General features: G+C 43.7%; 98 protein-coding genes and 2 pseudogenes (1 of these 100 running past the window's edge). 60 read left to right on the plus strand and 40 right to left on the minus strand.

Annotated features, from left to right (window positions below; translation table 11 throughout):
- Positions 1-116: 116 nt before the first annotated feature.
- Both AB6D93_RS01420 and cls read right to left on the minus strand, forming a co-directional pair.
- Positions 117-1,301: a cystathionine beta-lyase gene (locus AB6D93_RS01420; RefSeq protein WP_102333159.1), complete on the minus strand. Its 1,185-nt coding sequence runs from the start codon at positions 1,299-1,301 to the stop codon at positions 117-119.
- Positions 1,302-1,483: 182 nt separating this feature from the next.
- The gene (cls, locus tag AB6D93_RS01425; protein ID WP_017065339.1) at positions 1,484-2,938 is read right to left on the minus strand and encodes a cardiolipin synthase; all 1,455 of its coding nucleotides are present in this window, start codon (positions 2,936-2,938) and stop codon (positions 1,484-1,486) included.
- A 366-nt stretch (positions 2,939-3,304) separates the two neighbouring features.
- Between cls and AB6D93_RS01430 the strand changes: the two genes are divergently transcribed.
- From AB6D93_RS01430 to AB6D93_RS01515, 18 genes are all read left to right on the plus strand, one after another.
- Positions 3,305-4,738, plus strand: coding sequence for a sodium-dependent transporter (locus tag AB6D93_RS01430; protein WP_050546918.1), 1,434 nt, complete (start codon positions 3,305-3,307; stop codon positions 4,736-4,738).
- A 188-nt stretch (positions 4,739-4,926) separates the two neighbouring features.
- A complete protein-coding gene (locus tag AB6D93_RS01435; protein ID WP_102333160.1) occupies positions 4,927-6,543 on the plus strand; it encodes a methyl-accepting chemotaxis protein in 1,617 nt (538 codons plus the stop codon).
- Between the two features lie 177 nt (positions 6,544-6,720).
- Complete coding sequence (locus AB6D93_RS01440; protein WP_017060318.1) at positions 6,721-7,419, plus strand: TIGR01621 family pseudouridine synthase; 699 nt, start codon at positions 6,721-6,723, stop codon at positions 7,417-7,419.
- 8 nt (positions 7,420-7,427) lie between these two features.
- Complete coding sequence (locus tag AB6D93_RS01445) at positions 7,428-8,369, plus strand: class I SAM-dependent methyltransferase (RefSeq protein ID WP_102333161.1); 942 nt, start codon at positions 7,428-7,430, stop codon at positions 8,367-8,369.
- A gap of 442 nt (positions 8,370-8,811) precedes the next feature.
- The gene (locus AB6D93_RS01450; RefSeq protein WP_102333162.1) at positions 8,812-9,018 is read left to right on the plus strand and encodes a Flp family type IVb pilin; all 207 of its coding nucleotides are present in this window, start codon (positions 8,812-8,814) and stop codon (positions 9,016-9,018) included.
- Positions 9,019-9,023: 5 nt separating this feature from the next.
- A complete protein-coding gene (locus AB6D93_RS01455) occupies positions 9,024-9,464 on the plus strand; it encodes a prepilin peptidase (RefSeq protein WP_267868947.1) in 441 nt (146 codons plus the stop codon).
- Between the two features lie 10 nt (positions 9,465-9,474).
- On the plus strand, positions 9,475-10,266 hold the full coding sequence (gene cpaB, locus AB6D93_RS01460; RefSeq protein WP_017065753.1) for a Flp pilus assembly protein CpaB: 792 nt from the start codon (positions 9,475-9,477) through the stop codon (positions 10,264-10,266).
- Positions 10,267-10,312: 46 nt separating this feature from the next.
- A complete protein-coding gene (locus AB6D93_RS01465; protein WP_017065754.1) occupies positions 10,313-11,611 on the plus strand; it encodes a type II and III secretion system protein family protein in 1,299 nt (432 codons plus the stop codon).
- Positions 11,608-12,114: a hypothetical protein gene (locus AB6D93_RS01470; RefSeq protein ID WP_102333164.1), complete on the plus strand. Its 507-nt coding sequence runs from the start codon at positions 11,608-11,610 to the stop codon at positions 12,112-12,114. The genes AB6D93_RS01465 and AB6D93_RS01470 overlap by 4 nt, the downstream gene beginning before the upstream one ends.
- 11 nt (positions 12,115-12,125) lie before the next feature.
- Positions 12,126-13,361, plus strand: coding sequence for an AAA family ATPase (locus AB6D93_RS01475; protein ID WP_017065756.1), 1,236 nt, complete (start codon positions 12,126-12,128; stop codon positions 13,359-13,361).
- Positions 13,361-14,641, plus strand: a complete 1,281-nt coding sequence (locus AB6D93_RS01480; RefSeq protein ID WP_102333165.1) for a CpaF family protein — start codon at positions 13,361-13,363, stop codon at positions 14,639-14,641. Before AB6D93_RS01475 ends, AB6D93_RS01480 begins: the two co-directional genes overlap by 1 nt.
- Positions 14,638-15,564: a type II secretion system F family protein gene (locus AB6D93_RS01485; RefSeq protein WP_017065351.1), complete on the plus strand. Its 927-nt coding sequence runs from the start codon at positions 14,638-14,640 to the stop codon at positions 15,562-15,564. The genes AB6D93_RS01480 and AB6D93_RS01485 overlap by 4 nt, the downstream gene beginning before the upstream one ends.
- The gene (locus AB6D93_RS01490) at positions 15,564-16,451 is read left to right on the plus strand and encodes a type II secretion system F family protein (protein ID WP_102333166.1); all 888 of its coding nucleotides are present in this window, start codon (positions 15,564-15,566) and stop codon (positions 16,449-16,451) included. The genes AB6D93_RS01485 and AB6D93_RS01490 overlap by 1 nt, the downstream gene beginning before the upstream one ends.
- Before the next feature lie 67 nt (positions 16,452-16,518).
- The gene (locus AB6D93_RS01495; protein WP_240799498.1) at positions 16,519-17,172 is read left to right on the plus strand and encodes a hypothetical protein; all 654 of its coding nucleotides are present in this window, start codon (positions 16,519-16,521) and stop codon (positions 17,170-17,172) included.
- 8 nt (positions 17,173-17,180) lie between these two features.
- Positions 17,181-17,720, plus strand: a complete 540-nt coding sequence (locus AB6D93_RS01500) for a TadE family protein (RefSeq protein ID WP_017065354.1) — start codon at positions 17,181-17,183, stop codon at positions 17,718-17,720.
- A complete protein-coding gene (tadF, locus tag AB6D93_RS01505) occupies positions 17,701-18,240 on the plus strand; it encodes a tight adherence pilus pseudopilin TadF (protein WP_102333168.1) in 540 nt (179 codons plus the stop codon). Before AB6D93_RS01500 ends, tadF begins: the two co-directional genes overlap by 20 nt.
- Before the next feature lies 1 nt (position 18,241).
- The gene (locus AB6D93_RS01510; RefSeq protein ID WP_102333169.1) at positions 18,242-19,486 is read left to right on the plus strand and encodes a TadE/TadG family type IV pilus assembly protein; all 1,245 of its coding nucleotides are present in this window, start codon (positions 18,242-18,244) and stop codon (positions 19,484-19,486) included.
- Between the two features lie 11 nt (positions 19,487-19,497).
- Positions 19,498-20,130: an OmpA family protein gene (locus AB6D93_RS01515; protein WP_017065357.1), complete on the plus strand. Its 633-nt coding sequence runs from the start codon at positions 19,498-19,500 to the stop codon at positions 20,128-20,130.
- A gap of 50 nt (positions 20,131-20,180) precedes the next feature.
- Here the strand turns inward: AB6D93_RS01515 and AB6D93_RS01520 are convergent, their stop codons facing one another.
- The 5 genes from AB6D93_RS01520 to AB6D93_RS01540 all read right to left on the minus strand — a co-directional run bounded on the left by AB6D93_RS01520 (position 20,181) and on the right by AB6D93_RS01540 (position 25,145).
- Entirely contained in the window at positions 20,181-20,792 is a 612-nt protein-coding gene (locus AB6D93_RS01520) for a CDP-alcohol phosphatidyltransferase family protein (RefSeq protein WP_017065358.1), read from the minus strand.
- The gene (locus tag AB6D93_RS01525) at positions 20,782-21,432 is read right to left on the minus strand and encodes an ATP-binding cassette domain-containing protein (RefSeq protein ID WP_017065359.1); all 651 of its coding nucleotides are present in this window, start codon (positions 21,430-21,432) and stop codon (positions 20,782-20,784) included. The genes AB6D93_RS01520 and AB6D93_RS01525 overlap by 11 nt, the downstream gene beginning before the upstream one ends.
- Entirely contained in the window at positions 21,398-23,098 is a 1,701-nt protein-coding gene (locus AB6D93_RS01530; protein WP_102333170.1) for an ABC transporter permease, read from the minus strand. The genes AB6D93_RS01525 and AB6D93_RS01530 overlap by 35 nt, the downstream gene beginning before the upstream one ends.
- Positions 23,099-23,103: 5 nt before the next feature.
- Positions 23,104-24,270: an ABC transporter substrate-binding protein gene (locus AB6D93_RS01535; RefSeq protein ID WP_017068055.1), complete on the minus strand. Its 1,167-nt coding sequence runs from the start codon at positions 24,268-24,270 to the stop codon at positions 23,104-23,106.
- 428 nt (positions 24,271-24,698) lie between these two features.
- A complete protein-coding gene (locus tag AB6D93_RS01540) occupies positions 24,699-25,145 on the minus strand; it encodes an META domain-containing protein (protein WP_004734625.1) in 447 nt (148 codons plus the stop codon).
- Positions 25,146-25,333: 188 nt separating this feature from the next.
- Between AB6D93_RS01540 and AB6D93_RS01545 the strand changes: the two genes are divergently transcribed.
- Positions 25,334-25,597: a DUF1289 domain-containing protein gene (locus tag AB6D93_RS01545; RefSeq protein WP_017060324.1), complete on the plus strand. Its 264-nt coding sequence runs from the start codon at positions 25,334-25,336 to the stop codon at positions 25,595-25,597.
- Between the two features lie 109 nt (positions 25,598-25,706).
- Complete coding sequence (locus AB6D93_RS01550) at positions 25,707-25,874, plus strand: hypothetical protein (RefSeq protein ID WP_017060325.1); 168 nt, start codon at positions 25,707-25,709, stop codon at positions 25,872-25,874.
- A gap of 57 nt (positions 25,875-25,931) precedes the next feature.
- Here the strand turns inward: AB6D93_RS01550 and AB6D93_RS01555 are convergent, their stop codons facing one another.
- The 3 genes from AB6D93_RS01555 to AB6D93_RS01565 all read right to left on the minus strand — a co-directional run bounded on the left by AB6D93_RS01555 (position 25,932) and on the right by AB6D93_RS01565 (position 28,090).
- Entirely contained in the window at positions 25,932-26,234 is a 303-nt protein-coding gene (locus tag AB6D93_RS01555; protein WP_017065764.1) for a thiamine-binding protein, read from the minus strand.
- 142 nt (positions 26,235-26,376) lie between these two features.
- On the minus strand, positions 26,377-26,598 hold the full coding sequence (locus tag AB6D93_RS01560; RefSeq protein WP_017065363.1) for a hypothetical protein: 222 nt from the start codon (positions 26,596-26,598) through the stop codon (positions 26,377-26,379).
- Positions 26,599-26,851: 253 nt separating this feature from the next.
- On the minus strand, positions 26,852-28,090 hold the full coding sequence (locus AB6D93_RS01565) for a DEAD/DEAH box helicase (RefSeq protein WP_102333171.1): 1,239 nt from the start codon (positions 28,088-28,090) through the stop codon (positions 26,852-26,854).
- Between the two features lie 209 nt (positions 28,091-28,299).
- Here AB6D93_RS01565 and AB6D93_RS01570 point away from each other — a divergent pair, with 209 nt between their 5' ends.
- Positions 28,300-28,926, plus strand: coding sequence for a LysE family translocator (locus tag AB6D93_RS01570; protein WP_102333172.1), 627 nt, complete (start codon positions 28,300-28,302; stop codon positions 28,924-28,926).
- A gap of 267 nt (positions 28,927-29,193) precedes the next feature.
- On the plus strand, positions 29,194-29,550 hold the full coding sequence (locus AB6D93_RS01575; protein WP_017060329.1) for a hypothetical protein: 357 nt from the start codon (positions 29,194-29,196) through the stop codon (positions 29,548-29,550).
- A gap of 142 nt (positions 29,551-29,692) precedes the next feature.
- On the opposite strand, the gene AB6D93_RS01580 is transcribed toward AB6D93_RS01575, so the two are convergent.
- Entirely contained in the window at positions 29,693-30,817 is a 1,125-nt protein-coding gene (locus tag AB6D93_RS01580) for a M14-type cytosolic carboxypeptidase (RefSeq protein WP_102333173.1), read from the minus strand.
- A 135-nt stretch (positions 30,818-30,952) separates the two neighbouring features.
- A complete protein-coding gene (locus AB6D93_RS01585; RefSeq protein ID WP_102333174.1) occupies positions 30,953-31,228 on the minus strand; it encodes a nitrogenase-stabilizing/protective protein NifW in 276 nt (91 codons plus the stop codon).
- A 174-nt stretch (positions 31,229-31,402) separates the two neighbouring features.
- On the opposite strand from AB6D93_RS01585, the gene AB6D93_RS01590 reads away from it, so the two are divergent.
- On the plus strand, positions 31,403-31,615 hold the full coding sequence (locus AB6D93_RS01590; RefSeq protein ID WP_017068050.1) for a TIGR02450 family Trp-rich protein: 213 nt from the start codon (positions 31,403-31,405) through the stop codon (positions 31,613-31,615).
- A 29-nt stretch (positions 31,616-31,644) separates the two neighbouring features.
- On the opposite strand, the gene AB6D93_RS01595 is transcribed toward AB6D93_RS01590, so the two are convergent.
- Positions 31,645-32,382 (minus strand): HAD-IIB family hydrolase, encoded by a 738-nt coding sequence (locus tag AB6D93_RS01595; RefSeq protein WP_065583888.1) that lies wholly within the window; start codon positions 32,380-32,382, stop codon positions 31,645-31,647.
- 640 nt (positions 32,383-33,022) lie between these two features.
- Between AB6D93_RS01595 and proV the strand changes: the two genes are divergently transcribed.
- Genes proV through proX form a run of 3 tightly spaced genes read left to right on the plus strand, consistent with a single transcriptional unit; the run spans position 33,023 to position 36,308 of the window.
- Positions 33,023-34,210 carry a glycine betaine/L-proline ABC transporter ATP-binding protein ProV gene (gene proV / locus AB6D93_RS01600; RefSeq protein WP_017067805.1) on the plus strand — a complete coding sequence of 396 codons (1,188 nt, stop codon included), beginning with the start codon at positions 33,023-33,025 and terminating at the stop codon, positions 34,208-34,210.
- A gap of 3 nt (positions 34,211-34,213) precedes the next feature.
- The gene (gene proW, locus AB6D93_RS01605) at positions 34,214-35,308 is read left to right on the plus strand and encodes a glycine betaine/L-proline ABC transporter permease ProW (protein WP_102333175.1); all 1,095 of its coding nucleotides are present in this window, start codon (positions 34,214-34,216) and stop codon (positions 35,306-35,308) included.
- The gene (gene proX / locus AB6D93_RS01610; protein WP_102333176.1) at positions 35,301-36,308 is read left to right on the plus strand and encodes a glycine betaine/L-proline ABC transporter substrate-binding protein ProX; all 1,008 of its coding nucleotides are present in this window, start codon (positions 35,301-35,303) and stop codon (positions 36,306-36,308) included. Before proW ends, proX begins: the two co-directional genes overlap by 8 nt.
- A 204-nt stretch (positions 36,309-36,512) precedes the next feature.
- On the opposite strand, the gene AB6D93_RS01615 is transcribed toward proX, so the two are convergent.
- Complete coding sequence (locus AB6D93_RS01615) at positions 36,513-36,887, minus strand: nuclear transport factor 2 family protein (protein WP_017060338.1); 375 nt, start codon at positions 36,885-36,887, stop codon at positions 36,513-36,515.
- A gap of 141 nt (positions 36,888-37,028) precedes the next feature.
- On the opposite strand from AB6D93_RS01615, the gene AB6D93_RS01620 reads away from it, so the two are divergent.
- Positions 37,029-37,895: a LysR family transcriptional regulator gene (locus AB6D93_RS01620; RefSeq protein ID WP_102333177.1), complete on the plus strand. Its 867-nt coding sequence runs from the start codon at positions 37,029-37,031 to the stop codon at positions 37,893-37,895.
- A 28-nt stretch (positions 37,896-37,923) separates the two neighbouring features.
- On the opposite strand, the gene AB6D93_RS01625 is transcribed toward AB6D93_RS01620, so the two are convergent.
- On the minus strand, positions 37,924-39,783 hold the full coding sequence (locus tag AB6D93_RS01625; RefSeq protein WP_102333178.1) for a helix-turn-helix transcriptional regulator: 1,860 nt from the start codon (positions 39,781-39,783) through the stop codon (positions 37,924-37,926).
- A 306-nt stretch (positions 39,784-40,089) separates the two neighbouring features.
- On the opposite strand from AB6D93_RS01625, the gene AB6D93_RS01630 reads away from it, so the two are divergent.
- Genes AB6D93_RS01630 through AB6D93_RS01640 form a run of 3 tightly spaced genes read left to right on the plus strand, consistent with a single transcriptional unit; the run spans position 40,090 to position 55,038 of the window.
- Positions 40,090-50,484 carry a DUF11 domain-containing protein gene (locus AB6D93_RS01630; protein WP_102333179.1) on the plus strand — a complete coding sequence of 3,465 codons (10,395 nt, stop codon included), beginning with the start codon at positions 40,090-40,092 and terminating at the stop codon, positions 50,482-50,484.
- 27 nt (positions 50,485-50,511) lie between these two features.
- On the plus strand, positions 50,512-54,027 hold the full coding sequence (locus tag AB6D93_RS01635) for a hypothetical protein (RefSeq protein WP_102333180.1): 3,516 nt from the start codon (positions 50,512-50,514) through the stop codon (positions 54,025-54,027).
- A gap of 60 nt (positions 54,028-54,087) precedes the next feature.
- Positions 54,088-55,038 (plus strand): OmpA family protein, encoded by a 951-nt coding sequence (locus AB6D93_RS01640; RefSeq protein WP_102333181.1) that lies wholly within the window; start codon positions 54,088-54,090, stop codon positions 55,036-55,038.
- Positions 55,039-55,144: 106 nt separating this feature from the next.
- Here the strand turns inward: AB6D93_RS01640 and AB6D93_RS01645 are convergent, their stop codons facing one another.
- Together AB6D93_RS01645 and AB6D93_RS01650 are read right to left on the minus strand one after the other, a co-directional pair.
- Positions 55,145-55,564: a BLUF domain-containing protein gene (locus AB6D93_RS01645; RefSeq protein ID WP_017067227.1), complete on the minus strand. Its 420-nt coding sequence runs from the start codon at positions 55,562-55,564 to the stop codon at positions 55,145-55,147.
- Positions 55,565-55,770: 206 nt separating this feature from the next.
- A complete protein-coding gene (locus tag AB6D93_RS01650; RefSeq protein ID WP_102333182.1) occupies positions 55,771-55,962 on the minus strand; it encodes a hypothetical protein in 192 nt (63 codons plus the stop codon).
- 527 nt (positions 55,963-56,489) lie between these two features.
- Here AB6D93_RS01650 and AB6D93_RS01655 point away from each other — a divergent pair.
- The 7 genes and pseudogenes from AB6D93_RS01655 to AB6D93_RS01685 all read left to right on the plus strand — a co-directional run bounded on the left by AB6D93_RS01655 (position 56,490) and on the right by AB6D93_RS01685 (position 60,238).
- Positions 56,490-56,915 carry a hypothetical protein gene (locus AB6D93_RS01655; protein ID WP_004734639.1) on the plus strand — a complete coding sequence of 142 codons (426 nt, stop codon included), beginning with the start codon at positions 56,490-56,492 and terminating at the stop codon, positions 56,913-56,915.
- 218 nt (positions 56,916-57,133) lie between these two features.
- Positions 57,134-57,946 carry a hypothetical protein gene (locus AB6D93_RS01660; protein ID WP_102333183.1) on the plus strand — a complete coding sequence of 271 codons (813 nt, stop codon included), beginning with the start codon at positions 57,134-57,136 and terminating at the stop codon, positions 57,944-57,946.
- A 146-nt stretch (positions 57,947-58,092) separates the two neighbouring features.
- Positions 58,093-58,614, plus strand: a complete 522-nt coding sequence (locus AB6D93_RS01665; RefSeq protein WP_102333184.1) for a GNAT family N-acetyltransferase — start codon at positions 58,093-58,095, stop codon at positions 58,612-58,614.
- A gap of 123 nt (positions 58,615-58,737) precedes the next feature.
- Positions 58,738-58,989: a TIGR03643 family protein gene (locus AB6D93_RS01670; protein WP_017065384.1), complete on the plus strand. Its 252-nt coding sequence runs from the start codon at positions 58,738-58,740 to the stop codon at positions 58,987-58,989.
- A gap of 39 nt (positions 58,990-59,028) precedes the next feature.
- Positions 59,029-59,127: pseudogene (locus tag AB6D93_RS01675) on the plus strand (DUF3465 domain-containing protein); the annotation flags it as partial.
- Positions 59,128-59,177: 50 nt separating this feature from the next.
- Positions 59,178-59,714: a GNAT family N-acetyltransferase gene (locus AB6D93_RS01680; RefSeq protein WP_102333185.1), complete on the plus strand. Its 537-nt coding sequence runs from the start codon at positions 59,178-59,180 to the stop codon at positions 59,712-59,714.
- A gap of 2 nt (positions 59,715-59,716) precedes the next feature.
- Positions 59,717-60,238 carry a GNAT family N-acetyltransferase gene (locus AB6D93_RS01685; protein WP_102333186.1) on the plus strand — a complete coding sequence of 174 codons (522 nt, stop codon included), beginning with the start codon at positions 59,717-59,719 and terminating at the stop codon, positions 60,236-60,238.
- Between the two features lie 18 nt (positions 60,239-60,256).
- Here AB6D93_RS01685 and AB6D93_RS01690 read toward each other — a convergent pair whose 3' ends face one another.
- On the minus strand, positions 60,257-60,778 hold the full coding sequence (locus AB6D93_RS01690; RefSeq protein WP_017065388.1) for a type II secretion system protein: 522 nt from the start codon (positions 60,776-60,778) through the stop codon (positions 60,257-60,259).
- 204 nt (positions 60,779-60,982) lie between these two features.
- Here AB6D93_RS01690 and AB6D93_RS01695 point away from each other — a divergent pair, with 204 nt between their 5' ends.
- The 3 genes from AB6D93_RS01695 to AB6D93_RS01705 all read left to right on the plus strand — a co-directional run bounded on the left by AB6D93_RS01695 (position 60,983) and on the right by AB6D93_RS01705 (position 62,932).
- A complete protein-coding gene (locus AB6D93_RS01695) occupies positions 60,983-61,594 on the plus strand; it encodes a DNA alkylation repair protein (RefSeq protein WP_102333187.1) in 612 nt (203 codons plus the stop codon).
- 122 nt (positions 61,595-61,716) lie between these two features.
- Positions 61,717-62,478, plus strand: a complete 762-nt coding sequence (locus AB6D93_RS01700; protein ID WP_102333188.1) for a nucleotidyltransferase domain-containing protein — start codon at positions 61,717-61,719, stop codon at positions 62,476-62,478.
- 61 nt (positions 62,479-62,539) lie between these two features.
- Positions 62,540-62,932 carry an NUDIX hydrolase gene (locus AB6D93_RS01705; protein WP_017060354.1) on the plus strand — a complete coding sequence of 131 codons (393 nt, stop codon included), beginning with the start codon at positions 62,540-62,542 and terminating at the stop codon, positions 62,930-62,932.
- Between the two features lie 168 nt (positions 62,933-63,100).
- On the opposite strand, the gene rplY is transcribed toward AB6D93_RS01705, so the two are convergent.
- Positions 63,101-63,379, minus strand: coding sequence for a 50S ribosomal protein L25 (gene rplY / locus AB6D93_RS01710; RefSeq protein ID WP_017060373.1), 279 nt, complete (start codon positions 63,377-63,379; stop codon positions 63,101-63,103).
- 367 nt (positions 63,380-63,746) lie between these two features.
- Here rplY and AB6D93_RS01715 point away from each other — a divergent pair, with 367 nt between their 5' ends.
- Both AB6D93_RS01715 and AB6D93_RS01720 read left to right on the plus strand, forming a co-directional pair.
- The gene (locus AB6D93_RS01715) at positions 63,747-64,475 is read left to right on the plus strand and encodes a glycosyltransferase (protein ID WP_102333189.1); all 729 of its coding nucleotides are present in this window, start codon (positions 63,747-63,749) and stop codon (positions 64,473-64,475) included.
- 14 nt (positions 64,476-64,489) lie between these two features.
- Positions 64,490-65,797: an LssY C-terminal domain-containing protein gene (locus AB6D93_RS01720; protein ID WP_102333190.1), complete on the plus strand. Its 1,308-nt coding sequence runs from the start codon at positions 64,490-64,492 to the stop codon at positions 65,795-65,797.
- 77 nt (positions 65,798-65,874) lie between these two features.
- Here the strand turns inward: AB6D93_RS01720 and AB6D93_RS01725 are convergent, their stop codons facing one another.
- The 4 genes from AB6D93_RS01725 to AB6D93_RS01740 all read right to left on the minus strand — a co-directional run bounded on the left by AB6D93_RS01725 (position 65,875) and on the right by AB6D93_RS01740 (position 70,368).
- Complete coding sequence (locus AB6D93_RS01725; RefSeq protein WP_017066077.1) at positions 65,875-67,221, minus strand: ATP-binding protein; 1,347 nt, start codon at positions 67,219-67,221, stop codon at positions 65,875-65,877.
- A gap of 104 nt (positions 67,222-67,325) precedes the next feature.
- A complete protein-coding gene (locus tag AB6D93_RS01730; RefSeq protein WP_017060377.1) occupies positions 67,326-67,985 on the minus strand; it encodes a response regulator transcription factor in 660 nt (219 codons plus the stop codon).
- A gap of 61 nt (positions 67,986-68,046) precedes the next feature.
- Entirely contained in the window at positions 68,047-68,445 is a 399-nt protein-coding gene (locus AB6D93_RS01735) for a PepSY domain-containing protein (RefSeq protein ID WP_017066076.1), read from the minus strand.
- Between the two features lie 180 nt (positions 68,446-68,625).
- Positions 68,626-70,368 (minus strand): DEAD/DEAH box helicase, encoded by a 1,743-nt coding sequence (locus tag AB6D93_RS01740; RefSeq protein WP_102333191.1) that lies wholly within the window; start codon positions 70,366-70,368, stop codon positions 68,626-68,628.
- A gap of 97 nt (positions 70,369-70,465) precedes the next feature.
- Here AB6D93_RS01740 and rsuA point away from each other — a divergent pair, with 97 nt between their 5' ends.
- The 3 genes from rsuA (at position 70,466) to AB6D93_RS01755 (ending at position 73,238) form a co-directional block, all read left to right on the plus strand.
- A complete protein-coding gene (gene rsuA / locus AB6D93_RS01745; RefSeq protein ID WP_017060380.1) occupies positions 70,466-71,161 on the plus strand; it encodes a 16S rRNA pseudouridine(516) synthase RsuA in 696 nt (231 codons plus the stop codon).
- Positions 71,162-71,361: 200 nt separating this feature from the next.
- A complete protein-coding gene (locus tag AB6D93_RS01750) occupies positions 71,362-72,579 on the plus strand; it encodes a Bcr/CflA family multidrug efflux MFS transporter (RefSeq protein ID WP_102333192.1) in 1,218 nt (405 codons plus the stop codon).
- Positions 72,579-73,238, plus strand: coding sequence for a DUF2913 family protein (locus AB6D93_RS01755; RefSeq protein ID WP_102333193.1), 660 nt, complete (start codon positions 72,579-72,581; stop codon positions 73,236-73,238). The genes AB6D93_RS01750 and AB6D93_RS01755 overlap by 1 nt, the downstream gene beginning before the upstream one ends.
- Positions 73,239-73,496: 258 nt before the next feature.
- On the opposite strand, the gene AB6D93_RS01760 is transcribed toward AB6D93_RS01755, so the two are convergent.
- The gene (locus AB6D93_RS01760; RefSeq protein WP_102333194.1) at positions 73,497-74,927 is read right to left on the minus strand and encodes a DUF2867 domain-containing protein; all 1,431 of its coding nucleotides are present in this window, start codon (positions 74,925-74,927) and stop codon (positions 73,497-73,499) included.
- Between the two features lie 98 nt (positions 74,928-75,025).
- On the opposite strand from AB6D93_RS01760, the gene AB6D93_RS01765 reads away from it, so the two are divergent.
- The 5 genes from AB6D93_RS01765 to nhaA all read left to right on the plus strand — a co-directional run bounded on the left by AB6D93_RS01765 (position 75,026) and on the right by nhaA (position 82,207).
- A complete protein-coding gene (locus AB6D93_RS01765; protein ID WP_017060384.1) occupies positions 75,026-76,399 on the plus strand; it encodes an MATE family efflux transporter in 1,374 nt (457 codons plus the stop codon).
- A 122-nt stretch (positions 76,400-76,521) separates the two neighbouring features.
- Positions 76,522-77,193: an ABC transporter ATP-binding protein gene (locus AB6D93_RS01770; RefSeq protein WP_017060385.1), complete on the plus strand. Its 672-nt coding sequence runs from the start codon at positions 76,522-76,524 to the stop codon at positions 77,191-77,193.
- Positions 77,174-79,627 (plus strand): ABC transporter permease, encoded by a 2,454-nt coding sequence (locus AB6D93_RS01775; protein WP_102333195.1) that lies wholly within the window; start codon positions 77,174-77,176, stop codon positions 79,625-79,627. The genes AB6D93_RS01770 and AB6D93_RS01775 overlap by 20 nt, the downstream gene beginning before the upstream one ends.
- On the plus strand, positions 79,617-80,765 hold the full coding sequence (locus AB6D93_RS01780; RefSeq protein ID WP_017068753.1) for a lipocalin-like domain-containing protein: 1,149 nt from the start codon (positions 79,617-79,619) through the stop codon (positions 80,763-80,765). Before AB6D93_RS01775 ends, AB6D93_RS01780 begins: the two co-directional genes overlap by 11 nt.
- Before the next feature lie 275 nt (positions 80,766-81,040).
- The gene (nhaA, locus tag AB6D93_RS01785) at positions 81,041-82,207 is read left to right on the plus strand and encodes a Na+/H+ antiporter NhaA (RefSeq protein ID WP_010441484.1); all 1,167 of its coding nucleotides are present in this window, start codon (positions 81,041-81,043) and stop codon (positions 82,205-82,207) included.
- 275 nt (positions 82,208-82,482) lie between these two features.
- On the opposite strand, the gene AB6D93_RS01790 is transcribed toward nhaA, so the two are convergent.
- Both AB6D93_RS01790 and AB6D93_RS01795 read right to left on the minus strand, forming a co-directional pair.
- A complete protein-coding gene (locus AB6D93_RS01790) occupies positions 82,483-83,094 on the minus strand; it encodes an OmpA family protein (protein ID WP_010441482.1) in 612 nt (203 codons plus the stop codon).
- Positions 83,094-84,401, minus strand: a complete 1,308-nt coding sequence (locus tag AB6D93_RS01795; RefSeq protein WP_102333196.1) for a TolC family outer membrane protein — start codon at positions 84,399-84,401, stop codon at positions 83,094-83,096. The genes AB6D93_RS01790 and AB6D93_RS01795 overlap by 1 nt, the downstream gene beginning before the upstream one ends.
- A 755-nt stretch (positions 84,402-85,156) precedes the next feature.
- Between AB6D93_RS01795 and AB6D93_RS01800 the strand changes: the two genes are divergently transcribed.
- The 3 genes from AB6D93_RS01800 (at position 85,157) to fabV (ending at position 89,536) form a co-directional block, all read left to right on the plus strand.
- Complete coding sequence (locus AB6D93_RS01800; protein WP_017065403.1) at positions 85,157-85,786, plus strand: TetR/AcrR family transcriptional regulator; 630 nt, start codon at positions 85,157-85,159, stop codon at positions 85,784-85,786.
- A 55-nt stretch (positions 85,787-85,841) separates the two neighbouring features.
- A complete protein-coding gene (locus AB6D93_RS01805; RefSeq protein ID WP_017071963.1) occupies positions 85,842-88,124 on the plus strand; it encodes an acyl-CoA dehydrogenase in 2,283 nt (760 codons plus the stop codon).
- 209 nt (positions 88,125-88,333) lie between these two features.
- Positions 88,334-89,536 (plus strand): enoyl-ACP reductase FabV, encoded by a 1,203-nt coding sequence (gene fabV, locus AB6D93_RS01810; protein ID WP_017065406.1) that lies wholly within the window; start codon positions 88,334-88,336, stop codon positions 89,534-89,536.
- Positions 89,537-89,842: 306 nt separating this feature from the next.
- Here fabV and AB6D93_RS01815 read toward each other — a convergent pair whose 3' ends face one another.
- Both AB6D93_RS01815 and AB6D93_RS01820 read right to left on the minus strand, forming a co-directional pair.
- Positions 89,843-91,525 (minus strand): aspartate:alanine antiporter, encoded by a 1,683-nt coding sequence (locus AB6D93_RS01815; RefSeq protein ID WP_017060395.1) that lies wholly within the window; start codon positions 91,523-91,525, stop codon positions 89,843-89,845.
- Positions 91,526-91,774: 249 nt separating this feature from the next.
- Entirely contained in the window at positions 91,775-92,038 is a 264-nt protein-coding gene (locus AB6D93_RS01820) for a GrxA family glutaredoxin (RefSeq protein WP_009847069.1), read from the minus strand.
- Between the two features lie 406 nt (positions 92,039-92,444).
- On the opposite strand from AB6D93_RS01820, the gene AB6D93_RS01825 reads away from it, so the two are divergent.
- A complete protein-coding gene (locus tag AB6D93_RS01825; RefSeq protein WP_017060396.1) occupies positions 92,445-93,737 on the plus strand; it encodes an iron-containing alcohol dehydrogenase in 1,293 nt (430 codons plus the stop codon).
- Between the two features lie 124 nt (positions 93,738-93,861).
- Here AB6D93_RS01825 and AB6D93_RS01830 read toward each other — a convergent pair whose 3' ends face one another.
- From AB6D93_RS01830 to AB6D93_RS01850, 5 genes are all read right to left on the minus strand, one after another.
- Positions 93,862-94,716 (minus strand): MurR/RpiR family transcriptional regulator, encoded by an 855-nt coding sequence (locus AB6D93_RS01830; protein ID WP_004734686.1) that lies wholly within the window; start codon positions 94,714-94,716, stop codon positions 93,862-93,864.
- Positions 94,717-95,074: 358 nt separating this feature from the next.
- Positions 95,075-96,718 carry a pyridoxal-dependent aspartate 1-decarboxylase PanP gene (gene panP / locus AB6D93_RS01835; protein ID WP_017060397.1) on the minus strand — a complete coding sequence of 548 codons (1,644 nt, stop codon included), beginning with the start codon at positions 96,716-96,718 and terminating at the stop codon, positions 95,075-95,077.
- Positions 96,719-96,836: 118 nt separating this feature from the next.
- Positions 96,837-97,364, minus strand: a complete 528-nt coding sequence (locus AB6D93_RS01840; protein ID WP_017066066.1) for a hypothetical protein — start codon at positions 97,362-97,364, stop codon at positions 96,837-96,839.
- A 174-nt stretch (positions 97,365-97,538) separates the two neighbouring features.
- On the minus strand, positions 97,539-98,444 hold the full coding sequence (locus tag AB6D93_RS01845) for a lysine exporter LysO family protein (protein WP_017071961.1): 906 nt from the start codon (positions 98,442-98,444) through the stop codon (positions 97,539-97,541).
- A 54-nt stretch (positions 98,445-98,498) separates the two neighbouring features.
- On the minus strand, positions 98,499-99,419 hold the full coding sequence (locus tag AB6D93_RS01850; RefSeq protein WP_017066065.1) for an HDOD domain-containing protein: 921 nt from the start codon (positions 99,417-99,419) through the stop codon (positions 98,499-98,501).
- 357 nt (positions 99,420-99,776) lie between these two features.
- Between AB6D93_RS01850 and AB6D93_RS01855 the strand changes: the two genes are divergently transcribed.
- Positions 99,777-100,358, plus strand: a complete 582-nt coding sequence (locus AB6D93_RS01855) for a TfoX/Sxy family DNA transformation protein (RefSeq protein WP_017060401.1) — start codon at positions 99,777-99,779, stop codon at positions 100,356-100,358.
- A gap of 161 nt (positions 100,359-100,519) precedes the next feature.
- Here the strand turns inward: AB6D93_RS01855 and AB6D93_RS01860 are convergent, their stop codons facing one another.
- From AB6D93_RS01860 to AB6D93_RS01870, 3 genes are all read right to left on the minus strand, one after another.
- Positions 100,520-101,062 carry a hypothetical protein gene (locus AB6D93_RS01860; protein ID WP_017065409.1) on the minus strand — a complete coding sequence of 181 codons (543 nt, stop codon included), beginning with the start codon at positions 101,060-101,062 and terminating at the stop codon, positions 100,520-100,522.
- A gap of 286 nt (positions 101,063-101,348) precedes the next feature.
- The gene (locus tag AB6D93_RS01865) at positions 101,349-101,846 is read right to left on the minus strand and encodes a response regulator (RefSeq protein WP_017065410.1); all 498 of its coding nucleotides are present in this window, start codon (positions 101,844-101,846) and stop codon (positions 101,349-101,351) included.
- Positions 101,839-103,782 (minus strand): ATP-binding protein, encoded by a 1,944-nt coding sequence (locus AB6D93_RS01870; protein ID WP_017060404.1) that lies wholly within the window; start codon positions 103,780-103,782, stop codon positions 101,839-101,841. The genes AB6D93_RS01865 and AB6D93_RS01870 overlap by 8 nt, the downstream gene beginning before the upstream one ends.
- Before the next feature lie 183 nt (positions 103,783-103,965).
- Between AB6D93_RS01870 and AB6D93_RS01875 the strand changes: the two are divergent.
- The 4 genes and pseudogenes from AB6D93_RS01875 (at position 103,966) to AB6D93_RS01890 (ending at position 109,904) form a co-directional block, all read left to right on the plus strand.
- Positions 103,966-105,236: pseudogene (locus AB6D93_RS01875) on the plus strand (DUF945 family protein).
- Between the two features lie 163 nt (positions 105,237-105,399).
- A complete protein-coding gene (gene serC / locus AB6D93_RS01880; protein ID WP_017065411.1) occupies positions 105,400-106,494 on the plus strand; it encodes a 3-phosphoserine/phosphohydroxythreonine transaminase in 1,095 nt (364 codons plus the stop codon).
- A 351-nt stretch (positions 106,495-106,845) separates the two neighbouring features.
- Positions 106,846-107,994, plus strand: coding sequence for an extracellular solute-binding protein (locus AB6D93_RS01885; RefSeq protein ID WP_372049990.1), 1,149 nt, complete (start codon positions 106,846-106,848; stop codon positions 107,992-107,994).
- Positions 107,995-108,014: 20 nt separating this feature from the next.
- Positions 108,015-109,904 (plus strand): GGDEF domain-containing protein, encoded by a 1,890-nt coding sequence (locus AB6D93_RS01890; RefSeq protein ID WP_102333200.1) that lies wholly within the window; start codon positions 108,015-108,017, stop codon positions 109,902-109,904.
- A gap of 210 nt (positions 109,905-110,114) precedes the next feature.
- On the opposite strand, the gene AB6D93_RS01895 is transcribed toward AB6D93_RS01890, so the two are convergent.
- Positions 110,115-110,831: a 3'-5' exonuclease gene (locus tag AB6D93_RS01895; RefSeq protein WP_017060409.1), complete on the minus strand. Its 717-nt coding sequence runs from the start codon at positions 110,829-110,831 to the stop codon at positions 110,115-110,117.
- A 5-nt stretch (positions 110,832-110,836) separates the two neighbouring features.
- Complete coding sequence (locus AB6D93_RS01900) at positions 110,837-112,726, minus strand: DUF294 nucleotidyltransferase-like domain-containing protein (protein WP_102333201.1); 1,890 nt, start codon at positions 112,724-112,726, stop codon at positions 110,837-110,839.
- A 150-nt stretch (positions 112,727-112,876) separates the two neighbouring features.
- On the opposite strand from AB6D93_RS01900, the gene AB6D93_RS01905 reads away from it, so the two are divergent.
- Complete coding sequence (locus tag AB6D93_RS01905) at positions 112,877-113,518, plus strand: outer membrane beta-barrel protein (RefSeq protein WP_102333202.1); 642 nt, start codon at positions 112,877-112,879, stop codon at positions 113,516-113,518.
- A gap of 124 nt (positions 113,519-113,642) precedes the next feature.
- Here AB6D93_RS01905 and AB6D93_RS01910 read toward each other — a convergent pair whose 3' ends face one another.
- Positions 113,643-114,833, minus strand: coding sequence for an amino acid aminotransferase (locus AB6D93_RS01910; RefSeq protein ID WP_017065416.1), 1,191 nt, complete (start codon positions 114,831-114,833; stop codon positions 113,643-113,645).
- 202 nt (positions 114,834-115,035) lie between these two features.
- Positions 115,036-115,343, minus strand: partial view of an HD-GYP domain-containing protein gene (locus AB6D93_RS01915; protein WP_069597131.1) — the final stretch only. The gene runs 1,234 nt beyond the window's last position; 308 of the gene's 1,542 nt are visible here — the last part of the coding sequence; its start codon lies beyond the right edge, outside the window — the gene reads right to left on this strand; the stop codon is at positions 115,036-115,038.

Consider the following 115,343-nt stretch of genomic DNA (forward strand, 5'->3'; position numbering starts at 1 on the left):
ATTTGAAGTAGCCATAATTCGTCCTCAATGTGTAAACACATTTCAGGACGGGACATTTAAACAGAAAAAGGCAGGAATATCCTGCCTTTTTTGCATATTAGACCTATCGTCTCAGATTAAATCAGAGCGCTATAACGTTCTAATCCCGCCTCTAGATCAGCAATCAGGTCATCAACATCTTCTAACCCAATATGAACACGTATCAAGGTACCTTCGAAATGAGGATTGGCAACAGTTCTCAAGCTGTCAAAACTGCTTGGTTCGTTAGCTAGAATCAAACTTTCAAATCCACCCCAAGAGTAACCCATACTAAAATGTGTCATTCCATCAAGTAACGCTGTCGTCGCTTTGATATTAGAGTTGTTTAGTACAAAAGAGAACAAGCCATTACCGCCAGTAAAATCTCGTTTGAAGAATTCATGGCCTGGGCAAGACTCAAGAGCAGGGTGACGAACGTGGTTAACTTCAGGACGAGTCTCTAACCATTTTGCGACCTTCAAGCTGCTTTCTGCGTGTTGGCGTAGACGCACATCAAGAGTACGAATGCCGCGAAGCCCTAAATAAGCATCATCAGGTGAGACACATTGCCCCATCAAGTAACTTTGCTCTCTTAGTTGATCCCAGCATTTCTCATTGGCGACTGCCGTACCTAGCATCACATCAGAGTGACCCACGATGTATTTGGTCGCTGCTTGAATCGAGATATCAACACCAAAATCAAACGGTGAGAAGTTCACGCCAGCCGCCCAAGTATTGTCTAGCATAACGATGATGTCATGTTCATGAGCGATACGCGCTAGTGTTGGAATATCCTGCACTTCCATGGTGACAGAGCCTGGAGACTCAGTAAACAGCACCTTAGTGTTTGGCTTGATAAGGTCTTGGATACCTTCACCAATCGTTGGCTCGTAGTAAGTTGTCTCTACCCCCATCTTTTTCATGATGGTGTCACAGAAATCACGAGTAGGTTCGTAGCAGGTGTCAACCATTAAAATATGATCACCTGTTTCTACAAAAGAGAGAATGGCATTCGAAATTGCTGCTGTACCACACGGGTACAGTGCACAACCCGCGCCGCCTTCTACTTCAACCATCGCATCTTGGAAGGCAAAATGAGTGTTGGTTCCACGACGTCCGTAAAAAAGGGTCTTGTTAGCGCGGTTAATCGTAGCTTTACGCTTCTCTTCTACTGAGTTAAATACGACAGTTGAAGCGCGTTGTACTGGTGGGTTAACAACACCATTGGTCCACTTCTTATCACGACCTGCAGTGATAAGTTTAGTGGTTTTGTTCTCGGACATGCTGTGAATTCCTTATCAATCGGTTATGTCCTATTTAAAACATGCCAAGAGTGTTCAAAGCAAGAGCGGAGCGGGGATTTTTGCGCTTTTCTTACGATTTTTAACCTTTCACTCAGTTAACAGTGAAAGGTTAAAAATGATCGATGGGGAAACAACGAGCCATAATCGACTCATTGCTGGAATTATAGGAGTGGGTTGAACAAGTAGAACAGCCTCTCAAAGAAGCGATTACTAAGGTTTCTTTGCTCCCACTGTTCTAACTCTACAGAGTGGGATGAAGCGATATAAGATTTCTGCAGCTCAGACAGTTTTTGCGTGAAATGCACATCATCCACAGCCAGAGTCACTTCAAAGTTGAGCCACAAACTGCGCATGTCGATATTGACGGTTCCGATCAAGCAAAACTCTTCATCGATCACTACCGATTTGGTATGAAGAAGGCCACCGTAAAATTCATAGATCTTCACGCCAGCTTCAAGCAACTCGGTATAAAACGCACGAGAAGCCCATTTAACCATTAGTGAATCGTTATTGTGTGGAATGATCAGTTCTACAGTTACGCCGCGTTGAGCTGTCATCTTAAGTGTTTCGAGTAAGTCAGCACTTGGCACAAAATAAGGTGTAGTAATACGTACAGAATGATTCGCTTGATTGATGGCGATGGTCAGTACTTGTAAGATCAAATATTCCGGCATGCCAGGGCCAGACGGCACTACTTGAACCGGATGATGTGTCATGATTTCTTCAACTGGGCATTCAGGTATATCAGGGAGAATGCGTTCACCAGTCTCAACTTCCCAATCCCAGCCATGAATAGCGGATAACACATTAACGGTTGGCCCAGTCACTCTGACCATTACATCAATCCACTGACCAACGCCGGAACTTTGTTTGAAGTGAGCAGGATCGACCATGTTCATTGAACCCGTATAGGCGATAGTCTCGTCAATCACAATGATTTTGCGGTGTTGTCTTAAATCTAGGCGACGTAAGAAAATACGCCATGGGCTCACTTCTAGTGCTTGTACGACTTGAACGCCTGCGTCCTTCATCATTGACTGCCAGTGGCTTTTGAAAAAGCGAGGGCTACCGGCTGAATCGAGCAAAACTTTAACATCTACGCCACGTTTTGCAGCGCGAATCAGCGCAGAGGCAACCGAATCGGTCAGGCCACCTGGATGCCAAATATAGAAAACCATCTTGATACTGGTTTGTGCATTTTCTATATCTTCGATAATTGCGTGTAGGATCTCGTTTGGTGAAGATTGCAGCGATAGAGTGTTTCCACTGAGTGCAGGGATGCCCATTCGATTGTTACAAAGCTCGTCAATCTTATGGATAGGGGAGCCGACTTTCCCTGGTTGGTGAAGTTGGCAATCATTCAATTGACGGAACCAGTCGCCGAAAGGGGTAAACATACGATGAGCGCGTTCAGCCCTTTTTCTGCCTAGGTTTAGCTCACCAAAAAGGAAGTAACAAGCTACACCAACAATCGGGATAATGTAGATAACCATTAGCCAAGCAAGAGAAACGCTGACAGAGCGTCGTTTTAGTACAACACGAAACGTCACACCGGCTACGAGAACCCAGTACAAAACAACAGAGGCCAAAGTTAAAAAATGATAAAGCTTATCCACATTGAATACTCGAAAAAAGAGACACTTAGATAGTAATGCTATTTAACGGATATGGGAATTTAAGGATTCAACTATTTACAAAATAGAGCAAAAGATGTAAATAGGTTAAAGTTGTTAAGTTTTGGTCAACTTAAGAAGAAAACGATTGTTTTGTATGAAAAGTCGGCATTTAACCATAAAAATTTACATCTTTAACGAAATTTGTACGGTATGCTCTTCCAATTTTATTCTTAAACTGGTTTACTTGCTAGACAACGAGCGTCAATCAAATCTTTTAGGTGTGTAAATTTATTTATACACCTTCCTTTTAAAGACGCCACCCAAAGCAAAACACAACATCACATAACACAAAAGTTTGGAGTACACGTGGCTACTAGTAATACAACCACAACACCCCGCGATACCTGGGGTTCGAAGTTAGGATTCGTAATGGCTGCAGCAGGTTCTGCTGTTGGCTTAGGTAACATTTGGAAATTCCCATACACAGCAGGCGAAAGTGGCGGTGGTGCATTCGTTGCCATTTACCTGTTTTTTGTAATTTTTATTGGTTTCAGTGTCATGCTGACTGAATTTGCGATTGGCCGTCATACGCAAAAATCAGCAGTAGGTGCATTTAAAACAACTGACCGTCGTTGGACGTTCGCTGGCGTTATCGGCGTATTCAGTGGTCTACTTATCATGGGTTTCTACCCAGTAGTAGGCGGTTGGTCAATCGCATACATCGGTAAAATTGCAGGTGGTCTTCTAGACGCACCAGAAGCAATTGGTGATAGCTTTGGTGGCTTTATCTCAAACCCAGTTCAACCACTAATGTGGATGGGCTTATACCTACTACTTAACGTTGTTATCGTTATGAAAGGTATCTCTGGTGGTATTGAGAAAGCAGGTAAGATCCTGATGCCGCTTCTTTTCATTATCCTTATTGTAGTATCAATCAAAGGCATTATGCTTCCGGGCGCGATGGCTGGTCTTGAGTTCCTATTCAGTCCTGACTTCTCTAAAGTAGACAGCAATGTAATCCTAGCCGCTCTAGGTCAAGCATTCTTCTCTCTAAGTCTTGGTATGGGTTGTATGATGACATACGGTTCTTACCTTAAGAAGAAAGAGAACCTAGTTCAGACAACAGCAATGGTAACCGCAATGGATACTGGTGTTGCTATTCTAGCTGGTGTTGCAATGTTCCCTGCAATGTTCGCGTTCGGTATGGAACCTGCAGCGGGCCCTGGTTTAGTATTCGTTGTTGTTCCTCAGCTATTCGCTGAAATGGGCGGCGTAGTTGGTCTTCTATTTGCTCTTATGTTCTTCGTTGGTTTGAGTGTTGCGGCACTAACATCTTCAGTATCTCTACTTGAAGTTGTGGTTTCTTACCTAATCGATGAGAAAGGCATGAAGCGTGTAACAGCGGTACTGTCTGCAAGTGTTGTAATGGCGATTCTATGTATCTTCGCTTCTCTATCACTTGGCGGCTTCGGTCCAACACTGTTTGATACTGGCGCGTTCGACATTTTCGACCTACTAACGGATAAGATTTTCCTAGCGGTTGGCGGTATGTTGGTATGTATCTTCGCTGGTTGGAGACTAAACCGTGCTGACCTAGAGAAAGAAATCACTAACGATGGTGAAGTATCTTTCCCACTATTCGGTCTATGGTACACGCTAGTTAAGTACATCATCCCAGTAGCTATCGCAATCGTTGCATTCATGGGTATCTCTTCTGGCTTCGACAGCGGTAAAGGTGCAATCATGCTACTAGGTATTGGTATTATTGCTGGCTCTGCGCTTATCTCTAAGAAGCTATAGTTTTAAGAAGCTACAATCGCGAGCTAAAGTAAGTTAAGAAACGGGAGCCAATGGCTCCCGTTTTTTTATTCAAATACTTAATTCTTATCAAAAAATAAAACATTACATTCACTAAAGTTATCCGTCACCTAGCCGATATATTGAATATCAAGAATTTTTGATCGGTATTTAATTTAGGTAGGTGTTGTGTGAAATTGTCAGTGAGAAAGAAACTGTATGCCGGTTTTGGCTCTATATTGGCGGTGCTTGTTACGTTAGTCAGTATTGTATGGATAGAAGTTATCGGCGCGCACCAGAGCGCAGATGAAATTAGAATGGACGATGTTCCGGGTACTGTTACCTACCTGGTACTGATTGATGAAGCGGGTGATGTATACCGAGATGCGCTTGGTGCAATTACACTGGTTGATAACGCACTCAATGATTATCGAACCAGCAAGAACGAATTTGCTCAAGCTATCGAGCAGGCTAAGCGTTTGGAGAGTAGAGGTTCGGAAGACCACCGCCGTATTCAGCGAATTGAAGACCTGATGGGGCGTTTCACTCAAGAGTTTGAATCAAAGCTTGTGCCGAAGATCAATGATGAAGCTGCGCTACTAGCCAATATTCAACAGCTACGATCTTTGTATGAGAGCAATCTTATCCCTATTGAGAACTTACTGGATCAAGCGTCAGCAAGTGAGCGCGCAGATACAGAACAGTCACTACTGACACTAACCGACACGTTTACTACCATCGAGCGCACTATCATGGTGTTGTCTGCTATTGCGATTGTCTTTGGTTGTGTGATTGCGTATCTATTGTCTAGCTCTATTACCAATCGTCTTACTCGTGTAGAACAAGTAGCACGACGTGTAGCAAATGGTGACCTAACGGCAGGCGACATTATTGATGATTCTGGTGATGAATTGGCTGAACTGGCTAAGTCGATTAACCAGATGCAGAAATCACTAGTAGACCTATTAGGTTCAATCTCGTCTGTGACTCACCAAGTCCAATCGGTTACAGGGGAGCTCTCTTCTATTAGCCAAGACATCGTTACTGGTGCATCAGCTCAAGCAGACAAAGCTAACTTGATTGCAACGGCTGCTGAAGAGCTAAGCTTGACCATTTCTGAAGTGGCGCAGCAAGGTACTTCAACTTATGAAGAAGCACGTCGCTCAGAAACCTCTGCAGAAGATGGCCGCAACGTGATTGTTGAGATGGTGGCGAGTATTCAACAAGTGTCGACTCAAATGAGCGATATGTCGTTGCAAATGAATACTCTAGGTTCTCACGGTGAGCAGATTGGTAGCGTTATCAAGGTAATCGAAGACATTGCTGAGCAAACTAACCTGTTAGCTCTTAACGCTGCAATTGAAGCGGCACGTGCAGGCGAGTTTGGTCGTGGTTTTGCTGTGGTAGCCGATGAAGTGCGAGCGCTAGCAGAAAGAACAACCAAAGCGACACGAGAAGTCTCGGGCATCATTCAATCGATTCAATCGGGCACTCAAGAAGCGGTGACTTACACTCAAGATAACTGTCGTTTAGTTGAGATTGGTGTTGAGCAAAGCTCAGGTGCTGTTTCGGCTCTAGAAGCGATTGTGAGCGGTGCGGGCAATGTACAAAGCATGGTTAACTCTATTGCGACTGCGGCAGAAGAACAGACGGCTGTGACCAAAGAAATTGCAGCGGACATTACCGCGATTAGCGATATCTCTGAGCAATCTCTGCAGCTAGCAACTCGTAGCTCCGAAAATACATCAGGCTTGAACGCTAAGGTTGCTGAGCTAGAAGCATTAGTTGGTAAGTTTAAACTGGCGTAAAGCGGTAGCTTGGTTCTATTTACCTATTGGTAATCGAGTAAAGACCACGCACTGCTCGCTAGTTGCTGAAAAGAAGCCCAACGATTCAATATTTATTGAGTGAGTTGGGCTTTTTCGTAGCTGGAATCTGGGTTCAGACGCGGTATACTCCACGTTCTACAATGGAGCTAGCCTTTAATGTTCGATATTCTTCTGAACCACTCTGATTTTTTACTTATCAATAAGCACCCTGGAGTCAGCGTCCACAAAGACGATGGCGATACCATGTTGCTTCAAGAAGTTGCTAAGGCAATTAATGAGCCTAAGCTGTATCTCGTTCATCGACTAGATAAAATGACTTCGGGCATTCTGCTGCTGGCAAAAAATGCGTCGGCGGCGAGCGAGCTTTCACAGCTATTTGCAAAGCGTGAAGTAGAGAAATACTACCTTGCGATCGGTTCTAAGAAGCCAAAGAAAAAGCAAGGTTTGATCTCAGGAGACATGGAGCGCTCACGACGCTCAAGTTGGAAACTTCTGACATCCAAAGAGAACCCTGCGATTACTCAGTTTTTATCAGCAACGGCTGAACCCGGTGAGCGTCTGCTGTTATGCAAACCCTATACGGGGCGAACTCACCAGATCCGTGTCGCGATGAAGTCGATCGGCTCAGCCATTGTTGGTGACCCTATTTATAATCCATCGAGTGAGGCTGACAGAGGTTATCTGCATGCCTTCGCGATTCGATTTGCCTATCAATCACAAGCCTACGAATATGTCTGCGATCCAAGAAGCCTAAACTCCTTGGGTGAGAAGTGGCATCAAGAAACCGTGTCGAACGGTTTGGACAGTTGGCTTGAACCTTGGTCATTAACTTGGCCAAAGCTAAACACTAAGTGAGTGAAATAATGGAAGCATCAGCTTTACCTCTGTTTTTTAGTCATATTGAACAGCAACTTAATGAAGTACCAAACGAACTACGCCGTATTTTCCACGGGCGCGGTAAGTTTTGGCCTGGTCTAGAGCAACTGACATGTGATTGGGTTGATGGACAGCTACTGGTTAACGTGTTCAAAGAAGTAGACGACGAATTCTTGTCATCTCTCAAAGCTGGATTGGTTGAACTCACTAACAGAGATATCTGGCAATCAAAGCAGGGCACAAGCATTGTTCTGCAACACCGTTATGCCGATGGTGCGCCTTCAGAGGTTCTATGGGGTGAGTTGAATGACTCTCCGGTTGTGGTTGAGCATGGTCTGAAGTACCAATTAGACATTGGCCGTAATCAGAACTTTGGTTTGTTCCTAGACATGCGTAATGGTCGCCAGTGGGTACAAGATAATGCTAAGGATAAGAATGTTCTTAACCTGTTCGCATACACTTGTGGTTTCTCTGTCGCGGCTATCGCTGGTGGCGCTCGTCAATGCATGAACGTGGACATGTCTCGTGGCTCGTTGAATAAAGGCCGCGATAACCACCGTCTGAATGATCACGATATGCGCTCGGTTAACTTCCTTGGCTACGATATTTTTAAGTCGTGGGGAAAAATCAAGAAGGGCGGTCCTTACGAGCTCGTTATCATCGATCCACCTTCGTTCCAAAAAGGCAGCTTTGCTCTAACCAAAGATTACAAAAAAATCTTACGTCGTTTGCCTGAACTTCTAACTGAAGGCGGTGAAGTGATTGCGTGTGTGAACTCACCAGCAGTCTCACCAAACTTCCTGATTGAGACGATGGCAGAAGAAGCACCAAGCGTTGAATTCATTGAGCGTCTGGACAACCCGCCTGAGTTTGTCGATGTCGACCTTGATTCAAGCCTAAAGGTTCTGAGATTTCAAAAACTTAATTGATATATCTTGATTCGATAGTGAAAAATAAGCCCCACCCTAAATTTAGGGTGGGGCTTATTTTTCTTCGAAGCAAAAGTTTAGAGCTATCACCCTACTTAATTTTATTTTAGAGCTCACGTGTTGTTTTTTTGTGATGGGTGTCTCATATCAGTAACAATTAAAACTTGGTCAAACCTTAGTCATATACACCTGGTTTATGTGTGCTTGGTAACTTATTGTGCGCATTTTAGACTTGCCCTGATCATAAATTAACCCCTATTGATTTGAGTGTTATTAATTTAATGGTTTTATTTGATGTTGGTTCATTTTAAATACTTATTTTCCGGCAATTATAAACTATAAATAATTTGTCTGTAATCATATAAATGAGTAATATTTTGCTAACTTTCTTTACGGGGTGAAATTCCGTATGAAAACAATCAAACTACATGGAAAATTAACTATGCTTACAAAACTATTCGTTAACACCAAAATCGTGCTAGAAAACTACAAAAATAACGAGCAAGGTGTTACAGCTATTGAATATGGTCTAATTGCTGCGGCTATTGCAATCGTTGTTGGTACTGCTGTCACGCCACTTGGTGCGCAGTTAGGGCTTATTTTTGATAATATTAAAGATACATTAACAGCTGCAACTCCAACTCCTTAATCGATTTGCGAGGAATTGAATCCTGGTGGTTAATTATCTTAGCCACCATTTCTCTAATTATAATGTATAAAGACGTTAAAAATAGAACGATTTCAAACCTGGAATGTATTCTTGTATTGATAGTGGTCTTCCCTTTTTTTTTGTTGTATGGGGAATCCATCTCATTACTTTACGCTTTAAGCATTGTTGTTATTGGTGTGGTTCTCAACCAATTGTCTATCCTTGGTGCTGGTGATACAAAGTTATTAGCAGTTTACTCATTCGCCATCAGACCTGATTATTTATGGCCGATATTGTTCTTAATAGTATGTATCGGTGGCTTATTATCAGTGGTGTATTACGTATATGGGCGATTAACCAATATAGAAGAAACAAAGCAAAGAGGAGTTCCTTATGGCGTTCCTATTTGTATTGGCAGTTATTTAGGTGTGCTAGCCTCGTTATAAGGTCAACAAAGTGAAAAAAAACATCATTCTTGGTATGGCAGTCATCGCTATATTATTTGGCTTATATGGTTTGGCTGGTAGCTTATCGAAACAAGATCATGAGTCGACAACGATCAAAGAAAAAGAAGAAGTGACGGTCCAGGTATGGACACTTTTAGAAAATGTAACAAAAGGTCAACATGTTGAGCGCAGCCAACTAAAGCTACAACGTATTCCTGAAAACGAAGCAAACACAAAAGGTGTCGTAAGCGACATTGATTTAGACTTTGCTCCAGGCTCTGTCTATCGACAAAATATTATCGAAAATTCAGTGGTATTCCCTGAACTAATAATTAATCCTGAGCAAGATGGTTACGTAGAATTGGTTATTGCACCAAATCGCGTTCCATATGCAATTAAAACGGAAGCCGAATCAGTCATTGGTGGAATCATAACGCAAGGCACTTTGGTCGATATACTTTCTATTTCGACGCCAGATACTTTGTTAGTGGAAACATCAAGCAACCGCAAGAACTCGGTATCTGTGACCCCTATAGTTATGGGAGTTAAAGTCCTTCAAGTCAATAAGCAGCTTATTGAAGCAAGCAGAACCTTACCTGAATCGACTGAAATCCGATTGATTGTTGAACTGACTCGCAACCAAGTCGCTAAATTAACAATTGCCAAACATATTTCGTCATTGGAAGTTCATAAATCGATTGGTGAATACCAAAAATCAGACTTGCAAGCAGATGCAGGAGATGTTTTACCGGGCTTTAAATCGATCGTTGAGTTTAGAGCAAATCAAATCGTTGTAAATTAAAGCTTAGGTTACTATGCGTTTAACATATTTTAAATGGCTACTTTGTATGTTTGCCAGCACTCTATCATTCTCAGGATTTGCTCAATCCATCACAAATTTATCTAAAGGTGGGATGCAAACTATTACGGTTCTAGCTGATATCCAATCAGTTTTTATTTCTGACCCTGAAATTGCGGATTATCAAGTAATAGATGAACGTAAAGTGGTTGTCTTCGGAAAAAAACTTGGGCGAGCATCGTTAGCTATTTATGGTGAAGAGGGTAAAACATTGGCTTCTCGGAAGATCTGGGTTAATCCGAGTCTCGACCATATTCAACAACAAATACAAATATTACACCCAAATGCGCAAGTCATCGCAGCAAATATTGGGGAACAAGTTGTTTTATCCGGAGTTGTTGCAACCGAAAGCGAACGCGACAAAATTAATGAGTTAGTTGGTACTCTTTTGGAAAAATCAAAAGAAGAGTACAAGCTAGAGTGGGACCTCGGTGACGACGAAACTCAAGAAATACTATTTATGAAACGCAACTATTTCGAAGGGGTTGTAAACAACATCGAAGTTTCGACGGTAAAACAAGTAAATGTGAAGCTGTCAATTGCAGAGGTATCACATTCATTTCTTGAAGAATTTGGTGTGAGCTATGGAAGTGAAGGTGCCGGGGCTGGTGTTTTTGTCGACAAGCTGACGAGCTTTAGTGCTTCTGACATTGTCTCTGTGATCACTGCGATTGGTAACGATACGGTAGGTCAAATCCTAGCTGAACCAAACCTTTCGGTTATTTCTGGTGAAACGGCGAGCTTTTTAGTTGGTGGTGAGCTTCCCGTTGTTACTGTTGTCGATGGCACAACCAATGTTGAATACAAAGAATTTGGTATTCGTTTAGAGTTGGCAGCCAAAGTTCACGATGACGATAAAATCACGTTGGCCCTAATGCCGGAAGTCAGTTCATTGGACACTCAATACAGTAATGAAACGTACGACCTGCCAGCACTAAAAACACGTCGAGCTAGAACAACAGTACAACTTGGTGATGGGAAAAGCTTCGTTTTAGGTGGCCTACTGAGTACTGAAGACAAAGAGTCATTGAGCAAGGTCCCATTCGTAAGCGAAATCCCTGTGTTGGGAGCCTTATTTAGAAATACGGGAACTGAGCGAAGTAAAACAGAATTGGTAATCGTCGCAACTGTGAATTTAGTGAAGCCAATCGAACCTAACCAAATACAACTGCCTACGATGAGAAAGACAACAACTTTGGAGCGTTTTTTCGTTATCGAAAATCAATATGAGCAAGCGAGCTCGATTTGGACTCAGGAAGTGTTGGCTTCAGGAGGATTCCAAAAATGATTATTAAAATGCATTTAAAGGCTCTATTTGTCGGTGTACTTGTTGTCGTTTCGAGTGGATGTGCGGAAAAGGTCCAAGAAAGGCGCGGTCAGTCGATTGAAGTCATACCCGTTGAACATACATACTCGTTTATCATAAAGAAAACAGGTCAAACAAAAGTAGAAGTATTTGAACTTATTGATGAAAATCTTGATGTACTGATTGAGAAAGGTAGCCAATTAGTCTGGCACACACAGCAAGGAAAGCAACTAGCAGACCTTGCGGCTGAGTATATGAGAAATAAAGGAGTTAACAGTAAGCTGATTTTCTTAGAACGAACTGATATGCCTAACGAACACCTATTTGATTTAACATTACGCTACACCCAACACAAAACTGTAACGAAGGTTTGTACCTATGAATCGATAGGTCGCTTTGGATATGGAGAAACCGGATGCTATGCTGATAATGCAAGATGGCAGTCCATGGTTAACCCTGAAAAAATGCTAAATAGTGTGCGATAGACGGTGATGACATGTTTGATCTTGTAGATATTTTAAAAACAAAAGTAGAAGAAAAAGTCGTGGTGCAAGAACAGATAACGTCTGTATTGTTCCACCAAACACAAGAATGTATTGATCTTGTTGAAGAAGCTTTTCGTTTTGAAGGAATTGTTCCTCCGTCAATGCTTAATAATTCAGATGAAAACATCAAACAACACGTACGTGAAGTTAATGTCGAAATTGCTATCGTAGAGTTGAATGTGACTGAAAGCGTCACTGAAGATATGAAGCGTATCAGTCATTTATTACCGAATAGTGCGTCAGTTATTGTCGTTGGTAGTGAAGATGCCATTTCGACTATACGTAACCTAAAAGAGATGGGATTTTATTACGTATTTTGGCCTATCTCTAAGACTGAATTAATCGATTTTGTTCGAAATGTTGATAATAATAGAAAGAAGAATAGCGGTTTAGGTAAGGACAGGACTGCAAAAAAAGTTGCGGTTTGGGGAACAAAGGGTGGTGTAGGAGCCACAATGTTAACGGCTGAAATAGCTTATGAACTCAGTGCGAAAAAGAAAAGTACCTGCCTTATTGTGGATCATGACTTCCGAGGTGGAAACCTTGATATTTTCCTTGGTGAAAAGCAGTTTCAGAAAAAGTCTGTCGCTCCAGGCGCGCTCACTACTGATTTAGACGTGAGTTATGCTAGTAGCATGCTTAAAAAAGTTAATAGCATGCTAGCTGTTTTAGCTGTTGAGTCAGAAGACTTAAATGAACTTGAGCTCAAAGAATATGCTCGTGCTATGTCCAAACAATTGGCTGGGCAATATAACTTTATTTTAGAGGATTTATCGCGTTCTTCTAATACTAAAACTGACCTAAAGTATATCGCTGAAAATAATGACATTATTACATTGGTTTTAGAACCGACTATATCAAGTGTCCGCGAAACAAAGCGTGTATTAGCTTCATTGGAATACCTAAACTCAAGAGCTCGATGTATCGTTGTTGTTAATTATACGATGGTGGAAAAATCGGCAACAATTTCCTTAGATGAAATCAAACAGTTCTTAGGTCGAAATGTTGATGTGGTTTGTCCCAACGAGATTCAAGTTGGCAAGATGGTTTTAGAAGGTAAACATATTTATCAACTGGGTCTTCCTATTAGTCAAAGCTTAAATCGATTAACGTCAATGCTTCTAGGCGAGAACGCTAGTAATACTGATGCCTCGCTGCTGAAAAAGCTCTTTAAGAGGTTTAAATAATGGATCAAGCTAAATCTAACTACATAGCTATCCGTAACCAAATATTTGAAGCTCTAGACGCTGAAGCTGTCCATTCATTGTCGAAGGAGGCTCTAAGCAAGCAGTTGACTAGCGCGGTTGAAATGCTAATTGAAACTCACAGCTTTTCTGTTGCGACTGTTGTCAAGAATGAATATGTTCGAAGTCTGGTTGATGAATTACACGGTCTAGGCCCACTGCAAAAGCTGATGGATGATGACTCTATTAGTGACATCATGATTAATGGCTACAACAATGTGTTTTTCGAAAGAAACGGCATTGTTGAAAAAGCACCTGTAAGTTTTATTGACGAGGCTCAGCTTCTACAAATAGCAAAGCGCATTGCTAGTCGAATTGGTCGCCGTGTCGATGATTCATCACCGACTTGCGATGCACGCTTGCCGGATGGTAGCCGCGTTAATATTGTTACACCTCCCATCGCGATTGATGGTACATCCGTCTCTATCCGTAAGTTCAAAAAACAGAGTATAGACCTAGGGCAGTTAGTGGATTTTGGGGCGATGAGTCCTGAGATGGCGAAAGTGCTTATGATTGCTTCTCGTTGTAGGTTGAATATATTAATTTCAGGCGGTACAGGCTCGGGGAAGACGACGATGCTAAACGCGTTATCTCAATATATTTCTGAGAAGGAGCGGATTGTTACCATAGAAGATGCAGCTGAACTGAGGCTTCTTCAACCCCATGTCGTTCGATTGGAAACTCGAACAGCAGGTATTGAAGGTACCGGTGCAATTACACAACGAGATCTCGTTATTAACTCACTTCGTATGAGGCCGGACCGAATAATCATGGGTGAGTGTCGTGGTGGAGAAGCATTTGAAATGCTTCAAGCTATGAATACCGGCCACGATGGTTCCATGTCTACTTTACACGCGAATACACCTAGAGACGCGATTGCTCGAGTAGAGGCTATGATCATGATGGCTACAAGTAGCCTTCCATTGGAAGCAATACGCAGAACTATTGTAAGCGCAGTCGATCTTGTCATACAGATTAGCCGCCTCCACGACGGTAGCCGGAAAGTGATGAGCATTACGGAAGTGGTTGGTATTGAAGGTTCGAATGTAGTGCTAGAGGAAATATTTAAATTTCAGCCGATGATTCAAAGTGAATCAGGCAAGGTCTCTGGTCGGTATGTTACCGCCGGTATGATGCAACGTTCCGTTCTGGTCGAGAAGGCAAAATTTTTTGGTTTAGAAGAGCAGCTCAATAGTGCATTTAGGGTTGGAGAGCCAGCGTGATTTATTGGTTAGCTTTGATATTTGGCGGAGCTGTAATGCTTATAGCGTTTTGGCCATCCACAAAAAAAGAACGTCACCAGTATTTAATGGAAGCTAATAAAACGCTCTATATAGAATCTATTGACGAATCTCAGCAAGCTGTAAATTTGAATGCTCTATCAAGTCAAACTTTGGTTCAAAAATGCAAAAGTAAGTTTGATAATGTAGTTCGTCAGCTTGGTCAATACGCCATGATAAAACTATTAGGGTACTTAGGTTTTCTTATTGTTTTTAGCAGTGTACTTAATCAGAAAATGATTAAAGTGGATGGTCAAATAGTAACACTTTCATTGGTTATTATTGGTCTATTCATAGGTTATCAATGGTTGCAGAATCGCGAACAAAGACGTTTTGAAGAAGCATTCCCCGATGCTTTGAGTATGCTGGCAAGTGCAGTAAGCTCCGGAGAGAGTATTACTCATGCGATTATTTACGTAGGTAAAACCCTAGAAGGTGAAGTGGGGAAAGAATTTAAGAAAATGGGGGAGCGCTTACAGGTAGGAGAATCGGTAGACTCTGTATTTAGAAAGTCGATTCAACGCTTCCCTTATCCTGCTTTTTACTTTTTTGTTATTACTCTTAGAGCAAATATGCAGAGGGGTGGACAGTTAAAACAAGTTATTAATAGGTTGAATCGCTTAATGTTTGATTCTAGATCTATTGAAAAGAAAAAGATGGCGATGACTTCAGAAGCTCGAATGTCTGCGAAAATTGTTTCGGCTATACCTATAGGCTTTATGTTTTTCATGCAATTTATCAGCCCGCAAAATTTTGACTTTGTAATGAATGACCCTGCGGGCAAGCCGATTCTTTATTATGTTCTGGCTAGTGAGTTTATTGGTTTGCTCATTGTTTGGTCCCTAATGAAAAGTGTAGAAAAGTAATGCAAACGCAAACGTTAATTTTTGTCTTTCTTGTTCTGCTATTCGCGTGTTTATCCTATCTATTTTTTAAGGTATACACCGAGATAGGTCGGCGAAGAATGCTTAATAAATTTTCACTTTTCGATGAACCTAAAGCCGAGGTGAGGAAAGGAGAAGGTTTAGATAATCTGTTTGATAACCTGTCATCGACTTTAACATCGTCAAAAGATGATATTGATAAAAAGTTAGATGACGCGGGGATTTATAATTCTAATATCTCGCAGTATTACATGCTAACCAAGTATGTTGTGGCCTTTTTAGGATGCGTTATTATTTACATATTGCTATCTAGGTTTGAATTTATACTTAACCAAATTATTGCAATGCTGGCCATTTGGCTTGTTTTGTGTGTCATTGCACCTGACAGTTACTTAGCGGTAAGGCAAAAAGCATTAAGACGAAAAATATCGAATCAATTACCATATCTTCTGGATCTGATGGCTATTTGTATCCAAACAGGAATGACTTTGGAGTCAGCTATGAGTTATTTGTCGCATGAGATGGAAGGGTTTGACAAGGATTTATCCTATCAACTAAATAAAATCAATGAACGTACTAAAATAGTAACTTTGGATATAGCGCTAGATGAGTTTTATAATCGGATACCCACTCCTGAGGTAAGAAGCTTTATTATGACTCTAAAACAAAGCCTAAAGTATGGGTCTTCAATCTTTGATGTGCTTACGACTCTCGCTTCAGATATAAGAGAAGTTAACATGTTAGGAGTCGAAGAGAAAATCGGTAAACTAGCAGCAAAAATGTCTATTCCACTAATCCTATTTATTATGATGCCGATCGTTATTCTGATTACGGCTCCGGGGATAATGAGAGTTATGGCCAATGTATAAAATAGTAATAGTGATAATTTTATCTTATTTTGTTTTTGGGTGTGCTAACAGTAGTTTGGATAGTAAATTGTCCGAATCCAAAGAATCAATATTAATCGAAACGAATAACTATCCAAAATTAATAGCTTATTATAAAGGTCAATTGAAAATTAAAGAAAGTGATTCAACTAGGATAAAGCTAGCAGAAGCATACGCGAATAATGTTGATTATGAATCTAGCTTATTTGTGATAACTCGTGTCAGAGAAAAAGATTCGAATGTAAAAGCAATCGTTGTTGAGTGCAACGCATTGTTTGAGATCGGTAATATTAGAAAGGCTGAATTGTGCCTTCTGAGGGCAAATGAATTAGATAAAAACAACCCTGAAATTGAGAATCAATTAGGCATAACCTATGCGTATTTAGGTTATATAAAAAAGTCGAAGTACTATTTTGAACGATCTAGAGAGCACTTTGTTGATGATGTGAAAATCAAGAATAACTTAGCGATGGTTTCTATGCTTGAGGGGGATTTTGAACATGCAGCTTCTCTGCTTCTGCCTATCTATATTAAAGGGGCAAGTAATGAGAAAATCGAGACTAATCTTGTCTTCTCTTTAGTGAAAATTAATCAAATAGATTCAGCGAAAAAAATCCTAGCTAGTCGTTATTCAGAAAAAGAGTCATTTCAGATCATAAATGATATCAAAAGTAGCCAGTCTGTAAACTCGCCCATAATATAGGTGGTTTTATGCGAAAAACGAACAATAGAAAAAAGCACTTGGGCATTGCATCTATCGAGTTTGCTTTGTCATTTATGGCGTTTTGGTTGATGTGTATTACTTGGGCTGAGATGGGCTACATGTCTTATGTGTCCTCGGTAAGTGACTATGCAATCTCCGAGTCAGTAAGAGATGCAAAAGTTGTTATTCAAGATTCTAGCACTAGAGGTGAATCAGGCTCTACTACTGATTTTATGCAGTCATTTAAAAATTCGATTCAAGCACAGGGATCTCTTTGGGGAGAGATGATTGACCCTAATAAATTCAGGCTTTCCATTCAATATTTGGATGATATTCAGGCTTTGTCATCATATAAAGGAGAGTGTGAAATTGAAGATGACAGTTTATATGAGTTGGAATGTGGGGAGCCTGTGAATAGTGTCATGGCTGTATATCGAATTGATTATGACTTTAAACCTATGTTGTCGTTTTTAATTGACACAGAGACTTTATTCTCACGTGAAGTTATCGTGATTCAGGAGTACGAGCGTGATCAATTTAAGATATAGACAGACAGGAACGTTCTCTGTTGAATTTGCATTACTAGGTGTTGTTTTTGCAACACTCTTAATATTGACGGGAGACGTCATTATAAAGCTATCAATACAAGGGAAGTTGGACCGTTTGTCTTATTCTCTTGTGAATGTGCTAAAAGAAAGAACTCAATTGTATGGTAAGAATGATAACACTTTAACAACGGATGATGCCAAAGCACTATATAAGGTAGCGAGAAACTCTTTGGAACGTACTACCGGAAATTACAGCCAAGCTAATTTGTCAGGTACATTCGAAATGCTAAGTTTTGACTTAAATGGCAACTCAAATACTACGACGGTCAAGCGCGGTGGAGGCTGTACCTTGACAGAAACCATTCAGGGTCTTCAAGCATTATCTATGATGACGTCATGGGGAAGAAGAGCTACGTTGTATCGAGTAACTCTCTGTTATAAAACAGATAATTGGGCTGGTGAGTTATTCGAGACCGACTTCACAACGGTTCAATCTTCTTCTGTCATGATGGGTAGGTAGTATGCGTCAGTCGTTAAACAAACAGAAAGGACATGCTGCGATACTATTTGCTTTACTCATCCCCGGCTTTTACGGTTTGTTTGCATTAGGAATCGATGGTGCCAGAGCTATACAAAATCGTGCTCGTCTGGGAGATGCTGCTGAAGTAGCTGCACTCGCACTTTCTGCGCAAAATAGCACAAGTTCACAGCATAATACTGCACTAGCTCGTTTATATGTAGATGCCTATATACGAGATAAAGAAACAAATGTGCCTATGAATATCGTTAGGACGGAGTGTCAGTTGACGGATCAAACTCAATGCGAAGGCGGTGCGAGGTATAGTCAGTATGATATTTCTATAACTACCACGCATGAATCTTGGTTTCCCGGTAACGAAAACTTTGTCGGCTTAGATGAAAAGTATTCTGTAAGTCATGCTGGTACAGCGAGAAAATATCAAGGTGACTCCATTGATATTGCATTCGTGACAGACTTTTCAGGTTCAATGGATTATTGGTGGGGTACAAAGAGAAAATATCAAGAGGTACAAGATATTATTTCGAACGTGCTCGTTGAGTTGGATAAATTTAACCAAGAAAGCGCCTCACCCGATGAGCTTAATAAGGTTGCCTTAGTTCCTTTTGCCGCATATTCGGTCGATGGGGTTGGTCGTCGGTGTAATGGTAGTAGGAGTAAAAGAAAAATATATTATTCAAACCAAATCGTGTTCGGGTGGAGCGATAAACAGAGTGCGAAAAATACAGTTGAAGATTTATGGCAAGTAAAAGAATCCGATGAGCGTTGTGATTATGTTGCTAATTATGATTATTATACCACCCCACTGACGTCTGATTTAGACAGTATTGACGATGATATTAAAAGTTTTTCACCTGATGGAGGTACAGCTTCTTATCAAGGTATTATGCGAGCAGCGCAAATCTTAAAAGCGACAAATAAACCAAACCCACGGCGGTTGATCGTTATACTTTCTGATGGAGACGACAGTGATTCGGATATGGCTAGCGCTTTGGTGGAGGAAGGGATGTGTACTGAAATTATCGACGGGCTGAGCTCTGATAGAACTGTTTCTGGGCGGCCAGTGACGGCACAGCTCGCTTTAATTGGCTTCACTTATGATGTTAATGACAATAGAGCTTTAGCTGACTGTGTTGGTGAAAGTAATGTTTACGATGCCTCCAACCCAGAAGAACTGTTGGAAATTATTCTAAACCTAATTTCAGAAGAAATTGGACATATTAAGTAGTAGGAAAGTTCATGAATCCACTAAAGTATTTATTTATCGCTCTTTTCTTCTTCGTGTATAGCGCGGGGAGTATAGCCAAAGAGAAAGAAGTCATGTTTAACGAGTATTGTGCAAAAGAAGGGATGGACATTGAGCGCTCTGTTAGAGTGGGAGAACCTATCTCTATTATCCCAAATGCTGGACCTTTCAGCATGCTTGAAACGACGAGTAAACACGAACTTAATAAAGATTTGCGTCAGTTTTTGATTGGTGAGGTCGGCGTCAGCGAAGGTTGTAGCGAGTTTCTAATCCTTAACGGTCAGTTAGAAAATGGAAGGCAAGACGATCCTTTGGCAAAAGTTTACTTTTCTTTCGACCGGTCTCAGTTAACAGACTCTTCTCTCTATATTCTGGATAAAATTGTAAAGTTAGCATCGTTGTCTAGTAGTAAGTTTTTGCTCGAAGGTCATACTGACAGCGTAGGAAGTTCTGATTACAATCTAGCACTTGGAGAACAGCGTGCGAATTCAGTAGCGTTTTATCTTCAATCAAAAGGGGTTGAAGGAATTAGCATTTTATCGAGTGGCGAATTAGCACCTGTAGACACTAACTCCACAAGTCAGGGAAGAGCGAATAACCGACGTGTCGATGTGATGGTAAATTAGATTCAACAAAATAAAGGATACAATTATCGATTGTATCCTTTTTTGGTGTCCTAATTTATTTTGAGAGTCTGGAACCCAAAATAAATACGCATGAACGTGGTTAGCCAACATGCCGCACCAAAGGTGTAAGCGATAACCGCAAAATGTTGAGGCCAAATACAGAACGCGATGAAACAAGCGATGGTTTCAGTGCCTTCGGTTAGCCCTGACATGTAGTACAGAGACTTATGCTTATAGACTGGGTTTTCGATGCCTCGCTTGCCTGCCATAACCGCAAACGCTAAAAAGCTGCTGCCTGTGCCGATAAAAGAGAAGATCAAAAACGCACCGGCAATGGCGTTGTGTTCTGGGTTGGCAATGACAAATCCAAAAGGGATCAGCGAGTAGAATAGGAAATCTAGGCTGATATCGAGGAAACCGCCCGCATCACTAATGCCTTGGATTCGAGCCAAGGCTCCATCAAGCCCATCACATACTCTATTAAACACAATGAAGCCTAACGCCCACTCATATTGTTGAAATGCCAACGCTGGAAACGCTAAACACCCAATCAGAAATCCGAATAACGTGGTTTGATTGGCCGTGATACCCAATTGGTTTAGTAATTTAGCAGACTGATTTAATGGCCACTTAATGACCTTAATGGAGTACTTATCCAGCATGGTTACTTCTCCATGGCCAAGACAGTACTTCTGCCCCTTGAGGTACATCGGCTTCGTCGTGCGTGACCATTAATGTAGGGATATTCGCTTTGGTCAGCTGTTCGAAGACCCAATCGCGAAATTGTGCTCTGAGCTCTTGGTCTAACTTACTGAACGGTTCGTCAAGCAGGGCGAGTTTAGGCTTGGCTAACAGCATACGAGTCAAGCTTATTCTTGCGCGTTGACCGCCGGATATTTGATCCGGGAAAGATTCAGCTAAGTGAGTTAGCTCTATGTCTTTTAGTGCAGCCATTGCTTGTTTTTGGCGAGCGGAACCTTTAACAGAGTTCGGTAACGAAAAGGCCAAGTTTTCCCATACTTTGAGGTGCGGAAACAACAAGTCATCTTGAAACAAAATACCGACTTCACGCTGATGTGATGGAAGCTCGTCGAGCTGAATATTGTTCAACACAACGGTGCCAGAGTACGAAAACTCTTCACTTAAGTGACCAGCAATCGCATCCAGTAAGGTCGACTTTCCGCAGCCACTCGGCCCCATCAAAGCCAGTATTTGGCCAGATTCTAATGTGACGTTTAGCGCTGAGAACAGCGAATCTCCATCGGTTTTACGGATGGCGAGGTCGTTGAGGTACAGACTCATTACTTAGGAAACCTTTAAAAGTAAGACGGCGATATCTGAGTTGAAGTCGGCTGACTAATATCGCTAAAGAGAAAAAGAACAGAGGCAATAGGGCCTGCCAAATGGCATAGATTGCTGTCACCCTGCGGTCGAAACCACTGGTAAGTGCAACGGCTTCTGTGGTGATCGTGCTAATACGGCCCGCGCCGAGCATTAATGTTGGAAGGTATTGGGCCAAACTCACGCTGATCCCGACCGCCAAAGCAAAGGCAATCGCAGGAAGCAAGATTGGTAGTTTGATCGAATACCAACTCTGAAATGGCGATTTACCTAGGCTCAGCGAGGCTTTAATCAACCCATCATTGAAGCTTTTCCACGGGCCATCCAAAGACAGATACACGAACGGGAAAGCAAAGAAAACATGCGCCCAAATCACCCAGAACTCATAGGCACTACTGCCGATGTAGAGGGTCGTGACTTGCATACCAAACAACACTGAAAGCTGTGGTATTAGCATTGGAATAGCGATAATGAAGCCCGGAACTTGCCACTTGTATTTGATTCTGTATTCGTGAGCAACCAGCGCAAGCAACAAAGCGATTGAAGCAGCAATCAGACCAATCCATAAGCTTTGACCAACGGTGCTCATGATGCCTTCCCACTCGAACTCCCAGAAGCGCGTGCTGTAGCGGCTCGGCAGTAAATCAGGGAAGCGCCAACGCTGAGCAACGCTCCAAATTACCATTAAAGGAATGATCAGCAGTGAAAGGCTAGCAAGGACAGTGAATACCGTTTTCCCCGGAAGGTTTGCCCCTGTTCTTCCGGAATACTGCCAAGTTCGAAAGTACTTAAGAACCGCCCATTCAACTAAACGCGCCAAGGCGATGATCAACGAAGCTAAACCAAACAAAACGATGGCACCAGCAGCAGCTCGCGGAAGTAGGTTAAGATCCGGATCGTTGAACCATTGCCATACCAAAACGGCAAAGGTCGGCGGGTTGGTTGGGCCTATGATCAAAGCAATATCGACAACCGAGACACTGTAAGCGAGTACCGCCAGCATTGGGAAACGAAGCTTAGTAAACCATTGTGGGAAAATACATTTCCACCAGATCTGAGCGCGGCTGTAACCGAGCGATGCACTGACCTTGGTGATACGCTCTACATCAATTTGCTGAAGTATCGAAATGCTCATCAGCAATAAGAAGGGGACTTCTTTGAGTGCGAGCATAATAATTAAGCCGAACGCGTATGGGTCTTTCACCAATAACGCCAATTCAGAGCTGGTAGCCGATTCGCCGAGCAAGTGATGTACCGCTCTTGCGCCAAGCCCCGTTGGACTAAACAGAAAAGCAAAGCCGATAGCGAAAGCTACATGTGGAATGGCAAGCATTGGCGATAGCGTAAACTCAATCTTTCTCCAAAACTTGTTTCCCCAAGAGGCTTGAAGAATACAAAAGGTCAGGAAGCAGGCTATATAGCTGCTTGCAATTGCTGAACCTAGGCTTAAGCCAATAGAGTGCCAAGCCCCTTCCCATTGAAAGACTTGGCTAAAACCGTTGAGTGTCGGCTCCTCTAAACCAAGGGGCGGGATGAAACTCAGTGACGAAGCCACGACTCCCGCTACCCCAGGAATGGTCGGGATAATGCATACAGCTATAACAACAAAATATAGAGCGCGTAGCATGAAGACTAGTTACCGTATCGCTTAAGCCACTCTTTCTCGAGCGCGTTTTGCCAGCTAGGGTGTGGTTCATCAACCGATTTAAATTGCTGGGTGTTTTTAGCGCTGCCAGTGAGGTACTTGCTGCTCAGAACCGAAGGATCGCCCCAAACATTGAGGTCCCCCTTGCGAGACTGTGCTTCAGGGCTCAGTAAGAAGTTAATGGTCACTTGAGCACCCGCGGTTGCATTGGCGTTCCAAGGAATCGCAAGGAAGTGAATGTTAGATAGAGCGCCGCTTTCTAGAGCATAAGCCTTAGTGGTTTCGGCTAAGCGACCACTGGCTTGTGCTGAATAAACAGAGTTTGGATTAAACGTAATCGCGAGATCGATCTGTCCGTCATCCAGAAGTTGGATGCTTTCCGATGTGCCTGCTGGGAACTGCTTTCCACCGCGCCACGCCACTTTATGGAATTTATCTAAGTAAGCCCACAGTGGTGCCGTTACTTCTTGGAAGTTGTCTTCTGAAACCGGCTGAGCCAGCGCAGGGTTATTGTTTGTTAGTTCAATCAGTAGTGACTTAATGAAGCTCGTGCCATGAAACTCTGGTGGGCGAGGGTAGCTTAAGCGGTTCGGGAAAGCCTGAGCGTAGCTTAACATCTCAGAGAATGATTGTGGCGGGTTGTGAAGTGTTTCTTGGTCATGAATGAACACCAGTTGTCCCACGCCCCACGGTGCTTCTAAGCCTTCTGTCGGCTCTGAGAAATCGACATCAATTGGCAGAGACTTATCGACATACTGCCAATTTGGAAGTGATTCCGTAAATGGCCCAAACAATAGCGCGTTGTCTTTCATCGAACGGAAGTTCTCGCCATTAATCCAGACGATATCGACGCTGCCTTCACTGTTCTTTCCTGCCGCTTTTTCAGCAAGCAGTCGAGTGGTGGTTTCCGCAATATCGGTCACTTTCACATGCTTTAACGTGACACCGTAGTCACTTTGTAATTTCTTGCCTGCCCACTGTAGGTAACGATTGATCTCTTGGCTTCCGCCCCAAGCGTGAAAGTAGACAGTTTCTCCCTCTGCCTGCTGTTCTATTTGGTTCCAGCTGTCGATGGATGTTGCTTCATCAGCATAAATGGTTGCGCTGTATGCAACGGTTGCCATGATTCCTAACGTACTTACTATATTGTTCATAAACTTTTCCATTTGGTAGTGAACGGGCAAGAGCATTGTATTTTCAAACTCCCTAGGTCGTGTTGACCCTTCGTGGTTAACGAAAGATCAACATGCCCTAATAGTTATTCTATCTGTTTCTGAAATAAATTCTAATTCAACAGTAAATTCAATCAATTACTTGAGAACAAGCAGGGAGTTCTCGGTTGAGTTTTGTTCGATCTGTAATCACCTCGAAAACTCGACAGACTCTAGGCTTTTGCCATCCTAGCAACAGACCGCTGAACCGTTGAATTTATTGCATCTAAATGAGAGATTTTTGAGGTTTATTGGAGGCTGGTACGAAAAGTCGGCGATGAGTGTCAATTTTGAAGAAGTAGTGAGGGCAAGCTGACAATAAAAAAGGAGCCATCAGGCTCCTTTAATCAGTATTTGGTTTCGATGACGGATTAGTTTACCCAGTCACGAATTGTGTACGTTAGCGTGTGTACATCGTTTTTCAGTACTAGCGTATCGTTTGTTAGCGTTACGTCGCTCCACTCGCTTAGAGTAGCAGAAACCGATTGTTCGATTTCCATCGCAGAGCCGTGACACATTTTCATTGTCATGCCCATTTGCTTGATACGGAATTGACCGTCTTTCAGCTCGCCTTGACCGAAGAAGTTGTTACAACCAGCCATGCCGTTTGCAGTCATCTTTTCGCCGATCTCTAGACGAGGAGCTGCTTGGTCTTCGCTTTTCACAATGTCCTTGCCATCAATTTGCGCAAGTTCCCAATTATGGTGCTGTAGATCGGTTGGTGTTACTTGCATCGCGTTGTCACCTGTTGTTGTGCATGCTGCTAGCATCATAGGTAAAGCGGCTACTGCTAGTAATTTTTTTGAACTAAACTTCATATTATAAGGCTCCAAAGGAAAGAACGAAGTTACCGGATAAGTGTAACTTGATGGGTTCAAAGTATAGTTTACAAAACACTATATGTGTCAGTATAAGGTCATAGTTTAGTATGGGTTTCATGAGCCATGCGACAAATTAATCGCTTATTTTTGAGAGAGTAAGCGTAATTTTGAATGTGTAAGGAGGCATGGTGGAGCAGTTAGAGTTTTTCCAAGTTCCAAGCCCTTGCGTTGGGGTTTGTTCAAGCGATGACAAAGGCTATTGCAACGGTTGTATGCGCAAGAGAGAAGAGCGCTTTAATTGGATGTCGATGACACCGTCAGAACAATTGCACGTGATAAAGCTGTGTCGTCAGCGCTATAGAAGAAAAATAATGAATCAAAAAAACTTGATTGGTAAGCAGGTCGATGAAGAGGGAAATACCAGTCCCCAAAGAGATCTTTTTGGCTAAAGAGGAAGTATTTAGATTTTATTTAACTCCGAAGTAACTATTACTTTACATAATGGTTGGGGTGTAATATTAAAGTAGGTACCTTTGTACCAGAAGGAGTGGTGTCGGTATGAATAAAAAGAACGTAAAAATCAAAAAAGAGCCAGTCAAAGCACTTGACCGAAAACCGATCGGGGCAAAAGATGACCCTGAAGAGACTCCGCGTGATTGGCATTCGATGTCAGAAGAAGAACGAATGGAAATCCTTTCTCACCTCTCAGACATGCCTTTCCAATAACACCACTGGTTCTTCAGAGCCTTTCTTAAAGCTCAGTTTTCAGAAACAAAAATGTGATTAAACAAACATGTGATTCGCTTTCGTTACACCACGATGGTACGTGCAAAATGTATCATCGGCCTCGGTGGTTTTACTGTGAATCTTAATGTTTGTGATCACTTCTACCGCCCCTGCATCGTAGCAAGCTTGTTCTGCTTTTTTAACGATATCGAGTAATTGATTGAGTTCACCTTTCATTGTGGTTTCCATCGCACCAACTTGGAAAGGGACATCGGCTGCTTTCACAACTTCAATGGCTTTATCAACTACTTCGAAGTTGTTGCCTTCTTTAACGCGAGGGATCACTTGGAAGGCAACCATCACTTCTTTTTCTCTTTTTAACTCAGACACTTTCTGCTTACTCAATGATAGGGATTTGTTGTAGATGATAGGTTAATGCGGAGATAAATTCTACAGCGGTTACGCTGCTTTATTTATGACACGAGTGACTGGAGATATCGGACTACTTGCTACCCCAGTGGTCACTTACCCAACCACCTATGTGCTCATCAAAATGACTGCCACTGAACCTCTGGTTGCGTTCAACCGAAGTATCACAATCATCTTTATTATCTATTAGGGTTTGTATGTAGTTTGCCATCGGGTCATTGGAACGTTGACGATCTCGGCGAGTTGCCACTTCCTTAATCAGTTGTAATCGATATGTAGAGCTAGCACGTTTCATTTCAATGACCTCCTGTTGTAGACACTAATAGAAAAATCTAGTTGCTAGATATAGGGGCGTCAACGTGATTTAAGAGTATTTTTTTTGAGCAACCAAGAATCAATACGTTGGCATCATAATTCACAAAAATGTCATTTAAGTTGGCAACTTTAGGGAAGTTTTTGGGTGTGAGTTTGTATTTTGTTGCATATAAAAAGGCCCAGTACAAACTGAGCTTATTATTTTATTTCTGGTTGCTTAGCGCTATTTCTGGTTACTTAGAGCTATTTGGTTTGCTTTTAAATTGCTTAATGCTCTTCTTTTGGGCTGTTCTTCGATTGGCCATTTTATCTTTAGGTGGACGCTTGCGAGCGGTCGCTTCAGATGCAGGTTTGTCTGTGACTGGGAAGCCTTCCAATGACTGTAGTGGCAGTGCTTTGTTGGTTAAAGTGCGAATGGCGGTCAGGTAGTCAGTTTCACTGTGGCTAACCAGCGAGATTGCACAACCAGTACTTCCTGCTCTCGCCGTTCTTCCAACGCGGTGCACATAAGTCGCTGAATGAGGTGGTAACTCAAAGTTAATCACAATAGGTAGTTGATCAATATGGATGCCTCGAGCCATCACATCAGTCGCGATAAGCACACGAGTCTCGCCATTTTTGAAACTTTCTAATGCTTGCTCTCGTTCTTCTTGGCTCTTATTTCCATGTAACGCACTCACACTGATTTTGGCTTTATTCAATCGTTTGGTTAATGCATCGGCATTGTCTTTTGCGCCAATAAATACCAATACTTGCGGCCATGTGTGTTGATTGAGTAGTGCGATGAGCGCTTGAGCTTTACTGCCTTTGTTCACTAAATACAGGGTTTCTTCAATAGTCGCGACCACGCTGTTTTCTTGATGTGTCGTGACTTTAACTGGATTTAAAAGAAGCTCTTCAGCTTGCCCTACTAATTCGGGCGGAAGTGTCGCAGAGAACAACAGTGACTGACGTTTACTTGGTAGTGCTGCAGTAATCGCTTGAACATCTTGCCAAAATCCCATGTCGATCAGGCGGTCGGCTTCATCAAGAACCAATGATGAACACCGAGCTATATCCAGTTCATCACTTTTGATTAAAGCAAGTAGGCGGCCCGGTGTGGCGATGGCTAATTGTGGTTTAGTCGATAATTGTTGCTGTTGATCATCAGTATTTACCCCGCCCGTTAGCGTTACCAATTTGATATTGAGCGTTGTCGCGATCGGTTCTAAAGATTTGGTCACTTGAGATGCAAGTTCACGGGTTGGAACAATGATCAGTGCTTGCAGTTCATTCACATCTTGGTTGATGTTATTCAGTAAAGGTAAGCCGAACGCCAATGTTTTACCGCTGCCCGTTTGAGCCAATGCGAGTACGTCTTTCCCCGCAATAATGGTAGGAATTACCGCTTGCTGTATCTCTGTCGGCTTATTGAATTGAGATGAGAGCGCGGAGACGGTTTTTGCGTTAAGGGTGAGGCTATCAAATGACATAAATGAACCAAGTATCAAAATGGAGGTGGAGTCTATCAGGGCTACAAATGTTAGAGAATCAGTTTTGTATGTTAGACGATAAACACATTCATTATACGCGCGAATTATGTCTGTTAGCTATACGCGATAATTAAGCGTTTATCATATTGTAATGGCACTGAATGGACGTACAATGTCCGCCCTAAAAATGTTCATGAAATGAGATCGAAATGAGTTGGGACAGTATCTGGCTGTTTATCGTTATCGTGTTTTTTATTGCCATTATCCCGGGCCCAAATGCGCTGTTGGTATTAAGCACAGCCTTAACTCAAAGGAAGCTGTTCGCATTTGTGAACGTGTTGGGCGTGTCATGTGGTTTCTTTTTTCATGCCTTTATCTCGGCTAACGGCATAAGCTTATTACTGTCGAACACTCCCATGGCCTTTGAAGGGCTAAAGTGGGCTGGGGTTTTGTATCTTGTCTGGCTTGGGTATAACCATTTTCGTGCGGCGCTGCGCGCTCAAGAGGGCGTGCTCATTGTGGTCAGTGCATCGGGAAGTAAGCTTTATAAGCAATTTTTCAAAGGGCTTCTCACTAATCTACTGAATCCTAAAATTGTCCTGTTTTATCTTTCTATATTCCCTCAATTTGTTTCAACAGATGCGATTGTGACAGACAGTTTGATACTTGGTGCAATTCAAGCGTCAGTGGTGTCGATGTGGTTCTTAGTTGTGATCTTAATGGCGGATACCTTTAAGCGCTTGTTAGTTCAAAAGCGCACCTCGCAAATGATGAACATTGTGTGTGGGATTCTATTCGTGGGCTTCAGCATTCAGTTGGCATTGTTTCAGCTTTAGGGTGCGATGCGAAGAATTGGGTTTTTAGCTATTGGTTCAGTTCATTTCCGGCTTAGTTCTCGTTTCCATCTTAGTTTTCATTTCCGATTCAGTTCTCATTTTTTACTGAATGCTAAGCAATCAGTGTTTCTCTGTATAAATCTCTAAAGCATTAGCTCGGGAAGTCGATATAATTATTAGCTATCAATTTGGTGAATGTGTTTATTTGAGACCAATTGAAGCTACAGCCTATTGCTTGACCGAAATAACAGAGACAGGGAGTCACTAATGCGTGAAGATTCATTCACCCAGAAACGCAAATATTACCGCTTAAAGTACCCTCAAAAGGCTCGTCCGGTGATGCGAATTAAGGATGAGCTTTTTCATGTCAGCGAAGTTTCTGAAAAGGGTGTACGCCTGATGATGCGTAACATCATTCCGGTTTATCGTGGCTTTTCAATGGCCGGCACCTTGAGGTTGCATGACAACAACAGTATCGATATTAGCGGTGCTGTATTGCGACAAGAAGGTGACGAAGTGATCGTTCAGTTATCACAAGGCCCAAGCTTCAAAGATATGGTGTCTGAACAACGCCACATTAGGCAAAGATACCCAGTGTTTTTTGCTAGCCTCAGAGTGGCATAGAAAGCTTTTAAAGTTAGATTCACTCATCCAAGCCGATATTAAAAAACCAGCACTTTCACAAGTGCTGGGCTTTGTTCTATCTATAGCCCAGATTCTTATAAACCAAAGGCGATACAGGTAAAGCTAATGAGCTTAGTTCGCCTTATAGCTCGTCTACTGTAGCCCAAACTGCGGCTAGCATGTCGTGACCAAACGCGACACTTCGCTCTGGAGACCAGCCGTAAAGTTCGTCAGCGTGGCTGATGTGATCTTTAAATGGCATCTCGACGGTGTAAGCCAAGCACTTGAACTGCTCACCAATCCAGTTTGTGCCAACTGTCATGTTTGCTTTGCCCGGTTCGTCTTTATCGTAACCAAATTCATCTTGGAACTCTGGCGTGATAGTGAGCAGTGCTTGCTTGAAGTAGTTCTCTAGCTTCGCGATGCGCTCGTTGTAAGAAGGTGTGCCTTCGCTACCGGCTACAAAGTTATATGGAATCGCTTCGTCGCCGTGAATGTCTAGACACAGGTCAACGCCCGTTTCTAGCATACGCTCGCGAACAAGGAATACCTCTGGGCTGCGTTCCATAGAAGGTGATTGCCATTCGCGGTTCAGGTTAACACCAATCGCGTTAGTACGCAGGTGACCGCGGATGCTGCCATCTGGGTTCATGTTTGGTACAACGCGGAACACAACGCTGTCTAGAAGAGAGCGACCGACCGTATCTGTTTCATCAAGCAGGCGTTGTAGCAGACCTTCGATTAGCCATTCAGCCATCGTCTCGCCTGGATGTTGGCGACCGATAACCCAGATATTTTTCTTCTCTTCACTTGGCTCGCCGATAGTTAGCAAAGTGATGTCGTTGTTGTCTAGCGTGTGACCTAGAGTTTCAAGCTTACAAGCAGGGTGCGTTTGAGCATTGTGCAGAAGATCTTGGTGACGATCGTATGAGTACGGCGCGAAGTACGCGAAGTACATTGAATCGTGTTCAGGGATGATATCGAAGCTTAATGTATCGCCATCGAACTGAGATGGGATACGGAACCACTCTTCACGGTCATACGATGCAACTACATCGTAATCTTTCCAGCCTTCAGGGTAGGCAGATGTTGCCAATTGACCGATTTCAAAGTGGTGAGATTGTTGAGCTTCACTTTCTAAGCGGAAGTGAAACCACTGAGAGATTTCAGTTTGGTAGTCTGCTGGGATCGTCAGTTGAATGTTTTGTGGTGAATCTGCAGAAACGACGTGAATGTTGCCGCTTTCGAAATTGCTGAAAATTTTCATTGTAGTTTTTATCTCGTAGTTGAGTTGCCGTAAGACTAGCACACTTTTTTTCGAGCAAACCACTAACTAAATCGTAATGAGATGTTATTTCAACTATCTACTTTTTAGTTCTCTACTTTGAGCAGTACTTCCTATCTATCGACGCTGACAAGTTGTACACCCACGACAGGCTGAACGTGTGTGGCGATCTAACTTGCTGCGTTGAACCTTACAATAAGCGTTTTTCAGCGCTCTTCTTCCTGAGAACCAATCATCGGGTTTTGACAGGATCAGATAACCATTAAAGCGTTTCATAAGCTCGACTCTATTTTGGTCGATGAACTTGCTATCAAAGCCAATCTCAAAGTAATCAAGCGCTTGTTCGATGGCAGTGAAACTCGCTATTTTTTGTTGGAATTCTGTTTGGCTCATGGGAAGTAGGTTTCTGTTCTGGTGACAACTATTGTATCGAGTTTACGATTTGTTTTATTGATTTTAGTTATGACTTACCTGGGTTTGAATCGTGGGCTTTTTAAACTTGAAGTGATCTTTTTAACTCTTTGAAGCTTATAGATAAAACATCAATGAACTGTGCAGGACAAAATCATGAACCGGATCAACCCAAAGAAACTGCTCCGCAGTAAATGGACGGCCGTTAGCCCTGTAAAGAAAGAAAAACACTTTATGGTCACAGAGGTCGAGTTTGAAGAAGGGGAGGTCATTCGTTGTTTAATAGAAGCGGTGATGACCAAACGTGAGGAAGACATCAACTGGCGGGATCTCACCGACAAGGATCATTGGCTTCCCGGTTGGAAATAAGGATAGCAAGTAGGGAGCAGTCCTTATTTCTAATTACCCGCTGCTGCACGTCCTTGCCAGTATTTAAGGCCTTCTAAGACACCCTCAGCATGTGTTGCTCTACTCGTGTATACGTTGTCTCTATCCGATAGGTGAGCAACCTCTGGGTAATGGTTAGCAACCAGTATCGAGTTTACGCCTTCAATGGTGAGCATTGAGGTGTCGTTAGCTGAGTCACCTGCGACGCACACTTCTGCAACGCTCAAATCGTGTTGTTCGAGTAGGTGGTGAATCGCAGTCGCCTTGTTAACGCCTTTTGGTGTGATATCTAAGTACCAATCATGAGAGTAAGTCAGGTGAACATCTAATCCGTGCATCTCCAAGCTAGATTCAATCAGTTCGTGTTGAGGCTCTGAAAGCTTTCCTTCAAAGGTGATCTTGTAATCGCCTTGATGGTTTTCTATGCGATCACCCATAAAATCAAGGGGGGCGAGAGCCGTCTCTACCCTTGATTTGTTCCAAGAAGCTTCCAGTTGGTTATGCCAAACATGGTCTGGTTTTTGGGAATGAACATGATGAATTTTGGTGCCCACATCGCTAATAATACTGTGTGGCTTCGGGTAGTTATCCGATTCTAAACCCATTCGAATCGAAGGTAATGTTCTTCCTGTCGCGATGATAAAGCGAATATCAGGTTGTTCTGTGAGGTAATCAAATAGCTGGTTAACACCGTGAGATGAGCCTCCATCAAGCGTACCGTCAAAGTCACACACCAACATTTTTATCATTCGAATTCCTTGTCTTTTTCTCTCATTCATCGCGGGGAAATGTCTATTTCTTTTATAAAGAATGGCTCAGCAGTGAGCACTCTACAAGTTGAATTCCAGCTTAGGTAATCGCCAATTGAGAGTTTGCAGCAAGTATCACAGTTGGTGTGATGTATTAAAATTCTTGGTTGAAAAGGTTGATTTCAACTCGCTGACTTTAGACGGTTGACCTTTGGTTTTTAGGTAGAGATTGAGAGTCGATCTTATCCTTGTTACCGAGCGAACTTTCGCCTCGGAAGCATCATGAAAGCTTAATAAATAGTTCGTATTCGAATTATTTGTGCACGAACTAATTATGGCTTTTGTTGGTTCATTCAGCCTATTAATTACTCTAATGTAAAATTAATATTCAATAATCTACGACTACGTAATACATAATATTGGCCGTACGCTTATCTAATTTATCCCTTTTATTATCAGTGGCTTGCTTTGTTTTTGCTTATTTTTTTGGTCTTGTTGTTGCTGGTCTGGTTTCAGTCTGTTGCCTTTTTTACCGAGCGAAGAACCTTGATTTACACGTGTCAATTACTTAGAGTGCTAATTGTTTTTCGGGTTTAAATAACCAATTTAAGTTTAAATAACTGAGAAAGGATTAGATTACATGGATCCCATACTGGAAGTTAAGGGACTGTACAAGGTGTTTGGTGAAGACACCGACCGTGCTTTTACAATGATTAATGAAGGCGCAAATAAAGATAAAGTTTTCGAAGAAACAGGGCTAACGATCGGCGTTAACGATGTTTCTCTTAGTATTCAAGAAGGCGAGATTTTCGTCATAATGGGACTGTCTGGATCTGGCAAATCAACCCTAGTACGCCTTCTTAACCGCTTGATCGAACCTACCAAAGGCAATGTGCTTCTTCGAGGCAAAGACATTGCCCACATCTCAGAAGATGAACTCCGCGAAGTTCGCCGCAACAACATCTCCATGGTTTTCCAAAATTTCGCTTTGATGCCGCATATGACGGTTATCGAGAATGCCGCGTTTGGTCTAGAGCTTGCGGGTGTTGAAGTTGAACAACGAAAGCAATCAGCACTTGAAGCACTTGAGCGTGTTGGCCTTGGCGCATATTCAGAATCTTACCCAGATGAGTTGTCTGGTGGTATGAAGCAGCGTGTTGGTTTGGCTCGTGCACTAGCATGTGACCCAGATATCTTGTTGATGGATGAAGCGTTCTCGGCGCTCGATCCTTTGATTCGTACTGAAATGCAAGATGAGCTTATTCGCCTTCAAAATGACGATAAACGAACCATTGTTTTTATCTCGCATGATTTGGATGAAGCGATGCGTATCGGTGACCGAATTGCGATTATGCAAAATGGCGAAGTGGTTCAAGTCGGTACTCCAGACGATATTCTTAGTAACCCAGCGAATGATTATGTCGAAGCTTTCTTCCGTGGTGTGAACGTAGCAAGCGTACTTACTGTGAAAGACATTGCGCGTAAGAAGCCAGCTGCGGTATTTAAAAAATCAGAACACGATGGCCCAGCGTCCGCTCTACAAATTTTGATGGATAACGACCGCGAGTACGGCATCGTAGTTGAGAAGAGCAGCCGTTACTCCGGCATTGTCTCTATCGACTCGCTTCGTAAAGCCCACAAAGAGAACAAATCACTCATCAGCGCACAGCTCGATGATGGACTAACGCTGAACCCTGATTTACCAATCAATGATGTGCTTGGCCTAGTTGGTGGTGTGCCTTACTCAGTGCCTGTTGTGGATGAGCAAGGTAATTACTTTGGCGTGGTGACTAAGTCACGACTGTTACAAACATTGGATAAGGGGTAGATCATGTCGTCTGAACAAACAAATAATGACCCATGGTCTCAATCGGCTCCTCCAGCTCAACCTGCAAGTGATCCTTGGGGTCAATCCGCTGATACCTCACCGTCAGCGGATTGGTTAAGCAGCGAAACCGTTGAAACGACACCTTTTGATCCACTTGACCCTTTTGCAGAGGCTGTGCTGCCTGTTGACACTTGGGTTGAGTCTGGACTGAATTGGTTAGTTGAGCACGGACGCCCATTATTCCAGGCAATCCGTGTGCCTATCGATTTTATCCTAAGTTCATTTGAAACGGCGTTGGTGTCTACGCCAGCACCATTCATGTTGATCATCTTGTTTCTAGTGGCATGGCAGTTTTCAAACTTGAAGCTTGGCGTTGCAACGGCCGTATCTTTGACTTTCATTGGCTTGATTGGCGCTTGGTCTGAAGCAATGACCACATTGTCACTGGTCATGACATCCGTATTCTTCTGCCTATTGATTGGCTTACCCATGGGGATATGGCTCGCTCGAAGTAACACGGCGGCTAAATTCGTGCGCCCAATTTTGGATGCTATGCAAACCACACCAGCCTTCGTTTATTTAGTACCGATCGTCATGTTGTTTGGTATCGGTAACGTTCCGGGTGTCGTGGTGACCATCATATTCGCACTTCCTCCTGTTGTTCGTTTGACCATCTTGGGTATTCAGCAAGTTCCGGAAGAATTGATCGAAGCGGGTCACTCATTCGGTGCAAGCAAAAAGCAGATGCTTTACCGAATTCAACTGCCACTTGCATTACCAACTATCATGGCGGGCGTGAACCAAACACTGATGTTGTCGTTATCGATGGTGGTTATCGCATCAATGATTGCGGTAGGTGGTTTAGGTCAAATGGTACTGAGAGGTATTGGCCGTTTGGATATGGGACTGGCCGCTGTTGGTGGTTTAGGCATCGTTATCTTAGCCATCTTATTAGACCGCATCACCCAAGTACTGGGTGTCAATGCTGGTAATACAAAATTACGCTGGTATCGCATGGGACCTGTTTCCCTTGTACTGAATGTACTTAATCGCGGTAACAAATCAGAACTTCAATTAAGGAAAAACACCAATGAATAATTCATGGAAGAGTAAACTCGCAGTAAGCATCGTTTCTACATTAGCGGTATCGACTAACGTGTGGGCAGCAAGCCTACCGGGTGATGGCGTATCAGTTCAGCCTGTTCAATCGTCTGTAGCGGAAGAGACATTCCAAACATTGATTGTTAACCGTGCTCTAGAAGAACTGGGTTATGACGTGAAATCAACTCAAGAAGTGGACTACAACGTAGGCTACACCTCGATTGCAAAGGGTGACGCAACGTTCCTAACGGTAGGTTGGTTCCCGCTTCATGCTGATAAATACACAATGGCAGGTGGTGATGAGAAATTCTACCGTGAAGGCCAATATGTAAGCGGCGCTGCTCAAGGTTACCTAATTGATAAGAAAACGGCTGAAAAGTACAACATCACCAACATTGGTCAATTAACTGATCCAAAAATCGCGAAGCTGTTTGATGCGGACGGTGATGGCAAAGCAGACCTAACAGGCTGTAACCCAGGTTGGGGTTGTGAGATGGTGATTGAACACCAACTTTCAGCGTTCAAACTGGACGATACGGTAACTCACAACCAAGGTAACTACGCTGCAATCATTGCAGATACAATTTCTCGTTACCAAAAGGGTGAATCAATCCTTTACTACACATGGACACCTTACTGGGTAAGTGGCGTATTGGTGCCTAACGAAGATGTAGTTTGGTTAGAAGTTCCTTTCTCAGCACTTCCTGGCGAGCGTTCGAACGTGGATACGACGCTATCTAACGGCAAAAACTACGGCTTCGAAATGAACTCAATGCGCATTATTGCGAATAAAGAGTTTGCTAAGAACAACCCATCAGCAGCGAAGCTTTTTGAAATCGTCAAACTTAACATCAATGATGTAAGCGCTCAGAACATGATGATGAGTAAAGGTAAGAACAGCTCTGCTGATATCGAAGCGCACGTAAACGGTTGGATCAAAGCGAACCAAAGCACGTTCGATGGTTGGATTACAGAAGCGAAGAAAGCAGCACTGTAACTTTGACTTGTATTTGCTCTGTCTTACCAGACATTTTGATTTGAAATGATGAGCGTGTTGAGTGATTGTGTAGAGTCACTCAATCACCTTCAAACCAAGTGAAAGGGCGACAAGAGTGAACATTATAAAGCCAGCAGTCCATTTGGATTGCTGGCTTTTTGTTTTCTGTTTCTATTTTTGAGCTTCTAGCTGTTAATTACAGCTCTAGCGTTCGCCTTGAACTTCGAAGTTGTCGCTGACTAAGCGAGCGCAGCCATCGGCTTCAAGTGCCCAGTGTTCATGATGTACAACGCCAAACGCTTTGTTCATTGTCCAACTCGCGGTAAGAATGTAACCGCCGTCTGGGTGCTCTTCCCATTTTACATCGGTGTAATCAACGTCTTTGAAACCTTGGTCGATGATGTTTTGCCAAAATGCTTGAATCGCTTCATGACCTTCAAAAGTACCAAATGGACGCGCTTCCATTACACAGCTTTTAGTATATTGATCGGCACAACCTTTCGCATCTTGGTTGTTGAAAGCCTTTTGCCACGCGTTAATGCCTTGCTTACATGCTTCTAAAATTTGGTTGTCTAACATTGTCTTTCTCCATAACAGTCTTGTTTCGAGCACTGTCTTTTTTATTTGGTATTTCGATAAGTTGAATTGAGTTTAGTCTTGGAAATTGATTTTAAAAACAGAGATAATGGAAAATACTGTTTGTAAAAAGAGAACAATAAGATGAGTAAGCTAAAGCAGATGTCGATTTTCGCTCATATCGTAGATCAGGGTTCAGTCTCGGCTGCGGCTGAAAAGTTAGAGTTGTCTAAATCTGTCGTCAGTCAACATCTCAAAATTCTAGAACAAGAGTTAGGCGCCTCTCTCCTTAAACGCACAACACGAAGACAAACTTTGACAAGCATGGGTGAGCGCTTTTATTTGAGTTGCAAAGACATCAATGTGATCGCTGAATCGGCATGGGATATGGCGAAAGCCGAGCTAGAAGAGCCACAAGGCCGGATTCGTATTACTGCTCCAAATGCACTGATGGACTTGTTGGTTGCGCCTGTTATTGCGGATTTAATGAAGCAATACCCGAAACTAAAGCCTGAGCTGATCAGTGATGATCAACACTTGGATTTCATGGAGCACGATATTGATCTCGCGGTACGAGTGGGTAGCTCGCGCGACAGTAATCTTAAGCAGAAACGGTTAGGCGAGTTTAAAGATGTGTTATGTGGCGTTGAAAGCATGCGTGAACGTGAGCTTGAATCGATTCCTTACATTGCAAACTCTTGGCAGGGAAAGCAGGTGACTCATCATTTTAGTTCTCAAACTGAGCAGGACTTTGTCTACCAACAGCAAGCTAGTTGCGTCACCAATTCGTTCCACAGTTGCCTTGCACTGATTAAATCAGGTGTTGGTATCGGTGTGATTCCAGATTTCTGCATTCCTCAGTTATTTGGTGATGTTGTCGACGTGCTGCCAAGCTTTGAATTACCCACCAACACGGTTTATGCGCTAAACCCATTTGCTTCAAATACGCCTATCGCCATCAAGCTGTGTATCCATGCTTTGGAAGAAAAGCTTAAGCAGAATTTAGTATAAGCTTTCTATCGTTGGTAAAATCCGGTGCTTAACCATATTTACTAATAAAAGAAATAACATGTTTATTACTCAGTAATTCGATCTTGTCGATAGTCAGTACGCAATAGCGGTAGTTTTTTTTCTTGAAGGTAATGTTCGATTTTTCTTTTGTTGGTTCTGAGAATTTATAGATTTCAAACCCAAGGTTTTTCATCAGATCCAGTGCATTTGGATTTTTGATCATCATAGAGAATTTCTTGATCTTAGTATTGCTTGCAAGAAGCTTCATATCGGAAATCAGGTTCGCAATAGATTGTTCACGCTTCTCAGAGTGACCGCTAACCACAATGTAATTTAAGTTATGATTAGAATCTAAAGAGCAGGCTTGCTTAATATGTAGATGCTTATTTTGGTATTGCTCGAATACCTCTTCGTTGAAGAAAAAACCTAGGCTATGACTAACAATATCGCCATTAACATTGACCATTTTTCTGCCATGCGCCTTTTTTTCACTGCAATAGAGAAACAGGTCGATAGCATCAAGGGCTGAAGGGTCTACCTTTGTATATTGTGAAATCAGCTTTATTCTATCTATTATTGCTTTGTCATTCTGATCTGTCATCAATGGCATGATCTGACAGTCGCAGCCCTCTTCTATTTCCCCTTTAGTGATAGACGATATTCGGCTTTGAAACGAAAAGAACCTCTCACGAAGGAAGTCTTCAAGTAATGCACTGTCTTCGTTATCTTCTGAATCAAAGGATTTCAACGTTGTATACAAGTCCAGACCAAGGCAGTCCAATAGCTTTAGGGCTTTGTAATTACTTGGCTTTACTTTGCTATTTTCCCATCGATTTATCGTTACGACATCTACAGAGCTGAATTCATCATCTAAGTGATTAATGTATGCCGCAAAATCCTTTTGCGTTAACTTCAATTTCTTGCGCGCTTCGCGCAGTAATTGCGGAAATTTCATCATGGTAGAATATTCATCTTTGATTAGTGACATTACGTTCCGATTCGTCAGATAGTCTATTTTATCAATCGTTAATATACAGTAGCTATAATATTTATTTTTGAATGTAATATTACATTTTTTAGCAGAAGGTTCTGAAAATTTAAATACTTCAAACCCCACACTCTTCAAGAGTCTCATCATATTGGGGTCTTTTACTAAAACAGAATATTTTTTAATGTTTTTGTTCTGAGAAAGTAACTGTATATCTGAAACTATATGCTCAATAACATGATCTTTTGTCTCTGAGTGTGAGCTTATATTAAAATAATTTATGCTTTTGCTTGAATTTAAAGAGCAGGCCATTCTTAGATCTAGCTCTTGAGTTTTTAATGTCTCAAATTGATGGTCTTCAAAGAAAAAGCCTACGTTGTGACTCACAATGTCGCCATCTACATTGATCAGTTTGTGACCATGTGCTTTTTTCTCACAGTAATAGAGATATAAATCAATTTGGTCCAGTGGCGATATATCGACTTTTGTGAATTTAGAAAGTAGTTTGATTCTGTCGATAACGCCAGTGTCACATGGCTCTGACATTAAAGGCAGTGACTTAAAGTTGCGTTCGCCTTGTTGTTGATTCAGGCCTGATAGAGCTGAAATTCTACTTTGAAATGAGCCATAGGATTCGTTTAAAAACAGTTCGATTAGTGTGTCTTTTTGTTCGGACTTAAAGCTCTTTATTGTCTCAAACAAATCTCCGCCAAGGTGCTGTAAGATCTTGAGTGCTTTGTATGTACTAGGCTTTACCTTACTGTTTTCCCAACGATTTATCGTTACGACGTCAACCGCATTAAACTCATCGTCCAGCTGATTTAAGTAGGTTGCAAACTCTGTTTGTGTAAATTGAAGTTCCTTTCTGAAGTTACGTAACAACTGTGAAAACTCACTCATTAAAACATTAACCTTCTGATAATTAACTCAATGTCTTGATTCTAGTTTAGACATCGGATTCTCTATTTAACATCTTCAGTAATTTGTTTTTTACGGATGTTAATTGTTCGGATTATTTGAACTGTATGTTGCGCATGTCCCTAATAGGCTAAGTGCCAAATTAGTGACGTCAAATCTATGGCTTTTTGCCTAGACACTTGTCAATCTACTGTGAAGTGCGCGTTAATGTTCAGATACAATCTTGCCTTTTTCTTATCCATTCTATTGTTTCCATTTGCCTCCTATGCGGATACAACGGGTCTTGTTATGGATCTGTCTATTGACAGCGTGTCTTACGACAACGACCAAGAGGTGGCTTATACGCTTGTTTTAACGAATGAGTCGGATAAAGCTATCGCTGAGTTGGGCGTTAAAGATGAGCTGTTAAATATCTTAACGACAGATGACCAAGGGAATAATGTCAGCGCGTTCTCGCAAGTCTCGACTCAAGCGCAATCCTCCTTCCTGTCATCTCCAGGTGATTACAGTCGCTTCGGAAACTTAGATGCATCAGGTGTGCGTATTGCGGCTGGTGGGTCGGTGACCTACACCATGGTCGCCACCGTTTCTGCTGACGCAGCCGGTACGATTGATAACGTCGCAAATGCGAGCACTGGACTATTGGATGCTGTTGAATCAAATACAGAATCCATTCAGCGTGGTGTGTACCAACATGATGTTGTTGTTTCAGTCGATAAGACGAACTATCAACTCAATAACAAACTCACCTACAAGATTAAGGTTTCGAACACTGGCGATACGTTTATTCAGACGATCGACGTTCAAGATGTCATTTCAGACATAAAGGCACTCAATATTGAAGGGGCTTTGCAACAAGCCTTTACTGACAACGTTAACTCAGTAAGCAAGGTTGAAGGCAGCAAAAGCGATCCAGGCACCTTCGCCGAATCAGGGGACTTATCAGTAAGTGCTGCGTCGATTGATATAGGTGGGTCAGTGACTTACGAAATTCAAGCGACCGTTGCCGACAATTTAGTCGGCGACATTGTTAATGACGGTATAACCGCTGAAACACGCGATGACTTGGTCACAGTGGATGAGGTTATCACTCCACCCACTGAGCCTAGTATCACCCTGACACATACCTTGAACCAATCGGATAACTACCTAGTCGACGATGAGTTTTCCTATACGGTCACGGTTGCTAACCAAGCAAACACTGGTATCGCGTACCATTATTCGGTTCAGCAGTTTCTTGCGGATCTTGAAACCGATCTAGGCAACGATGTCAGCAACGAAAAGAACGCAACTGACACGGTTGGTAACCCTTACGATTTTTGGACCAATGAAGTGACCTCGATCGGTTCTAATAGCCTTTCTGAACTCAATGCATCTGGAAAGGAGTCCAACAAGTCACTAGAAGACAAAGTGTCTATCTATCCCGGTGAGCAGATTGTTTATTCCGTTGTGGTGGACGTTAGCCCTGTGTCTATTGGTCAAATTCCCCAAGTTGCAGCCCGAGTGGTTGATGCTGATGGCCACGCAGATTCTGGCGATGCTTTGGCCAATATTCTCGATTCGAAAGACGTTCTGACGACGTCATCAAGTCAAATTACACGTAATAAGAACACCACAGATACGACTTATGTTCCGGGGATAGTCGGTGATAACGAAGTGGTCTATGACATTGTTATTTCTAACAAGGACACAGAGTTCTTCGCCAACGATATCGAAGTTGTCGATAAATTTGCTTGTATCGTGACAGAGCAAACGGATGGCTCTAATGCTTCAGCATTTTCCGAGTGGAAGCTTGAAGTCGCTGATAGAAGTGGTGAAGGATCGAATTATGGTTCATTTAATTACAATACTTGGACAACAAACGACATCAATTTGAAAGTCGACCTCGCACCTGAGGGCTTCGTTCATTATAAGCTGACCGCAAAAGTGGCAGACACCAGTGTGGGGCAGATTGTTGATGATGGTACCGATGCCGGCTTGTGCTTAGGGGATAACTTAGGCGAGTCGGGTTCTGGCGTCCAAATGCCAAACTCGAAATTAAAGGTCCAAAAGGAAGTGGATTCTCGTTACTACTCAGCTGGCGGTACCCTGAACTACGACATCACGGTAGAGAATAACGGTGACGGCTATGCGATTGATATACCGGTTTATGATGATTTAGTCTCTGTCATGACTCAGTCTATTAATGATACACCGACTAAAGCGTATTTGAGCTGGATTATTACTGCGAAATCTTATGCCTCTGACGGCTCAATTTCGACAAACAGTGATCCCGGCTTTACTGATGACATAGAAGGTAATCAGAAGAATCAAAAGATCTTAGATGTGAAGGCAAAGCTAGCTCCACACGATAAGATCGTTTATAGCATTGTCGCGATCGTAAACCCCATTGCCGATGATGAAATCCGTAATGAAGTGACGGTTGACAGCGTACTTTATTCCGATAGAGGCTCATACCCACGAGATTACTACTTAGTATTGGATAAGCGTGTTGATGGTCATGACGAACAAAACGCGTATACCGACACCACCAATACTGTCACTTATACGATCAGCATTACCAACCCAGCAGGGAACGGTTTCGCCTCTAACATCAATGTTAAAGATGAAATCAGTACCATAGAAGCAGAGTTACTTCACGAGCCGGGTGGAACCAAGGCCGTGTTCTCTTCGTGGACGATCAGTGCAGAAAGAGAGGCAGACTCCCCGTGGGTGAAAGCCGTGACTGACCCTGGATCGTTCTCGGATAACAATGATCTGGATGCCACCGCTCAGATCCCGCCAGGTGCGACGATTACTTATACCATTGTTGGGACACTCGATCGCAGTGTCGACAGTGAGATTCTTTGGGGAGCATTCACCAATACCGCAACAGTGACGGGACCAGATACTAATCTATCGGATACGGTACGTACCTATCCTAGCGAGCCGAATCTTGTAGTCGCTAAGACCGCTCAAAATACCGACTTTGTTGTAGGTGAGCGCGCTACGTTCGATATTTATATCTATAACCGCGGTGTTGGCTATGCAAATGACGCAACGGTACAAGATAGTATTTCAGCGCTTAACTTCTTTAATAGTTGGACAATTGTAGGTTCGACCAACACAGATAAACCGGGTTCTCGTTACGGTGACATTGCTAACGACACTGACATCGATACCGACGTTGATATCACTCCCGGAGGGTGGGTTCACTATGAGGTGAGCGGCATTGTTAAGTCTGACTATGAAGAAGAACAAGTATCGAACCGTGTTGATGTTTACGATCCTATTACAGACCGTGACCACAGCTCTTCCGCTCAAATAGATAACTCACACAGTACCTATGACATCAATGTTTCATTAGCCAAAACGACCGATGTTGTCCGCTACACGCCGGGTGAAGATCTCACCTACACCATCGTTATTGGCAATAACAGCGACACTGATGAGACCGATCTTATCTTCATGGATCGCCTGAGTGAGATCACTACTACGCTAGCGAATGATAAAGATGGTGAAGTAGAAGATGTTCTTAATCAAAACCCGTTTGACTATTGGTCTGTTGATACTGGCTCTGGTTTTGGCCCTCAAACGACTGAAGATGTGGAGTTCCCAGTTTCAATTCCGGCCAAAGACTTTGTCACGGTGCGTATTAAGGCGCATGTCAAAGACAATGCGGTATCTAACGGTGTAGCGGACAGAGACGGCGGCATAATCCGCAACGAAGCCGTGCTGATTCATGATGATAATGCCGGTTGTACTGACGATTGTGAGTATGCCAAACGTGCCGTGGCTGAAAACCATCAGGTACATAATAACGGCGGCGTTGTTCGCACTACTAACATTAACCGCTACTCTCCGGGAGATGAGTTGACTTATACCATTAGGTACAACTCTCAAGATGGACATGGTTATCGAAACAACGTAGACGTTAACGAACTGATTAATGACATATCAGTGGAGCTACAAGATGGCAATTCAGGTAATCCATTTTTCAATGATTCGGTAGGTTCAAACAAGTTTACGGTGGCGGTTGCTAAGAGCGATCCTGCGAACGCGGGTACAACAGATGGTACCAAAGACGGTGATGTTGCGAACGACACTGACATCGTAACCTCGATTGATATCGATGCTGGCGAAGACGTGACTTACACAGTAACAGGTACCGTAAGACCGGATGCGGTCGGTGATATTCATTATCGAGATACCGTCGTGATTCCCGATGGCTACCATTTAGATTTTGATAAAACGACTGATGAAGCGGTGTACGAGCCCGCTCAAACCGTGACCTATCACTTAGTGATTGAGAATGACGGCAAAGGTAACGCTCACGATATTCCAATCGTCGATAACCTCGAAGATATTACGGTCAGCTTAGTGGATGGTAATACAGGACCAGCGTATTCAGATTGGACCATCACATCGATCGCAACTGGAACTGATTCTGAGTATGTGGATGCGGGCGCAGGTGCTGGCAATGTTTACACATCAACCAACAGTAACCTAAATGTTGAAGCCGATATTCCGATGGGCGCTAAGCTTGAGTACCAAGTTGTCGCGACCATCAATGACAAAGCCAATGGCGATGTTGTTAACGTTCTAACCGTCGATGGCGACACGATATCTCATGATATTCGTCAAGAAGCTCGAAAAGTTGATTTTGAAAAGAACATTCTGGCGTATTACGACACGGATGGTAATGAGTTGGTTGGTGCTACCAATTACATGCCTGGCGGCTACATCGAGTATGAAATCCTAATCGAGAACATCGCATCGGCGCACGTTGATGACATCAGTTTACGTGATGATATCGACCAGATAACGACTCAATACTACGATGGAACTCGCGGTTCGGCGTTTGATAGTTGGACGATTGAAACTTTCGCTGATGGATCGGGGATTTCAGATCCTGATGTAGATAACTCGATTAAAGACAATCAACCGATTGATACGCACTTTGATATATCGGCAGACAACTTTGGCGGTGTAGTATTGTCATCGTTTGTGCGTTACGTCATCAAGGCCAAAATCAGTCCGAAAGCAGTAGGTTCTTTCACTAACCGAGCGTACATCGATGAAGATGACGGAAATGAACTAATTGCCGTATCTCCACCTGCAAAGATGGCTGAGCCTGAAATTTCGTTCTCTAAGAAAGCATTTTATGACGCAGGCCTCTCCTCGGCAAAGACTGAGTATTCTCAAGTCGCTGGTGAAAGTGAGGTTTACTACCGAGTTCAAATTAAGAACACGGGTAATGGTATTGAGTATGGTTCTCGCCTTGAAGATACTATTTCTGCAATTCAGACTCGCATTGCAGAAGATGCCTCGACGTCTGGCACTGACCCTGTCGGCCAGCCATTTTTATCTGGTTGGGAAGTGCAGCTAGAAAAAACGGCAGCGGTAGGTTCGATTACAGACGCGGTTGACTTCGTTTCTGGTAATAACGTCAATATTGATAACGACATTGTTATCGCGCCTCAAGAAAGCCTAACGTTCACCATCCATGCTGAGATTCGTGAGGATGCGTTGGGCGATATTCAAAACAAAGCGAATTATGACGGTAAGGTTCGTACTGCGACTCTAATGCCACTAGGAAATAATATCAGTGTTGAAAAACGCGTGGTGTCGATTAACGGCAACCCGTTCAATGATGGGGATACCTATCTGCCGGGTGACGAAGTTGAGTATGAATTTGTAGTCACAAACCCGGAAAACGGTTGGGCGAATGATATTCAGATCAAAGACACAATCACAGACATTCAAGTCGAAGTGATTGGCGGTAAAACGGAATCCGCTTTTGTTTCTGGCGATATGACCCATGAAGTCAGCAATGGTATTGATGCCAATATTGATACTTATGTACCAAGCTACAACACCAGTGGCAACCTTGACATTGAAACCGATATTGCCGCGGGAGAAGTGCTGACCTTTAACTTAACCGGTGTCGTTCGTGACGACGCTTTGGGAACTATCGAAGCCAACCGAGTGACGGCAGAAAATGAGTCTGCGACGTCAGAAACTATCCCACCTCAAGAAGCTGAGCTCGACTATTTCAAAACCTTGGTTTACACCGATGGTGAATCGGCTGGTTGTTCAGTTCCTTCAAACGATGGCAGTAGCTGTACCTACGCACCTCGCGGGGATGTTGAGTATCAAGTTACGCTAGAGAATACGGGTGATAGCATCGCGAATGACGTGAGTGTTATCGATGCTATTCATACCATCAAAACCGAAGATGGTGATGATGCGTTCTCTGAATGGACCACCGCGATTGCTGTGGAACCTGTTGGTTCTTATGACGTACGAGGTAACTACAACGGCAGTGTACCATTGAATGCAACTGTCGACCTTCGCCCAGGTGAGCACATTGTATTTGACGTGAAAGGCAGAGTTTCTACGTCAGCGACAGGTACCATCACCAATACAGCACAAGTGAATGGCGATAACACCAACGATATTGTCCTCAACCCTGGCCGCTCGAACATTCTAGTTGATAAGTGGACAGATACACCTACGTACGTACCTGGTGGAACGGTGAATTACTACATCGATATCACCAACGATGATGTGGATTCTGGCCTGTTTTCGATTCGTGACATGATTAGTGGTTTTGAAGTCGAAACTGTCGATGGCTCAATGAAAACGGCACTGACAGAATGGACGGTTGATTACGATGTGCTTTATAACTCGGCGCCGTCAGACCCTGACGCTAATGATTTTTCAGAGCTAGATAAGCTAGTTGCTCAAAACAGTCCAGACATCGATTTACCTGTCGAATCGATCAAGATGGCAGGGCGTGACGATGCCGGTACGGGTGGCGGCGATAAGTACACAGTTGTCCGTATTCACGTCCAAGGCAAGGTACGAGATGACGCGATTGGGCGCTTCACCAATACGGCTTATCTGCGACATGGTTTGGACGATTCGAAGATCGCTCGCTTACGAGAAGGCTTTATCACGCCGAAGTCGGGTCAATTGGTTCTAACCAAAGAAACGACGCCAATTGCAGAACCTGATGCTAAGTATCAACCGGGTCAACCTATCTCATACAAGATCACCGTGGCTAACACAGGTGAAGGTTACCTTGTCGATCAAGTCCTGACGGATCGCATCGATACCATCATGACAGAGGTGGCTAACAGCCCAGATCAAGAGCAAGCGTTGACAGGTAATTGGATCATTAGCGACGAACAGCTTGATGGCAGTGGCGATCCAGCCCTGAACGCTCGCAAAGATGTGGTTAATAACGCACAGGGTTATACTGCGACTTACAGCATTCACCCGGGTGACAGTTATTCATTTGTCGTGACCAACACTGTTAATGATAAGGCCAAAGGTGAGATCACTAACGTCGTTAAAGTTGATAGCGACGACGGTGAGCACTCTGCAGACGCGACCTACATTCCAGAAGATGCGCAAGTTGAGATCACTAAAGATGTCGATAAAGCAGAGTACCTTCCGGGAGAAACACTTCAGTACACCGTGACTGTTAAGAATAACGGCTTAGGTTGGGCTGAAGATGTTGCTATTGAAGATGCGCTGAAGTCGGTTGAAACCACGATTGCAGGTGGTGCGACTGAGCAAGCTTTTGACCCTGCTTCAATCCAAATATCTGCGGTATCGACAACCGGTGAAACCCCAGTACCGGATGCAACCCGTGGTGAAGACCTTAATGAGACTCTCGATATTGCGCCTCAAGACAGCATTGTTTTCACGATTCAAGTGACGACTAATCCGTTGGCGACAGGCGATATTACTAACATCGCATCAGCGACCTTTAACGGCACAACATTTGATGACAGTGCTACCAGTACACCAGTGTTGGCGACGGTTTCGGTAAAGAAGACAGTTGATACGCCATCGTATGAAGTAACCAAGCTGATTAACTACGACATCACCGTAACCAACAGCTCTGATGCGTTTGCATCTGGTGTTCAACTTCAAGACATCATCAGTGACATTCAAGTCGACACGACCGCGGATAAACAAGAGTCGGCATTCCTACTATGGGAAGTGAGCTTTGACGCCTCGGATGATCGCTCTGTTGTCACTCCCAAGACGTTCGACTTGAGTGAAGATATCGATGTGAGTATGGATGTGGCGCCACAAAGTACCGTGACATTCCATGTTAAGGCGTTGATTCGTACGACGGCGATTGGCGATATCAGTAACACGGCAACCATCACTTATAACGGAACACCACAAGACTCAACGGTAGTCATGACACCGAAAGACTCTGAGTTTGTTGCGACGAAAACTAACGTACAAACCGAGTATGAGCCGGGTGGTGAGCTGGAATTCTTGATTACCATTGAAAACACCTCTAACAACTACATCAGCGATTTAAGTGTTGTCGATGACATGAGCACAATAGAGGTGGGCTATTACGATGGTACCACTGGGCCTGCTTTTGTTGCTGGAACCACTTCTTTGGTTGTTGAGTCAACCACGGTAGGAACGACGACGGAGCAAATTAGCCCGATTGAGTACAGTGTGGATATTGCACCGCACGGCACAGTTGTGTTCCGCTCAAAAGGCACCGTAGTCGATACCGCGACCGGACACATCATTAATACTGCGCAAGTAGATGGCGGCGATGTTATCAGTCCTCCAGTTCAAACAGTTGCGGCTGTGGTTCAAGCTGAGCTGTTTACCGATGCCCCGTATTACGTGCCGGGAGAGCAGGTTGAGTATCACTTAGTGGTGCAAAACATAGGCCGAGGTATAGCCAAAGATGTCGCGCTTTACACCCAGTTCTCTGAATCCATGGGTGATCATATTGATGGTAATTTTAGTAATGCGTTTGATGAATGGACACTAACGGCAACATCAGAAGGGGCTGAAACTCAACCTGGCACCTTTGATGACGACAAAGACCTGTTCACCTTGGTCGACATATCGCCGGGCGGCAAGATTGATTACACGTTCACATTGACGGTCAACGAAGACATGCTGACTAATATCGATGTGCTTGGATACTACCTCGACTTAACTGGTAGCCCAGCGATGCGCGCTCGTTCTAAAGGCATGTTGGCCTCTGAAACCTCGATGCAGGCAGTGGCAGATCAAGTATCTGCTTTGGATTTGCCGCCAGTGGGTGCTGATCTGGTTGTTGAAAAACGTTCTGATAAGCCTGAATACACCGAAGATGACGACAGTGTCACTTATTACTTAGCCGTGACCAACAACGGTCAAGGTAACGCGGCTAATGTTCGTCTAACCGATGAGATCAGTGGACTACAAAACAGCACAGGTAATAAAGTCTTTATCGATTGGACAATTGAAGGTGTGGAAGTCGACGACTCGGGCGCGGTTATTCAGCGTCATTCTTTCCCGTCGAATAAAGACTTAGACACTACCGTTAACCTGAAATCCAACAAACGAAATGCTTACGCGTTTGAGGTCGTGGGTACGCTAGGTAAGGGCTTGGATGACGACATTACCAATACCTTTACGGCGACCGAATCTGACGGTACCGAAACCAGCGACAGTGTAACTACTCATATCAAGAAGATTCCTGATAATTCTGGAGAGTTGGAGCTGACCAAGTCTGCGTTGCAAGATACCGCGCAAGTGGGTGATGCGGTTGAGTACGAGATCATCGTTGAGAACAACAATGAATCTTACTTTAAGAACGTGACTGTGGAAGACCGTTACCCAGGTGGTCTGAAATACATCGTGGATACATCAGAAGTTGTGCTAAGCGGCATTGATGGTGAGTTCGGTACGGAAGACGATCAAGTTATCTCTCAAGATCCATCAGATACGGGCAAGTTAATGTTCACATCGTTGAACTTTGATCCGGGCGAGAAGCTGCGTATTCGTTACTTATTGCGTGTCTCGGTAGGTGCCACTTTTGGTGATTACATCAACACCGCAGTAGCGAAGGTTGATGGCTCGGCTGTTTCTAATGAAGACACCGCCAAAGTGACCATTGAGCCGGACAAGGTGTTCGATACCTCATCGATCATCGGTAAAGTTTTTGAAGATCATAACAAAGATGGATTCCAAGCTGATGCAACCGCGTTTGATGTTGAGCTAACTGCGAACTTAGCAACACAAGGCTACATCGCTGATTCGACGCACATCATTCGTGATGGTCAAGACGTTGCTATTCAAGATGGTGCGATAACCACTGCACTTGAACAAGGTTTGGAGCTTGGTGACCTTTGGGGACATTCAGTGAACCGAACACTGCCAGAAACCAGCAAAGTGGTGATTCAATTTAAAACTCGCACACAGCAAAGCTTTGATTTCTACGTCACAACCGATGCGGGCTCTCGTATCGAGTTCGACGCACAAGGTCAGATTCAGTTTAAGCATGAATCGGACAAGAAAAAGGGACTGAGCGCGGAAAACCTCAACGTAACCAGAAACCTGTATCGCGATGGCGAGGATTACCTGTGGGAAATCGTTATCGAGAACAAAGGTATTTACGAAGATGGTATTCCGGGCGTTAAGTTGATGACGGTAGAGGGAATCGTTATTTACACAGACCAGTACGGTCGTTACCACGTGCCCGACCAATGGGTACTCAATAAGAAAGGTAAGAACTTCCTCGTGAAGTTGGACACTGATTCGCTCTCCACCTCCATGGAAGTGGTGAGCGAAAACCCAAAAGTGTTGCGAATTACCCCGAACAAGCTCACCAAGTTCAACTTTAGCGTTCATCGCAAAGACCAACAAAGTGAACAGAAGTAAGCCATTGGAACCGTAACTGGAAATTGTATGAAAGTATTTAGTAAGTCTCGTTTAGCGACGTGTGTGTTAACGGCCATTCCTGTGATGGCGGTAGCGAAAGACACAGGTAAGCTTGAAAAACTCGGTTCTGAGACGACTGGCATTGAAATCACCAAGCCGAACCAAGACCAAGACAGCTCGCGTATTTACTTAGAGCAAGGCGCTATTTGGGCAAGCCGTGACATCACTCGCTTTGACCCAGTATTAGATGTCAGTGTCAGCGATGAATTAGAAGTCGAACAAGGCACACTGCGTGACAGCGTCGGTTTCACCATTACCACCAACTACGGTTACTACATCAAAAAGTACCAGTTGGAAGTGTACCGAGTGGGTGACTTTGGTCTGTCTGAGCCAATCGCTGTGCTTGAAGGCGATAAACTGGCGAACGACTCTGACATCAATTGGGATGGTCAAACTGATGTTGATTATCAGTTTGAGGTCGGTGAGCAGCTGATGTTCCGCCTAAAAGCGTGGGACAAAGATGGCAACATGGATGTGACCACCGTTGGTGTGACTGACTTAGTTAAGCCGGACTCTGAAGTCGATATCGACCGAAACGATAACGACGATGAAGAGAGCAAAGGTAAAAGTTACGGACAGGCAAAGCTGATGCGTCACAACATCCCGACCAATGCGGGTTTAGCGAAGTTCATCGGCACTGGCTTGAAAGGCGTAGATAAAGTCATCATCGGTGAAGATGAATTTGATGTCGAAGATGGCAACTTATATGCAGAGCAGTACTTACCAACAGACTCCTACATTTTCCCAACCAAGGTTGTGTTTGATAACGGTGATGAACGTCGTTACAAGCTTTACGTTCGTATTCCAGATACGTACTACGCACAAACTGGCTTGGCTGATCTTTATGTTGGTAAGAATAATGTGTCTGGTAATAGCGATGCATTAAGTGTCGATGACCAGTACCAAGATGACATCTACAACCAAGGTCGCTTAGCGTACTTTGGTCAGGGTAAATTTGGCGACAAACTTCGTGTAACAACTCACTTTGATACGCGAGAAAGTGAAATCAAAGACATGTTCAAACATCCGTTCGCCTCAGACGATTCGGATGTGTTCGATATCCTCGAAGACGACGATGAGCTTTATTACGGTAACTATGGTGACAGCTCAAACATCGAAAAAGTGGTCAACACCAAGGGCAAGGTTTACCTCAATGTGGAATACGATAAGTCTCAATACTTGTGGGGTAACTACAACACGGGTTTAACAGGCACTGAGAACAACGATTACAACCGTAGCCTCTATGGTTTCAAAGCTGATTATCGCACTCGCGATACTACACAATACGGTGAAGATCGTCTGAACATGGTCGGTTTTACCGCAGAAGCAGATTCGTTGTATGCACACGATGAGTTCTTGGGTACAGGCGGCTCTCTGTACTTCCTTCGTCATGGTGAAGCGGTACCGGGAAGTGACAAAGTTTACGTCAAAGTAAAAGATGAATCTGGCCTAGTGCAGAATGAAATCCCACTTGAGCCGGGCGTCGACTATGACTTTGACCCGTACCAAGGTCGAATTATTTTGACCAAGCCACTCGACAACATCCTATCCGACAGCTTTGGCAGCGTGATTGAAAACGGAGACGATTACGAAAACTTTCTGGTTGTCGACTATGAGTACGTCCCACAAGGTTCAGATTCATTAGATGCGATGTCTTACGGTGGTCGTGCTAAAGGTTGGATCAACGATTACGTTGGTGTTGGCGTGACGTATGCGACTCAAGAAAAGGACAACCAAGACTACGAGTCTTACGGTACGGACTTAACGTTGCGTGCAACAGAAGGTACCTACATTAAGGCTGAGTTTGCACACAGTGAAGGCAGGCAAACCGAGTCGAATTTCGTCTCTACCGATGGTGGTTTAACCTTTACGCCCATTGGCGATACGTTAGAAGATCGCGAGGGTGACAGTATCCAAATAACGGCTGTGACTAGCCTTTACGATCTTGCTCCAACCATCTTTGGTGCCGTTGGCAATGACCTTAAGCTTTGGTACCGAGACAAAGACGCGGGATACAGCTACGCGAGCAGCAGCGATGATCTAGAGCAAGAGGCATACGGTGCTGAAGTTCGTTTACAAGCTACTGATCGCTTGGCGGTTCTCTCTCGCTTCTCGACCAATGAAGAGCGCGATGTCGATGGTAATCTAGAAACAGATACTGAAACGATTGAGATCGAGACTCAAGTCAAAATCAACGAGCACATCAAAGTTTCGGCGGCAGGGCAACAAACTGAAGAGCTTAACCAAAACGACGAGCACAGCGATGCGACCTTAGCGGGCGTGCGTTTGGAATACATGTGGGACAGCGAGAACAGCGTTTACGTTAAAGGGCAAAAGACCGTCGATCAGTCGGATGACTATGATGAAAACGACAGCGCGTCGATTGGCGCTGAATTCCAAGTGTTGGAAGACTTGTCTCTTGGTGGCGAATACACCGATGGCGACCGAGGCCAAGTAGCAGAAGCGACTGTGACTTACGATGTATCCGATGACCACTCAACCTACGTAACTTATGTAGATGATAACTACGAAGGCCAAAACAACGTGATTGTTGGTCAGCGTGCAGATCTCACCAGCAGTGTCGATTTTTACCAAGAGAACCAGTTTGTTGATGAAAATGATGGTCATGGCCGTATCGACTCATACGGCTTTGGCTACGATGTGACGGAAGATGTCGAGATGGGGATTGGTTATCAGCTTGGTGAAATTGAAGATGACCAGAACATTACCACAGAGCGTGAATCTATCAGCTTCAATGCCTCAATTGACCTAGATGACATAACCCTTAGCCACAAATTTGAATACCGAGTGGATAAGAGTGAAGACGACCCTGACATCGCTCAGCGAGAACTTCAACAAATCGTGACGACCAACCGTTATACGCATCACTTAACGGAAGAGTACACATTGTTCGGCAAGTACAACTACTCCATTACCGAAAGCGAGACTACGGGCGAAACTATGGCGCAATTTACTGAAGCCACTGGCGGCCTCGCGTATCGTCCGATCTACAACGATCGACTCAATTTACTGAGCCGCTACACGTATATTGCAGATTTCGATCAACTGGATCGCGATGTGGATTATCAAGACGAAACTAGTCAGATCATTGAAGTTGAAGCGATCTATTCGATTGACCAACATTGGGACGTCGGTACTAAGTACGCCCATAAAGACAAACAGCAAGCTTTTGAACGAGCATCTGGTGCGAATGAGATGGTTAAAAGTGACATCGACCTATATGGACTTAGCGCTTCTTATCGCGTGATGAAAGAGTGGGATGTGACGGGTGAATACCACTGGAAAACAGACACACTCAACGATGAGCTAGAACACGGTGCGCTAGTTTCGGTGAACAAGCACATTGGCGAGAACTTTAAAATGGGGATTGGTTATAACTTCTCTGCGTTTGATAGTGACTTAACCAATGATGACGACTACGACGCATCTGGTGTGTTCATTAACTTAGTCGGTAAGATCTAAGCCTGCCCAAGTGGGTCGAAAGTTAAGAGTTGAGAATTCAAAGTGACAGTTAAGAGTAAGATGAAAACAATTATTTTCCTAATAAGCGCAGTGATGAGTACTTTGTTGCTGTCCGGCTGTGCAACCGACACGTTCGTGAGTCAGGAGAACCGAGACAAGTTTGCTGGCATCGATGTGTCTAAGTTTTTAATCAGCGAGTGTTTGGCGCCAGAGCGTGAGGTGCATATTGCCATCGCAGAACATTTTGCGTTTGATAGATATCAATTACGCGACCTCGACAAGATCAACTTAGATACCTTTGTTAAAGAGATCAGAGGCCTCGAAGGGCGTATCACGATTGTCGGCCATACTGATTTCAAGGGTTCTCTCGAATATAATGAGCGCCTTTCACAGCGCCGTGCTAAATCGGTCGCAGATTATTTGAAAGGGCAACTAGACCCAACGCAATATGACTGGGAAGTGAAACATCTTGGTGAGACTCAACCTCTTCTGTTTGGTAAGACAGATAAAGACCGAGCGGAGAACCGCCGTGCATTTATCGTGTTTGAAGAAGCTCAGAAGTACGAAGAGATGCCTTTCTGTGAGCCGCCAAAACCAGAACGTAAAGTTTATATGGCAATGACGCCGCACTTCGATTTCGATAAGTCAGTACTCAAGCAAGAAGACCTAACTCAGTTAGATGACTTCACAACTAAGTTGAGCGGCCTGCAAGGTAGCATAATGGTGGCAGGGCACACCGACCAAGCGGGTTCACTTCCTTACAATGAAAAGCTGGCAGAGCGCCGCGCAGAAACGGTGGTTGAATACCTCAAAACCAAACTCGACCCTAAGCAGTTCATCTGGGAAGTGAAGTCATTTGGTAAGTTGCAGCCTGCGATTAATGAACGCTCTGAAAAAGCCGATGCATTAAACCGCCGCGCGTTCATTGTGTTCAAAGAATCTGATATTACCGCCGAACAGCAAGCTCTTGCTGGCAGCGAACAAGAAGCGGTGAGCAGCGAGAGCGATTAGAGTTCACCGAAGAATAACGAATAGTTGCCTTTACAATAAAACGCAAAAAGCCCCATACGTTGGGGCTTTTTGTTGCTCGCTCTACGGATTAAGTCGGGTCGAAGATCTATTCAGATGGCAAATTTTGCTTTAACTCTAAAAGCATTCGATAAGCACTTTCGCCAGACATTTCGTACGGGTTAAATTGATCAGATGTTGAAAACTGTAAATTAACCAGTTCAGTTAGGCTAGATTGTGGAATATCACCCATAGACCAATCACCAAACTGCCTACAATCGATCTCTTTGAAATATAAAATCATGACGTTTTTGTGTCGCGTGTCATTCAAGATATGATTGTAAGTATGGTTCACTGCGGTTCTCGAACCTTCAATACATTGCAGGAAATACTTATCATTGTGGCTTAGAAGGCCTGTTAAATGGCTTTGCTTATTGCGGTCGTGTGAAATCTGAAGAATGTCGTTCAAAGCCTGAGAATCGCAACTTTCACAGAGCGTACTGACATAAATTAACCGAGTTAGGAACATAGGCATCATTTCGAATTTTTTTTCAAAGGGTATTAATAAATATAAGCCAAGATCATGGAATTGCGAGTTATTGATTTAATTGTCACTCGGTGGCTTTTGGAAGAGAAGAGGGTGGGGATGAAGTAGAAAAGGGCAGGTTGCAAGATACGCCAAAATGACTCGAATGTTGGCCATTCAATTATTTTAGCGACCTGCTTGTGAGCTCGTTAGTTGTTTAGAGTTGAAATCGATTCAAAGTTAGAAGAGGAATCAAATCGAACGTTGACCAACACATTTTCACGTTCGAAAGTCACATCATCAAAGTCAGTCGTTGCGATCTTAAATCCATTTCTTGCGAATAAACTCGTCACCGTTGTTCGTTGTTTCTGTTCCATACCGCATGTCAGTAGTTCGTTCATCGTGATCTTCATTAGGTAACCGTGTGCATAGTGTAAGCGTACAGACTCTACATTATAAGATCAATTGCTTAATCGATAAGCTATATTGATATGTTCAATTGAGTGATTCAGGTATTTAAAAGCCGGATGGATAGTGGGCAAGGGAGTTATGCTACCTATGACAAGTGGAGCGTTATGTGACCACTGTTCAGCATTCCTTGAACACGAAGTTTGTCGCAAAAATCGCGTTGAAATAAGTGGTTACAAAGCAGGAGGAACCATGCCCGCCGTTTAGTCTGTTTGGTCGGTTATTGGAACCATTATCGGCCTATATCTAACTTAACTAAAGTACACAGATTTATGATGAGTAGATTCCTTAATAAGCCTTCTTCATATTGAAATTTCACATGCAAGATGGTGTTGTTATAAGTGTTATTAATTGCATAAGCTTGATTTTAATATTAGTTTGATTTATAAAATAAGCACTCGTTCATTAACTTCATGATTATATTAGTTTTTACTAACCTTTAATAACATGGAGAAAGGCGATGAAAAAGAATCAAACACGCAACAGGTTAGCGAATTTAGTGCGACTTCGTAGGTCATACAAAGCATCAGATTTTCTGGTGAGCTCTAACGAACTCCGAGTTAAGAAAGATGTGTACAGCTTACGTAAAATCAAACAGTTAGAAATTCGCCAATTGGGTCTTAAAGAAAACGCAATCAATATTGTTTCGTTGGCTTTAGTTCTCTCGGCTGCGACTTGGGCATTTGTTCCTCAGTTCGGTTTACCGATGCTTGCACTGACCTTTATCTTGGCGTTTGTTACATGGCGAAGATATGAGTTGCGTGCAGAGTTTAAAGGAGCCGATGAAACTGGCGACCACTGGGTTTCCGTGGCGCGCGGTTGTACTCGAGAAGAGTTCAAAGTGTTGAAAAACGTTGAATTGGCTTTGCGCGATCAGGTGTCTTAATGGTTAGATCGGTTAAGGCTTGGGTCTTATAACCGTTAAGCACCCATAATCAATAAAGCTCGTCATTGCATGGCGAGCTTTTTGTTTTCTGAAAAACACAGATAGTGCAGGTTACTTTGAGAGGCCAATGCTTATATGTGTAATGGGGATTGATATGAATCTTAAGTCACGGCATTTGTGATGCTCTTTGTGGTTTTGAATATAGGGAGAGGGTGGAAATGAATACACGAGTCAGTGAGAGTTCTTTTAAAAGGCTCATCCAGTTAGTTGGTTGTGTTTTGATTATAGTGTTGAGCAATAGTCGACTCTCCAATGCTCAAAGCATCGAGTTTCCTACTTGTGCGAAGAGAGAGGCTTTGAATACAGAGATCCATCTTTATGTTGATGAATCTGTATTAGCCGAATATTCCAAAGCATTTGTTGCCTCTAAAATAGCGACATGGGAAAGCTATTCGAATCTGGTGTTGAAAAACTCCTGCATTCCTATGACGCGAAAAGTCACCAAGGTGATTTATACGTCTGAAATCGACAGCCTTTGGTTTCAAGATTTGGGGGCAGCAGAGAGGTTATTAAAATTATCGATGGAAGAACCGATTCCAGAAACAACAGAAAACGGCGTCCCCATTTTTACTGGGATAGTATTTTCTAATTATAATTTTAGCTTTGAGTCTGATTATTGTGGTATGTCTTCTTCGGTATCCTACTTTTTTTCTTTAGCGATAAACTGCCCTGATTACTTAATGGAGCATGAAATTGGCCATTTAAGTGGTGCTAATCATGACTATAAAACGTTATTGAAAGATTTTGATAGTATAGAAAGTTACATTTCTGGAACGTATCCAAGAGCTCCTCAATATTCCTTCGGTACAATTTGTGCTGACAGAGGCACAGTGATGTCTTATGAGCGAGATGTTATACCTGCATATTCCAGCCCGGACATCAGAGTAGATGGCACAAAGTGCGGGGATAGCAAATACCACAATAATGCGAGAGTGCTTAGAGAGTTCGCACAAGCTTATTTAACCCCATGATTGCCTAGCTGCTAGATTGGTAGTCATCCGATTTAGTTACTTTATTATTAATGGTTATTATGAGATTAATGACTGCTGTGGTCGCGACTAATCCCTCTAGAACTTAGACCAAGAACCATACCTAAGCACCAAACCAAGGAGAGAAAATGCAGGTAAGTGTTAGGCCCGCCATGCCAAGCGAATTGGCAGCCATTTATTCCTTGGTTATCTCAAACGATGAGTGGACGAAGTTTAACGGCCCTTATTTTCCATACTCACCGCCATCACTAGAAGAGTTTGAAAGCCGTTCGTTTCAACGGTTACTCAATGGATCCGACTTACAGTTGGTGGTTGTAGACGATGTGCCTGTAGGAACCGTCAGTTGTTATTGGGAGTGTGAAGAGACACGTTGGCTTGAAGTCGGAGTAGTCATTTATAACTCCGACTATTGGGGGAAGGGTATTGCTGCGTTAGCTCTTCCTCTTTGGGTATCTTACCTATTCGAAAACAAGCAGATAGAGCGTGTCGGTTTAACCACTTGGTCGGGTAATCCGCGGATGATGTCACTAGCTCTTAAATTAGGCTTCCAGCAAGAAGCTAGGCTAAGAAAAGTGCGTTATTACCAAGGCGAGTATTATGACTCGATTAAGTATGGTCTATTGCGTTCTGAGTGGCTGGAAAGCAAATAGCCATAATTTGAGTTAGCTTGTTGTTTTACTGAACTTTATAAGTCGTGGAGTTCAAAGTAGTCACTTGTGATCTTTAAATCTAAGACGGGCGTATTTCTTCCAGTTTATTAAGGAAGAGTATGCATGATGCTATCTAAAGAGAATGAATCAAGAATTATCGAAATGGCGTGGGAAGACAGAACGCCGTTTGAAGCAATAGAACTGCAATTTGGTTTAAATGAATCGGAAGTGATTCGTTTTATGCGTAGCCATCTCAAGCTTGGCAGTTTTAAGCTGTGGCGTTCACGTGTTTCTGGGCGCTCGACCAAGCATGTAAAACTACGCAGTTCGGACGTTTCGAGAGGTTATTGTCCGACTCAATACAAGCACCGCTAGATAGGGACTTATTTAGTCAGCCCAAATGACATTTGATTGTGGAACAAGAAAGGTGGCGCAATGCACTGGACGCACAAAGACCCTCGTAATCATCACACTCATGGTTGGTTGAAGCATAACGGGAAAGTATACGAGTAAACACCTCCGAGACTTTTCCCTTCAAGGCTATAAGATAAAAAGGAATTTTGATGTTTAAGCTGGAAACTGACAGGTTGATTCTTCGAGATATGAGTATCGAAGACGAGTGTGCCTTTGTTGCGATCTCTCAAGACGCAAAGTATCAGCGTTTCTATGATGAAAGTGATTGCGAACCTAACAAATATCGAGAGCTAACTCAGTTGTTTGTTGCACAGGCTTTGGAAGTACCACGCCAGTCCTATCAACTAGCGGTTGAAAGCAAAGATTCGGGGAAGTTTATTGGAACCGTTTGTTTACGTCTTGAACGCGATAAACAAGCTTCAATGGGCTGTGCTTTATCGAGGGAAACTCAGGGAAAAGGGCTTTCTATAGAAGCATCTGAAGCCCTCGCTGATTTTGGTTTCTCAGAGTTAGGCATACACCGTATCTACGCCGAAACCATCAGCAAGAACTTGGCTGCGATTAAATTATGTAAGTCACTGGGAATGAAACAAGAAGCGTGTTTTAAAGCTCATCGATTCTTCAAAGGTCAATGGTGGGATACAGTTGTGTTGGCGGTTGTTCGATCTGATTGGGGAAAGGCTTAGTGATGGAAAGTGAAAGGCTCAAATTAACCCCTCCATCATTAAAATACAGCGAAGAGATGTGTGAGGTGATAAATGAGTGCAAGGCCGAGTTTTCCCCATTCTTACCTTGGGTTTCTGATTCTCTAACTAAAGAGCAGCTAGAACTTAACATTCAAGATGCTACCAATAATTTCGCCAACTTTACTGGCGAGTTCTGGTTCAATATTATTGAAAAGCAAACAGGGGCATTTATCGGGGCTATTGGCTTTATGATCAGAGACGATACTGTCCCTTACTTTGAAATCGGCTACTGGTTGCAAACATCAAAAACGGGCTTGGGTTACGTGAGTGAAGCTGTCCGAATTATCGAAGAATATGCATTCACTCAAAAAGGTGCGAAAAGAGTCGAAATTAGGATGGCAGGCTCGAATCTTAAAAGTCAGGCCGTGGCCAAACGATGTGGCTATCAACTTGAAGATCGCTTAGCCAATGATCGACGTTTGCCACTTTTATTGAGAGAAACCGTAAATTCCCAAGTACTCTGAAAGACCAACATTTAGCGCTTAGTTATCTGGCTCATCGTCTACAGTGACGTCACCATTCATTGAGTTGTAGTCAATGGAAATTCCCGGTACGACTCGATAATGATAGATACACTGATCCGTCTGTATATATTCAGCAATGTAGTCGGTTTCTTCTGGTGAATTGAAACTTGAAATACTAGGTGGATCGAGGAGCAGTGCGCCCCATACCGAAATGCAATCTTCAGCGTTATCTAATCTTGGAGATTCTTCAGGTAAGTGCCATTGCTGGGCTGGATATCCCCATTCATTGAAGTCAAGCTGGCCGGTCGCGGAGTCATCATAGATAGGGACGTTTGTGGAAGCACCGCCACCGTTTGAGGTTAAATTTTTTGAATAGGCAAGATCGACACCTGTTTTAAAAGAGGCTCCAGTGCCTTTTACAACTGCAATATGAGAATCAGTACTTACGTTGAGGAACCTTGGAGCAGCAGTTACGGCGAGTATTCCAAGGATCACAATAACGACAACAAGCTCAATAAGTGTAAAACCGTTCTTTTTCATTTAGCACCTCTTTTAAAGGCCGCTAGTATGCATTATAAGTTACTCTTACCAAAGGGAATATCCTTATTTTAGTGGTAATTTAAATGCTCAATAATGAATGTTGTGATTAAGGTAACTTATATTTTATAAATTTCATGCGTATGGTTTAAGTGCTGTGTATCTCACTTTGATATTAATTTTAGTTCTATGAAGGTTTGGCAATTAATGAATTTCGTAGAAACGGTAAAGCTTCATCTTTCAGGCGTTGGTTATCCAGAGGCTAGTGTTAAAACAGGGCAGGTTCGATCTATATCGGCGCTCGTTTTTAAAACCATCAAAAACAAAGATATCTCTAATGTTTTGTCCCTGTGTACTCAATTGCTTGAAGAAAGGGATTGGGCGTTAGGTGTTATTGCTTACGACTGGGCTTTTAGAGTAAGAAAACAATATTCGAAAGAAACGTTTCCAATCTTTGAGCATTGGTTAATGGAGTATGTCATTGACTGGAATGATTGTGATGACTTCTGCACTCATGCGTTTGGTGAGTTACTGTCTCAATACAATGAGTTGTTCGAACTCATAACCAAATGGGTCGAGCATTCGAATTTTGCTGTACGTAGAGCTGCTGCTGTCATCTTAATTTATCCGATCAATCAGAATCGATACTCAGCGTTGGCTCCGCTTTGTGTAGCAGACCTATTGCTAGAAGATGGACATGACCTCGTGCAGAAAGGATATGGTTGGATGCTTAAAGTCCTCAGTAAAAAGGAACCTCAACAGGTTATTGGTTATTTAAACGCTAAGCATGCCGCAATACCAAGAGTTGCTTTTCGCTAGGCGATTGAAAAGTTGGACGATAAAACTAAGCGAGAGTTAATGTTACTTTAACCACTGGCACTCCTCAAATCATCATCAGAATCCGGTGTGATTAATTATAACGATTAAAATAGGAACCCAAGGTGCAAGAACAAACTAGAGGACTCGATCGAGAAGGGTTCATTCAAAATCTTTATTCGCCAAAGAACATTGCGCCTGAATTTCAAGAAGTGGTGTCAGCAGTCGTTGATTCGTTGCTAAGAGAACTTCCAAGTCAAGTTGATGGTATCTACTTGTATGGAAGCGTGCCTAGAGGAACGGCCATTGTTGGTAGCTCTGATTTGGATGTTTCTATCGTACTCGCTACGCCTGTTGGTCAGAGAGAAAAGGAAGTATTTAACCTACTTTCCGACACCATACCCCAAACCTATCCGCAAGTGACCAAGCTTGATATCGATCCTGGCTTCCTGCGGGATGTTCTGCAACCCAACGAAGAATTCCATTGGCAGTTTTGGCTCAAGCATTGTTGCTGTTGTATTTGGGGGAATGATCTATCTATAAAGTTTCCACGATATAAGCCCAGCAATGAAATAGCCCAAGCTCTTAATGGCGATTTATCGACTTTTCTTAAGCAAATGCCCTCGAGTTTCAAAACAATGACTGATGCGGATATCGTTAAGGTAATTGGTAAAAAGTTAGTGCGAGCGGCGTATTATTTTGTGGCTGAGCAAGACGGCAGTTGGTACACCAATCTGAGCCAGTGCGCTGCAGTCGCCAAGCGCTATTACTCCAATCAAAGCGACGATATTGAGCTAGCTCATCAATACGCTCTCGGAAATTTGATATCTAAAACAGAAGCTTTTGAATTGTATGAAAGGCTGAGTAAAAAGCTTGTTGTAAATTAAGCATTAACACAAGCTAGAACAACAAACTTAACTACCTTTGTAACGGCTTTAGGAAAATTAGATGGATGTCCACGAGTGTGTTTCTTTTATCATGCTGAAGGAATCGCAGGTATTACTAGAAAAGCGTAGTGAGTCTAGGGAGACCGATCCCGGTTTAATCACTATACCTGGCGGCCATATTGAACACGGTGAAAACCAGGTTCAGGCGCTGTTTCGTGAACTTGATGAAGAACTTAATGTTGTTCCGATTGATTACCAATACTTGTGTTCGCTTTACCATCCTACGAAGGAACTTCAGTTGATTCATTATTTTATCGTGAGTGACTGGAAAGGAGATATCACCGCTCAAGAGACTGATGATGTTAAGTGGTATTCACTAGGTTCAGCTCCTGTTGGTATAGCAGCCGATGGTATTGCTTTGAAAGAAGTAGAGCGCGTGGGTAGGTATCTTTAGTTTGGATTCGATAAGATGTTTTGGACGTTTTTTGAGGGCTCAAAAACGGTGAAACCCCGATGTTGGTAGCATCGGGGTTTCGAATTTCTAGATTTCTCGACTGGTAAGATCGATTATCTTTTCTATGCAGAAGGCTGGATTAATCCAATCTTATTCCTTGGTAGGGAATTAGATGCGGATGAAGTCCATGTGCTCAACTTTTGGCTTGAACGCGTGACGTTGAACGTCTTGTGGCTTAACCTTAACTTCTGCGCCGTCAATCAGTAGAGTGATTGCTTCGTAGAATTCAGGCTTGTCCATTTGGTTGATCACGTCAGCGTGAACAAGTTCGATAGCTACAGCTTCAGCTTCGCCACCGTAGATTACAGCTGGGAATTTACCAGCGTGACGTAGGCGGCGGCTCGCACCTTTACCTAGTTCAGTACGTACTACTGCTTCAAATTTCATAGTTTTACTCTCAAATTAGTAAAAATTAACTTCACACCTCAATGCGACCTTGAGTGTGTGGTAATGCTTAAACATAAAAGTTCATGCTTAAGCGAGCGCGGATACTAACATCACATTCCAATATGAGCAAGTCAGAAGCCCATCTCAAAGTGAATTTCCTTCGATAATGGGTTCGTTTGGAGATAAAACGTTCGCTAACGCTTGTTTAGCGCATTTTACTCCCTTTTACATCGCAATCCTTATCTATTTATATCACTGCTAAATCATCAAGTTAATGAACGGAAAATGAATGTTTGCCTAAGACTTGGTTAAGTCTTAGTTCGTTAATCTTAGTGTTAATTAAACAGCAGAATGAATAGGTGAAAATATGAAACCGGTAAGCATTGTCGTAATTACGCTAAACGAAGAGAAACGCATTAGCCGCTTAATGGAAGAGTTGAGCGTGCAAACCCACCAAGAGTTTGAAGTGATTGTTGTCGACTCGAACAGTGAAGATAACACCAGAGAAGTGGCGCAAGCTTATGAAAACGCGTTGCCAAAATTAACGGTGCATCACATGGAAAACCGTGGTGTGAGCCTTGGCCGAAACACGGGTGCTTCATTGGCGCAATACAACCGAATCCTTTTCTTAGATGCTGACGTGAGCTTGCCTCGAACCTTCCTTGCGAAAGCGCTTTATGAACTAGAAGAGAAGAAGCTTGAAGTGGCGGGTGTGTACATGAGTTCAAAAGGGCTGCAACTGGTTCATAAACTCGGTTATGGGCTGTTTAATGCGGGCTTATTTGCGACGCAGTTCTTTTTCCCAACCGCGATTGGCGCGTGTATTTTCTCAACCAAAAGAGCACATGAAGAGATCGGTGGTTTCGATGAAGAGATTGTCCTTTGTGAGGACTGTGATTATGTAAAACGTGCGAGCAAAACATGGCGATTTAGATTCCTAAATATGACCTTTGGCTTTGACCCACGTCGATTAGATCAAGATGGCGTTGTGAAGACAGGCTCTACTTATCTTAAAGCCAATGTAAGACGCTTCTTTAAAGGCGAAATGCGTAACAACGAGATGAACTACAAGTTCGGTCATTACAAAGAACAGTAAGCATTGAGGTTGTTATGTTTGATGGACTAGGGCTGTTTCTGGGAGCATTGGGTGATGCTCTCATTGGCCCAAACCTATTTGTACCGGGAGAGCCCTTTTATATCGCGGCGGGCTTTCAACTGTATTCGGGTGTATGGATGGCTTTGGTGATGGTGATGCTAGGTGGCTTGCTTGGTGATCAAATCAGTTATTTTATAGGCTATAAATACGGTGCCAAAGCGCAACGAAGACTCATTAAGTTTCGTCCTAAAACCAAAAGATTGATTGCGCGTTGTCGTTATATGGTTGCTCGAAAAAGCACATACATCATTATTTTTGCTCGCCTATTAGGGCCAATCGCTTGGGTCGTGCCATTTATAGCTGGCTCGCATCGTGTACCGTGGCGTAATTTCAGTTTATTGGCCTTTATAGGCTTGGTTCTTGGTGGTGGGCAGTTTATTGCTTGGGGCATGCTACTAGCGCATGGCGTTGAGAACTTTCCGTGGCTTAATAGCCTTAAGATATTTATCTCGGAGCATAATAGCTTGATCGTTGGTGTGTTCGCGGTATTAGTCTTCACCATTATCGGTTACCGAATGAAGTGGCGATGCTTAGTACTTAAGTCTAGTGCGCTGTTGTTGGCGTGGGTATTGTTTGCGAACTACGCTCACTTTTTCTGGAAAGCGGATGACTTTCAGAATCAACCAGAGACGGCTCAAATAAACAAAGTCGACTGGAACTCGGTTACCTATAAAGCGTTCCCCGGTAAATCTTCGTTCTACTCGGCGCAAGCGATCAACGTAATTTATGTTGGAGCAACCCCAAGAGACTTAATGAAGCAATTAGGCTGGATAGAGAATCAAACCTTCTCTCGAAATGAGATTGAATGGGTTGGTTATCTCGCATTGCTTAGAGAAAAAACGCCGCCAGTGTCTGATTTATATTGGCGAGACAAGCCGCAAGATATGGCTTTTCAATTGCCGGGTAACCTGATGAAGCGCAGCCATATTCGTTGGTGGCGTGCAGGTGTTGATATTAAAACTAACCAGCCTCAGTGGTTAGGCGCAATTAGCTATGATGATGGCCTTAAAGTCACGCCTTACTCAGGCATTGTGACCGTGCTTCATAACATTGACCCTAATGTTGATGAAGAGCGAGATCGGCTTGCTAATCAGATACGAACGTTACTACCAGACATCGAGTTAGACAAGTACCCATTAGCAACGGTGGAAGTGATCAATGACGATCATGACTATTACACTGATGGCCGGGTATTAACGATTGGAGCAACGACCCTTAGTGATAATTCACAAACTTTGGATGTTGCTGTGAACGATATATAGAGTTGTATATAAGGTCGATAGAATTAAGCCCTAGCATTACGTTAGGGCTTATTGTGTTTAACTTTTACTTAGCTTGTTCAGCCTTTACTTACTTTAAGCACCAGAGAAGCTTTTAAGCCGCCCATTGAGCTCTTGCTGAGCGTTAGGCTGCCTCGGTAACTGTGTGCCATTTCATTTACGATATTAAGCCCTAAGCCTGTTCCTGGTGTGGTTTCATCAAGTCGGACGCCACGTTTGGTCACTTGCTCAAGCTTCTCTTCAGGAATGCCTTGGCCATCATCTTCAATCACCAACTCTATGTTGCCATCGTCGAGTTCATTTGCATGGACGCGAATAATGCTGCCCGCCCACTTGTAACTGTTCTCGAGTAGGTTGCCGACCATTTCATCAAGGTCGGTTTTTTCTACTGCCACTTCAATCTCAGAGTCTAGCTCGTTAATCATGGTGACTTCATTGGCAGCGTAGACTTTATCAAACGCCATTGAGATAGCTTCGACACGCTCACAAGGTGAAGACTTCACCGAAAGAATGTTCATTGCACCTGCCATACGAGCGCGGCCAAGGTGATAATCAATTTGGCTTTGAATCTGATGAATGGGCTGTTGCAGCAGTGCCTTGTCATCCTCTGGAAGTCGCTCTATCTCATTTTTTAGAACTGAAAGCGGTGTTTTCAACGCATGAGATAAGTTACCCGCGTGGTTACGAGCTCGTTCTAATAACTCTTGATAGTGAAAGAGCAGGGCATTGAGGTCAGAGACTAATGGAGAAACCTCTTTCGGGTAGTTATCGCTTAACCCTTCTTGCTCGCCGTTTCTTAGCATTACCAGTTCGCGTTGCATCTTGCTGAGCGGTAATAACGACCAACTGACTTGAATACCGATCAACATCAGCACGCCAACAAACAGCAACATTAGGATCAACCAGACTTGACCAGTAAGCTCTGTCAGTGTGGATTCTAATGGATCTTCATCAATACCAATGGTGATCGTGACAGGGTCGCTCAGTTCAGGCAGGTAGATATCTTGCTCGATGTAAATCAACTTTTCTTTCTCTGGCCCTTTGACTGATGTGTGAATCGGTGAACGCTTGATGGTGAGGTCTTTATCCCATAGCGAGCGAGATCGAATGATCTGCTCTTGGGTAGCGGCGCGCCAATAAATACCACTGTAGGGCTGGTTGAACCTAGGATCAGACAGACGCTCTGCCATGATCAGGTTACCACTGTCATTGGTTTCGATATTGGCGGTTAACTCATCCATGGTTAAGCCAAGCTGCTGCTTCATGTCATCGACGAGGTAGTCGTTAACCAGTTTCGGAATCCCGACACCAGCCGCTAATATCATCGCACCTAGCCAAAAAGCCGCAGCAAGGAGCAAGCGGCTTTTTAAACTGATGTTTTTAAGTGTTCGTTTCTTTAGATTCATGCATTTCCAACCTGCCTTTGCTCATCGTAACTTATCGTATTGCGATGATCAGAACAGGCTGTCCACTTAATTAATGGTTGCTCTTGGCGTGATTGACGACTGAGCTATTCAGCATTCAGTTGGTAGCCAAGGCCACGAACGGTTTTGATGATCTTTGGTGCGATTTTCTTACGAATACGACCGATGAACACTTCAACCGTGTTTGAGTCTCGGTCGAAGTCTTGCTTGTAGATATGCTCAACCAACTCAGTGCGCGAGATAACCTTGTTTTGGTTATGCATGAAGTACGCGACAACTTTATATTCCAGCGCCGTGAGGCTAACTGCTTGACCTTGCCACAACACTTTAGAACTGCGTGTGTCTAGGCTTAGATCACCGATTTGAAGTATCGGAGCAGCACTGCCTGATGCTCGGCGCAGTTGAGCTCGGATACGGGCAATCAGCTCGACCATCTCAAATGGCTTAGTTAGGTAGTCATCAGCACCGGCGTTCAAGCCCTCAACACGTTGAGTTAGCGTGTCACGAGCACTTAAGATAATCACTGGCGTGTTGATGTTTTCGTCTCGAATGCCTTTTAATACCGTTAGGCCGTCAAGCTTAGGTAAACCTAAATCGAGGACAATCGCGTCCCATTCTTCTGACGTTGCACGGTAGAGTGCGTCGATACCATCTTGAGAGAGCTCTGGAACCCAGTCGGCCCCCTCAAGTGTTTCAATAATTTGTTGGCCCAAACGAGGCTCATCTTCAACGACTAAAATTTTCATAATTGTTCTTCTAATTTCTTCTAATGACTGTTCGTCGTGCTTAGCTCTTCGTCGTACGTAACTAGTCGCCGTGTTTAATTGCGTCTTTAAAGTTGCGGCCTTTGATCATAAGCATTTCTAACGTCTCAGCGTTGTATTCGACTTTGATGATGTTGTTTTGGTAATTGATTTTTAGTTCATACACCCAAATGTCGTCATCTTCTTCTAGTTCTACTTTAATGATTCTGCCATGAAGATCGTTTTCAACCGCCGCATACATTTCTGAGAAAGGGCGAATGTAGCCTTCTCGTACAGCTTCGTAGACTTCGTCTTGATCTTCTTCAAATTCGATGCTGGTTCCTGCTTTATGAACGTCCTGCACTAATTCATGACCATTATGATGTGAGTCAGCCCATGCGCCAGCAGAAACAAATAAGCCTAAGCTTATAGAAAACAAAGAAATCATAGCTTTACTAAACATAGCGAATCCTAGAGAAGGTTGATAGCGTTCAGTATAAAAAAGTAATTCTGAACAGAAAGTGAACCTGATTAATAATGAGAATTTGATACCGAAAAACTTAACGCTTAAATGGCGCAGGCTTTAATACATAAGATTAATTGCCGAGTGTTAAGAACGTAAGACTTACTTTTATTCTTAACCTTAACGCTGCTGTAGTTCGTCTTCGAATATCTTGTCTCTCATTTTCCAAAAGCGTCCGACTTTACGGGCAATCACGAATTGAGGTGGGCGGAATCTATGTTGGTGAGCAACCACACTCGTCGGTGAGGCTTCTTCGAAAGGGCGATGTCTGTCTGCAAGGTGAGGGCGAACAAACTGGTCTTTGAAGTTCTGCTTCTGCTTTTTGCTGGTTAATGACCAAAACTCATGCACTTGCGCTTGGTTTTCTCCGCGATAGGTGACCTTAAGTTGTGATTTACCTTTCTCGTCTTTAAGCACGTTGAGGTCCATTTCCAAGCATTCAAATACCAAGGCATCTTTTAGGTTCAGTGCTTCTTTTAGCTTTTTGTCTGGGTCGACTAAGGTTGCATCGCACTCATGACAAATGCGCGCAGCAATGTCATTATCAGCACCACATTCACCGCAATATTTCGCTCGGAAGCGATAATTACAGTGCTCGCGCTCGCCCGTGTCTTCATCGGTAAAGTAGCCTTGGCATTTGCGCCCAAAGTGCTCAAGCAAGAAGCCATTGCTGTCTAGCTTGCCCCAAAAGTTATTATTGAAGCCGCACGCAGGGCAAGGGATGGTGATGATTTCACTGTCTGAATCGGGTTTAGGGTCGCCAACCTCAGGTTGGTAGAGGTCGTAACTGTTGCCCGCATAGTCGAGCACCAAACACTCTTTTTTACCCGGAGATAGGCGTAAGCCACGGCCAACGATTTGTTGATACAAACTGATGGATTCTGTCGGGCGCAAAATCGCGATTAAATCGACGTGTGGCGCATCAAAACCTGTGGTTAATACCGATACGTTAACCAAGAACTTGATTTTACGTTCTTTGAAGTCGCTGATAATTTGGTCACGTTCGAGAGTTGGTGTATAACCAATCACAATTGAAGCTTCACCTTCTGGCAATAAGCCGAGGATCTCTTGCGCGTGTCGAACGGTCGCAGCGAATACCATGATGCCTAGTTTATCTTGGGCTAGGTGAATAATCTGATCGACAATCTGTGGGGTCGCTCGTTTCGATTGCTCGATCACCATGTCGAGTTCTGCTTCTTTGTAGCGACCAGTGCTCGCGGGCTTTAACTGCGAAAAGTCATAGCTCAACACGGGTGCATCAATCATGCGTGCAGGAGTTAAGAAACCTTCATCGAGCAGGTAACGAATCGGCAGCTCAAAGATACAGTCGCGGAAGAAACGTGGCTCATCTGAACGCACTTGACCGCGAGTGTGGTATTGATAAATCCAACCCATCCCAAGACGATATGGGGTCGCTGTTAATCCAAGCACCTTGATGCCCGAATTATTCTCGCGTAAGTGAGTGATGACTTTCTGATAACTACTGGTCTTTTCATCGGGAACACGGTGGCATTCGTCGATAACCAACAGCGAAAATTGGTTAGAGAATGAATCGAGATTTCGCACCACAGATTGCACCGAAGCAAACACGACTTGTTGGTCGGTCTCTTTGCGTCCTAAACCCGCAGAGAAAATCGAGCCTTTCAGCCCGTAACCTTCATACTTTTCATGGTTCTGTTCAACCAACTCTTTTACGTGAGCAAGCACCAACACTCGACCTTTCGCAAGCCTTGCTAACTCTGCAATCACAAGGCTTTTTCCTGCACCTGTCGGAAGCACGAGCACTGCCGGAGTTTGGTGTTTTCTGAAGTAATGAATCACTGATTTTACAGAATCAGCTTGGTACGGGCGGAGTGTATACATATCGCGTCTTGTAAGAAGGAAAACAAATAGTGTGAAATAGCTCAACTAATTGAGCAAAGGTGACTATAATACCCGACTTAGATTAGTTGAGGTATTCATGCGTTTAGATAAATTTCTGTGCGATGCATTAGGCGTCACTCGAAGAGAAGCAACACACTTATTAAAATCCAAGGCAGTGACAGTAAATGATGTCATTCAAAAAAGCGGTTCACTCAAGGTAACTGAAGAGTGCGTTGTCGAATGGCAAGGCAATGAACTGAATGTTCACGGCCCACGTTACATCATGCTTTATAAGCCAGAAGGCTTTGTTTGTTCGCATGAAGATGGCGCAAATCGTATCGCGTTTGAATTACTTGATGAAATCAAAATGGACAAGCTGCACTTTGCTGGTCGTCTAGATATTGATACAACAGGTCTTGTGTTGATTACAGACGATGGTAAGTGGTCTCACCGTATCACTTCGCCAAAGCACAAGTGCGAGAAGACGTACCGTGTGTGGTTGGTTGAACCTGTTGAAGACGATTACGTTGAAAAATTCAAAGAGGGCATCCAGCTTAAGAGCGAAGATGGCCTAACACTTCCTGCACACCTAGAAGTTCGTGCAGAGCGTGAAGTGCTGCTAACGATTCACGAAGGCAAATACCACCAAGTTAAACGTATGTTTGCTGCTCTTGGTAACAAGGTAGAAGCACTACACCGTGAACGTATTGGCGAAATTGAGATGGACGAATCTTTAGAGTTAGGTGAATACCGTTACCTAACGCAAGAAGAAGTCGATTCAATCTGGAAGTAGTCCTTAGCTAGAAGTTGCTCTTAACAAGAAATTGTTCTTAACAAGAGACCACTTTTGCTGGAAATAGCCCTTTCGTTGTAAAGCCGACCATGGATAGCGTCGGCTGATGATGTTGACTGGTACTAGGAAAGTCTCAGCCAATCTTTGACTCGCGTACTCACGCTAGTCCCTAGCTCTATCAGTTGAACATTCGGAGAACCATGCAAACATCGACCTCACAGAGCCAAAGCTCCCAACTAGAAACACCTCAATTAGGCTTAGTGCTGTTTTTGATTCTAGGTGCGATTGGTGCACTTACTCCGCTAGCCATTGATATGTATCTGCCAGCGATGCCGACCATTGCTAAAGATCTTGGTGTGACGGCGGGTGAGGTACAAATCACGCTAACAGCCTATACCGCAGGTTTCGCGCTGGGGCAGTTGCTGCATGGCCCGTTGGCGGATAGCTATGGTCGCAAGCCTGTACTGCTTATTGGTGTGTTCTTGTTTGCTATCGCTTCTATGGTGAGTGCGACAACTCATGGCATTGAAGCGCTGACTTACATCCGTACCGCTCAAGGTTTTGCTGGTGCTGCGGCGGCCGTTATCATCCAAGCGGTGGTAAGAGATATGTTCGATCGTGAAGATTTCGCAAGAACCATGTCTTTCGTTACTTTGGTGATGACAGTTGCGCCATTGGTTGCTCCGATGATTGGCGGTTACTTAGCGTTGTGGTTCGGTTGGCGTTCAATTTTCTGGGTTCTGGCTATTTTTGCGGTGATCGTGATTCTGGCGGTATCGATGAAGATCCCAGAAACGCTTCCTGCAGAAAACCGACAACCATTGCGCTTTAAAACCACGATTCGTAATTACGCCCGTTTATGTAAAAACCCGACCGCTATGGGCTTGATTTTCTCGGGTGCATTCTCGTTCTCTGGGATGTTTGCATTCTTAACTGCAGGCTCTTTTGTCTACATTGATGTCTATGGCGTACGTCCTGACCTGTTTGGTTACCTATTTGGTCTGAACATTGTTGCGATGATTCTGATGACGACAATCAATGGTCGAATCGTTAAGAAGGTCGGTTCTCATACAATGTTGAGGGCAGCGTTGGTCATCCAATTACTGGCTGGCGTAGGTTTACTTGTCGGTTGGGCGCTGGATCTCGGGCTTTGGGGAATCGTGCCGTTTGTGATGCTATTTATTGGCACCATCTCTACTATCGGCAGTAACTCTATGGGTCTATTGCTCAGTGGTTATCCAAACATGGCAGGCACGGCTTCATCGCTTGCGGGAACATTAAGATTTGGTACTGGTTCTGTCGTTGGGGCTATCGTTGCGATGCTGCCAAGTGACAGTGCTGGGTCTATGGCTATGGTAATGGCTGCATGTGCAGTAATGTCAGCATTACTATATTGGACATTAGGAAAGAAGGCATAATGTCAAAATACTATATTGAAATTCAGAAGTTAGTGAATGATGCGCTAGGCGAGCTATATGCTCTACATAAGTCTGGCAAGGCCATTGACGCACCTATCGCGAACAACCTTTATTTGGTTCGTTGGGTAACAAAGGCAATTAAATCCCAAGCTTATGATCGCGTGATTGTGCCTGACTTGGTTCGCTGGCAGAAACAGGGTCGCTCAAAAGGCAATAACTCTGATTTAACTTTTACCTTTAAACGTATTTCTGCGTTTTACGGGCGTTTTTTCCCTGAAGGCGAAGATCCTAAAGTGCTTAAAGACAGTGATGTTGAAGCATTCATGGACAAAATGTACGAGATGGGTTGGAGCGTATCGAGTGAAGATGAGCTAACGACTGGCGGCAAGATTCAATTCTTCACCGATGGTGAGCACTCTTTTGCTTTGTGTGGCAAACAGTGTGACGACTCTTTCGACGGTGAGTTGATGGTTAAGCCAATGAACTGGTTTGTTCGTGGTAACCACGCTGAGTTCATTCAAGCAGCGATGGAAGCGGGTTTCATGCTTCACAAAGTAACGGACTATAAGTCTGCGGTGAAGTATCACGGTGAATACATCGTTTACCCTGTTAACCAAGGCAACCAACTTGCAGAGATCCCAATTAGCGTTATTGGCTAGTAACGGATTCGGGATACGAGATGAGAGATATGAAGAGCGGAATTATCCGCTCTTTTTTTGCCTCTCATAGCGCGTGTCGCTAATTTGCTTTTAGTCTTTTCGCATCTCGACACTCGAATCCCGCATCTGCTTTTAATCTTTTCGCATCCCGTTACCCGAATCTCGCATCTGCTTTTAATCTTTTCTCATCTCGACACTCGAATCTCGCATCTGCTTTTAATCTTTTCGCATCTCGTCACTCGAATCCCGCATCTGCTTTTAATCCTGTTCTTTAGCTTGCTTCTCAATTGCCTTCACCATGCCTTTAAAAATAAACAGGTGGGCTGGCATCATAGCAAACCAATACAGTAACCCTAGAAACCCCTTTGGATGCCACCAAGCCGAGATATTCAGCTCGCGAGAGTCACCGTGGTCAGAGACAGTAATCTCGAGTCGCCCTAAACCGGGGCCTTTCATACCGAAAAGCAGAGATAAAAACTGATTCTCTTCACAGCGAATGACCTTCCATGAATCGATTTTGTCACCGACTTTTAGGTTGGGCCCTTCTGGCATTTGTCGAACCGGTACACCGCCACCGAAAAGAACATCCAACCATTCGCGTGTGCGCCATAAAGTGTTAGCAAAGAAGTAACCTTGCTTCGGGCTTCCGATTTGCTGAGCAACATGCCAAAGCGATTCCAATGAAGCGCTTGAGGTGATACTTGCGCCTGTTTTCTTCGGGTAATAGCCATACCCAGCTTGCCAGCGTTTGAATGCGGTTTTATCAAAGCCCCATACATTGCTTTTGACAAAGTTTCCTTCAGCGTGAATGGCTTGTTCAACCATATTTTCGAACGAGATAAGCTTCTGAGGGTACTTTTCTCTAATGATGGTCGAACTGGCGATGAAGTCGTGCTTTAAGCCTGCAAGTAGTGCTCTACCTATGTTAGACGGTACAGAAGTCACCACACCTAACCAATATGAAGCAATCTTTGGTGTCAGTAGCGATGTCGCCCATAGTTTGAGTGGACGATCGGCGGTTTTAGCAATATGAGCAAATTGGTTTCGGTAAGAGACAATATCCGGCCCGCCAACCTCAAAGGTTTGGCTTTCGCTAGGCGTGTCTTGTGCGAGTTTTAGTAAATAGTGGTTCAGGTTCTGCAAAGCAATCGGGTTGGCTTTAGAGTCAACCCATTTTGGCGCAATCATAATCGGCAAGTTGTACACGAAATCTCGCATGATCTCGAATGCCGCAGATCCTGGGCCAATGATCACGCCAGCTTGAAGTTCGGTAACGGGTACAGGCCCTTTACGAAGCAATTCGCCGGTTTTCTTTCTCGCTTGAAGGTGCTCTGAATCACCAGTCTGAGGCTGTAAAGAACTCAGGTAGATGACGTGTTGATTCTTTGGCCCAAGAGCAGAAACAAAGTTACGGGCTAAGTTCAGCTCATAATCGATAAAGTCGTGGCCTTCCGCCATGCCATGGACGAGAAAGAAGATAAGATCAAAGTCGGGGACTAAGGCTTGTGTCGCAGCTTGCTCGGCCAGATCAAGATACTCAAGCGATAAGCTTTCGTGAGGCTCGGTCCGTGCCTTTAAATAGTCGATATGCCTTGCTGCTGCCGTGACTTGATAGCCTTGCTCAAGCAGGAGAGGGAGGAGTTGCGAACCAACATATCCAGAAGCGCCTAAAACCAGTACTTTCTTCATTGTTACTCCATTTATATCTGTGGTTAAAAACCGAACATTGATATAATAGCGCGATATTTATCTTTATTCATCAATACGTTCCGTTTAGGTATCTCTCAATGTTGCTCTCTTCAATTATTCATCACACACGAGGTGATTTTGTTCGCAGGCTTATTGCGATTGCACTGCCCATCACCTTGCAGAGCATTATGTTTTCAAGCCGAGGCTTGGTGGATGTATTGATGTTGGGCCAACTTGGCGAAGCAGACATCGCAGCTGTGGGGGTGGCGAGCCGAGCGATGTTCGTGACGACCATTATGCTGGTGGGTGTTACCACGGGCGGTGCTCTTCTTACTGCTCAATATTGGGGCGCGGGTAACAGACAAGGTGTGAGAGAAAGCACTGCGCTGACGTGGCTGGTGTCGACACTGTTTGCTTTACTGACTATCGCGTTTTTCGTTTCATTTCCTGCACAAATCATGGGCGTGACGACCGACTCTCAAGAGGTCATCAACTTAGGCGTTGAATACATCGTAATTACGTCATTTAGCATGCTAGCGGTATCGTGTGTCAGCAGTATGGCTGTGGGTTTGAGAGCGATGCACAAACCCGGGCTAAGTACATTTTTCAGCGGTATCGGCATCCTGTCTAACGTGTTCTTAAACTGGGTGCTGATCTTCGGTAACTTAGGCTTTCCTGCGCTTGGAATCAAAGGTGCGGCGATTGCGACGGTACTGAGTGGCGCGATTGAAGTCGCGACTTTGTTTGGTTATCTCTATTTCTCTAAGCATTTATTAGCATTTAAGTTTTGCGATATTAAAGCGGCAGCTTCGATTGATAAGGTGGTTCGCTTCTTGAAGCTGTCTCTGCCGACCACGTTTAACTTCTTAGCATGGGCGGGTGGTTTGTTTGCTTACCACGCGATCATGGGGCAATCGGGCGTTCAAGGTCTGGCTGCGCTATCGGTCATGACGCCGGTTGAATCTATCTCATTGAGTTTATTGATTGGCCTTTCGAATGCGGCAGCTGTTTTGGTGGGTAATCAACTTGGTGCGAAAAACAATGAAGCGGTTTACTATCAAGCGCTTGGCTTAACAATTTTGTGTTTCTTAACTAGTATTGTTGTAGCCGTTTTTCTCTATTTCGTTCAAACGCCAATACTTAATGCCTTTAGCGCACTGACGGAAGAAACCAGAGCCCTCTCAGAGAAGTTCATTCTGATCCTCTGTGTGGGTATTGTCATTCGCTCGGTGCCATTGACTGTGATCGTTGGGGTGTTGAGAGCGGGTGGTGATGTGAAGTTCTGCCTCTATCAAGATTTGATTGCTCAGTGGGTGATCGGTATCCCATTGGCAGCCATCGCGGCTATCTATTTTAAGTTTCCACCTGAGTGGGTATATCTGCTTTTCCTAACGGAAGAAGTCCTCAAGTGGGGCGGGTCGCTCTATCGCATGAAAACAAGAAAATGGATTAAAAACTTGATAGGAAGTTGAAGTAGGGCGCACCAATCGCATCACTTTATCGTTGGCGTGTGATCTATCTTTCAAAATACTTCCTCCTAACAGGGAATTAGTGTAGATTCTCCTTCCAAATTCTAACTAATGCGAGCTGTTTAATGTTAAAGCTGTCAGACCTATGTAAAGGCTATGTCGATGGGGGGGAGTTTCACCCTGTTTTGCAAGGTGCTGAATTAACATTAAACCAAGGTGACCAGCTGGCATTAATGGGAGAAAGCGGTTCAGGTAAAAGTACTTTACTGAATCTTATCGCGGGCTTAGACCTAGCGGACTCAGGTGAAATCGCTTTTCCTCACTTCAATATGCACGACTCAACCGAGCGTGACCGCACCGCTTATCGCAGAAACAACATTGGCCATATTTTTCAGCAATTCAACTTACTGCCAACGTTAAATATTGCCGATAACATCCGTTTTTGCCGCCAGTTAAAAGGCTTACCTGAAGACAAAGGTCTCTGGAGACAGATTCTCTCTGCTTTAGATCTTATGCCTTTACTTGGCCGTTACCCTGAAGAAGCGTCTGGTGGCCAACAACAACGTGCGGCCATTGCGCGTGCGCTGTATATGGAACCAAAAATATTGCTGGCCGATGAGCCGACCGGTAGTTTAGATGAGCGTAATGCAGAAGCGGTAATGCGTTTGCTGACCTCTTTGGCTCGTCAATTAGAATGTACGTTGCTGTTGGTAACACACAGTGAAAAAGTAGCTCTGCATATGGATGGTAGGATCCGTCTGCAAGGAGGGCAACTGCATGTTATGGCCCGTAGTTAAGGCACTACTCGGTCACTATCGACGTTACCCACTGCAGATTATTTTGGTATGGCTTGGTTTAACCCTCGGCGTATCACTTTTGGTTGGTGTTACTGCTATCAACCAACACGCCAAGCAAAGCTATGCGCATGGCGAAAAACTCTTTTCGAATCCTCTTCCTTACCGTATTCGACCAAAACACAACGCCAATAAAATCCCGCAAGGCTTTTATATCCAACTTCGCCGTGAAGGTTTTCAACAGTGTTCTCCTCTTGATCACCATCGTATCACTGATGAAAATGGCGCAAACTTCATGGTTGTCGGTATAGATCCTGTTTCTATGCTTCAGCTACAACCTGGTATAGCGTTAAAAGATCTTACCGCTTTGAACCTCATGAAGCCACCATATCCAATCCTTGTCAGTGATGATCTTGCTGAACACATGGAATGGCACAACGGTGATTACATCCCTTTGATGGATGGTTCTGAACTTGGTCCTGTGGTTGTTGATCAAAATAATATGATTAATGGTACAAGGTTGATTGCGGATATCTCCTTGCTCCGAATGCTTAAACGCAGTGCTGGGCTTTCAGTGATTGCTTGTTCAGACATGCCCACTGAGAAGTTTGAACGTCTTAAAAATATGTTACCTAATGGTTTGACGATCTCTCGTAGCTCTAAGGCAGAGCTTGAGTCGCTGACCAGTGCGTTCCACTTAAACCTAAAAGCGATGGGTATGCTGTCGTTTGTGGTTGGTTTATTTATTTTCTATCAAGCGATGTCGTTGTCATTTATTCAGCGCCAACCGTTAGTCGGAATCTTAAGACAAACAGGTGTATCGGGCTGGCAATTGGCTAAAGCGCTTTGCTTAGAATTGTTGATATTGGTCGTACTGAGCTGGATCTGCGGTAATGTATTCGGTGTCATGTTAGCCAACCAATTGTTACCAGCGGTATCTTCAAGCTTAGGCGACTTATACGACGCCAACGTTGGCTTAACGATCGACTGGAATTGGCGATGGAGCGGCTACAGCTTATTGATGGCGTTACTTGGTGCGTTTTTAGCGTGCGCTTGGCCATTGGTGCGTTTGCTTAGATCACAACCGATTCGTTTGACCTCTCGCTTATCTTTGATGCGCTTTGCGGGTACAGAGTTTACTTGGCAAGCATTGATTGGCTGTGGCTTCTTGGTTGCCGCTGTCGCCGTGTATCAAGCCCCTCAGACTCAAGAGACGGGTTTTGCGATTATCGCGCTAATGCTGATCAGTGTGGCGCTATTTACCCCGTTTTTGATGTGGAAGTTATTTAACAGCCTCTCTTATTCGTTGCGCTGGGTTCGTGCTCGCTGGTTCTTTGCTGATGCAGCCTCCAGTATGAGTTACCGTGGCGTGGCGACGATGGCCTTTATGTTGGCCTTAACAGCCAATATTGGTGTAGAAACCATGGTCGGTAGCTTTAGAGATACCACTGATAAATGGCTAACACAGCGTTTGGCAGCCGATCTTTATATCTACCCAACCAACAATGCCGCTGCTCGTATGAGTAATTGGTTATCTGACCAACCTGAAGTGGATTCGGTTTGGTGGCGTTGGGAGAAAGATGTTGCGTCTCCAGTCGGTAGTATTCAGGTGGTCAGTACAGGCCCTTCTGAAGGCGAACTAGAAGCGCTGACGATCAAATTAGGTATTCCGAATTACTGGTATCACTTACATCACTCTAAAGGTGTGTTGATCAGTGAATCGATGTCTCTCAAGCTGGGGATTCGCCCTGGCGACTACATCGACCTCTATGACAGTCTCGGCTCTGGTTGGCAGGTTGTCGGTGTCTATTACGATTACGGTAACCCTTACCATCAAGTCATGATGTCGCATCGAAATTGGCTGTATGGGTTTGCAGGGCGGGGAAATGTCGGCCTTGGCGTAATACTCAAAGACGATGTGAATTCACTAGGGCTTCGCAACCGATTAGAAAGTGTATTCAGGCTTGGTTCTGAGCGTGTTTTCGATAATAACAATATTCACAGTCAAGCGATGCGGGTGTTTGATAGAACGTTCGCGATTGCAGATACACTAGGCAATATCACCTTGGTTATCGCCGTCTTCGGTATCTTCTTCGCGACGGTTGCGGGTGAAGTATCTCGCCAAAGGCATATTTCCTTGCAGCGCTGTTTGGGTGTCTCGGCGAAAGAACTGATCCTGACAGGTAGTTTGCAGCTGTTTGTGTTCGGGCTTATTTCCTCCTTAATTGCGATTCCGCTCGGATTAGCGCTAGCGAGCCTAATTGTAGATATCGTGATCAAGCAGTCTTTTGGGTGGTCACTCGAGTTACAAGTGATTCCTTGGGACTATTTGCAGACATTTGCATGGGCCATGGCAGCATTGATGCTAGCTGGTGCTTTACCAGTGATGAGAATGATTCGGAACACTCCGATGAAGTCACTGAGGGATGCGCTTTAGTATGTTTTTACGGAATACCTCAACTAAGTTAAGACAACGAATCCTGTCTTCTCTGCTATTAATCAGTTTCTTCGGCATCTTTTTAAGTGTTTGGGGTTATTACTCCTATTTCATCGATCCTGGTGAAAAGGGCGTGAATGAAGTTAACTCAATATTGGTTAATGAACACTTCAATGTGTTCGAACCTGTTTTGCCAGACCGCAATGTGTCGCTACCACAAGATTTTAAGTTCCACCCAGAGTTTCAGCACGAGTGGTGGCATTACTTTGCGTCTTTGAAAGGTGATGATGGTAAAGACTATTCGGTCCAGTGGAGCTTTTTCCGTATCGCAACGGACGAACGTGAAACACCAGGGTGGCAAAGCCCTCAAGTCTATATCTCAAATGTAGTGGTCTCTTCTAAGTCCAAAGTATGGAAAGAACAGCGCATGGCTCGTGGCGGCATTGGCCAAGCGGGAATGACTAATCGTCCATTCAGGCTTTGGATTGATAACTGGAACTGGCGTGCACTCGGCAACACCCCATTCCCAGGACGCCTTCAAGTGCAAACAGACACGTTTGGACTTGAACTCGACACCATTGCAAAAGGGCCCTATGTGCTCAACGGCGATAACGGTTATCAGAAAAAGCACGACTTATTACCTGTCGCGTCTTATAACTTCAGCGCTCCATTTTTATCGTTGAGCGGTGTGTTGAACCTAGACGGCGTTACCAAGGAAGTGGAAGGAACTGCGTGGGTACATAAAGAGTGGGGCAGTGGCTTACTTGGAGTGGGCCAACAAGGTTGGGATTGGTTTGTATTTAACCTCGATGACGGCACAGCGCTGAGCATTAACCGCTATCGTCATAACCAACAGTTGCCTTACATATTCGGGACATTAGCAACGCGCTCAGGCAAAGTTTACCAATTAACGGAATCCGACATTTCCATTCAACCATTGCAAAATACAACGTTGATGAATGGAAGACGGATGCCTTTGCAGTGGATCATTAACGTCCCTAAGCATGATATCAACCTCACAACGCGTATTATACGCAGGGATATGTGGCTTCCATTTGTCATACCATATTGGGAAGGGCCGATTAAGGCGAGCGGGAGCCATGAAGCGACAGGCTTTATGCAGTTAACTGGCTACTAAAAAACACCTAAGGCTATAATTTGATAGCCTTTTTTTATGCCTGCGCCTTTTAGCGTCCCCCAATGAATTGTGCATACAGGTTCGATGATCTCATCTATACTTAATTCATGGTGCATAACAACATTATGGAATATACGACGTATTGTTTAGTATTTGTAGGAAAAACCGAAGTTAAACATCCGAAGAAGTGATTATCTATCGATTACGCTTGGATATAAACTCATGGTTATTCTTTGTTATTCGTTTATTTAAATAATAAATATAAGGGCGAAATCATGACCGACGTCATCCGTGACTTCTTTAAAATGGAATCTGCTGGCGGTATCATACTAGTCATCGCTGCGGCGATCGCAATGTTTGTAGCAAACTCACCACTGAACGAAATGTACCAAGGCGTATTGCATAGTTACGTTCTTGGTATGTCTGTGTCTCACTGGATTAACGATGGCTTAATGGCTGTCTTCTTCCTTCTAATCGGCTTAGAAGTTAAGCGCGAACTTTTAGAAGGCGCATTAAAGTCTAAAGAGACAGCAATCTTCCCAGCTATCGCAGCCGTTGGCGGTATGCTAGCTCCGGCACTTATTTACGTGCTATTTAACTCAAGTAACCCAGAAGCGCTTCAAGGTTGGGCTATCCCAGCGGCAACTGATATTGCATTCGCATTAGGTATCATGGCGCTTCTTGGTAACCGTGTACCGGTTAGCTTGAAGGTGTTCCTATTGGCTTTAGCAATTATCGATGACCTTGGCGTTGTTGTTATCATTGCACTGTTCTACTCAGGCGACCTATCAACGCTTGCGTTAACGGTTGGTTTCATCGCAACTGGTGTGCTGTTCATGCTAAACAACAAGCATGTAACTAAGCTGAGTGTGTATCTCATTGTTGGTGCAATTCTGTGGTTTGCAGTATTGAAGTCTGGTGTTCATGCAACGCTGGCTGGTGTAGTGATTGGTTTTGCTATCCCACTGAAAGGCAATAAAGGTGAACATTCTCCGCTGAAGCATCTAGAACATGCTCTGCACCCATACGTCGCTTTTGCAATCTTGCCAGTCTTTGCTTTTGCAAACGCAGGTATTTCATTGGAAGGTATCTCAATCTCAAGCCTAACAGGTATGCTACCGCTTGGTATCGCTATGGGTCTATTGATTGGTAAGCCTCTTGGTATCTTTGCATTCAGCTGGGGTGCGGTGAAATTGGGTGTTGCTAAGCTCCCTGAAGGTGTGAACTTTATGAACATCTTCGCAGTATCTGTCCTGTGTGGTATTGGTTTTACAATGTCTATCTTTATTTCATCACTAGCATTTGGCCCAACGAATGTAGAGTTTGACACACTAGCTCGACTAGGCATCCTGATGGGATCTACAACAGCTGCAATTCTAGGTTACTTCCTGCTAAGCGTTTCTTTACCGAAAACAGCAAAGCAACAAGAAGTAAAACTATAATCAGCGGTAGGCTCGTTTAACGGCGAGCCTATTCACTGATTAACAAGCTAACTTCTGAGTAGCAAGACGAGTCACAGAATCATCCTCCCCGATTCATGTGACAGCAAAGAACAAAAAAGCCGTGATAGGGTTTCCTATCTCGGCTTTATTGATCCTAACTGCTAGTATTTTTAGTTTGGTTAGTTATTGATGATCTAAAACTCCTAGATTCAACTCATTATTTTGATCGGCATGAATTGCGGATCGTTTTGGATGACCAGAGTGACAGTGTCATGTTATTTTTCTAGCGTGGTAAATATGGTCCACTCCTCGACGATCTGCTCATTCAGCCCGACAACCGTTGCTGTTACTCGACGGTTCAGTGCATGAGAAGTAGCATCGTTGCCATCGCTCTCTAAGCGGTTTTCACCGTAACCGACAACTCTTACTCGGCTCGGGTCTATACCATTCGACAATAATTCATCTTCAACGTGGTGAGCGCGCTTCTTTGATAACTCTAAGTTGTATTCACTCGCGCCGACTTTACTGGCGTAACCTTGAATTTCTATCGATGCACTTTGGTAGGTTTCTAAGAACTCAGCCATGGTAGTGATTTGATCTGAGAAGATAGGGTTAACTTCATAAGAGTCATTGGCGAAAAGGATGTTCAGCTGTCTGATTTCTTCTGAGCGTATAGTCTCGCCACAACCTTCATTATCAACTAATGACGCTCTAGGTGTACTTGGGCAGGTATCTCGTGCATTGACCACCCCATCATTATCATCGTCTTGCAGGTCTGAAATTTGCTCCGCTTCTGGCGTTTCTATATAGGGCTCTTCATTTTGGCTAGAGCATGCACATAGCGTTATCGTTAATGCGGAAAGCAATAAGTAAGGTATTTTCATCATTAATACTCCACGGCCGTTGTCCACTCGTCTGGAATGTCGACCAGTAGAGCGTTCAATAGAGAGCCTGTCGCGTTCATTACACGGTATTTAGCGTACTGTTCAGAGTAATGCGCATCTAAGTAATCTTTACGGGCTTCAAACAATTCGTTTTCAGTGTTAAGCAGGTCAAGGAGTGTACGTTTGCCGATTCGATATTGTTTCTCATAAGCGATAACGGTTTCTGACGCCGAATCCACGTGATCAGACAAGAAGTTCTTTTGTTGCAACGTCAGATCCAATGCACTCCAAGATAGGCGAAGGCCTTCTTCCACTTGTCGATAAGCACGATCTCTTAGATCCTTCGCTTTATTAAGTTGGTAAGCTGCAGCTTCTGAATTAGCACTATCGGTACCACCGTTGTAGAGGTTGTATCGCATTCTTAACATTGCCAACGTCTCTTGGCTCGAACCTTCATCGCCTCCAGCATCATCTCGCCATGATTGAGATGCCTCGATAGAGAACGTCGGGTAGTTAACCCCTTTTGATTGTTTGTACTGGAAGTGCGCTGAATCGACATCTGCAGTCGCGACTTTGATGACTGGGTGTTGGTCCAGAGCATCAACAAGCGCGTCTGATAATGACAGAGGAATCATAGAAATATCGGCTCTTGGGTAGACTAAGCCAAGCGGTTCTTGACCCACTATTCTTCTAAATTGGGTGTGGGTATCAATTAGGTTGTTCTGTGCGGCTAATAAGTTGCCGTGAGCTTTTGCAATCCTTGCTTCTACCTGAGATACATCTGCGGTTGAGCCTATGCCTGAGACTGCACGCTTTTTGATGTCTTTATAGATTTTCTTGTGGATAGCGAGGTTACTTTCCGAAAGGGCTAAAACTTCAGTTGCTTTGACTGCGTCTAAGTAGATCTGTGTGACCTCTAGCGCTTTGTCTTCGGCATCCGCGAGCAATTGCAAACGAACCGATTCTGCTTCTGCGGCAGTACGATCAATATCATTGAGAGTCGACGAACCATCCCACAACAACTGAGTGAGGGATATGGTGGCTTCCTTTCGTGTGAGATCGGTATCAGGACCGTTGTTTGGCGCAGGGTTTATGCCTTCATAGCCAATACCAGCATCAAGATCGATACTCGGCCTATAAGCACCACCTGCGGCATCGTTTCGTTTTTGTACACTCACAAACTCATTAAAAATACTTTTTATCTCAGGATTGGTAGCCAAGGTAATGGCAACAGCCTGTTCTAAAGTCTGAGCAGAGAGTGGGGTTGCAATAGCTAAGCAACAGATGATGGGTAATTTAAACAGTCTCAAAGTAGGTCTCCTTCTACTTTTAAAAGCTCCCGCCTCCTCCCAACTAGCGTTTAACTACTTAATTGAGAAGGGTATTAAACGAAGCTTAGGACATCTGCTAGAAATTGCTAAGTTTGTTGGCTTTATTTCGAATGTAAGTCTCTATCGCTATTGATTAATTTACCAGTTGTGACAGGTGGCAAGCTTCGAGTAGATGTGTTGAAAATAAATGCAAGGCTAGAATTCGGCTTGGGCAGAGATTGGTAAACGTTGGTTAGGAGGTTGTTTGAAATACGTATCTCAGTGATAGCAATGTGCCAAGCGTGGTAGTTCGATTTTTAGTAAAAAATGACAATATAAAAAGAATCGATCGCGCTGTTTAGTTTGTAGTTGTAGCTGTGAAGAAGGGTAAGTAAGGTTTCACCCTAAACAACAAACAAAAAAAAGCCCAAACCAACGTGGTTTGGGCGGATACAAGTATAGGAGTTAATAAGGAAAATGCAGTAATTAAGAAAGCAGTGAGAAGAACAAGTTTGACGGCCTGTTAAACTTCTAAATACGCTGTTTTCTACCTAATTTAGGACTCTCCATTTCCATTTCAGTTCCAAGAAAATTCATTATTTTTTTCTTTTTTTATAAACACACAGCGATTCAATCGTTTAGTGCTGAGTTTTATTAACTGGTACGACCAATTTGTGAAAATGTGATGTTGCTTGCTTGTTAAATAAATGTACTAAGCGTATATTTCAAACAGTTGTTTAATACGAGTGATTGAAATGGCACCAAGAAGTACAACCAAAGACAAAATCTTAGATGTGGCTGAAGGCTTATTTGCTGAGCACGGTTTTAATGACACCTCTTTACGTACGATTACGAGTAAAGCGAATGTCAACTTAGCTTCAGTGAACTATCACTTTGGCGATAAGAAGACTCTGGTTCGTGCGGTACTCAATCGTTACTTAGAAGCATTTATGCCAGCACTGCAAGATGCATTAGTGAACTTAAACTTGAACGAAACGTATTCTATGAGTGACGTGTTTGAGTCGTTGAGACAGCCACTAAGAGCACTTAATGATGTTAGGCCAAATGGTACAAGCCGATTCATGTTACTTATCGGCAGAGGCTATACGGATGTGCAAGGACACTTGCGTTGGTTCATTACTACTCGCTACAGCGAAGTACTTTCTTTGTTTACGACATCTGTAATGAAGGCGAATCCGAACCTCACTCAAGAACAGTTATTTTGGCGATTACACTTCACCCTAGGGACTTGTGTATTCACCATGGCATCAAGTCAGGCTCTGGTAGAAATTGCAGAGAATGACTATGACAGAAAGATAGATGCTAAGGCAGTGGTCGATATTCTTATTCCATATTTAGCCGCAGGCATGTCAGCAGAAGAATAAAACAATAAAAAGCGAAACATTCACAACCAATATAGTGAACAAAAGGATCTGAACTATGAGCTCTCTAAGACAAAAATGGGTAAGTGACCCAGCTTTTAAACTCTTTAAAAAAGTACTACCACCACTATCTAGCACCGAGAAAGAAGCGATGGAAGCGGGTAGCGTGTGGTGGGACGGAGAGCTGTTTTCTGGTAAACCAGATTTCACTAAGCTGCACCAATATCCAAAACCTCAGCTGACAGCAGAAGAGCAATCGTTCATGGATAATGAGCTTGAAACCTTGCTCGCTATGCTTGATGACCACCAAATTGTAAAAGAAGATCGAGACCTTCCTGAAGAGGTGTGGAACTTCTTACGCAAAGAGCGTTTCTTTTCGCTAATTATTGCGAAAGAGTATGGCGGTCGTGAATTCTCAGCACACGCTAACTCAACTATCGTAACTAAGATTGCGACTCGCAGTATCAGTACTGCGGTTTCAGTAATGGTTCCAAACTCTCTTGGTCCTGGTGAGCTGCTGTCTCACTACGGCACTCAAGACCAAAAAGACTACTGGCTACCTCGTCTTGCTGACGGTACAGATATCCCATGTTTCGCACTAACAGGCCCAGAAGCGGGTTCTGATGCGGGTGGTATCCCTGATGTCGGTACTGTGTGCATGGGCATGCACGAAGGTAAAGAGACGCTAGGTATCAAGCTTAACTGGAACAAACGCTACATTACACTAGCACCAGTGGCGACGGTACTTGGTCTGGCTTTCAAACTGCACGATCCAGAAAAGCTACTGGGTGACAAAGAAGACATTGGCATCACTTGTGCGCTAATCCCGGCTGACCACGAAGGTGTTGTGATTGGTGAGCGTCATGACCCACTTGGTCTTGCGTTTATGAATGGTCCAACACGCGGTCACGATGTATTTATTCCTATGGAATGGTTAATCGGTGGTGCCGATTACGCAGGTAAAGGCTGGCGTATGCTGGTGGAATGTCTGTCTGCAGGTCGTGGTATCTCATTACCCGCACTTGGCACGGCGATGGGCCACCTAACGGCGAAAACGACCGGCGCATACGCTTATGTTCGTAAGCAGTTCGGTATGTCGATTGGTAAGTTTGAAGGAGTTGCAGAGAGTTTAGGTCGTATTGGTGGCTTAACGTATCTACTAGAAGCGACTCGTACACTAACAACTACTTCACTCGATATGAAAGAGAAGCCGGGTATCGTTACGGCTATCGCGAAATATCACATGACAGAAATGGCGCGTACTATCCTGAATGATTCAATGGATATCCACTCTGGTCGTGCAATTCAAGATGGTCCAATGAACTACTTAGCTGCGCCTTACCTAGGTATTCCAGTTGCTATCACAGTAGAAGGTGCGAACATCTTAACTCGCAACCTGATGATCTTCGGTCAAGGTGCGACACGTTGTCACCCATACGTGCTAAGCGAAATGGAAGCGGCAGCAAACCCAGATGAGAAGCAAGGTGCGAAGGATTTCGATAACTTGTTGTTCAAGCATATCTCTCACGCAACTAAGAACACGTTTGGTGCGTTCGGTGCGGCATTGACAGGCTCTAAGTTCATTAAAGCGGATATGAGCGGTCCAACGAAGCCTTACTACCAAGACTTAACTCGCTTGAGCCGTGCGCTTGCAGTGAGTGCGGATTTCGCAATGCTTACACTAGGTGGCGAACTGAAACGTAAAGAGCTTATCTCTGCACGTCTAGGTGATGGTCTAAGTTACCTATACATGGCGTCTGCAGCGCTTAAGAAGTATGAAGATGAAGGTCGTCAACAAGCTGACCTAGACTACGTACACTACGCGGTTCAACACTGTTTCCATAACGCGGCTAAATCGCTACAAGAAGCGTACAGAAACTTCCCGAACAAGATGGTAGGTAAAGTACTTAAAGGTCTAGTTTTCCCAGTCGGTAACCACTTTGAAAAACCAAGTGATAATCTAACGGTACAACTGGCAGAAAGCTTGATGACTCCGGGTGCACACCGTGAACGTCTAACTCACCTTTGCTACATAGGCAAAGAAGAAGAGGATAGTGTTGGCCTAATGGAGAATGCGTTCAATGCGATGTACAGCATCAAGCCTCTCGAACGTAAGATCTTCAAAGCAGTGAAAGAGGGCAAAGTGGCTCGTAAAGGTCTATTGCAAGATAAACTTGCTCAAGCACTGGCGGCAGATGTTCTTACTCAAGACGAAGTTGACCAAATCATTGCAGCAGACAAACTTCGCTACGCAGCGATTCAAGTTGACCACTTCAGTCATGATTACAGTGAAACTTTGACGCGAAAAGAGTTAAAACCTAAGCTAAATAGCGTTGCTTAGATAAAGAAATGACAAAAGGCACCTTATTAGGTGCTTTTTTTGTTTTTGTCGTAGAAGTTGCAATAGAGGCGTTAACAAATGGTGACTTAGTCAGCAAATATTCACTGAGTGCTCCAACCACTTGCATTTTCGCCACATTTTTACAGAAATTAGATGCCATTTGCGTACGAAACTTTTATCCTTAACCTGATTTTTTAAGGAAGTTGAATATGATCATCAAACCTCGAATTCGCGGATTCATCTGTACTACAACACATCCAGTCGGTTGTGAAGCTAATGTAAAAGAACAAATTGCTTACACAAAAGCTCAAGGCCCAATCGCAAACGCACCTAAACGTGTACTAGTTGTTGGCTCTTCAAGTGGCTACGGCTTGTCTTCACGTATTGCGGCTGCATTTGGTGGCGGCGCTTCAACTATCGGTGTTTTCTTTGAGAAAGCCGGTACTGAGAAAAAGCCTGGCACAGCTGGTTTCTACAACTCAGCAGCGTTCGACAAGTTTGCTAAAGAAGAAGGCCTATATTCAAAAAGCCTGAACGGCGATGCTTTCTCTAACGAGGCGAAACAGAAAACAATTGACCTGATCAAAGAAGATCTAGGCCAAATCGATATGGTTGTATACTCACTGGCGTCTCCAGTGCGTAAAATGCCAGAGACTGGCGAAGTAATTCGTTCATCTCTAAAGCCTATCGGCGAAACGTACACGTCAACTGCGGTTGATACCAACAAAGACACAATCATCGAAGCAAGCGTAGAGCCTGCAACTGAAGAAGAGATCAAAGACACTGTTACTGTAATGGGCGGTGAAGATTGGGAACTTTGGATCAATGCTCTTTCTGAAGCTGGTGTTCTAGCGGACGGTTGTAAGACGGTTGCTTACAGCTACATCGGTACTGAACTAACGTGGCCAATCTACTGGGATGGCGCACTAGGTAAAGCTAAGATGGATCTAGACCGTGCAGCGACAGCGCTGAACGAGAAGCTAGGCCAAACTGGCGGTACTGCAAACGTTGCTGTTCTTAAGTCTGTAGTGACTCAAGCAAGTTCTGCAATCCCTGTAATGCCTCTTTACATCGCTATGGTGTTCAAGAAGATGCGTGAAGAAGGTATTCACGAAGGTTGTATGGAACAGATCTTCCGTATGTTCAGCCAACGTCTATACAAAGAAGACGGCAGCGCGCCAGAAGTGGATGAAGTGAACCGTCTACGTCTAGATGACCTTGAGCTTCGCGAAGACATTCAAGATCACTGTCGTAACCTATGGCCTCAAATCACAACTGAGAACCTAAAAGAACTGACTGACTACGTAGAGTACAAAGAAGAGTTCTTGAAGCTATTTGGTTTCGGTGTTGAAGGTGTTGATTACGAAGCTGACGTTAACCCAGCTGTTGAATTTGATGTAGCTGACATCTAATTCAAGTTATCGAATCTAAACGAAATAGGCGCTCATTGAGCGCCTATTTTTTTGTCTGCTATTTGGTTCAAGAGATTAAGAGCAGATATGGGATTCGAGTGGCGGGATGCGAAGAGATTTAAGAGCGGATACGGCTACCGCGATTCGAAGGGGGACAAGAGTAGAAATAAGGGATGAAGAGAGTTAAGAGCAGGAGTGGGGAAGAAGGCTTGAACCGCTTAAAACAGGTTATAAAAAATGCACTAACCCAAAGTGAATTAGTGCATTCGAAATATCTAAGCTTGGCTGCTTTTAATGCAGCAGATGCTAGCTAATTATGATGATGAAAGTACCTGCTAAGGTCATCAATATATTGGCTATCGCATAAGTACCCGCATAACCCAGAGCCGGAATCGTTGAGCGAGCGTGGTCATTTACGATGTCCATCGCTGGAGCGCAAGTTCGCGCGCCAATGATTGCACCGAACAACAAAGCTCGGTTCATCTTCAATACGTAAGCGCCAACCAAGTAAGCGAAGAATACTGGCAGCACACTCACTACTAGGGCAATACCTATTACCTGTGGGCCAACTTGGGTTAAGTGCTCAAATATCTTACCACCGGCGCTCAAGCCGATACCGACCATAAAGAACATCAAACCGAGGTCTTTGACCATGTTCAGAGCACCTTGAGGCACATAACCGAAAGTAGGGTGGTTCGCTCGTAGGAAACCAAGCATGATGCCCGATAGAAGCAGGCCAACCGCGTTACCTAGCCCAAACGATACCTGACCGAATGTCATGGTGATCAAACCAAACAAAATACCCAAAATGAAGAAGCTACAGAAGGCCATCAAATCCGCCATTTGGCTGTGGATTGAGATGAAACCAATTTTCTCAGCTAGGCCGTGCACTCGACTCTTTTCACCACTCACCTGTAGGACGTCACCTTTAGAAAGCACGATGTTTAAGTCCATCGGCATTTCAATCTGAGCACGTACTACGCGGTTAAGGAAACAGCCGTATTCAGACAGGTTTAAGTCTGATAGGCGCTTACCTGCGATACTGTCACTCTTAACGACGATCTCTTCTTCCACGATACGCAGATCGAGAAGGTTACGGTCGAAAACTTCTTTACCGTTACGGAAGCTTGGGTCTAGACGAGCGTGGCTATCTGGGAAACCAACCAATGCGATCTCATCGCCTTCTTGCAGAATTGCATCACCATCTGGATGGGCAAGAATACCATTACGTCGAATACGCTCGATGTAACAGCCTGTTTGGCGATAGATGCCCAGTTCACGCAGATTCTTACCGTCAGTCCAAGAGATGAGCTCTGGTCCCACTCGATAAGCACGAATAATGGGCAAGTAAACCTTACGCTGACCTGAAGCGCCTAACCCACGTTCTTGGGCGATTTGCTCTGCCGAGTCGTGTAGGTTCACTTTTTGAAGTTTTGGAATCAAGCGAGCAAACATAATCATACTGATTAAGCCAACCAAGTAAGCCATCGCGTAACCGACTGAAAGGTTTTCGATAATCAGGCTCAAGTCCATGTTTCTTGGTAATTCTGCAAGCCCAGAATTCAGAGCATCTTGAGCACCTACCAATATCGGCGTTGCTGTTAAGGCACCTGCCATCATGCCTGCAGATAAACCAAAGCCTAGGCCAAGGTAATGACTACTGAAATAGGTTAGGGCAATTGCGGTAGAAAGTACCACAAGGCTCAGAATGAGGTAGTGCTTACCGTCTCTGAAGAAGATACCGAAGAAGTTTGGTCCAGCTTCAATGCCAACACAGTAGATGAACAGCATGAAACCAATGGTGAGCGCATCTGCGTTAAAAGAAAAGCCAAGATGTCCCATGATAAGGGAAGTAATCAAAACACCGATTGAATTACCAAGTTGGAGGCTACCGAAACGAATTTTACCAATGGCTAATCCAATCGATAAAACAACAAAGATGAGGAGAATGGGGTTTTGTTCTAACAGAAAAACAACGTCGATATTCACGGTGGTCGCTCAATAATTGGCGTGGAACACAGGGTAAGTTTGAGAGGTGAATTGTATCTAAATATAAATAAATTATAAGCAATATTTTGTTAATTTACTTGATTTTGACCTTATTCTTATTCCGTATGAAAACTGGTCATAAAAAAGCCCGCTACAGTGAGCGGGCTTTCTATAAATCGTACAGTCTAACGCCTAAATGGGTCAGCTGTTTAAGGCTTTAGCCCTGATTCTCGTTTGAGAAATCCTAGCTTAGTCGAAAAGACCTAGGTTTTCTTTTGCGTATGCTTCAAATTCTGTGCAGCCGCCGATGTGGTCTTGGTCGATGAAGATTTGTGGAACTGTATCGACAGGTTTACCAACAGTCTTCTCTAGATCAGCTTTGCTGATACCTTCAGCGTGGATGTCAACGTAACGGTAGTTGAAGTCATCGCGTTTAGCTTTAAGAGTTTCAGCATGCTCTTTTGCACGAACACAGAATGGGCAAGCAGGGCGACCAAAAATAACTACAAACATTTAATTTCTCCTAAATACGGGATGAGGCTCGTTAACTCGATTACGTTAACTATTCTTTAGTGAATGCCACTCAAAATTTCATAAAACCAACTATGCCTCAATGCCATGGGGAAATAAAGATGGAATTACCTCTTAATACAATAGGTTTTGTCTATCAGAGCAAATAATGGTCACAAAAAGGATCCATGCTGATTTCTGATGGGTATTCAGATTGATTACCCTTAATTTAAGAGTGTGAATTACCCCTAAGAATACGACATTAATCCATCTTTAATGCGACAAGTTGCACCTCGTCAAAAAAAGCGCATACAGAACGAGGCATCTTAATACTGATGCACTATATAAAGGCTAAATTCCAATAACCAAGAGTTCGCAGTTTTGTTCGGTCATAGGCGCAGGAGGCACCATGTTTCAATTTATGACATCTACAAAGATCATCTTTGGTGATGGAGCACTTTCCGCTTCATTGTCTCTCTTTAATCAATATGGCTACAGCGTGCTATTGGTTACAGGCAATACATTAGAGCGCACTTCAATTGTTACTGACTATCTTGATGCGCAGAGTATGCGTTATCAGCACATTGCCGTTTCCGGTGAACCTAATATCAAAATGGTTGAAGAGGCGGCTATTTCTGCTCGTCGATTTAAGCCAGATATGGTTGTCGCCATGGGGGGCGGTAGCGCCATCGATATGGGCAAAGCGTTGGCTGCGGTTTTACCTAATCAAGGCAATTTATATGACTATGTTGAAGTGGTCGGGCGTAATGTTCCTCTTAAAACCAAACCACTTCCGTTTATCGCAATTCCAACCACAGCGAGTACCGGCGCCGAGGTCACTAAAAACGCGGTGCTGAAATCAGGCCAAGACCAAGTAAAAATCAGCCTGAGAAGCCCAGACATGCTGGCCGACGTTGCGATTGTCGACCCAACCCTAACTCATGGAACCAATCTATATCTATCTGGGCGAGGTGCGATGGATGCCTTTACTCATCTAATGGAAGCCTACGTGTGTGGTGAACCGAATCCGTTAACCGATATGATTTGTGAAGAAGGGCTGCGTAAGTTGAGTGGTTCTGTGGTTAAAGCGTGTGTTTATGATGAGCCTCAAGCGCGTTCTGATCTTGCTTTCGCTTCTATGCTCGGTGGTATGGCGATAACTAATGCCAAGCTTGGCGCAGCCCATGGTTTAGCCTCCGCACTAGGAGGTAAGATTTCTGCGCCTCATAGTGTGATTACCGCGCGTTTAGCGCCGTTTGTGATGTTGGAGAACATAGCCGTTGCAAAAGAGCAGCAAAGAAGCGACATCCTAGCGCGTTATCAGCGAATCGCTCAGATAGTAACAGGTAACGTAGAAGCAATAGAAGAGGAGGCAATTTCTTGGTTATCGGAAGTGCTTGATACGCTTAAGTTACCCAACTTGTTGGAATTTGGTGTCTGTGAAGCCCAGTTTGATGAGGTGTCTGCCGACGCGCTCAAATCAGTGGCGATTAAAGGAAACCCTTTGCCGCTTAACCAAGAGAGGCTCGTGCATATTTTGAAGCAAGTATGCGAGAAGTGCAGTTGTAGAGAAGGGCATCATGAGGGAGCTTCAATGAATCAAATTGGGCAAGAGCCAGCTGTCGAGTCGAGCTTTACCATTATCAATTCTTATGCGTCCGAAAACAGCGTGGTTGAGAAGGGCAATAGTTGGACTATCTAACGGTCTTAAACTTGTTCGTTGTATAAGTCATTTTATACAGACAAATAAAAACGGAGCTCTAGGCTCCGTTTTTTTAATTCAACTTGTTCTCTGGTCATCTGTTTTCAGTTCATGACTAAGTAGATTAGAACTGAGAGTACTTCTCGTAACGTGAATCACGAAGTGACTCTTTGACGCGCTTTAGGTTCTCTCTGAAACCAGAACCACGACGTAGCGTAAAGCCTGTCGCTAGCACATCGATAACCGTCATCTGAACAACGCGACTTGCCATTGGCATGTAAACGTCAGTGTCTTCTGGAACATCCAGAGAAATAGACAACGAGCTCGCTTTATCCAGTGGAGAATCTTTTGCTGTGATAGCAATAACTGTCGCACCGTTTTCACGCGCTAAGTTTGCTATCTCAACTTGGCTTTTAGTGCGGCCAGTATGAGAGATAAGAACAATAACGTCGTTATCACTGCAGTTAATGCAGCTCATTCGTTGCATCACGATGTCTTCGAAACATGTGATTGGGATATTAAAACGAATAAACTTGTTTTGAGCATCTTTGGCGACAGCAGAAGAGGCACCCAGTCCGAAGAACGAAATGCGTTTTGCTTGAGTCAGCAAGTCAACAGCACGGTTTACTTGCATCGCGTCTAGACTGTTTTTAGCAACGTCTAGACAAGCCATAGTTGATTCGAAAATCTTATGCGTATAAGCATCTGGACCATCATCTTCTTCAACATTACGGTTCACGTAAGGTGTACCGTTTGCCAAGCTTTGAGCTAGGTGAAGTTTGAAGTCAGGGAAGCCCTTTGTGTCTAATCGACGACAGAAGCGGTTAACTGTAGGCTCACTCACGTCAGCCATTTTAGCTAAGGTAGCAATGCTAGAATGAATTGCAGTTTGAGGGGAAGCCATAATTACTTCGGCTACCTTGCGCTCAGACTTGCTGAAATTTTCCAGGTTTTTTTGTATTTTTTCTAATGTATTCATAGTGTTCACAAGGGTATAGAGAACAACTTGCTAGTTAATATCTTTTACCAGGGGGTATGGCTGAAGCAAATATCAGTAAACACAAAGCCGATGTATATTCGGTTTCGTAAATACTGCTGCGTCAAATAGATATCAAGCTAACTAGCACCATAGAGTCAGTATAAACCCAACATACTATTTACTAATACAAAAACAGGGCATGAATGCTTAAGAATATGACAAACCTCAACAAAATTTTAGAAAACTACAGAATTGGAAGAGAGTTTGAGCAAAAAGAATGCAAAATGGGTATGAACTGACAGCTTAGTTACATCAAAAAGAAAGAAATTTTCAATTTGATGCAACTAAAATTGAATGACTATGCGTTGATTTGCGTAACCAGTTTGTTGATTTTGCCCATCAAGTTTGGTGCTAGTTTAGAGATCTCACGCTGTTCTTCAAGCACTGACGAAAGAATGTCATTGCCTGTTAGTGGGTTTGCTAATACCACGCGGAAAACGATGATTGGCTGATGTACCCATGCTTCAGGGTTTAAGCGTGTACGTGACACGAAAGACTTACCTGTTTCACGCTGCTTCTTCTGAATAAACTTAGTCAGCTCATTGAGCAACTCATTCAGTTCGACACGATGTTCAGGCTCAGCTTTAAGCAGTGCCGCTTTGACTGACTCAGGGACATAGCGATAAGTCAGTAGGCAAAGCTCAGGTTCTGAAACCAGCTCGAAGTCGCTCTGATCTTTAATTAGGTCGGCAAAGTAGCGCGCTTTGTTGATGCTTTGGTCGATCAGCAGTTCATAACCTGGGCGGCTAATGATGTGCATTGCGGCGTAAACCAGCATTGCCATACCTGAACGAGAACCTTCTAACGTATGGCTGCCTAAATCTTTTGAGCCTTTACGAAGAATGTATTGAGCATGATGTTCAATCGCAGTCATCGCATCTGGCTTCTTAAACAGAACCATACCCGCACCCATAGGGATATAAAGCTGTTTATGCGCATCAATCGTGACTGAATCCGCCAGTTCAATACCATCAAGTAGGTGACGATGATTGTTAGACATCAGAGTCGCACCGCCCCAAGCTGCATCAACGTGGAAATGACAATCGGATTCGGCACACACCTCAGCAATGTCTCTTAGCGGGTCGATATTACCGGTTTCGGTTGTACCAGCCACACCAATGACGGCGAAAGGTTTGATCTTGTTCTGCTTGAGCTGCTCGATCTTGAGTCTTAAATCATCAGTACAAATACGGTTGTCGTTATCTGTTTTAACAGACACTAGACCTTCTTGACCAATACCAAGGACATCCGCGGCTTTTTTCAGAGAGTAGTGGCCACGTTCAGAGACTAAGATGGCAAGGCCTTCGTAGTCGTAGTGCTTCATGGCTTTAAACAGGCCTTCTTTTTCTACACCTTTGAACGAACCTTGCGCTTTTAGTGCGTTGTTACGTGCAACCCAGAGCGCTGTAATGTTCGCGATGGTACCGCCAGAACAAAACGCACCTAAAGAGTGGTTTGCGCTGTGCATCCAACGAGAATAAAACTGGTCACTATCTTGATAAATCAGGCGATGTAACATGCCCAGAACTTGACGTTCTAGGGGAGTGAAAGCTTTTGAGGTCTCGATTTTTACTAGATTCTGATTCAACGCAATCATGATTTTTGAAAGCGGCATCAGGAAGTACGGCAACGCAGAGGTCATGTGGCCAATAAAACTTGGCGAAGACGTGTGAACCGAATGAGACACAAGAGAATCGAGGAGATGCTCAGTATGTTCAGAAACAAACTCAGGCTGCTCTGGGATATGAGCATTTGAAAAATCTTTCTCAATTTCACGCAGCGGCTTTTCTTCAGCCACAATATGTTCACGTAAGAATTGATTCAGGTTTCGTGAAAGTTTGTCTTCAATTTGAGTGAGTGTTGAATCTGGGCCTTCAGGTACCGTGAAGATACGTAGAAGACTGTCGAAGCTAACATCTGCTGTTTTTTGTTCCGTAACCATAGCAAGCGAGTTATTTTTCTAATATTGACGCGAGCGGGACAATCTAAACGAAAACGGGAACAATGTCCCGTCTTAATTATGAAATCCAACTTCTCAAAAAAGCATATTAAATGCGGGGTTATTTACACTTAATCGCTTCAAGTTTACTGATCGACTGGTTGTAACGCTGTAGCGCTGAGTCGATTTGCTTAGGGTGACTAAGCAGCTCTGCAAAGGCAGAACGTAGTTCGTAGTTTTGAGCGTGAGGCGTTGATTGGCGGTCATCGAATGTTGTTTTCGCGATTTTACCAAGCTCATCATCACGTGTTGATAGCGTTTTAATGTCGTGTTGCTCAAGTTGCAACCAACCTTCTACAGGTTGCTCTGTTGCCACTTTGCTTGAGTCGTTTACTAAGTAGTAGTGAACCGCAGCACGGTTAAGCTCAAAGTGGTGCTTACGACCTTCTAGGAACCACTCACTCACTTCTGTTAGCTCTGGATATTGCTCAGAGGTTAATGCAGCAAGGTCGGCATACCAATTCAAAGAAGCGTCGATGTACGCATCATATTTTTTTGCTTGGCACTGGTTTGTCTCAGACATTGAATCTGCTGCAAAAGAGAAAGTAGAAGTTGAAGCTAGCAGTAATGCGACGCAAAGGCGTTTCATAGTGGTTCCTTTTGTAAGTTTATTCTTTTTATAACTTTGTCGTTACAGGTTACCGTGATCGTTATTTGTTGAGCAATGACACTTAGTGTCTTTTTATTTCGGTAACTGTATCGGTGTCTTGGGCATTGGTATTCGAGTTGCATTCTAATCTAAAACAAACGCTATTCCTGCGATCTAGTTAGCAAGAGATACAAAGAACAACATCAATATCGGAACAAGCAAGCTGAGGATAAAGCCACTGACGATAGCGATAGGCACACATCTAACGCCGCCTGTTGTTTGAATGACCGGTAAGGTGAAGTCCATCGCAGTCGCACCAGCATAACCAATGGAAGTGCATGGGTAGCTGCGAATTAGCACTGGAATCAGTACCAAGGCAACTAACTCTCTTAACAGCTCAAGCATGAAAGAAGCGCCACCATAGACAGGACCAAAGGCGTCACCCATTAAGATACCAGCCAGAGAGTACCAACCAAATCCAGAAGACATTGCCAAGGCTTTGAACAGAGGGATATCTAGGATGTAAGCCGCGATTACACCACCTAACATTGAGGTGATGATAATGGTGATTGCGATAACCATACCGTGTTTGTTGAGTAAGATCTGACGAAGTGTGAGTCCGCTATTACGCAGCTGAATGCCGATAAAGAATAGAAGAACAAACAGAATCCATTCGCTTGCGGTATCAACCCAATCAAGGCCAATAGGCAGCACTAAGCCAGCGATTAGCCCTGAACCTACCACTAAGATGAGTTTTGCAGATTCCATCGCCATAGAAGAGAGGGGAAGCTTCTTCTTGCTACTGTCGGTTTTGAGTGGCAATAACTTATCAATAGCGGGCAGTGCCATTAGGTTACATACGCTTAAGCAGACAAAGAAAGTGACGGTATATAGAAGGATTGTCTGCAGGTTACTGCCTAGGTTATCGAGGGCGGCTAAGCTTAGTCCCATTAACGCCAGAATCACGTAGATCAACCGCGATGTTGAGCGGTTGATAAATTCTAATGTCTGAGCGTTCGAAATTGCAAAAAGATACCCCACGACGAGTGGCGCAAATATAAAGATCATCCCTGTAAACATGCTTTCCCCATTGCATTTACTTCATATTACACTTACTTGTAATTTAACAGTGACTTAGAAGCCGCTAGTATTGATCACGTCGCTTAGCTTTGCATTAAAATCATGCTTGCTCAAGTTGCTTAATTTATAAAGCACCTCTGCACCTGTCACGTTAAGTTCAACTTCGTGATCATCGATGTTCTCATCCTTGTTTCTGAACATCAGCAGGTGGTTAGCGATTCGAGCGATATCTAAGTAAGAGACTTCACGCTGTTCGTGGTTATTGATGGTATTGCTGCACACATCAATAAAGTCGCTGTCGAAGCCCCAACGGTTAAGCACCAATTTACTGGTAGCAGAACATTGGCCTTGGAAGATTTGTAGAGCGATGTCGTGATCTAGGTAATTGCCATTTTCGAGGTAGAGGTGGTATTCGCTAACCAAACAGAACAAACCAATATCAGCCAGTAATCCAACAAGCAGCGATTTTTCATGCTCAAGGTAACGGTATTCAGTAGGGGAGAGCTCTTTGAAGCTGTTGGTAACAAGCACCATAGTAGCGCCCAGCTCTTTTGATACAGAAGCGCTCTGAACCAATACCTTATTACATTCTTTACTGAGGTTGACTGAGTGTTTGAGTTGCTCAATAGCCTGAGCCGTCACGATGTCACGTACTCTTAATATGCCAAGGCGCGACACCGCCGTCATAATATCAACACAAGTAATATTACGTCGGTTAAAGACGACAGAGTTAGCCACACGAATGACAATAGCAGCGAGGCCTGGGTCTTCGAGTAAGCACTCGGCAACGTCAGCAATCCCAGTTGATTCAAGGGTACAAAGCGATTGAATCTTCAGTACAACGTTAGGGATAGGAGGAAGTGTTATTTTTCCCGCTGAGATAGAATGTCCAACAAGTTGGGCAAACTCTGATTCTAGACCCTTTAAGAGAAGAGTCTTATTTTGAGGTAGCCAGAAAAACGATAAATGATTCATATAAAAAGTAAAAACAGGTCTGTCCTGCCATTTTACAAGCCACGATGCTGCGAGGCAATACTCACCCGTCTACATAACCTTTAATAATTTGAACCGGTGTATCACTAGGTGTCCAAATTCAAGCATGGTTTGATAGTTTACTGTGAAGTCAATCATGAAAAACCGGAATACTCAATTGATTGATGTGAACTAAGTCCAGACTTATTTTTCTTTTCGAAGTATGATTTATTTAAAGGTGAAAAACGAAACCATAATATTCACCTATAGAATAACAAAATAGATTTAAAATTTTCGCATAACAAGCTGCTTGTCTGGTGATCAACCTAATCGGGGTAATTTGATTAAGGATCAACGGATATGACCGAGACAGCATTTATTAATTACGTGAATCAATTTGGTGAGCATCAAAAACGTTCTATGTTCGGAGGTATTGGCCTCTTTCAAAATGACGCTATGTTCGCTTTATTGAGTGAAGGTTGTTTATTCATTAGAGGTGGAAAATCATTAGATAAAAAACTGACCGATCTTGATTGTGAAAAGTATCGTCATGTAAAGAAGCAGACAACAGCAACCGTAAACTATTACGACATTACGGATCTGTTTACCTGTGAACATCCTGAATTGGATAGTATTATTCGTACTTCAATCGATAATTCAATTCAGCAGCGTAGCTTCAAGAAGTCATCAGCTAGCCGTAGATTAAGAGATCTACCAAACATGCAGCTTACGTTAGAGCGCATGGTTAAAAAGGCGGGTGTGGATGATGTTTCAATGTTTATGCAGTTGGGCGCACCTGAAGTGTTTAATAAGGTTCGCGAAGCGTACGGAAACGATGTTGACCTAAAACTACTTTGGAAATTTGCGGGTGCAATTGATGGTATTCACTGGAAACTATTACAAGAGCCACGCAAGCAGCAATTACTAAAGAGCTGCCACTAAAGAAGTTTACCTTATATGCTTAAGATTACTGTTAATAAATAAAAACCGAGGAATGTCCTCGGTTTTTTTGTTTCTGTCTTAGCCGGATTTCTTAAAAGACTAAGTATCAAAAGGCTAAGTGCTCATAGAGAGCTTATTTGCTAGGGCTTGAGCTTTAAGTATTAGTACTTGAAGCGAGCAGTGAACATAAGTTGGTCACCGTAGAAGTCGTTAATACGAGCTTCAGCACCTAAAGAGAAAAGCTCTGTAGAGTGGAAACGCGCGTAAACAGAACCTGTCCAATCATCGTTGTCATCGATAGAAACGTAACCACCTTTACCACCAACTTCTAGTTGTGGACCAAGCCATTGGCGAACACCAATGTTGATTTCCATACCGATATCAGTAGAGCTTGAGTTCTCAGGTTGAACGATACGAGCTAGCATTTCACCTGTTAGGTCTGCCCAGTTGTTTAATGGAGCGTGGAAACCAAGACCTACAGCTGAGTCGTAATCGCTTTCAAATTCTGAATCGATACGTGCTATAGCGTGAGCGTTCGGGTGAATGGACTTACTGAACGCACCACCAAATGTTACTGGGCTAGCACCGATACGTGCTTCAAAGTAATCATAGTTAAAGTTGCTCATTACCTGTGGTTGTTCATCAACAGCTAGTGCTTGACCAGAAGCCAATAGCATAGCGGTAGTAAGTAGAATTTTGCGCATAACGACCGTAAACCTATATTAGTGTTAATTCCTTTGGTTTGAGACAAATCGGCAAACCATAAACATTGAGACAGTTTAATCTAACTCACGGAAAAGTAATCCTTTAAAATGTAAAACCTTACTCATTTAGTTAAAAAACAAGCAAATTAAGGATCAGTATGTAACGGAGATCTCATGTTTAGGGCGAATGAGAAAAATAGACGAGCGAATTATCCAAAATTTGTATACATTCGGAAGGTTTTTATATCGGATGACGCTATTCTCAGTATCCATTAACCAATCAGTGCTATTCACCAAAACTGGTGCGTTTATCCGCCATTGAAGTCAGTATGCGCTCGGTATCTAAGATGGAAGTCCAGTTTAGCAATTGCTTGTCGTTGGCAATGACATAGTCAGTCAATTGTTGAGTAATCGTGTCTCTCAGTTGGTCGCCTTGCCAAGGTTTTGAAATATAGAAATCAAGTGCTGCGTTGTTAATGGCTGTGACGGTATCTTCTAGCCCAGCTTGCCCGGTGAGCAACAGCTTACGCGTTGGTTTAGTAGCGTCGTGTTGGTTGAGTTCGATCAGAAAATCAATGCCGGTTTCTTCTGGCATGATGTGGTCGCATAAGATTAACGCGAGCTTAATACCATCTTGTCCCATTTCTTTGATTACTTGCTTGGCTTCATCGACCGACTCTGCACCTTCAACCAGAAAGTTCTCTTCAAATATCGCCAAGTCCTGAAGGACACTATTGAGAACTTCAGGTTCATCATCGACACATAAAATTAGGTACTTATTCATGAGGTGCTCCTTCTTGTTTGAATGGAAGCCACACTTGCATGTTTGTATGGCTGCCTACCTCTGACTCCACCAAAATAAACCCTTGATGAGCCGAAACGATTTGTTGAGAAATGGATAACCCAATCCCTAAACCAAAGTTGCCTTCTTTTTTAGTCGTGAAATTTGGGTTGAAAATGGTGTTGATGTCTTCTTTGGCAATGCCGTGGCCAGTATCGGAGATTTGCACCACAAGAAACGCGTCGTCGCCTTTTGTCTGTTGAGAAGTGGTGATGGTCACTTTTCCTCGTTCAGATAGGGCATCGAGCGCATTGGAGATAAGGTTGGTCCACACTTGTTGCAGCGAGAGCGACTGGCACAATAAAGGCGGTAAGTCGGTATCGTAATGCTTTTCGAGTTGGTGGTGTTTAAGCCTGTTTTCGAAGATCACTAAGGTATCTTCAAGCCCTTCGTGGATATCTGTGTAGTGGCGAACTTCTTCATCTTCTCTAGCATAGCTTTTTAAGCTTTTGACCATATCGGCAATACGCTTGCTGCACACTTGAATTGAGCGGATAGAGTTTCCAACATAATGGTAATGCTCTAAGTCATTGAGCAGCTCTTTGCCTGCGACAGGGGACGCCTTTAATGTGTTTAGAACCGTAGAGTCTTGGCTTAGGTTTAGTCTCACGGCTTTTTTTGCTAAAGCACGGTCATTAATCGTCGACGTAAGATGCTTTACGAGCTGTCTTTCTTGGGCTGTTGATAGTGGCTTAGCTAACTTTGAATGTGCCAGTACGTCAGTCCCTTTATTGGACTCTGGAACGGATAGGTTTGCCAATATTTGGTCGAGATGGTCTGACAGAGTTTCGATGCTTCTTAATATGGCAGCAATCGGGTTATTCAGCTCATGTGCGACTCCCGCGACTAGCTGCCCGAGCATCGCCATTTTCTCTTTCTCGATCAGTTGTTGATGTGCAGACTCTAATGATTCTAGTGTCTGCTGCAGTTTGATCTTATTGGTGATGCTGCGTTGCAAACGTCGATTAAAATGACGGAGCAATAGATTGGTAAATAAAGGCAGCAGGGTATTGTTTGAATGCATCACCTGAGCAAAGCTATCTTTATCCAGTTTGATAACGCGAGTCTGCGTTAGGGTGATCGCCGTAGAAAACGAAGGCTCGCCTGTTACAAATGACATCCCGCCAACAATGTTCCCTTTGGAGTGACGTACCACTTCCCGCTGTTGCCCAAGTTCATCTTTCTTATAAAGAGCTGCTTCACCCTCAATGATCAGCCATAAAAAGCGATTGTCTTCGCCTTCCACAGTGAGTAGATGCTCGGGGGAATAGTCACGAATGGCCTTAGTTTTGTCATCTTTTGAAAACACATCTTGTAAGGCACTGACGACACGTTCTGCAAGGGCATTATCAGAAAGCTGGTGGTAGTCGTGAATGAAACCCGATTGGAAAGAGTGAATCTTTTGCTCAATGTGCGCTCTGAGTAAGCGTTGTTGATCCAATGCATCGCTGTAAGAGAGCAGGTTTTCTGAGTCGTATTGGATAACAAAAGAGGTCAGCTCTTTTTGCGCTGATTTGAACAGAACCTGATCTTGAACCGGTTTGGTTAAACAGTGGTTGAGCCTACCTTCATTCACAGCGGTTAAAATGGATTGAATGTCTGACGAAGCGCTGACTAATATCGTTCTTGCGGTATTACTATGGGGCAGCTGTTGAAGTTCAATCAGGAATTGCACGCCATTAAATTCAGAATGATGATGAGTGATCACCAAGGCAACGGTTTGGTTGTGATCATGAATATCTTCTAATGCGTGATGTGCGTCTTCTATGTTCTCGGCAGTATAAATATCGAATACAGAAGCCAACGGAGCCAGCTCCGAACGTATTCTTTCAATGCTAACCGGATTATTGTCCAAACAGATAACAGCGTATTGATTCACAGCTCAACCTTAATAGTAGCGACGTCTTTAGCCTAGCAAGAACCGCCGAATAAGGATGAGAGCTAGCCGTTAATTTATTGAGGCAATCGAAGTATCGAGCAATAGACTGATTTAACTCAATGTTTCTTGTTTGCTACTGATGGGTTAGACTAAAAAAAATAGACACGTGTAGAAAGAGAACTCATGGAACAGTTAAGAAAAATTGGTGCTATTGGCGGAGCAATCTCACTGGCACTTTGTTGGCCGCTAGCGGTTGGGCAAATTGGACAAAATGCGATTACCGATGGCGTTGCAAAGCTTAACAATTCAAGCATTCAAGCATTCAAGCTGAGATCGTGGAATACGATAGAGGTTACTTGTCTTCCAACGTAACCACTCGTTTAACTGTGATGGATGAAAACCTGAAAGAGCAACTTGCGATTGATGGGTTGCCGAGTGAGTTTGTCATAAATAGTGCGGTTAGCCATGGTTTGGTGAGTCTAAATGCACTGTCGACGTTTGAGAATACCGATATTCTGCCTTTAACTCTGACCACTAGTACTGAGCTAAACGGCAACACTGACTTTAACTTTGAGTTAAGCCAGTTCAATCACCAAGGTTCTGAAGAGAATGGGACTTCGGTCTCGATCACTAAATCGAATCTTTCTGGCCATGCGACTGTTTTAGGCCAAGTTGATTACGAGCTTTCAATCCCTTCAGTTCAAATTGATTTTGAAACCGGTGAAGAGGTAACGCTGTCTAATCTGAAAGGTGTGGGTTCAGGCCAACAAGCGAAAGGCTACTGGTTAGGTACTCAGAATTTTACTATCGATAGCTTCTTGGTTTCAGATTCTGCAATGCAGCCTTTCATGACCATTGAAAATTCTAAGTACGATTTTGAATCACATCTAGATGAAGCAACTAAGCGTCTGCGCAGCAACCTCAAGCTAGATATCGCAAACATCGAGACCAGTGAAGGCCAGTTGAACAACCTAAACGTCGATTTTGAAATGTCGAAGTTGGATAGCGAGTCGTTTGAGAAAATCTTTGAGATTTACCAATCTAATCCTGTGATGACGCAAGAAGACGTTGCAGAGATCATTCCATTTATCGATATCCTGTTTGCTAAAGGTTTCGACCTTTCAATGAACAACATGTCGTTAGAGTTAGGTAAGGGACAGTTCGAATCTAAGTGGTTGGTGAGCGTGCCGGAAGGGACCGAAAACATCAGCAGCAACCCTTCGATGATCATGCTTGCATTAACGGGCAACGTTCACTCTAGCTTCTCAAATGAACTTGTTGAAGAGTATCCATTCATCCGTGAAGGTATCGATGAATTGCTTGTGATGGAAATGATCAAGGAAACAGACAGTGGTTATGAAATCAGCGCTGACTTAGAAAATGGAAACCTAGTGTTCGAAAATGGACAAGAAATTCCATTAATCGCTCTACTTATGCCGGTTTTTGTTCAATAAACAGAGCAGGCGTGAATACTGATAGGGTGATTTAGCAGGTTAAGCTTAAACATTTTATACGGTACAAAACAAAAGAGGTCTTAAGACCTCTTTTGTTGTTTTTATGTTGGGTAAAACATGGTATTACTTGCATAGTTATTATTTAGCAGGAGCAATCATCCCCATGGAACTTACATTAGATAACGTATTCAACTTCAGTGCTGGCCCAGCTGCACTGCCTAAACCGGTAATGAAACAAGCGCAAGCGGACTTTATTGATTGGAATGGTTTAGGGACTTCCGTGATGGAAATCAGCCATCGCAGCAAGGAATTTATTCAAGTTGCTGACGAGTCCGAACAGGACCTACGTGATCTTCTGAACATCCCAGACAACTACAAAGTTCTTTTCTGTCAGGGGGGCGCTCGTGCTCAATTCGCTGCTGTTCCTCTAAACCTTTTAGGTGATGCGACGAAAGCGACTTACATTGATGCGGGTTACTGGGCAGAAAGTGCAGTGACTGAAGCGAGCAAATATTGCGAAATCGATGTATTCAACGCGAAGACGTCAATTGATGGTAAAGCAGCGGTTGTTCCGGCTAAAGATTGGAAAATTGACCCGGAAGCTGCGTATGTACATTTCTGTCCGAATGAAACCATCGATGGTATTGAAATCAGCGAGCTTCCTCAAACGGATAAGCCAATCGTAGCGGATATGTCATCTAACATTCTGTCTCGTAAGATTGATGTGTCTCAGTACGGTGTTATCTACGCGGGCGCGCAAAAGAATATCGGCCCTGCGGGTATCTGCATTGCAATCGTACGTGATGATCTACTCGAACTCGCAAACGACGTGTTGCCGAGTATTCTGAACTACAAAGTACTTGCTGAAAAAGACTCAATGTTCAACACACCACCAACGTACGCTTGGTACCTATCAGGCCTTGTGTTCAAGTGGCTGAAAGCTCAAGGTGGCGTTGAAGCGATGGAGTTGGTGAACAAAGAGAAAGCAGCGCTGCTTTACGATGCAATCGATAGCTCAGCTTTCTACAAAAACGATGTTCACACTGCAAACCGTTCTAGAATGAACGTGCCGTTCCAACTGGCGAAACCTGAGTTAGATGGCAAGTTCCTAGAATTGGCTGATGCTGCAGGTCTGAAATCACTGAAAGGGCATAGAGCAGTAGGTGGAATGAGAGCTTCACTTTACAACGCAATGTCTCTGGAAGGCGTTCAAGCGCTGGTTAGCTTCATGAAAGATTTCGAAGAGAAATACGCTTAATCGATGATAGGGCTTTGACTGATAAATTGCTTATTTGATTTTTATTGTGTCGAATGCACCGAACGAGATAGATGCCGCTTTTGCGGCATTTTTTTTGTCGTTAATAATAAAGGGTATGGTATGTTGATTTATTGTAAGAACAGTCATCCAGAGATATGACGGATGTATCAGAATGAGCAGACCTTTCTCTTAAAGCGAGAGTATCAACTGTTATTTAGGCACTTTTTACTATATAACGTGTCGCCCAAAGCTAGGTCTCTAATCATGAGCAGTGAGCGATAAGCCGCATCGCCCGGTTTATTGATGGGCGATTAAAATCCAACGTCTAATTTTTACCACAAGGAACCAAGTGTGAGGTTATTGAGTCTATTTGCGATGCTATTTCCGGCCGTTGCTTGTTCGTCCACACTTGAAATATGGGCTGGTATTAATTATGAAACGGCCGATTATGTAAAAGAACATATCGAAGCGATGACTGATCATCGTGTAGAAATTCGTTCGTTTGACGTCAACAGTATTCGTTCTGAACTGCTTGTTGCTGATCCTAGAGACAATACCTTTCCCGACGCCATCTGGGTTCCTTCTGACTTCTTAGGTCTAACTGAATATATCGATTTAGCGACGCTTCCTGATGCTTGGGTCGATACCCAACGCTATGAGAAAAAAGCGCTTGATGCAGTGGTCATCAACGGTGAGCTTAAGGCGTTACCGGTTGGTATTGGAAACCAAGTCGTTCTGTATTCGAGCAAGCCTCAAGCGCAAGTCGTGACATGGGAGAGCCTAATTGAACGCTCTGCTCAGTCCGAACAAGTGAGCGTGCTTTTTCCCAATCCAAACATGTACTTCTATCTAGCTTTCTATCAGCTTTTTTCTGAAGACTTATTATCGTCGAAGAATGTTAATGGTGAAGGGTTAGTTGCTATCTTTGATTTCATCGACATGTTGCAGCAGAAAAAAGTCATCGAATCATCGTGCAGCGATATTTGCGCGAGGCAGAGGTTCATCAATGGGGAAGTCGAGTTTTTGATTGACGGTGATTGGGCGTTCAGCGAACTCGATGCCGCCTTTGGTCGAGATTTGTACATCAATTCGTTGCCGACCTATCGTGGTGAAAGTATGTCTTCATTTAGTGGCGCAAAGGTTTTTGCTGTCACGGAAAAAGGCATGCAAAACCCAGATAAGAAATTGGCTTTGAAAGAAGTCGTTCAATACCTGCAATCAAACAGTTTCACCTATTTAGCTCACTCGAGTGCCATGGTTTCGCCGTTTTATGAGGTTAATCAACGCCGTGTTGAGGAAGGTAACCAGACACTTTCAAATATGTACGATGAGTTTCAAGCATCGCAAATGATGTCGAGTGACTACAAGATGGCGATCGTTTGGGAGGCATCGGCTCGGGCGTATCAGCGTTACAAGTCAGGGATGCCAAAGAGTGAACTGCATAAGTTTTACAATGATTTTGTTCAATATTACTCGGCGAATATGAGGGTAAGAGATTGAAGCTATCATTAAAATACACCATGGGCTTGGTGTTGCTGGCTTGCTCAATGCTTCCTGTTTACCTAGCGGGACAGTTGATTCTCAATAAACAAAACCAAAGTTCTTTAGAGCAAAAAGAAACCAAGCTGGACAACTCTACGACCGGTATTCGTCAAACCGTACAAGAGCAAATTAAGCTGACGGCGAGCCTAACTCAATGGTATTCGCATGACCGATCATTGATTAAAGCGGGTGGTAATATCTTTTTCTCGAGTGTTGTTTGGGACAAGATGGATAGCTTCAATGCGCTAGCGGAGAGTGTGTCCGCGACTTATATTCTGGACCAAAACTGGAAGCCCATTTATGACAGCAAAGGCAGCTTGTACCATTTTGAGCAGAGCCAGTTATTAGAAAGCTTGAAGCGTCCTCAATCGGTTTATGGGCAAGGGAAATTGTTCCACACCGAGTTTACCGAAACTGAAGTGGCGGATAATGCCGCTGCAGGTATCGCTTTTGTCGCGCCGATTTTACCTTATCGTTTGATAGAAGGTTCTACATACACGCCGCAGGGTTATCTTGTGGTTCTTATGGGGTATGACAGACTTAAGACTAAAGTGACGCCTTTCCTTTATCAAAATGAGTCGGTTGAGTTTAACTATATTGATTCAACGGATGCTCAATCTTCTGAACAAAGTGCGAACATTATCTCTATCGACAGCACATTCTTTACCGACAAATTGGTACTGAACGTCAAACATCATATTTCCGACAGTGAGCGTTTATTAGAGATGCAACAAGCTCAGGTGGTCTTTGTCAGAATATTGGTGGCGACGCTTGCCATCGCGATTGTGTTTGCTCTGTTCCTAAGCCGCTGGTTCTCAGGGCAGTTAAACCTGTTGGCTGAATCTGTTACGTCGTATTCGCATAACCAGTCACCGACTCATAGTGTGGATGAACATCGTTTTACAGAGTTCGTCACGCTGAGTCGTTTATTGGAAACCTTGTGGGGTCGCATACAATACCAAGTCCGTGAGCTTACCGAAAGTAACGATAAACTCGAAAGATTTAATGTTCAGCTAGAGGACTTAGTCGAAGAGAAAACCAGCAAGTTAACTAATTCGCTCGCGCGTGAAGAATCCCAGAAGCATCGTCTTTTGAAGATCGTTCAGTTTGCATCATCAAGACACGCGGCTGAATATCGGTTGATTCCTCAAATGGTCGATCAAGAGTTAAAGACATTACTTGTTCAACATTCGATTCAGTTTCATTTTAACCGGACTGGCGAGGCTGACCTGATACTCTGTGACTCACAGGGGACGGCGATCGGGTATTTTTGTTCAAGTTCATTTGATGTCCTCAGTGAAGAAGATCTTCTGATTTTTGACATGTACCAAAAACAGTTAGCTGGTTGGCTAGAGCTCGAAAATATTACACGGATTAACATGCCGACTGGCTGTTTGAATCGTAAAGCTTTTAATGAAGATCTCGAATTCAGTAAACGCAGCATTAACGACAATCAAAATCAGATTTCTTTGATCATTATTGATATCAATGGCTTGAAAACGACCAATGATGTTCATGGGCATGAGACCGGGGATGAGCTGATACAGCGCTGCGTAGACGTAATCAGCCACGAATTGACACCTGCCAGTAATCTATACCGTTTGGGTGGAGATGAATTTGCGGTGCTTACCTTAACGTCTGGTGAGTCGAGTTCGCTCAATGTCGCAAAGATGACTGAGCAGTTGTACATTGCTCAGGAGCAACAGGCAATCGAGACTAAAGCGGGTATCTCTATTCCTGTCAGATTCTCGATTGGTGCAGCCTCTAGTGATTCAACAGACGTTGAGCAATTGTTCTCTGTCGCTGATGAGAATATGTATCAGCAAAAGCGTCTTTATTATCAAACGTTGTCTGTGGTTGGGAAGTAATAATGCCAATCGCGCTGACAAATAGCGATCACGATTTTCGACGTCCATTAGAGCGGAACTGCTGCGGTGTGACGTTATAATATGTTTAAACGCTTATGGGAAATGCGCTTAGTCGGGCCAACCGTTGCTTAAACACAGACGATAAAAATGAAAAAGCCCACCAATGGAAGTTGATGGGCTTTGTGTTTGTATTTAGCTTACGTAACTCAGCTAGAGCCAGAAACTCTTCAGAGGCATCTCAGAGTCAAAGTGATGAGCAATTTGCGCTTGGAGTAGCTCAGCGGTCGCAATAGCGTCAGTTAATGCATGATGCGGCGTGTAGTCGGGCAGATGGTATCGACGACGACTCTGACCCAGTCTCACTGAAGCTGGCTTCTTACCTTTCAGCTTGTTCCACAAGCCGCCAGCCAGTTTATTTTGGATCTGAGATTCAATCTCCAGCGTGTCGAGGACTGGGAACTCAATGCCTTCACCGAGTCGCACTTTCAATGCATTGTCCAAAAAGTCACGTTCGATACGACGATAGTGAACCACAGGGATATGTCCCGCCATTGATTCTAAGATCTCGCCCAACACTTCGCTAAGGTCTGGCGCATCAATGATGTCATTGTGAGTGATGCCATGAATCACGACAGACTCTTCTTCAAGTTTCTGTTTTGGTCTTAGAGTCCAGTGTTTGGCTTGTCGCAAGTAGATGCGATTGAGCGTAAATGGCACTAAACCAATGGTAATGATGCCGTCTTTGTTTGGGTTTAACCCCGTTGTCTCAAAGTCGACAGCCAAAAACATCACTTCTGAAAGTGGCGTATCAGGCGCAGGAAGAGGCTGGCTATAAAAGTGCTTTAAGCGCTCGTCTCTCGCTCGTTCAAGCTTCTGAGCAAACTTAAATGGCCAATCGACCGCAGGTGATCTGAATAGTTTGTTCATAGGCCCTACTTAAACTTGTTGCTGGCTTGATAACGGAACTTAAGGAAGTTTTGCGCATTACTTAATATTTGGAATGCATCCTTTAGGTTACGTCGTTCGAAGTCAGACAGGTTCTCTGGCTCGATGTTGTTATCAGGCTCGATGTTGTTGTCGACATCGTGTGCTTGGTGGCGAATACGAACCAGAGAGATAAACTCCATCGCATCTTTCAAATCTTGAGCTCGGCCTTTTGGCAGAATACCGGCGTCAATAATGTCATCTAAGCGTTCGAACGAGTTCTTAGAGCGAGACGCTACCGCGAGCGAGTGAACACGAATCAAATCGGCGAGTGGCGCAGTACCACGACGCTTAAGGTTGATAGAGTTGTTGTGACGGCCATCTTTCTCCATCACGAAATCTTTGAAGAAGCCGAGCGGAGGTGTACGGTTGAGTGCGTTACGTGCAAGGCACGCCAAGAAGCGATTGTTCTTACGTGCGCGTCGAACAATAAAGCTGTTCAATTGCTCGGCCCATTTCAGACGACCATAAACGCCATCTAAGTCGAAGAAGATTGAAGCATTTAACAGTGCTTTCGGGTTTGGATCATCAATCCAATCGGCAAAGCACTCTTCCCATTGTCGACGAGTCATACGCCACGTTGGGTTAGTCGCCATGATATCGCCAGTACAATACACATAGCCACACTGATCTAAGCCATCACAAATAAAGGTCGACAGCTCCTCAAAGTATTTACCGTGCTTTTTCTCGTCGTAGGTATCATCAAGAATGATTGCGTTATCTTGGTCGGTAACCAGCAGCTGCTCATCACGCCCCATAGAGCCCAGTGCGAGGAAACAGTAAGGAATAGGCGACTTGCCCAATTTCTCTTCGCCCAGTTCGATAATTCGCTGCTTAAAGCTACGACCAATTACCGACATTGCAGTACCCACCATGTGGGCGTTGGCATCTTCGTTAACTAAGCGCACAAAGCTGTCTTTTACTTGCTCGGAAAGCACCTTCAGATCTTCGATACTTTGTTGCTGGAAGATACTACTTACCAATAACAGCGAGTTTTGAGACTCATAACGAACAATATCGGTCGCTTCGATAATACCAATCGGCTTCTTATCTTTAAGCACTGGTAAATGATGCACGTTATAGCGAAGCATGGTCATCATAGCTTCGTATACGTAAGCATTGTGATCGAGAGAGATAACCTCAGGTGTCATTACGCTAGAGACTTCATCCGATGGGTCAAGCCCTTCAGCTAAAACGCGAGTACACAAATCTCGGTCGGTGATGATGCCAATCACGGGTGTTGAGTCATCTTCATCATCTTCAACGATATCTGGGTCGATGATCAGCAAAGAGGAAACATTATCTTGTGCCATCATGGTCGCAGCTTGCTGAATCGTGCGCGTTTTTTCGATCATTGGCGCTTCGCTGGTCAGTAGCGTTTTAACCTTGGATGTTGTTAGGTCGTTAGCGTCGTTGCTGTCTGAGTTGGCTTGGCGCAGTCGTGCGTTATCTTCTACTTCTACGAAATCGGCAAAAGAGTCGTAGTTGTCGTAGAGCTCTTGGAAGATAGGCTCAGGAATACAGTAGAGTAGGGTGTCTTCAGTCGCTTTAACTGGGAAACGCACCTTGTTGTTGGTCAGTAGGCCCATTTGACCGAACAAGTGGCCTTCATCCAGGCGGTTATAGAGTTCGCCTTTACGGCGGTAGACTTCGACTTCGCCACTTCGAACGATGTATAAGTCATGTATTTGATCACCAAAGTGAATGATAGGGGTATCTTGGCGGTAATAAGAAATTTCCACGCTACTGGTCACTTTCGCCAACATCTCCTCAGGGAGTTCTGTGAAAGGGGGGTATTGTGCCAGAAAGTTTTGAATCTCTAATAACTCAGCATCCATAATGATCATCCATTGGTTTGTATGATTTCATGGTACAACATTTGATAATATTTTGCCGTCACAAATCAATCTGTGAGCTAAAACCTTTTTAAAGTCTTATGGATAGACTAACCTTTCAATTAATGGAGTGACAGTTTAAGGATGATAGGAATGTCGAAGTGGAAGCTTAGTTTTGTATCTGCGGTTTTTATGTTTTCTCCAAGTTTGTGGGCGGACACTAACGCGGTGGATATTTTAGATTACGACCATATTTATGCCACGGCGCATTCGGGCAGTTTAAATGAAGATGCAGGCAGTAATAACAATGCCTCGTCTTATGGATTAGGCGTCAGTTACGCGATGACGGATGATTGGTTGCTGCTGGGAGACTACAGCGCACGCTTCATTCACCCTGATGACACCACAACTCGAATTGATACGCTGATGCCAGGTGTTGGTTACCGTTACAGCATTAAGAAAGATTTAGATATAGTGGCTTACTACCTGCTTGGTATCACGAAAGGTAAGGTTGAAGATAATGACACCAACCGAACTGAATCTTCAGACACCGAGTTCATCCAAGGGGTAAAAGCTGAGCTTAACTATGGATTTGCGAAACGTTGGATAGCTAACGGGAGTGTGCAAGTGAATCGAAGTGACCTGTTTGATGAACAGATCTATCACTTAGGTTTACGTTATCTAGTGACCAACAAGTTTGCGATTGGTGGGTCATACCAACATCGAGATGGTGAAGGTAAAATTCGTAGCGAACGTACTAACGAGCTAGGTGTGGAATTTTTCCTAGAGTATTAGCCAGTAACGAAAAGGCTACATGCCCTAATAGCTCTTATATACAAAGAGGCAGACACAAAAAAGCCAGCTTGATTGCTGGCTTTTGCATATCTATTGGACTGCAAATAAAGGTTTCGCTTTTCGATTAAAGAACCGCAGCGATACCTTTACATAGAGGACCCATGTTTGACTTAGTCATACCAGCAACACTGATACGGCCAGAACCAACAATGTAGATTGCGAATTCGTCTTTTAGGCGAGTTACTTGCTCTTTGCTTAGGCCAGAGAAAGAGAACATGCCGTTTTGACGTTCAATGAATGTGAAGTCTGCATCAACACCTTCTGATTTCAGTGTTGTTACAAATAGCTCACGCATCTCTTGGATACGGTCACGCATTTCTGCTACTTCTGCTTCCCATTCAGCACGTAGATCAGCATCACCAAGGATGTGAGTAACGACAGCACTGCCGTGGGCTGGTGGGTTAGAGTAGATAGAGCGGATAATGCTCTTAACTTGAGAGAATGCTGTCGTTGCTACGTCTGCTGATTCAGCAACCAGAGTGAATGCACCAACACGCTCGTTGTACAAGCCGAAGTTCTTAGAGAACGAGCTAGCAACAAGGATCTCTTTGTTGTATTGAGCAAAAATACGTAGGCCAGCAGCATCTTCTTCAACGCCTTTTGCAAAACCTTGGTAAGCAAAATCGAATAGAGGAAGCAGTTTCTTCTCAGCAACCAGTTTAGCAAGAACTTCCCACTCTTCAGTTGTTGGGTCGATACCTGTTGGGTTGTGACAGCAGCCGTGAAGAAGAACGATATCGCCTTCAGAAGCTTTCTCTAGGTCAGCAACCATGCCAGCGAAGTCTTTGTCTTTAGTTTCAGCGTTGTAGTAGCTGTATTGAGCAGTTTCGATACCCGCAGCTGCGAAAACGCCGTTGTGGTTAGCCCAAGTTGGGTTACTGATCCAGATTTTCACTTCGCCCAGTTGGCGCTTGATGAATTCACCCGCTACGCGAAGTGCACCTGTACCACCTGGAGCTTGTGCTGTTTTAGCGCGTTGAGATGCAACGATCTCTGCGTCTGAACCGAAAAGAAGTTTCTGAACCGCTAGACCGTATTCAGCTGTACCTTCAATCGTTAGGTAAGATTTGGTTTTTTCGTTTTCAAGAAGTGCAGCTTCTGCTTTCTTTACTGTTTTAAGTACTGGTGTTTGACCATCTTCATTTTTGTAGATGCCAACGCCAAGGTTGATTTTCTCTGCACGAGAGTCTTTTTTAAACTCTTCAGTAAGGCCGAGGATAGGATCGGCGGGAGCAGCTAACACTTTTTCAAACATAATCTTCATCCATGTCAATTGAGAGGGGATAGTATCTATGGGTAGTTATACCTGTATGGAATTTTTAAGACAATACGAAGTGAACAGAAAGACCAAAAAAAATCCATTTCAATCAGATTTATTGACTAAAGAGGATATTTGATAACAAAACACCCTACGGATTAACCTATAGGGTGCAAGAAGTTAGTGGATTTTGAATAGATTACGCTGGTTGAGCAATAAAGCTTTCGCGCTCGAGTTCACTCGCTACATTTTTGCCATCTTTGTAGGTCGCAGCAATTGAAACAAACGCTTGTTCGACGACCAGAAAAGCTTGGACAACTTGCGGATCAAAATGCGTCCCATTGCCCTCTAAGATGATCTGTTTAGCTTGTTCATGAGTAAAGGCTGGCTTGTAGACTCGCTTCGAGATGAGCGCATCATAAACATCAGCTAATGCCATTAAACGGCCAGATAACGGGATATCTTCACCAGACAACTGATTAGGATAACCACTGCCATTCCATTTCT

Origin of the sequence: Vibrio sp. 10N.247.310.23 (assembly GCF_041467155.1) — a bacterium.
Taxonomy (GTDB): domain Bacteria; phylum Pseudomonadota; class Gammaproteobacteria; order Enterobacterales; family Vibrionaceae; genus Vibrio; species Vibrio crassostreae_C.

Bases quoted from the DNA above. Each gene is read 5' to 3' on its own strand.
- AB6D93_RS01730 (WP_017060377.1), bottom strand. From the start codon at position 67,985: ATGAAAATTTTAGTCGTTGAAGATGAGCCTCGTTTGGGCCAACAAATT.
- AB6D93_RS01590 (WP_017068050.1), top strand. From the start codon at position 31,403: ATGAACCGGATCAACCCAAAGAAACTGCTCCGCAGTAAATGGACGGCC.
- nhaA (WP_010441484.1), top strand. From the start codon at position 81,041: ATGACCGACGTCATCCGTGACTTCTTTAAAATGGAATCTGCTGGCGGT.
- AB6D93_RS01445 (WP_102333161.1), top strand. From the start codon at position 7,428: ATGGAAGCATCAGCTTTACCTCTGTTTTTTAGTCATATTGAACAGCAA.
- AB6D93_RS01765 (WP_017060384.1), top strand. From the start codon at position 75,026: ATGTTGCTCTCTTCAATTATTCATCACACACGAGGTGATTTTGTTCGC.
- AB6D93_RS01510 (WP_102333169.1), top strand. From the start codon at position 18,242: ATGCGTCAGTCGTTAAACAAACAGAAAGGACATGCTGCGATACTATTT.
- AB6D93_RS01475 (WP_017065756.1), top strand. From the start codon at position 12,126: ATGTTTGATCTTGTAGATATTTTAAAAACAAAAGTAGAAGAAAAAGTC.
- AB6D93_RS01500 (WP_017065354.1), top strand. From the start codon at position 17,181: ATGCGAAAAACGAACAATAGAAAAAAGCACTTGGGCATTGCATCTATC.
- AB6D93_RS01890 (WP_102333200.1), top strand. From the start codon at position 108,015: ATGGGCTTGGTGTTGCTGGCTTGCTCAATGCTTCCTGTTTACCTAGCG.
- AB6D93_RS01855 (WP_017060401.1), top strand. From the start codon at position 99,777: ATGACCGAGACAGCATTTATTAATTACGTGAATCAATTTGGTGAGCAT.
- AB6D93_RS01850 (WP_017066065.1), bottom strand. From the start codon at position 99,419: ATGAATCATTTATCGTTTTTCTGGCTACCTCAAAATAAGACTCTTCTC.
- AB6D93_RS01805 (WP_017071963.1), top strand. From the start codon at position 85,842: ATGAGCTCTCTAAGACAAAAATGGGTAAGTGACCCAGCTTTTAAACTC.
- AB6D93_RS01895 (WP_017060409.1), bottom strand. From the start codon at position 110,831: ATGAACAAACTATTCAGATCACCTGCGGTCGATTGGCCATTTAAGTTT.
- AB6D93_RS01740 (WP_102333191.1), bottom strand. From the start codon at position 70,368: ATGTATACACTCCGCCCGTACCAAGCTGATTCTGTAAAATCAGTGATT.
- rplY (WP_017060373.1), bottom strand. From the start codon at position 63,379: ATGAAATTTGAAGCAGTAGTACGTACTGAACTAGGTAAAGGTGCGAGC.
- AB6D93_RS01625 (WP_102333178.1), bottom strand. From the start codon at position 39,783: ATGAGTGAGTTTTCACAGTTGTTACGTAACTTCAGAAAGGAACTTCAA.
- AB6D93_RS01635 (WP_102333180.1), top strand. From the start codon at position 50,512: ATGAAAGTATTTAGTAAGTCTCGTTTAGCGACGTGTGTGTTAACGGCC.
- AB6D93_RS01665 (WP_102333184.1), top strand. From the start codon at position 58,093: ATGCAGGTAAGTGTTAGGCCCGCCATGCCAAGCGAATTGGCAGCCATT.
- AB6D93_RS01865 (WP_017065410.1), bottom strand. From the start codon at position 101,846: ATGAATAAGTACCTAATTTTATGTGTCGATGATGAACCTGAAGTTCTC.
- AB6D93_RS01560 (WP_017065363.1), bottom strand. From the start codon at position 26,598: ATGAAACGTGCTAGCTCTACATATCGATTACAACTGATTAAGGAAGTG.
- fabV (WP_017065406.1), top strand. From the start codon at position 88,334: ATGATCATCAAACCTCGAATTCGCGGATTCATCTGTACTACAACACAT.
- AB6D93_RS01790 (WP_010441482.1), bottom strand. From the start codon at position 83,094: ATGATGAAAATACCTTACTTATTGCTTTCCGCATTAACGATAACGCTA.
- AB6D93_RS01530 (WP_102333170.1), bottom strand. From the start codon at position 23,098: ATGCTACGCGCTCTATATTTTGTTGTTATAGCTGTATGCATTATCCCG.
- AB6D93_RS01800 (WP_017065403.1), top strand. From the start codon at position 85,157: ATGGCACCAAGAAGTACAACCAAAGACAAAATCTTAGATGTGGCTGAA.
- AB6D93_RS01905 (WP_102333202.1), top strand. From the start codon at position 112,877: ATGTCGAAGTGGAAGCTTAGTTTTGTATCTGCGGTTTTTATGTTTTCT.
- AB6D93_RS01655 (WP_004734639.1), top strand. From the start codon at position 56,490: ATGAAAAAGAATCAAACACGCAACAGGTTAGCGAATTTAGTGCGACTT.
- AB6D93_RS01550 (WP_017060325.1), top strand. From the start codon at position 25,707: ATGAATAAAAAGAACGTAAAAATCAAAAAAGAGCCAGTCAAAGCACTT.
- panP (WP_017060397.1), bottom strand. From the start codon at position 96,718: ATGGTTACGGAACAAAAAACAGCAGATGTTAGCTTCGACAGTCTTCTA.
- proW (WP_102333175.1), top strand. From the start codon at position 34,214: ATGTCGTCTGAACAAACAAATAATGACCCATGGTCTCAATCGGCTCCT.
- AB6D93_RS01830 (WP_004734686.1), bottom strand. From the start codon at position 94,716: ATGAATACATTAGAAAAAATACAAAAAAACCTGGAAAATTTCAGCAAG.
- AB6D93_RS01420 (WP_102333159.1), bottom strand. From the start codon at position 1,301: ATGTCCGAGAACAAAACCACTAAACTTATCACTGCAGGTCGTGATAAG.
- AB6D93_RS01685 (WP_102333186.1), top strand. From the start codon at position 59,717: ATGGAAAGTGAAAGGCTCAAATTAACCCCTCCATCATTAAAATACAGC.
- AB6D93_RS01840 (WP_017066066.1), bottom strand. From the start codon at position 97,364: ATGAAACGCCTTTGCGTCGCATTACTGCTAGCTTCAACTTCTACTTTC.
- AB6D93_RS01570 (WP_102333172.1), top strand. From the start codon at position 28,300: ATGAGTTGGGACAGTATCTGGCTGTTTATCGTTATCGTGTTTTTTATT.
- AB6D93_RS01440 (WP_017060318.1), top strand. From the start codon at position 6,721: ATGTTCGATATTCTTCTGAACCACTCTGATTTTTTACTTATCAATAAG.
- serC (WP_017065411.1), top strand. From the start codon at position 105,400: ATGGAACTTACATTAGATAACGTATTCAACTTCAGTGCTGGCCCAGCT.
- AB6D93_RS01695 (WP_102333187.1), top strand. From the start codon at position 60,983: ATGAATTTCGTAGAAACGGTAAAGCTTCATCTTTCAGGCGTTGGTTAT.
- AB6D93_RS01535 (WP_017068055.1), bottom strand. From the start codon at position 24,270: ATGAACAATATAGTAAGTACGTTAGGAATCATGGCAACCGTTGCATAC.
- AB6D93_RS01480 (WP_102333165.1), top strand. From the start codon at position 13,361: ATGGATCAAGCTAAATCTAACTACATAGCTATCCGTAACCAAATATTT.
- AB6D93_RS01770 (WP_017060385.1), top strand. From the start codon at position 76,522: ATGTTAAAGCTGTCAGACCTATGTAAAGGCTATGTCGATGGGGGGGAG.
- AB6D93_RS01640 (WP_102333181.1), top strand. From the start codon at position 54,088: ATGAAAACAATTATTTTCCTAATAAGCGCAGTGATGAGTACTTTGTTG.
- AB6D93_RS01820 (WP_009847069.1), bottom strand. From the start codon at position 92,038: ATGTTTGTAGTTATTTTTGGTCGCCCTGCTTGCCCATTCTGTGTTCGT.
- AB6D93_RS01735 (WP_017066076.1), bottom strand. From the start codon at position 68,445: ATGTTTAGTAAAGCTATGATTTCTTTGTTTTCTATAAGCTTAGGCTTA.
- AB6D93_RS01845 (WP_017071961.1), bottom strand. From the start codon at position 98,444: ATGTTTACAGGGATGATCTTTATATTTGCGCCACTCGTCGTGGGGTAT.
- AB6D93_RS01645 (WP_017067227.1), bottom strand. From the start codon at position 55,564: ATGTTCCTAACTCGGTTAATTTATGTCAGTACGCTCTGTGAAAGTTGC.
- AB6D93_RS01525 (WP_017065359.1), bottom strand. From the start codon at position 21,432: ATGAGTCTGTACCTCAACGACCTCGCCATCCGTAAAACCGATGGAGAT.
- rsuA (WP_017060380.1), top strand. From the start codon at position 70,466: ATGCGTTTAGATAAATTTCTGTGCGATGCATTAGGCGTCACTCGAAGA.
- AB6D93_RS01650 (WP_102333182.1), bottom strand. From the start codon at position 55,962: ATGAACGAACTACTGACATGCGGTATGGAACAGAAACAACGAACAACG.
- AB6D93_RS01910 (WP_017065416.1), bottom strand. From the start codon at position 114,833: ATGTTTGAAAAAGTGTTAGCTGCTCCCGCCGATCCTATCCTCGGCCTT.
- AB6D93_RS01780 (WP_017068753.1), top strand. From the start codon at position 79,617: ATGCGCTTTAGTATGTTTTTACGGAATACCTCAACTAAGTTAAGACAA.
- AB6D93_RS01490 (WP_102333166.1), top strand. From the start codon at position 15,564: ATGCAAACGCAAACGTTAATTTTTGTCTTTCTTGTTCTGCTATTCGCG.
- AB6D93_RS01630 (WP_102333179.1), top strand. From the start codon at position 40,090: ATGGATCTGTCTATTGACAGCGTGTCTTACGACAACGACCAAGAGGTG.
- AB6D93_RS01545 (WP_017060324.1), top strand. From the start codon at position 25,334: ATGGTGGAGCAGTTAGAGTTTTTCCAAGTTCCAAGCCCTTGCGTTGGG.
- AB6D93_RS01755 (WP_102333193.1), top strand. From the start codon at position 72,579: ATGTCAAAATACTATATTGAAATTCAGAAGTTAGTGAATGATGCGCTA.
- AB6D93_RS01725 (WP_017066077.1), bottom strand. From the start codon at position 67,221: ATGAATCTAAAGAAACGAACACTTAAAAACATCAGTTTAAAAAGCCGC.
- AB6D93_RS01595 (WP_065583888.1), bottom strand. From the start codon at position 32,382: ATGATAAAAATGTTGGTGTGTGACTTTGACGGTACGCTTGATGGAGGC.
- AB6D93_RS01515 (WP_017065357.1), top strand. From the start codon at position 19,498: ATGAATCCACTAAAGTATTTATTTATCGCTCTTTTCTTCTTCGTGTAT.
- proV (WP_017067805.1), top strand. From the start codon at position 33,023: ATGGATCCCATACTGGAAGTTAAGGGACTGTACAAGGTGTTTGGTGAA.
- proX (WP_102333176.1), top strand. From the start codon at position 35,301: ATGAATAATTCATGGAAGAGTAAACTCGCAGTAAGCATCGTTTCTACA.
- AB6D93_RS01585 (WP_102333174.1), bottom strand. From the start codon at position 31,228: ATGAGCCAAACAGAATTCCAACAAAAAATAGCGAGTTTCACTGCCATC.
- AB6D93_RS01565 (WP_102333171.1), bottom strand. From the start codon at position 28,090: ATGTCATTTGATAGCCTCACCCTTAACGCAAAAACCGTCTCCGCGCTC.
- AB6D93_RS01760 (WP_102333194.1), bottom strand. From the start codon at position 74,927: ATGAAGAAAGTACTGGTTTTAGGCGCTTCTGGATATGTTGGTTCGCAA.
- AB6D93_RS01670 (WP_017065384.1), top strand. From the start codon at position 58,738: ATGATGCTATCTAAAGAGAATGAATCAAGAATTATCGAAATGGCGTGG.
- AB6D93_RS01520 (WP_017065358.1), bottom strand. From the start codon at position 20,792: ATGCTGGATAAGTACTCCATTAAGGTCATTAAGTGGCCATTAAATCAG.
- AB6D93_RS01690 (WP_017065388.1), bottom strand. From the start codon at position 60,778: ATGAAAAAGAACGGTTTTACACTTATTGAGCTTGTTGTCGTTATTGTG.
- AB6D93_RS01555 (WP_017065764.1), bottom strand. From the start codon at position 26,234: ATGGTTGCCTTCCAAGTGATCCCTCGCGTTAAAGAAGGCAACAACTTC.
- AB6D93_RS01450 (WP_102333162.1), top strand. From the start codon at position 8,812: ATGCTTACAAAACTATTCGTTAACACCAAAATCGTGCTAGAAAACTAC.
- AB6D93_RS01825 (WP_017060396.1), top strand. From the start codon at position 92,445: ATGTTTCAATTTATGACATCTACAAAGATCATCTTTGGTGATGGAGCA.
- AB6D93_RS01575 (WP_017060329.1), top strand. From the start codon at position 29,194: ATGCGTGAAGATTCATTCACCCAGAAACGCAAATATTACCGCTTAAAG.
- AB6D93_RS01615 (WP_017060338.1), bottom strand. From the start codon at position 36,887: ATGTTAGACAACCAAATTTTAGAAGCATGTAAGCAAGGCATTAACGCG.
- AB6D93_RS01680 (WP_102333185.1), top strand. From the start codon at position 59,178: ATGTTTAAGCTGGAAACTGACAGGTTGATTCTTCGAGATATGAGTATC.
- AB6D93_RS01580 (WP_102333173.1), bottom strand. From the start codon at position 30,817: ATGAAAATTTTCAGCAATTTCGAAAGCGGCAACATTCACGTCGTTTCT.
- AB6D93_RS01540 (WP_004734625.1), bottom strand. From the start codon at position 25,145: ATGAAGTTTAGTTCAAAAAAATTACTAGCAGTAGCCGCTTTACCTATG.
- AB6D93_RS01465 (WP_017065754.1), top strand. From the start codon at position 10,313: ATGTTTGCCAGCACTCTATCATTCTCAGGATTTGCTCAATCCATCACA.
- AB6D93_RS01775 (WP_102333195.1), top strand. From the start codon at position 77,174: ATGTTATGGCCCGTAGTTAAGGCACTACTCGGTCACTATCGACGTTAC.
- AB6D93_RS01750 (WP_102333192.1), top strand. From the start codon at position 71,362: ATGCAAACATCGACCTCACAGAGCCAAAGCTCCCAACTAGAAACACCT.
- AB6D93_RS01715 (WP_102333189.1), top strand. From the start codon at position 63,747: ATGAAACCGGTAAGCATTGTCGTAATTACGCTAAACGAAGAGAAACGC.
- AB6D93_RS01660 (WP_102333183.1), top strand. From the start codon at position 57,134: ATGAATACACGAGTCAGTGAGAGTTCTTTTAAAAGGCTCATCCAGTTA.
- AB6D93_RS01900 (WP_102333201.1), bottom strand. From the start codon at position 112,726: ATGGATGCTGAGTTATTAGAGATTCAAAACTTTCTGGCACAATACCCC.
- AB6D93_RS01720 (WP_102333190.1), top strand. From the start codon at position 64,490: ATGTTTGATGGACTAGGGCTGTTTCTGGGAGCATTGGGTGATGCTCTC.
- AB6D93_RS01860 (WP_017065409.1), bottom strand. From the start codon at position 101,062: ATGCGCAAAATTCTACTTACTACCGCTATGCTATTGGCTTCTGGTCAA.
- AB6D93_RS01470 (WP_102333164.1), top strand. From the start codon at position 11,608: ATGATTATTAAAATGCATTTAAAGGCTCTATTTGTCGGTGTACTTGTT.
- AB6D93_RS01705 (WP_017060354.1), top strand. From the start codon at position 62,540: ATGGATGTCCACGAGTGTGTTTCTTTTATCATGCTGAAGGAATCGCAG.
- AB6D93_RS01620 (WP_102333177.1), top strand. From the start codon at position 37,029: ATGAGTAAGCTAAAGCAGATGTCGATTTTCGCTCATATCGTAGATCAG.